109 protein-coding genes, 1 rRNA gene and 1 pseudogene (1 of these 111 cut by a window edge) are annotated in these 112,489 nt (G+C 66.4%); 47 read left to right on the forward strand and 64 right to left on the reverse strand.

Going from position 1 to position 112,489, the window contains the following annotated elements; all coding sequences use genetic code 11:
• Positions 1-92: ribosomal RNA gene (gene rrf, locus C7I84_RS18145) — 5S ribosomal RNA — on the forward strand; the annotation flags it as partial.
• Between the two features lie 349 nt (positions 93-441).
• On the opposite strand, the gene pyc is transcribed toward rrf, so the two are convergent.
• Positions 442-3,903 carry a pyruvate carboxylase gene (pyc, locus tag C7I84_RS18150; RefSeq protein ID WP_106773756.1) on the reverse strand — a complete coding sequence of 1,154 codons (3,462 nt, stop codon included), beginning with the start codon at positions 3,901-3,903 and terminating at the stop codon, positions 442-444.
• Positions 3,904-4,170: 267 nt separating this feature from the next.
• Between pyc and C7I84_RS18155 the strand changes: the two genes are divergently transcribed.
• Positions 4,171-4,584, forward strand: a complete 414-nt coding sequence (locus C7I84_RS18155) for a YciI family protein (protein ID WP_106773632.1) — start codon at positions 4,171-4,173, stop codon at positions 4,582-4,584.
• A gap of 94 nt (positions 4,585-4,678) precedes the next feature.
• On the opposite strand, the gene C7I84_RS18160 is transcribed toward C7I84_RS18155, so the two are convergent.
• From C7I84_RS18160 to C7I84_RS18205, 10 genes are all read right to left on the reverse strand, one after another.
• Positions 4,679-5,539: a hypothetical protein gene (locus tag C7I84_RS18160; RefSeq protein ID WP_106773633.1), complete on the reverse strand. Its 861-nt coding sequence runs from the start codon at positions 5,537-5,539 to the stop codon at positions 4,679-4,681.
• Positions 5,540-5,796: 257 nt separating this feature from the next.
• Positions 5,797-6,912: a branched-chain amino acid ABC transporter substrate-binding protein gene (locus C7I84_RS18165; RefSeq protein WP_106773634.1), complete on the reverse strand. Its 1,116-nt coding sequence runs from the start codon at positions 6,910-6,912 to the stop codon at positions 5,797-5,799.
• 147 nt (positions 6,913-7,059) lie between these two features.
• Entirely contained in the window at positions 7,060-7,407 is a 348-nt protein-coding gene (locus C7I84_RS18170; RefSeq protein WP_106773635.1) for a DUF6867 family protein, read from the reverse strand.
• Between the two features lie 17 nt (positions 7,408-7,424).
• The gene (locus C7I84_RS18175; RefSeq protein ID WP_106773636.1) at positions 7,425-8,153 is read right to left on the reverse strand and encodes an ABC transporter ATP-binding protein; all 729 of its coding nucleotides are present in this window, start codon (positions 8,151-8,153) and stop codon (positions 7,425-7,427) included.
• Positions 8,153-9,502, reverse strand: a complete 1,350-nt coding sequence (locus C7I84_RS18180) for an ATP-binding cassette domain-containing protein (RefSeq protein WP_106773637.1) — start codon at positions 9,500-9,502, stop codon at positions 8,153-8,155. The genes C7I84_RS18175 and C7I84_RS18180 overlap by 1 nt, the downstream gene beginning before the upstream one ends.
• Positions 9,502-10,893, reverse strand: a complete 1,392-nt coding sequence (gene livM / locus C7I84_RS18185; RefSeq protein WP_106773638.1) for a high-affinity branched-chain amino acid ABC transporter permease LivM — start codon at positions 10,891-10,893, stop codon at positions 9,502-9,504. The genes C7I84_RS18180 and livM overlap by 1 nt, the downstream gene beginning before the upstream one ends.
• A 4-nt stretch (positions 10,894-10,897) precedes the next feature.
• Complete coding sequence (locus C7I84_RS18190; protein ID WP_106773639.1) at positions 10,898-11,800, reverse strand: branched-chain amino acid ABC transporter permease; 903 nt, start codon at positions 11,798-11,800, stop codon at positions 10,898-10,900.
• Between the two features lie 330 nt (positions 11,801-12,130).
• Complete coding sequence (locus tag C7I84_RS18195; protein ID WP_106773640.1) at positions 12,131-13,132, reverse strand: 4-hydroxyproline epimerase; 1,002 nt, start codon at positions 13,130-13,132, stop codon at positions 12,131-12,133.
• 11 nt (positions 13,133-13,143) lie between these two features.
• Entirely contained in the window at positions 13,144-14,463 is a 1,320-nt protein-coding gene (locus C7I84_RS18200; protein ID WP_245428490.1) for an NAD(P)/FAD-dependent oxidoreductase, read from the reverse strand.
• Between the two features lie 58 nt (positions 14,464-14,521).
• Positions 14,522-15,433 carry a dihydrodipicolinate synthase family protein gene (locus tag C7I84_RS18205; RefSeq protein ID WP_106773642.1) on the reverse strand — a complete coding sequence of 304 codons (912 nt, stop codon included), beginning with the start codon at positions 15,431-15,433 and terminating at the stop codon, positions 14,522-14,524.
• A 114-nt stretch (positions 15,434-15,547) separates the two neighbouring features.
• Between C7I84_RS18205 and C7I84_RS18210 the strand changes: the two genes are divergently transcribed.
• From C7I84_RS18210 to C7I84_RS18220, 3 genes are all read left to right on the forward strand, one after another.
• Entirely contained in the window at positions 15,548-16,192 is a 645-nt protein-coding gene (locus C7I84_RS18210; RefSeq protein WP_425351361.1) for a GntR family transcriptional regulator, read from the forward strand.
• A gap of 238 nt (positions 16,193-16,430) precedes the next feature.
• Positions 16,431-17,030: a HupE/UreJ family protein gene (locus C7I84_RS18215; RefSeq protein WP_106773644.1), complete on the forward strand. Its 600-nt coding sequence runs from the start codon at positions 16,431-16,433 to the stop codon at positions 17,028-17,030.
• A 93-nt stretch (positions 17,031-17,123) separates the two neighbouring features.
• Positions 17,124-17,738 (forward strand): LysE family translocator, encoded by a 615-nt coding sequence (locus C7I84_RS18220; protein ID WP_106773645.1) that lies wholly within the window; start codon positions 17,124-17,126, stop codon positions 17,736-17,738.
• A gap of 47 nt (positions 17,739-17,785) precedes the next feature.
• Here the strand turns inward: C7I84_RS18220 and C7I84_RS18225 are convergent, their stop codons facing one another.
• The 3 genes from C7I84_RS18225 to C7I84_RS18235 all read right to left on the reverse strand — a co-directional run bounded on the left by C7I84_RS18225 (position 17,786) and on the right by C7I84_RS18235 (position 19,725).
• A complete protein-coding gene (locus C7I84_RS18225; protein WP_106773646.1) occupies positions 17,786-18,184 on the reverse strand; it encodes a RidA family protein in 399 nt (132 codons plus the stop codon).
• Positions 18,185-18,400: 216 nt separating this feature from the next.
• Positions 18,401-19,066: a class I SAM-dependent methyltransferase gene (locus tag C7I84_RS18230; protein WP_106773647.1), complete on the reverse strand. Its 666-nt coding sequence runs from the start codon at positions 19,064-19,066 to the stop codon at positions 18,401-18,403.
• Between the two features lie 95 nt (positions 19,067-19,161).
• Positions 19,162-19,725, reverse strand: coding sequence for a peroxidase-related enzyme (locus C7I84_RS18235; RefSeq protein ID WP_106773648.1), 564 nt, complete (start codon positions 19,723-19,725; stop codon positions 19,162-19,164).
• 124 nt (positions 19,726-19,849) lie between these two features.
• Here C7I84_RS18235 and C7I84_RS18240 point away from each other — a divergent pair, with 124 nt between their 5' ends.
• Positions 19,850-24,628, forward strand: a complete 4,779-nt coding sequence (locus C7I84_RS18240; protein ID WP_106773649.1) for an NAD-glutamate dehydrogenase — start codon at positions 19,850-19,852, stop codon at positions 24,626-24,628.
• A 12-nt stretch (positions 24,629-24,640) separates the two neighbouring features.
• On the opposite strand, the gene C7I84_RS18245 is transcribed toward C7I84_RS18240, so the two are convergent.
• Both C7I84_RS18245 and C7I84_RS18250 read right to left on the reverse strand, forming a co-directional pair.
• A complete protein-coding gene (locus C7I84_RS18245) occupies positions 24,641-24,940 on the reverse strand; it encodes a type II toxin-antitoxin system RelE/ParE family toxin (RefSeq protein WP_106773650.1) in 300 nt (99 codons plus the stop codon).
• The gene (locus C7I84_RS18250; RefSeq protein WP_106773651.1) at positions 24,930-25,175 is read right to left on the reverse strand and encodes a type II toxin-antitoxin system ParD family antitoxin; all 246 of its coding nucleotides are present in this window, start codon (positions 25,173-25,175) and stop codon (positions 24,930-24,932) included. Before C7I84_RS18250 ends, C7I84_RS18245 begins: the two co-directional genes overlap by 11 nt.
• A gap of 170 nt (positions 25,176-25,345) precedes the next feature.
• On the opposite strand from C7I84_RS18250, the gene C7I84_RS18255 reads away from it, so the two are divergent.
• On the forward strand, positions 25,346-26,719 hold the full coding sequence (locus tag C7I84_RS18255; RefSeq protein WP_106773652.1) for an MFS transporter: 1,374 nt from the start codon (positions 25,346-25,348) through the stop codon (positions 26,717-26,719).
• 10 nt (positions 26,720-26,729) lie between these two features.
• On the opposite strand, the gene C7I84_RS18260 is transcribed toward C7I84_RS18255, so the two are convergent.
• Positions 26,730-28,646: a propionyl-CoA synthetase gene (locus C7I84_RS18260; protein WP_106773653.1), complete on the reverse strand. Its 1,917-nt coding sequence runs from the start codon at positions 28,644-28,646 to the stop codon at positions 26,730-26,732.
• A 155-nt stretch (positions 28,647-28,801) separates the two neighbouring features.
• Between C7I84_RS18260 and C7I84_RS30080 the strand changes: the two genes are divergently transcribed.
• Positions 28,802-28,966 carry a hypothetical protein gene (locus C7I84_RS30080; protein WP_165816124.1) on the forward strand — a complete coding sequence of 55 codons (165 nt, stop codon included), beginning with the start codon at positions 28,802-28,804 and terminating at the stop codon, positions 28,964-28,966.
• A 68-nt stretch (positions 28,967-29,034) separates the two neighbouring features.
• Here C7I84_RS30080 and C7I84_RS18265 read toward each other — a convergent pair whose 3' ends face one another.
• The 3 genes from C7I84_RS18265 to C7I84_RS18275 are packed head-to-tail and all read right to left on the reverse strand — an operon-like array spanning position 29,035 to position 31,800.
• Complete coding sequence (locus C7I84_RS18265) at positions 29,035-29,952, reverse strand: adenylate/guanylate cyclase domain-containing protein (RefSeq protein WP_106773654.1); 918 nt, start codon at positions 29,950-29,952, stop codon at positions 29,035-29,037.
• Between the two features lie 7 nt (positions 29,953-29,959).
• Positions 29,960-31,339, reverse strand: a complete 1,380-nt coding sequence (locus C7I84_RS18270; protein WP_106773655.1) for an FAD-containing oxidoreductase — start codon at positions 31,337-31,339, stop codon at positions 29,960-29,962.
• A complete protein-coding gene (locus C7I84_RS18275) occupies positions 31,336-31,800 on the reverse strand; it encodes a DUF4126 family protein (RefSeq protein WP_106773656.1) in 465 nt (154 codons plus the stop codon). Before C7I84_RS18275 ends, C7I84_RS18270 begins: the two co-directional genes overlap by 4 nt.
• Before the next feature lie 213 nt (positions 31,801-32,013).
• Between C7I84_RS18275 and C7I84_RS18280 the strand changes: the two genes are divergently transcribed.
• From C7I84_RS18280 to C7I84_RS18295, 4 genes are all read left to right on the forward strand, one after another.
• Positions 32,014-32,844 (forward strand): alpha/beta fold hydrolase, encoded by an 831-nt coding sequence (locus C7I84_RS18280; protein ID WP_106773657.1) that lies wholly within the window; start codon positions 32,014-32,016, stop codon positions 32,842-32,844.
• 407 nt (positions 32,845-33,251) lie between these two features.
• Positions 33,252-34,001, forward strand: coding sequence for a YebC/PmpR family DNA-binding transcriptional regulator (locus tag C7I84_RS18285; RefSeq protein WP_106773658.1), 750 nt, complete (start codon positions 33,252-33,254; stop codon positions 33,999-34,001).
• A gap of 83 nt (positions 34,002-34,084) precedes the next feature.
• The gene (locus C7I84_RS18290; RefSeq protein WP_106773659.1) at positions 34,085-34,861 is read left to right on the forward strand and encodes an RDD family protein; all 777 of its coding nucleotides are present in this window, start codon (positions 34,085-34,087) and stop codon (positions 34,859-34,861) included.
• On the forward strand, positions 34,858-35,151 hold the full coding sequence (locus tag C7I84_RS18295; RefSeq protein ID WP_106773660.1) for an Rdx family protein: 294 nt from the start codon (positions 34,858-34,860) through the stop codon (positions 35,149-35,151). The genes C7I84_RS18290 and C7I84_RS18295 overlap by 4 nt, the downstream gene beginning before the upstream one ends.
• 351 nt (positions 35,152-35,502) lie before the next feature.
• Here C7I84_RS18295 and C7I84_RS18300 read toward each other — a convergent pair whose 3' ends face one another.
• The 4 genes from C7I84_RS18300 to C7I84_RS18315 form a co-directional block, all read right to left on the reverse strand.
• Complete coding sequence (locus C7I84_RS18300; RefSeq protein WP_106773661.1) at positions 35,503-36,348, reverse strand: tetratricopeptide repeat protein; 846 nt, start codon at positions 36,346-36,348, stop codon at positions 35,503-35,505.
• Between the two features lie 135 nt (positions 36,349-36,483).
• Positions 36,484-36,744 carry a 30S ribosomal protein S21 gene (gene rpsU, locus C7I84_RS18305; protein ID WP_106773757.1) on the reverse strand — a complete coding sequence of 87 codons (261 nt, stop codon included), beginning with the start codon at positions 36,742-36,744 and terminating at the stop codon, positions 36,484-36,486.
• 212 nt (positions 36,745-36,956) lie between these two features.
• Entirely contained in the window at positions 36,957-38,312 is a 1,356-nt protein-coding gene (locus C7I84_RS18310; RefSeq protein WP_106773662.1) for a PepSY-associated TM helix domain-containing protein, read from the reverse strand.
• 87 nt (positions 38,313-38,399) lie between these two features.
• Positions 38,400-38,786: a hypothetical protein gene (locus tag C7I84_RS18315; RefSeq protein ID WP_106773663.1), complete on the reverse strand. Its 387-nt coding sequence runs from the start codon at positions 38,784-38,786 to the stop codon at positions 38,400-38,402.
• Positions 38,787-39,157: 371 nt separating this feature from the next.
• Here C7I84_RS18315 and C7I84_RS18320 point away from each other — a divergent pair, with 371 nt between their 5' ends.
• A complete protein-coding gene (locus tag C7I84_RS18320) occupies positions 39,158-40,414 on the forward strand; it encodes an Hsp70 family protein (protein WP_106773664.1) in 1,257 nt (418 codons plus the stop codon).
• Between the two features lie 106 nt (positions 40,415-40,520).
• On the opposite strand, the gene C7I84_RS18325 is transcribed toward C7I84_RS18320, so the two are convergent.
• The 5 genes from C7I84_RS18325 to C7I84_RS18345 form a co-directional block, all read right to left on the reverse strand.
• Entirely contained in the window at positions 40,521-41,099 is a 579-nt protein-coding gene (locus tag C7I84_RS18325; RefSeq protein ID WP_106773665.1) for a CarD family transcriptional regulator, read from the reverse strand.
• Between the two features lie 492 nt (positions 41,100-41,591).
• Positions 41,592-42,632: a proline racemase family protein gene (locus tag C7I84_RS18330; protein ID WP_106773666.1), complete on the reverse strand. Its 1,041-nt coding sequence runs from the start codon at positions 42,630-42,632 to the stop codon at positions 41,592-41,594.
• A gap of 52 nt (positions 42,633-42,684) precedes the next feature.
• Positions 42,685-43,023: a ferredoxin FdxA gene (gene fdxA, locus C7I84_RS18335; protein ID WP_106773667.1), complete on the reverse strand. Its 339-nt coding sequence runs from the start codon at positions 43,021-43,023 to the stop codon at positions 42,685-42,687.
• Between the two features lie 144 nt (positions 43,024-43,167).
• On the reverse strand, positions 43,168-43,548 hold the full coding sequence (locus tag C7I84_RS18340; protein ID WP_106773668.1) for an RNA-binding S4 domain-containing protein: 381 nt from the start codon (positions 43,546-43,548) through the stop codon (positions 43,168-43,170).
• Positions 43,549-47,085, reverse strand: coding sequence for a helicase-related protein (locus C7I84_RS18345; RefSeq protein ID WP_106773669.1), 3,537 nt, complete (start codon positions 47,083-47,085; stop codon positions 43,549-43,551).
• Between C7I84_RS18345 and C7I84_RS30630 the strand changes: the two genes are divergently transcribed.
• The 3 genes from C7I84_RS30630 (at position 47,066) to C7I84_RS18360 (ending at position 49,871) form a co-directional block, all read left to right on the forward strand.
• Positions 47,066-47,845 (forward strand): cupin domain-containing protein, encoded by a 780-nt coding sequence (locus tag C7I84_RS30630; RefSeq protein ID WP_245428491.1) that lies wholly within the window; start codon positions 47,066-47,068, stop codon positions 47,843-47,845. The genes C7I84_RS18345 and C7I84_RS30630 overlap by 20 nt on opposite strands.
• A 267-nt stretch (positions 47,846-48,112) precedes the next feature.
• A complete protein-coding gene (aqpZ, locus tag C7I84_RS18355) occupies positions 48,113-48,805 on the forward strand; it encodes an aquaporin Z (protein WP_106773670.1) in 693 nt (230 codons plus the stop codon).
• A gap of 157 nt (positions 48,806-48,962) precedes the next feature.
• Positions 48,963-49,871 (forward strand): alpha/beta fold hydrolase, encoded by a 909-nt coding sequence (locus C7I84_RS18360; protein WP_106773671.1) that lies wholly within the window; start codon positions 48,963-48,965, stop codon positions 49,869-49,871.
• Positions 49,872-50,105: 234 nt separating this feature from the next.
• Here C7I84_RS18360 and rpsP read toward each other — a convergent pair whose 3' ends face one another.
• From rpsP to C7I84_RS18385, 5 genes are all read right to left on the reverse strand, one after another.
• The gene (rpsP, locus tag C7I84_RS18365; RefSeq protein WP_106773672.1) at positions 50,106-50,501 is read right to left on the reverse strand and encodes a 30S ribosomal protein S16; all 396 of its coding nucleotides are present in this window, start codon (positions 50,499-50,501) and stop codon (positions 50,106-50,108) included.
• A 35-nt stretch (positions 50,502-50,536) separates the two neighbouring features.
• Positions 50,537-50,878: a chorismate mutase gene (locus C7I84_RS18370; RefSeq protein ID WP_106773673.1), complete on the reverse strand. Its 342-nt coding sequence runs from the start codon at positions 50,876-50,878 to the stop codon at positions 50,537-50,539.
• Positions 50,879-50,888: 10 nt separating this feature from the next.
• Positions 50,889-52,487, reverse strand: coding sequence for a signal recognition particle protein (gene ffh / locus C7I84_RS18375; protein ID WP_106773674.1), 1,599 nt, complete (start codon positions 52,485-52,487; stop codon positions 50,889-50,891).
• 333 nt (positions 52,488-52,820) lie between these two features.
• Complete coding sequence (locus C7I84_RS18380) at positions 52,821-53,723, reverse strand: DMT family transporter (protein ID WP_106773675.1); 903 nt, start codon at positions 53,721-53,723, stop codon at positions 52,821-52,823.
• 44 nt (positions 53,724-53,767) lie between these two features.
• The gene (locus C7I84_RS18385) at positions 53,768-54,718 is read right to left on the reverse strand and encodes a DMT family transporter (protein ID WP_207771032.1); all 951 of its coding nucleotides are present in this window, start codon (positions 54,716-54,718) and stop codon (positions 53,768-53,770) included.
• Positions 54,719-54,751: 33 nt separating this feature from the next.
• Here C7I84_RS18385 and C7I84_RS18390 point away from each other — a divergent pair, with 33 nt between their 5' ends.
• Entirely contained in the window at positions 54,752-55,621 is an 870-nt protein-coding gene (locus C7I84_RS18390; protein ID WP_106773677.1) for a LysR family transcriptional regulator, read from the forward strand.
• A gap of 123 nt (positions 55,622-55,744) precedes the next feature.
• Here the strand turns inward: C7I84_RS18390 and C7I84_RS29730 are convergent, their stop codons facing one another.
• Complete coding sequence (locus C7I84_RS29730) at positions 55,745-55,930, reverse strand: hypothetical protein (RefSeq protein ID WP_133170115.1); 186 nt, start codon at positions 55,928-55,930, stop codon at positions 55,745-55,747.
• Between the two features lie 195 nt (positions 55,931-56,125).
• Between C7I84_RS29730 and hmgA the strand changes: the two genes are divergently transcribed.
• Both hmgA and maiA read left to right on the forward strand, forming a co-directional pair.
• Positions 56,126-57,442 (forward strand): homogentisate 1,2-dioxygenase, encoded by a 1,317-nt coding sequence (gene hmgA / locus C7I84_RS18395; RefSeq protein WP_106773678.1) that lies wholly within the window; start codon positions 56,126-56,128, stop codon positions 57,440-57,442.
• Between the two features lie 20 nt (positions 57,443-57,462).
• Positions 57,463-58,101, forward strand: coding sequence for a maleylacetoacetate isomerase (gene maiA / locus C7I84_RS18400; RefSeq protein ID WP_106773679.1), 639 nt, complete (start codon positions 57,463-57,465; stop codon positions 58,099-58,101).
• Between the two features lie 40 nt (positions 58,102-58,141).
• Here maiA and C7I84_RS18405 read toward each other — a convergent pair whose 3' ends face one another.
• The 4 genes from C7I84_RS18405 to tkt form a co-directional block, all read right to left on the reverse strand.
• Entirely contained in the window at positions 58,142-59,341 is a 1,200-nt protein-coding gene (locus C7I84_RS18405; RefSeq protein ID WP_106773680.1) for a phosphoglycerate kinase, read from the reverse strand.
• Positions 59,342-59,455: 114 nt separating this feature from the next.
• On the reverse strand, positions 59,456-61,306 hold the full coding sequence (locus tag C7I84_RS18410; RefSeq protein WP_106773681.1) for a potassium/proton antiporter: 1,851 nt from the start codon (positions 61,304-61,306) through the stop codon (positions 59,456-59,458).
• A 149-nt stretch (positions 61,307-61,455) separates the two neighbouring features.
• Complete coding sequence (gap, locus tag C7I84_RS18415) at positions 61,456-62,466, reverse strand: type I glyceraldehyde-3-phosphate dehydrogenase (RefSeq protein ID WP_106773682.1); 1,011 nt, start codon at positions 62,464-62,466, stop codon at positions 61,456-61,458.
• A 176-nt stretch (positions 62,467-62,642) separates the two neighbouring features.
• Positions 62,643-64,637 (reverse strand): transketolase, encoded by a 1,995-nt coding sequence (gene tkt, locus C7I84_RS18420; RefSeq protein WP_106773683.1) that lies wholly within the window; start codon positions 64,635-64,637, stop codon positions 62,643-62,645.
• A gap of 258 nt (positions 64,638-64,895) precedes the next feature.
• Here tkt and C7I84_RS18425 point away from each other — a divergent pair, with 258 nt between their 5' ends.
• Both C7I84_RS18425 and C7I84_RS18430 read left to right on the forward strand, forming a co-directional pair.
• Positions 64,896-65,168 (forward strand): DUF4164 domain-containing protein, encoded by a 273-nt coding sequence (locus C7I84_RS18425; RefSeq protein ID WP_106773684.1) that lies wholly within the window; start codon positions 64,896-64,898, stop codon positions 65,166-65,168.
• A gap of 6 nt (positions 65,169-65,174) precedes the next feature.
• Entirely contained in the window at positions 65,175-65,540 is a 366-nt protein-coding gene (locus tag C7I84_RS18430; RefSeq protein WP_106773685.1) for a cell division protein ZapA, read from the forward strand.
• Between the two features lie 38 nt (positions 65,541-65,578).
• Here C7I84_RS18430 and phbB read toward each other — a convergent pair whose 3' ends face one another.
• Together phbB and C7I84_RS18440 are read right to left on the reverse strand one after the other, a co-directional pair.
• Positions 65,579-66,301, reverse strand: coding sequence for a beta-ketoacyl-ACP reductase (gene phbB / locus C7I84_RS18435; protein WP_106773686.1), 723 nt, complete (start codon positions 66,299-66,301; stop codon positions 65,579-65,581).
• Between the two features lie 122 nt (positions 66,302-66,423).
• Positions 66,424-67,611 (reverse strand): acetyl-CoA C-acetyltransferase, encoded by a 1,188-nt coding sequence (locus C7I84_RS18440; RefSeq protein WP_106773687.1) that lies wholly within the window; start codon positions 67,609-67,611, stop codon positions 66,424-66,426.
• Positions 67,612-67,876: 265 nt separating this feature from the next.
• Between C7I84_RS18440 and phaR the strand changes: the two genes are divergently transcribed.
• Both phaR and C7I84_RS18450 read left to right on the forward strand, forming a co-directional pair.
• Positions 67,877-68,470 (forward strand): polyhydroxyalkanoate synthesis repressor PhaR, encoded by a 594-nt coding sequence (phaR, locus tag C7I84_RS18445; RefSeq protein WP_106773688.1) that lies wholly within the window; start codon positions 67,877-67,879, stop codon positions 68,468-68,470.
• A 297-nt stretch (positions 68,471-68,767) separates the two neighbouring features.
• The gene (locus tag C7I84_RS18450; RefSeq protein ID WP_207771033.1) at positions 68,768-69,577 is read left to right on the forward strand and encodes an MBL fold metallo-hydrolase; all 810 of its coding nucleotides are present in this window, start codon (positions 68,768-68,770) and stop codon (positions 69,575-69,577) included.
• A gap of 3 nt (positions 69,578-69,580) precedes the next feature.
• Here C7I84_RS18450 and C7I84_RS18455 read toward each other — a convergent pair whose 3' ends face one another.
• Positions 69,581-70,561, reverse strand: coding sequence for a glycerophosphodiester phosphodiesterase family protein (locus C7I84_RS18455; RefSeq protein ID WP_106773689.1), 981 nt, complete (start codon positions 70,559-70,561; stop codon positions 69,581-69,583).
• A gap of 80 nt (positions 70,562-70,641) precedes the next feature.
• Entirely contained in the window at positions 70,642-70,980 is a 339-nt protein-coding gene (locus C7I84_RS18460) for an ArsR/SmtB family transcription factor (protein ID WP_106773690.1), read from the reverse strand.
• A gap of 50 nt (positions 70,981-71,030) precedes the next feature.
• On the opposite strand from C7I84_RS18460, the gene C7I84_RS18465 reads away from it, so the two are divergent.
• The 3 genes from C7I84_RS18465 to C7I84_RS18475 all read left to right on the forward strand — a co-directional run bounded on the left by C7I84_RS18465 (position 71,031) and on the right by C7I84_RS18475 (position 72,450).
• Entirely contained in the window at positions 71,031-71,513 is a 483-nt protein-coding gene (locus C7I84_RS18465; RefSeq protein ID WP_106773691.1) for an SRPBCC domain-containing protein, read from the forward strand.
• A gap of 23 nt (positions 71,514-71,536) precedes the next feature.
• Positions 71,537-71,899, forward strand: coding sequence for a VOC family protein (locus C7I84_RS18470; RefSeq protein WP_106773692.1), 363 nt, complete (start codon positions 71,537-71,539; stop codon positions 71,897-71,899).
• An 83-nt stretch (positions 71,900-71,982) separates the two neighbouring features.
• Positions 71,983-72,450, forward strand: a complete 468-nt coding sequence (locus tag C7I84_RS18475; protein ID WP_106773693.1) for an SRPBCC family protein — start codon at positions 71,983-71,985, stop codon at positions 72,448-72,450.
• A gap of 90 nt (positions 72,451-72,540) precedes the next feature.
• Here C7I84_RS18475 and C7I84_RS18480 read toward each other — a convergent pair whose 3' ends face one another.
• The 13 genes and pseudogenes from C7I84_RS18480 to C7I84_RS18540 all read right to left on the reverse strand — a co-directional run bounded on the left by C7I84_RS18480 (position 72,541) and on the right by C7I84_RS18540 (position 87,401).
• Positions 72,541-73,572 carry a peptidoglycan -binding protein gene (locus tag C7I84_RS18480; protein ID WP_106773694.1) on the reverse strand — a complete coding sequence of 344 codons (1,032 nt, stop codon included), beginning with the start codon at positions 73,570-73,572 and terminating at the stop codon, positions 72,541-72,543.
• A gap of 1 nt (position 73,573) precedes the next feature.
• A complete protein-coding gene (locus C7I84_RS18485) occupies positions 73,574-74,593 on the reverse strand; it encodes a MotA/TolQ/ExbB proton channel family protein (protein ID WP_106773695.1) in 1,020 nt (339 codons plus the stop codon).
• A gap of 149 nt (positions 74,594-74,742) precedes the next feature.
• A complete protein-coding gene (locus tag C7I84_RS18490; RefSeq protein WP_106773696.1) occupies positions 74,743-76,158 on the reverse strand; it encodes an FAD/NAD(P)-binding protein in 1,416 nt (471 codons plus the stop codon).
• Positions 76,158-77,330 carry an FMNH2-dependent alkanesulfonate monooxygenase gene (gene ssuD, locus C7I84_RS18495; protein WP_106773697.1) on the reverse strand — a complete coding sequence of 391 codons (1,173 nt, stop codon included), beginning with the start codon at positions 77,328-77,330 and terminating at the stop codon, positions 76,158-76,160. Before ssuD ends, C7I84_RS18490 begins: the two co-directional genes overlap by 1 nt.
• A gap of 210 nt (positions 77,331-77,540) precedes the next feature.
• A pseudogene (locus C7I84_RS18500) lies at positions 77,541-78,774 on the reverse strand (acyl-CoA dehydrogenase family protein).
• A gap of 34 nt (positions 78,775-78,808) precedes the next feature.
• Positions 78,809-79,579, reverse strand: a complete 771-nt coding sequence (locus C7I84_RS18505) for an ABC transporter ATP-binding protein (RefSeq protein ID WP_106773698.1) — start codon at positions 79,577-79,579, stop codon at positions 78,809-78,811.
• A 21-nt stretch (positions 79,580-79,600) separates the two neighbouring features.
• Positions 79,601-80,944 carry an ABC transporter substrate-binding protein gene (locus C7I84_RS18510; RefSeq protein WP_106773699.1) on the reverse strand — a complete coding sequence of 448 codons (1,344 nt, stop codon included), beginning with the start codon at positions 80,942-80,944 and terminating at the stop codon, positions 79,601-79,603.
• A 103-nt stretch (positions 80,945-81,047) separates the two neighbouring features.
• Entirely contained in the window at positions 81,048-82,115 is a 1,068-nt protein-coding gene (locus C7I84_RS18515; protein WP_106773700.1) for a branched-chain amino acid ABC transporter permease, read from the reverse strand.
• 3 nt (positions 82,116-82,118) lie between these two features.
• Complete coding sequence (locus tag C7I84_RS18520; protein WP_106773701.1) at positions 82,119-83,000, reverse strand: branched-chain amino acid ABC transporter permease; 882 nt, start codon at positions 82,998-83,000, stop codon at positions 82,119-82,121.
• A gap of 12 nt (positions 83,001-83,012) precedes the next feature.
• Entirely contained in the window at positions 83,013-83,783 is a 771-nt protein-coding gene (locus C7I84_RS18525) for an ABC transporter ATP-binding protein (RefSeq protein WP_165816129.1), read from the reverse strand.
• The gene (locus C7I84_RS18530; protein ID WP_106773703.1) at positions 83,780-85,204 is read right to left on the reverse strand and encodes an LLM class flavin-dependent oxidoreductase; all 1,425 of its coding nucleotides are present in this window, start codon (positions 85,202-85,204) and stop codon (positions 83,780-83,782) included. The genes C7I84_RS18525 and C7I84_RS18530 overlap by 4 nt, the downstream gene beginning before the upstream one ends.
• 280 nt (positions 85,205-85,484) lie before the next feature.
• Entirely contained in the window at positions 85,485-86,168 is a 684-nt protein-coding gene (gene trhA, locus C7I84_RS18535; RefSeq protein ID WP_106773704.1) for a PAQR family membrane homeostasis protein TrhA, read from the reverse strand.
• 147 nt (positions 86,169-86,315) lie between these two features.
• Entirely contained in the window at positions 86,316-87,401 is a 1,086-nt protein-coding gene (locus C7I84_RS18540; RefSeq protein ID WP_106773705.1) for an AraC family transcriptional regulator, read from the reverse strand.
• A 154-nt stretch (positions 87,402-87,555) separates the two neighbouring features.
• Here C7I84_RS18540 and C7I84_RS18545 point away from each other — a divergent pair, with 154 nt between their 5' ends.
• The gene (locus C7I84_RS18545) at positions 87,556-88,980 is read left to right on the forward strand and encodes a DUF1254 domain-containing protein (RefSeq protein WP_245428492.1); all 1,425 of its coding nucleotides are present in this window, start codon (positions 87,556-87,558) and stop codon (positions 88,978-88,980) included.
• 221 nt (positions 88,981-89,201) lie between these two features.
• Here C7I84_RS18545 and C7I84_RS18550 read toward each other — a convergent pair whose 3' ends face one another.
• From C7I84_RS18550 to C7I84_RS18575, 6 genes are all read right to left on the reverse strand, one after another.
• Positions 89,202-90,002 (reverse strand): inositol monophosphatase family protein, encoded by an 801-nt coding sequence (locus C7I84_RS18550; RefSeq protein WP_106773707.1) that lies wholly within the window; start codon positions 90,000-90,002, stop codon positions 89,202-89,204.
• A gap of 18 nt (positions 90,003-90,020) precedes the next feature.
• On the reverse strand, positions 90,021-90,587 hold the full coding sequence (gene efp, locus C7I84_RS18555) for an elongation factor P (protein WP_106773708.1): 567 nt from the start codon (positions 90,585-90,587) through the stop codon (positions 90,021-90,023).
• A gap of 115 nt (positions 90,588-90,702) precedes the next feature.
• Positions 90,703-91,710 (reverse strand): tetratricopeptide repeat protein, encoded by a 1,008-nt coding sequence (locus C7I84_RS18560; RefSeq protein ID WP_106773709.1) that lies wholly within the window; start codon positions 91,708-91,710, stop codon positions 90,703-90,705.
• Positions 91,711-91,714: 4 nt separating this feature from the next.
• Positions 91,715-92,371: a thiamine phosphate synthase gene (locus C7I84_RS18565; protein WP_106773710.1), complete on the reverse strand. Its 657-nt coding sequence runs from the start codon at positions 92,369-92,371 to the stop codon at positions 91,715-91,717.
• 112 nt (positions 92,372-92,483) lie between these two features.
• The gene (locus tag C7I84_RS18570) at positions 92,484-92,777 is read right to left on the reverse strand and encodes a helix-turn-helix domain-containing protein (protein ID WP_106773711.1); all 294 of its coding nucleotides are present in this window, start codon (positions 92,775-92,777) and stop codon (positions 92,484-92,486) included.
• 4 nt (positions 92,778-92,781) lie between these two features.
• Positions 92,782-93,117: a type II toxin-antitoxin system RelE/ParE family toxin gene (locus C7I84_RS18575; RefSeq protein WP_106773712.1), complete on the reverse strand. Its 336-nt coding sequence runs from the start codon at positions 93,115-93,117 to the stop codon at positions 92,782-92,784.
• A gap of 129 nt (positions 93,118-93,246) precedes the next feature.
• Here C7I84_RS18575 and C7I84_RS18580 point away from each other — a divergent pair, with 129 nt between their 5' ends.
• The 11 genes from C7I84_RS18580 (at position 93,247) to C7I84_RS18630 (ending at position 102,732) form a co-directional block, all read left to right on the forward strand.
• Entirely contained in the window at positions 93,247-94,017 is a 771-nt protein-coding gene (locus C7I84_RS18580; protein ID WP_106773713.1) for a sulfite exporter TauE/SafE family protein, read from the forward strand.
• Between the two features lie 143 nt (positions 94,018-94,160).
• Positions 94,161-95,327: an OpgC family protein gene (locus C7I84_RS18585; protein ID WP_106773714.1), complete on the forward strand. Its 1,167-nt coding sequence runs from the start codon at positions 94,161-94,163 to the stop codon at positions 95,325-95,327.
• Positions 95,328-95,447: 120 nt separating this feature from the next.
• The gene (locus C7I84_RS18590; protein ID WP_106773715.1) at positions 95,448-97,088 is read left to right on the forward strand and encodes an acyl-CoA synthetase; all 1,641 of its coding nucleotides are present in this window, start codon (positions 95,448-95,450) and stop codon (positions 97,086-97,088) included.
• A 166-nt stretch (positions 97,089-97,254) separates the two neighbouring features.
• Positions 97,255-97,704 (forward strand): hypothetical protein, encoded by a 450-nt coding sequence (locus C7I84_RS18595; protein WP_245428493.1) that lies wholly within the window; start codon positions 97,255-97,257, stop codon positions 97,702-97,704.
• 300 nt (positions 97,705-98,004) lie between these two features.
• Positions 98,005-98,523, forward strand: coding sequence for a protease adaptor protein RcdA (rcdA, locus tag C7I84_RS18600; protein ID WP_106773716.1), 519 nt, complete (start codon positions 98,005-98,007; stop codon positions 98,521-98,523).
• Between the two features lie 103 nt (positions 98,524-98,626).
• Positions 98,627-99,139 (forward strand): crossover junction endodeoxyribonuclease RuvC, encoded by a 513-nt coding sequence (ruvC, locus tag C7I84_RS18605; protein WP_106773717.1) that lies wholly within the window; start codon positions 98,627-98,629, stop codon positions 99,137-99,139.
• A 44-nt stretch (positions 99,140-99,183) separates the two neighbouring features.
• Entirely contained in the window at positions 99,184-99,804 is a 621-nt protein-coding gene (ruvA, locus tag C7I84_RS18610; protein ID WP_106773718.1) for a Holliday junction branch migration protein RuvA, read from the forward strand.
• 58 nt (positions 99,805-99,862) lie between these two features.
• The gene (locus tag C7I84_RS18615; protein WP_106773719.1) at positions 99,863-100,147 is read left to right on the forward strand and encodes an AbrB/MazE/SpoVT family DNA-binding domain-containing protein; all 285 of its coding nucleotides are present in this window, start codon (positions 99,863-99,865) and stop codon (positions 100,145-100,147) included.
• Positions 100,144-100,542, forward strand: a complete 399-nt coding sequence (locus tag C7I84_RS18620) for a type II toxin-antitoxin system VapC family toxin (RefSeq protein ID WP_165816126.1) — start codon at positions 100,144-100,146, stop codon at positions 100,540-100,542. Before C7I84_RS18615 ends, C7I84_RS18620 begins: the two co-directional genes overlap by 4 nt.
• Positions 100,543-100,654: 112 nt before the next feature.
• On the forward strand, positions 100,655-101,695 hold the full coding sequence (gene ruvB / locus C7I84_RS18625) for a Holliday junction branch migration DNA helicase RuvB (protein WP_106773721.1): 1,041 nt from the start codon (positions 100,655-100,657) through the stop codon (positions 101,693-101,695).
• Between the two features lie 128 nt (positions 101,696-101,823).
• Positions 101,824-102,732, forward strand: coding sequence for a metallophosphoesterase (locus tag C7I84_RS18630; RefSeq protein WP_106773722.1), 909 nt, complete (start codon positions 101,824-101,826; stop codon positions 102,730-102,732).
• A gap of 6 nt (positions 102,733-102,738) precedes the next feature.
• Here the strand turns inward: C7I84_RS18630 and C7I84_RS18635 are convergent, their stop codons facing one another.
• Entirely contained in the window at positions 102,739-103,992 is a 1,254-nt protein-coding gene (locus tag C7I84_RS18635) for a glycoside hydrolase family 5 protein (protein ID WP_106773723.1), read from the reverse strand.
• Between the two features lie 51 nt (positions 103,993-104,043).
• On the opposite strand from C7I84_RS18635, the gene ybgC reads away from it, so the two are divergent.
• On the forward strand, positions 104,044-104,505 hold the full coding sequence (gene ybgC, locus C7I84_RS18640; protein WP_106773724.1) for a tol-pal system-associated acyl-CoA thioesterase: 462 nt from the start codon (positions 104,044-104,046) through the stop codon (positions 104,503-104,505).
• A gap of 15 nt (positions 104,506-104,520) precedes the next feature.
• Here ybgC and C7I84_RS18645 read toward each other — a convergent pair whose 3' ends face one another.
• Complete coding sequence (locus C7I84_RS18645) at positions 104,521-105,357, reverse strand: acyltransferase (protein WP_106773725.1); 837 nt, start codon at positions 105,355-105,357, stop codon at positions 104,521-104,523.
• Between the two features lie 268 nt (positions 105,358-105,625).
• Here C7I84_RS18645 and tolQ point away from each other — a divergent pair, with 268 nt between their 5' ends.
• The 8 genes from tolQ to tilS all read left to right on the forward strand — a co-directional run.
• On the forward strand, positions 105,626-106,342 hold the full coding sequence (tolQ, locus tag C7I84_RS18650) for a protein TolQ (protein WP_106773726.1): 717 nt from the start codon (positions 105,626-105,628) through the stop codon (positions 106,340-106,342).
• 10 nt (positions 106,343-106,352) lie between these two features.
• Positions 106,353-106,811 carry a protein TolR gene (gene tolR, locus C7I84_RS18655; protein ID WP_106773727.1) on the forward strand — a complete coding sequence of 153 codons (459 nt, stop codon included), beginning with the start codon at positions 106,353-106,355 and terminating at the stop codon, positions 106,809-106,811.
• Between the two features lie 6 nt (positions 106,812-106,817).
• On the forward strand, positions 106,818-107,978 hold the full coding sequence (locus tag C7I84_RS30085; protein ID WP_106773728.1) for a hypothetical protein: 1,161 nt from the start codon (positions 106,818-106,820) through the stop codon (positions 107,976-107,978).
• 33 nt (positions 107,979-108,011) lie between these two features.
• The gene (gene tolB / locus C7I84_RS18665) at positions 108,012-109,328 is read left to right on the forward strand and encodes a Tol-Pal system beta propeller repeat protein TolB (RefSeq protein WP_106773729.1); all 1,317 of its coding nucleotides are present in this window, start codon (positions 108,012-108,014) and stop codon (positions 109,326-109,328) included.
• Positions 109,329-109,552: 224 nt separating this feature from the next.
• Complete coding sequence (gene pal / locus C7I84_RS18670) at positions 109,553-110,059, forward strand: peptidoglycan-associated lipoprotein Pal (protein ID WP_106773730.1); 507 nt, start codon at positions 109,553-109,555, stop codon at positions 110,057-110,059.
• Between the two features lie 85 nt (positions 110,060-110,144).
• Positions 110,145-110,495, forward strand: a complete 351-nt coding sequence (locus C7I84_RS18675) for a hypothetical protein (RefSeq protein WP_106773731.1) — start codon at positions 110,145-110,147, stop codon at positions 110,493-110,495.
• A gap of 193 nt (positions 110,496-110,688) precedes the next feature.
• Positions 110,689-111,708, forward strand: a complete 1,020-nt coding sequence (gene ybgF / locus C7I84_RS18680) for a tol-pal system protein YbgF (RefSeq protein ID WP_106773732.1) — start codon at positions 110,689-110,691, stop codon at positions 111,706-111,708.
• A protein-coding gene (tilS, locus tag C7I84_RS18685) for a tRNA lysidine(34) synthetase TilS (RefSeq protein WP_245428494.1) crosses the window boundary here: on the forward strand, positions 111,702-112,489 show its 5' portion. It continues 601 nt past the right edge of the window; the window shows 788 of its 1,389 coding nt (coding positions 1-788); it begins with the start codon at positions 111,702-111,704; the stop codon falls past the right edge of the window. The genes ybgF and tilS overlap by 7 nt, the downstream gene beginning before the upstream one ends.

Consider the following 112,489-nt stretch of genomic DNA (forward strand, 5'->3'; position numbering starts at 1 on the left):
TGCACCCGATCCCATTCCGAACTCGGCCGTGAAACGCTCCAGCGCCAATGGTACTTCGTCTCAAGACGCGGGAGAGTAGGTCGCTGCCAGGTCTGCCAAAAGCATCAATATCTTCTCTTTATGATAGAAACCTTCCCAATTAGAGCGGCCGTAACGGCCACCCGCAACGCGAGGCTTGTCGAAGCCCACCCGGGACACTGGTGCGTTTCCGGTCGCGCTTCCATGTCCTCCGCCCCCAATTCAACTTCGTTCAGCGCAGGATCGCGCCGCTGTCAGCAGGCGCACTGCATCTCGCAGTCGCCCGTGCGGCGTGTGCTCCATTGGCCCGACGGGCTGAATGCCGCCAGCGCGGTTCGACGGCCTGCGCGCGCTCCGCCCGAAACCGTCGCGACATGGCCCAAGATGCAAGGAAGCGTTCCGCTCTGACGGAATGCCGCCTCGTCAGGCTGCGTAGACGACCAGCAGGTCCTTGGCGTCGATCTGGTCGCCGGAGCGGACCAGCAGCTCGGCGATGGTGCCGTCGCGCTCCGCGTGCAGGGCGGTCTCCATCTTCATCGCCTCGATGGAGAGCAGCACGTCGCCGGCCTTGACCGCCTGTCCGGTGCTGACGGCGAGCGTCGAGACGACGCCCGGCATCGGCGCGCCGACATGGGCTTCGTTACCGGGCTCCGCCTTGCGGCGGGCCTTGCCGTTCGAGGCGCCGTGCGCCCTGTCCGGCACCTTGACGCGTCGCGGCTGGCCGTTGACCTCGAAGAACACGGTGACCATGCCTTTCTCGTCGACGTCGCCGATGGCGAGGCAGCGGATCACCAGCGTCTTGCCCTTCTCGATGTCGACGAAGATCTCGTCCTCCGGCTTCATGCCGTAGAAATAGGTCGGCGTCGGCAGCACGCTGACCGGGCCGTAGGTCTCCGCCGCGCCGCAGAAGTCCGAAAACACCTTCGGGTACATAAGCCAGGAAGAAAACTCCTGCTCGCTGAGCTTGCGGCCGAGCTTTTCCTCGATCTCCTTGCGGCTCTTCGTCAGGTCGGCGGCTTTCAGCAGAGAACCGGGACGCGCCGTGATCGGCTTGTCGCCCTTGAGCACCTTCTTCTGCAGCGCCGCCGGCCAGCCGCCGGGCGACTGGCCGAGATCGCCGCGCAGCATCGAGACGACCGAATCCGGAAAGGCGATGTCCTTGGCCGGGTTCTCGACGTCGGCGACGCTGAGATCCTGGCTGACCATCATCAGTGCCATGTCGCCGACCACCTTGGAGGACGGCGTCACCTTGACGATGTCGCCGAACATCAGGTTGACGTCGTGATAAGCCTGCGCCACCTCGTGCCAGCGCGTCTCCAGCCCGAGCGAGCGCGCCTGTTCCTTGAGATTGGTGAACTGACCGCCCGGCATCTCATGCAGGTAGACTTCCGAGGCCGGTCCCTTCAGGTCGCTCTCGAACGCCGCATACTGGTTGCGCACCGCTTCCCAATAGAACGAGATGCGCCTGATCCAGCCGGTGTCGAGGCCGGGATCGCGCTCCGTCCCCTTCAGCGCCTCGGCGATGGAGCCAAGGCAGGGCTGCGAGGTGTTGCCGGAGAAGGCGTCCATGGCCGCGTCGATGGCGTCGGCGCCGCTTTCGACCGCCGCCAGCACCGTGGCTGCGGCAAGCCCCGACGTGTCGTGCGTGTGAAAGTGGATAGGCAGGTCGGTCGCCTCGCGCAGCGCCTTGAACAGCACGCGCGCCGCGCCGGGCTTCAACAGGCCGGCCATGTCCTTGACGGCGATGATGTGGGCGCCGGCCGCTTCGAGTTCCCGGGCCAGCCCGACATAATATTTCAGGTCGTATTTGGCGCGAGCCGGATCGAGGATGTCGCCGGTATAGCACATCGCCGCTTCGCAGAGTTTTCCCTCGGCGCCGACCGCGTCCATGGCGACGCGCATGTTCTCGACCCAGTTCAGGCAGTCGAAGACGCGGAAGAGGTCGATGCCGCCCGCTGCCGCCTGCCTGACGAAATGCTGGACGACGTTGTCGGGGTAGTTGGTGTAGCCAACGCCGTTGGCGCCGCGCAGCAGCATCTGCAGGAGCAGGTTGGGCGCCGCCTCGCGCACCAGCGACAGGCGCTCCCACGGGTCTTCGGTGAGGAAACGCATGGCGACGTCGAAGGTGGCGCCGCCCCAGCATTCGAGCGACAGCAGCTGCGGCAGGGCGCGCGCATAGGTGCCGGCGATCGCGGCGATGTCATGGGTGCGCATGCGGGTCGCCAGCAGCGACTGGTGGCCGTCGCGCATGGTCGTGTCGGTGACGAGCACCTGCTTCTGCTCCCGCATCCAGGCCGCGAATTTTTCCGGGCCTAGCGTGTCGAGCTTCTGCCTGGTGCCGTCGGGAATGGGGCCGGTGAACCAGGGGATGACGGGTGCCGCCGCTTCCGGGTTCGGCAGGGCGCGGCCGCGCGTCTCCGGATGGCCGTTGACGGTGACGTCGCCGAGATAGTTGAGCAGCTTGGTCGCCCGGTCCTGCCGCTTCACCTGGGCGAACAGCTCCGGCGTCGTATCGATGAACTTCGTCGTGTAGGAATTGTCGCGGAAGGCCGGATGGGTGATGATCGCTTCGAGGAAGGTGAGGTTGGTCGCCACGCCGCGGATGCGGAACTCGCGTAGCGCCCGATGCATGCGGGCGATCCCCTCCTCGGGGGTCGGCGCCCAGGCGGTCACCTTCTCCAGCAGCGGATCGTAGAAGCGGGTGATGACGGCGCCGGAATAGGCCGTGCCGCCATCGAGCCGGATGCCGAAGCCGGTGGCGCCGCGATAGGCGATGATGCGGCCGTAGTCCGGAATGAAATTCTGCTCGGGATCCTCGGTGGTTATGCGGCATTGCAGTGCGTGGCCGTTGAGGCGGATGTCCTTCTGTGCCGGGACACCTGACTCCGGCGTGCCGATGGCAAAACCGTCGAGGATGTGAATCTGCGCCTTGACGATGTCGATGCCGGTCACCTGCTCGGTGACGGTGTGCTCGACCTGGATGCGCGGGTTGACCTCGATGAAGTAGAATTTTCCGGTGTCGGCGTCCTGCAGGAACTCGACCGTGCCGGCCCCGATATAGCTGGTCTCGCCGGCTATCTTCAGCGCATAGCCGCAGAGCTCCTGGCGCAGCTCGTCGCGGAGATAGGGCGCCGGCGCCCGCTCCACGACCTTCTGGTTGCGGCGCTGGATCGAGCAGTCGCGCTCGAACAGATGCACGGCATTGCCGTGGGTGTCGCCAAGAATCTGCACCTCGACATGGCGGGCGCGTTCGATCAGCTTCTCCAGATAGACCTCGTCCTTGCCGAACGCGGCCTTCGCCTCGCGCTTGCCCTCGGTGACCTCGCGCAACAGGTCGGCCTCGCCGCGGATGGCGCGCATGCCGCGGCCGCCGCCGCCCCACGACGCCTTCAGCATCACCGGGTAGCCGATCTCGGCGGCGAGCTTTCTGATTGCTTGCGGATCGTCCGGCAGCGGGTCGGTGGCGGGCACCACCGGAACGCCGACCTCGACGGCGAGGTTGCGCGCCGCCACCTTGTTGCCGAGCCGGCGCATCGTCTCCGGCTTGGGGCCGATGAAGGTGATGCCGTTCTCGGCGCAGGCCTCGGCGAATTCCGGGCTTTCCGACAACAGGCCGTAGCCGGGATGGATGGCATCCGCCCCGGAAAGCTTGGCGACGCGGATCACTTCCTCGATCGACAGGTAGCTCTCGATCGGCCCCATGTCCTTGGCCAGATGCGGGCCGCGGCCGACCTGATAGCTCTCGTCGGCCTTGAAGCGGTGCAGCGAATACTTGTCCTCTTCCGCCCAGATCGCCACCGTTTTGAGACCCAGCTCATTGGCCGCGCGAAAGACGCGGATGGCGATCTCCGACCGGTTGGCGACAAGGATCTTGCTGATGGGCACCCGCACACTCCAAGGACAGGAAGGCTGACGCTTTCTGCTTAGCGCATAACTTGTGCAGTGCAAACAAAAATGGCGAAGCGGCTCAGCTTGCCTGGACGGTAGGTTTTCGCGGGCATTTCCTACGCTCGCTCACGCATTGCCTGGAGGAAGCGACGTCTTTCGGGAGACCTAAGACAGGCTTCTCCTACGCGACCGATCGGATAGGATGCGCCGCTCGCAGAACCGCTGGCGCGTCTGCCGCAAGCACAGAATAGAAGGGAGGAGCTGATGCTCTACGCCATCCTTGCCTATCACGTGGAAGAGGTTGTGTCCTCATGGACGGAGGAGGAACGTCGGACCCTGATGAATAACCTGCTGCAGGTGAACGACAGGCTGACGCAGCAGGGCAAGCTCGGGCCGGCCGCCCGGCTGGACGCTTCGGCCAAGGCCTCGACATTGCGTGGCCCCGGCGACGGCATGGTACTCGATGGACCATTCGCCGAAACGAAGGAACAGCTCCTGGGCCTCTACGTGGTCGACTGCGCCACGCGGGACGAGGCAATCGCGATCGCGCGTGACCTGCGCCGAGTCAACAAGACGGCGGTCTACGAAGTCCGTCCGATCTCCCTTTATCTGCCCGGGGTTCCGCTTCCACTGGGCGAATCGGCAACCTCGCAGGGTAGACCGAACGATCATGCCTGAGCATCGCGGACTCTGCCTGAAGTCGCTGGCCTGCCTCGTCGTTCGATCCTCGCAAACCCGTTTTCGACAGTGCGAACGGGTTTGACTGCTTCATTCAGTCAGCGGCGACATAGGGCGGGAACCTGATCTCGATCGCTGCATTCTTGCCGACCCTGCACTTGGCCGCGACATCGAGAACACCGGTCTGGTTGATCTCGCTCCAGCCGTTGCCGAAGCGCGTCTGCGTGAGGATCTTGTCCCTTCGCGTGTGCGGGCCGCCTGTGTAGCTTTGCGAGACCGACACCTTGGCCGAGAGCGTCTTGGTATTGTCGTCATAGGCGATCCAATCGACGCCATCCACCAGCACGATATGCCAGTCGCCGAAAACGATGACGCAACACGGCAAAATATCCTCCAGCGTCTTGATCGGATCGAACTTTCCCAGCGTAAGGTACTGATCCGACTTCCACGTCTGGTACTGGTCGAGATGGCTGATCGTGACCAGGTACTGGCTGACGAAGCCGATACAGTCCCATCCGAAGCAGGCATTGTCGACGAGTTCGGCCATCGCCTCCGGAAACGGTCGGCTCGGCTTGAACACGGTGGCCAGGTCGAGAATCTTGCCGGGGATTTTCGTGAATGTCCCGTCGCCGTTATTCCGGACGGAGTAGGTCTGGATCTTGAGCTTCCGCATCTCGTCCAGGTGATCGTACATCCAATTCCAGAGCGTTATGAAATCGTTGATGTCGCCCTGCCCGGTGAACATGCGGACATAGTTCTTGAACGGGGGTGTGCTGCCCAGCCGCGTCATCACGCCCTTGAGCTGGTTCATCAGGTCCTGTGAGGTATAGGAGCCGCCATTGCTGTCGGATGCCGACATGTATTTGTTGAGTCTGATATTGCCGCCTTTGGTGGCGAATCCCTCGATGGTCGCCCAATGCACGAAATGATCAGGGGACATGTAGGCCTGCGACATCAGTGCCCTCCAGACGCCCGGCTTGAATGCGGCTACCGACAGTAGCGCATGTCGTGAAAAAAAGGGATTGCGTATCGGGCTCTATGCCTGCGTTCTTGCACCTACCGCTTTCGGGCTGCTGCAAGCTTTCCGGCGACATTCACAGCAAGCGCATTCGCCGGCGGACCGACAATTCCAGCAATAAGCCGAGGCAGGATCCGGAAGAAAAATGCCCGGCGCGAGGCGCCGGGCACGATTCGTTCAGACGTGCGCCCGGATCACTCCGGAACGTAGGTGTACTTGCCGTCGTCGCCCTTCTTCCAGATATACATGACGTAGCCCGGCAGCTTCGGATCACCCTTCTCGTCGAAGGCCATGTCGCCGAGTGCCGTCGGGAACGGCCCCTTCTCCTTCATCGCCTTGGCCACTTCCTGCGGGTCCACCGAATTGGCTGCCTTGGCGGCGGCGGCGATCACCTGCATGGCGGCGTAGGAGTAGAGCGTGTAGGCCTCCGGCTCGAAACCCTGAGAGCGGAACTTCTCGACCAACTCCTTGTTCTTCGGGTCGAGGCGCGGATCGGGCCCGAAGGTGTTCAGCGTGCCTTCCACCGCGTCGCCGGCGATCGAGGCGAGTTCGTTCGACACGATGCCGTCACCCGACACCAGCTTGGCCTTGAGGCCCTGGTCCGCCGCCTGGCGGATGATCAGGCCGGCTTCGGTGTGCAGGCCGCCCCAGTAGACGATTGTGACGCCGGCTTCCTTCATCTTGGCGATCAGCGCCGAGAAGTCCTTGTCGCCGACATTCACGCCTTCATACATGACTTCGTTGACGCCGGCGGCGTTCATCGCCTTCTTGGTCTCGTCGGCGAGGCCCTGGCCGTAAGGCGTCTTGTCGTGGATGACCGCGATCTTGCCGTCCTTGAACTTCTCCGCCAGATACGCGCCGGCGATGCCGCCCTGCTGGTCGTCGCGACCGCAGGTGCGGAACACGTTCCACAGGCCGCGCTCGGTGAAGGTCGGGTTGGTCGCCGCCGGGGTGATCTCCAGGATGCCGTTCTCGGCATAGACTTCCGAGGCCGGGATGGAGACGCCCGAGTTGAAGTGACCGACGACATATTTGACGCCGTCGGCGACGAACTTGTTGGCGACCGAGATGCCCTGCTTCGGATCGGAGACGTCATCGCCGACGACGACCTTGATCTGCTCGCCATTGATGCCGCCCGCCGCGTTGATGTCGGCTGCCGCCTGCTCGGCGCCCTTCTGGAGCTGGGCCCCGAAGGCAGCGTTCGGGCCGGTGACCGGGCCGGCGACGCCGATGACGATGTCCGCCCAGGCGCTGCCGCTGAACGCCATCAGGGCGGTCAGGGCAACTGCGGACAGAAGTGACTTCTTCATGTAAACGCTCCCATTAACGGGGTGGGCGAGGATCGAGGATCATGCCTTCTTGCGATGCCCACCCTTATCGCAGAAAGGTAACTTTGCCGATTTCCAGGCGCTTGTCACGCCGTTTCGTTTGCGGGGTTCCGACCCCCTAAGTCGGCCTCAGCCCTTGGCTTTCCAGCCGATCGGCGAGGTCTTCTCGTAGAGCCAGTGGTACTGCGTCACCATCTGGTTGGTCCGGGTGAAGCGGTAGCCCAATATGCCCACGACCAGCAGGATGATCGTGTCGACGATATAGTAGTGAGCCGTGAACATCGTGCCCTCGAACAGGGCGTGATGGATGAAGCGCACGGCAATGCCGAGCAGCAGGAGATAGACGACCAGCGCCGACATCGGACGCCAGGTCTGGGCGCAGGCCCGCCCCGTCATCCATGCCGCCCAGCCGCCGAGCAGCAAGGTGACGAAGAAGAACTGCCAGATCGACGGTTCCTCGTAGAGAATTCCATGCATCGCAGTCGCTCCAAAGCTCAGTGCCGGCCGCCTTCGAGATAGGCCGCGCGCACTTCCGGATCGGCGAGAAGCTCCTTGCCAGTGCCGCTCATGGTGACCCGGCCGTTGACCATGACATAGCCGCGGTTGGCGAGCTTCAGGGCGCCGAAGGCGTTCTGCTCGACCAGGAACACGGTCAGGCCCTGCGTCCGGTTGAGTTCGCGGATGGCATCGAAGATCTGCTTGACGATCAGCGGCGCCAGGCCCAGCGACGGCTCGTCGAGCAGCAGCAGCTTCGGGCGCGCCATCAGCGCGCGGCCGATCGACAGCATCTGCTGCTCGCCGCCCGACAGCGTGCCGCCGCGCTGCGCGATGCGCTCCTTCAGGCGCGGGAACAGGTGGAAGACCTTCTCGACGTCCTCGTCATAATATTTGAGGTTGTCGAGGCTCGCCCCCATCTGCAGGTTTTCCATCACCGTCATGCGCGGGAAGATGCGACGGCCTTCCGGCGACTGGGCGATCCTGAGCCGCGCGATCTCGTGGGTGGGCAGGTTGGTGATGTCGGTACCGGCGAAGGTGATGGTGCCGGTGCGCGCCCGCGGGCTGCCGAAGATGGTCATCATCAGCGTCGATTTGCCGGCGCCATTGGCGCCGATCAGCGCGACGATCTCGCCCTGGTCGACCGTCACGTCGACGCTGTTCAACGCCCGGATGTTGCCGTAGTAAGTCTCGATGCCCCGCACATCGAGCAGCGGTTGCGCGGCCATTATTTCTTGCTCCCACGCTTGCGCGCCGGCTCGGCCGCCGTTTCCTTTGCCGGCTTGGCCGCCGCCTTCACCAGCCGTTTGGCCTGGCCGACCCAATCCTCGCGAGCGATGCGACCGTCGAATTCGAGATAGGCTTCGGCGGCACGGATGTCGGCAGCCTTCCACGACGCGATCTGCTCGAAGCGGTAGACGCCATGCTCGTTGAGCTTCCTGGCATTCACCGGGCCGATACCCTTGATCAGAGTGAGCTTGTCCGGCGCGGTTTCCGCAACCGGAACGGACGCCGGCGCGGCCGCCATCTCCGCGGCCCTGGCCTTGGCCCGCGCCTCACGCTCCTCCACTTGCCTCGCCCGCGACGCGCCGGGCGACACGGTTATGCGCTCGCCGTACTCGTCGCTATGGGCGATGGTGTCGGAAATCGAGCCGGCCATCATCGAGGAGGAATCGCCGGGGCCGTGAGCCCGGTCGGGTTCCGCGTCGAGCTGCTCGATCACGTGATCGTCGCCGACCTCGGCAAGCACCTCTGTGACTTCTTCGTCCTCGACGCCGAGATAGGCGGCGATGACGCGGGGGTCGGTCTTCACGAAGGTCGGGTCGCCGTCGGAAATTTTTCGGCCATATTCCAGCACCACGACGTGATCGGATATCTGCATGACGACCGACATGTCGTGCTCGATGAGCAGGATCGACGTGCCGGTGTCCTGCTTGATGTCGTTAAGCAGATCGTTCAGGGCCTGCGATTCGCGCGGATTGAGCCCGGCCGCCGGCTCGTCCAGGCACAGCAGCTCGGGACCCGTGCACATGGCGCGGGCGATCTCGAGGCGCCGCTGCGCGCCGTAGGGCAGGTCGCCGGCGGGATCATCGGCGCGGTTGACCAGGTCGGCTTTCTCCAGCCAGTGCTTGGCGAGATCGATCGATTCGGCCGAGGCTTGACGGTAGCCGCCGATGCCGAGCAGGCCCATGACCGTGTAGCCGGAAGCCTTCATCAGCTTGTTGTGCTGGGCGACCAGCAGGTTCTCCAGCAGCGTCATGCCAGAGAACAGGCGGATGTTCTGGAAGGTGCGCGCCACCTTGGCGCGCGCCGCGATCTCATGACCCGGCAGGCGCTCCAGCAGATAGGCCGAGCCGTCTTGGCGGGTCAGCGTGATCATGCCCTCGGTCGGCTTGTAGAAGCCGGTGATGCAGTTGAACACGGTGGTCTTGCCGGCGCCGTTCGGCCCGATGAGCGCGGTGATCTCGCCGCGCCGGGCTTCGAAGGAGAGGTCGCCGATGGCGACGAGGCCGCCGAACTTCATCGACAGATGTTCGACCTGAAGGATCGGATATGTCATCTCGCCTGCCGCGTTCATCAGCCGTGACCTTCCTTGGTGAAGGCGGCGGAAATGGCCTTTCTCTGATGCAGGAACGCGGTCGGTTCGCGGCTGCCGACGAAGCCGCGCGGCTTCCACACCATGACGATGATCATGGCGAGCCCGAACAGCAGCATGCGGTAGAGCTCCGGCGTGAAGTCCTGACCGAACACCTGCTTGAGGAACGTCATCTCGCGCAGGATCTCGGTGCCGCCGATCATCACCAGCGCCGCAATCGCTATGCCCATCAGCGAGCCCATGCCGCCGAGCACGACGATGGCGAGAATGATTGCCGATTCCAGGAAAACGAAGGATTCCGGGCTGACGAAACCCTGCCTCGCCGCGAAGAAGGAGCCGGCGAAGCCGCCGAACATGGCGCCGATGGCGAAGGCCGTCAGCTTGGTTGTCGTGGTGTTGATGCCGAGCGAGCGACAGGCGATCTCGTCCTCGCGCAACGCCTCCCAGGCCCTGCCGACCGGCATGCGCCGCAGCCGGATGGTGACGAACGCGGTGAGCAGGCAGAGCAGCACGATGAGATAATAGAGGAAGATCTTGTAGTAGGCGCCCGAGGCGGCCAGCCCGAAGACCTTGCCGAAATAGATGTCCGACGACACGTTGAAGTCGAACAGGCCGAAGAAATCGACCTTCGGGATGCCGGAGATGCCGGCCGAGCCGTTTGTCACCTCGCGCCAGTTGATCAGCACCAGCCGGATGATCTCGCCGAAGGCGAGCGTCACGATGGCGAGATAGTCGCCGCGCAGACGCAGCACCGGAAAGCCGAGGATGACACCCCAGAAGGCGGCCATGATGCCGGCCGCCGGCAGCAGGATCCAGAACGACCAGCCGAGCTCGGTGCCGAGCAGCGCGTAGGAATAGGCGCCCACCGCATAGAAGGCGACGTAGCCGAGATCGAGCAGGCCCGCCAGGCCGACCACGATGTTCAGCCCCCAGGCCAGCATCACATAGATGAGGATCTGGATGCCGAAATTGTCGACCCATTTCAGCGAGCCCTGCAGGCCGACCGCCCACAGGATGAAGATCGGGTAGAGGAACAGCGCCAGGATCGCCAGCTTCGTCCCGTTCTTGCGAAGCGCGCCGGGCTCGGCGGCGACCGCCGTCGCCTTGGCCCTGGCCGCGGCACGGGCCGCGATCGCCGGCTGGGCGAAGGCCACGAACAGGAAGCGGCCGGCCATGGTGAGCAGCACCACGATCGCCAGCGTGCCCCAACGCTGCACCAGGATGAGCTCGTTGCGGATGTTCTGGTCGGTCCTCAGTCCGATGAACAGGACGAACAGGCCGAAGGAGATCAGGCCGGCATAGAGCGCCTGCCGGGCGGCCTCGCTGAAATTGCTTTCGGCGGCGACGCGCTGCGCGGAAACGGCTTGTGCCATGATGTCAGACCTTCTCCACTTCGGGGCGGCCGAGGATGCCGGAGGGCAGGAAGATCAGCACAATGGCGAGGATCGAGAAGGCGGCGACGTCCTTGTAGTCGATGGAGAAATAGGCCGACCACATGCTCTCGATGAAGCCGATCAAAAGGCCGCCGAGCACTGCGCCGGGGATCGAGCCGATGCCGCCCAGCACCGCCGCGGTGAACGCCTTCACGCCCGGCACGAAGCCGTCCGAGAAGACGACCACGCCATAATACATCAGGAACAGCGTGCCGGCGACGGCGGCGAGCGAGGCGCCCATGATGAAGGTGATGGAGATGGTGCGGTCGACGTCGACGCCGAGCAGCGCCGCCATCCTGCGGTCCTGCTCGCAGGCGCGCTGGGCGCGGCCGAGCGCCGTCTTGTTGACGAGGTACCAGAAGATGGCGAGCAGCGAGACAGTGACGATGACGATGATGATCTGCTTGAGGGAGACCGAGATGCCGGCGATGTTGTAGACTTGGCTCACCATCGGCGGGATCGGCTTGTTGCGCGGGCCCTGCGTCACCTGCACGAAATTCGACAGGGCGATCGACATGCCGATGGCGGTGATCAGCGGCGCCAGCCGGAACGAGCCGCGCAGCGGCCGGTAGGCCACCTTCTCGATGGTCCAGTTGTAGAGGCTGGTGAGCAGCATCGCCACGATCATCATGATCAGCAGCGCCACGACCACCGGCACGGAATAGAACATCGCACCGAGGATCAGGAAGACGATCAGCGCCGTGAAGGCTCCGATCATGAAGATGTCGCCATGGGCGAAGTTGATCATGCCGATGATGCCGTAGACCATCGTGTAGCCGATCGCGATCAGCCCGTAGATCGATCCCAGCGTCAGCCCGTTCACAAGCTGCTGGACGAAATATTCCATATTTTTGCGGCTCCCCTGGGATGTCGCCCGGACGGACGCAGCCCTTTTGTTATTCCCTTAGTGGTACGATTTCGAGCCGGGATTGCAATGCGATTCTTGCATTGCCGTGCCCGAAACCGCCCGCTCCCCGATCCGTCTGTTTTGTTGTGGCAGCCCCTTGGATCAGCGCGGACCCTATCATTGGCATAACGCAATGTCTTTGATGAATTGACGCCTTTCACCAAGTCTGACGGCAAGGATCGCTGCTGGAAAGCCAATTTTCCGTGAATCATTGCACGAAAACGAGAAATCATTCTTTCGTCGTAGAAGTCCGCGAGAGCTTCCGCTGCGTCATTTTACCACGAATCCGTGGGCGAACGGATCGCGGTCGTCGATGACGATGGTGTTGTGTCCGGTCATGCGCGCCCAGCCGCCGATCGAGGGTACGATGCCGGCTCTGCCGCCCACCTCCACCTCGCGCTCGACCCGACCCTTGAACAGCGAGCCGATAATGGATTCGTGGACAAAGCCGTCGCCGGCCTTGAGCTTGCCCTTGGCATGGAGCTGCGCCATGCGTGCCGAGGTGCCGGTGCCGCAGGGCGAGCGGTCGATCGCCTTGTCGCCATAAAAGACCGCGTTGCGCGCGTCGGCGCCCGGCTGCGTCGGTCCGCCGGTCCACAGCATGTGCGACAGCCGGTTGATGCCGGGGTTCTCCGGATGCACGAAGGAATATTTCTCGTTGAGGCGCTGGCGCACGACCGGGCTCCAGGCGATGAGGTCCCCGGCCGAATGGTCGGCCATGTCGCGGAAATTCTCCTGAGGTTCGACGATCGCATAGAAATTACCGCCATAGGCGACGTCGACGACGATCTCGCCGAGAACCGGGCAGTCCACCGTCAGCCCCTCGGCATGGAGGAAGGACGGCACGTTGGTGATGCGCACCTCCTCGACATATTGGCCCTCCTGCCGGTATTCGGCGACGACCAGCCCCGCCGGCGTGTCGAGCCGCAGCACGCCCGGCGTCTTCGGCCGCACCAAGCCGTGCTCGATCGCCATCGTGACAGTGCCGATGGTGCCGTGGCCGCACATGGGCAGGCAGCCGGAAGTCTCGATGAACAGGATGGCGATGTCGCAGTCGGGCCGGGTCGGCGGGTAGAGGATCGACCCGGACATGACGTCGTGGCCGCGCGGCTCGAACATCAGCCCGGTGCGGATCCAGTCGTACTCGGCGAGGAAATGTGCCCTCCGCTCCATCATGGTCGAGCCTTCGAGCAGTGGCCCGCCGCCGGCGACGAGGCGGACCGGATTGCCGCAGGTGTGGCCGTCGAGGCAGAAGAAGGTGTGGCGGGCCATGGCTGAAACTCTCAAAACCTCTGAGGACTGAACGGCGCCAGATCGATTGCCGGACTCTGGCCCACAACCAGATCGCGGATCAAGCGGCCGGTGGCGGCGGCCTGGGTGAGGCCGAGATGCCCATGGCCGAAGGCGTAGACCATGTTGTCCGCAGCCTGAGATCGGCCGATGACCGGAAGCGAGTCCGGCAGGGACGGGCGAAAGCCCATCCATTCGCGACCGCCGGACGGGTCCAGGCCCGGCAGGAATTGTTTCGCCTTTTCCAGCATCGCCCGCGAGCGGGCGAAATTGGGCGGCCGTCTGAGCCCGGCGAGTTCGACCGCGCCACCGACGCGCAGGCCGGTGTCGAGTGGCGTAATGACGAAACCGTGGCCGGAGAAGATGAGCTGGCGCTTCACGACGAAGGCGGTTCGCGGCAGCGTGGTGTTGTAGCCGCGCTCGGTCTCCAGCGGAATGCGCTCACCGAGCTGGCGCGCCAGCAGATGCGACCAGGCGCCGGCGGCAACCACCAGGTGCTGCGCCATGATCGTGCGGCCGCCGCGCAACTGGACGACGACCTGGTCTTTCGACCGCATGACCAATCCGACGTCACCCTGGACGAACTTCGCGCCATGGGCTTCGGCATGGCCCCAGACGGCCTTTCCGAGCAGCTTCGGGTCGGCGACGGTCTTCCAGCCCGGAACGAAGGTGCCTTTGACGAAACGTGGCGACAGGCCGGGCTGGAGCTCGGCCAACTCGCCGCCCGCGACATGCCTGAAAGCGATGCCGAAACGGCCGCGCGCTGACCAGCCGGGCAACGACGCCGAGAATTCGGCCTCGCTCTCGTAAAGCTCCAGCGAGCCGTCCTCGCGCAGCATCTTTCGCGTGCCGGAGCGCTCCATCAGGCCCATCCACTCGGCTTCGGCGAGCTTCATCAGCGACGCCTGGGCGGCAAGGCTCGCCTCATAGTTCCTCGGCGAGCCGGCACGCCAGAAGCGGATGAGCCAGGGCAGCAGCTTCGGCAGATAGCCGGGCGGGATGGCGAGCGGCCCGAGCGGGTCGGCCAGCCATTTCGGCAACTGCCGGATCATGCCCTTCTGCGCGAGCGGCAGCACGTCGGAGAAGGCGAAGGCAGCCGCGTTGCCGGAGCTGGTCTCCTCGCAGATGCCGGTGCGATCGATGAGCATGACGGAGCGGCCGGCCTCGGCCAGATATGCTGCGGCGCAGATGCCGATAATGCCGGCGCCGACGATGACGATGTTTTCCGCTTCTCCCCGTTCGCGAGGAGAAGGTGCCCCAAGGGAGGGCGAGGGGCGGAGCCCTTCATTTGCCGGCTCTGAATTGCTCGCCACGCTGGTGCCGTCCCTCATCCGCTGCCGTCATCTTCTCCATGCAACGGGCAGAAGAAAACTACGCCGCCTTTGCCACCTGAAGCTTCGGCAGCTCGGGCCTGATCGCCAATGCGTCCTTGACGATCTTCTCCACGGCGGCGCGGCGTTCGCCCGACAGCGGCTGGCGCGGCATGCGCACGCGGTCGTTCGTGCCGATGGCGAAAACCTCGGCGAGCTTGATGTTCTGGACGAGGTAGGTCGAGACGTCGAGGTCGAGCAGCGGCCGGAACCAGCGGTAGATTTTCAGCGCTTCGTCGCGACGCCCCTGCTTCATCAGCTGATAGATGGCGACGGTCTCCTTCGGGAAGGCGGTGACCAGGCCGGCGACCCAGCCGATGGCGCCGACCGACAGCGCCTCGAAGGCGAGATTGTCGACGCCGGTGAACAGGTCGAAACGATCGCCGAAGCGGTTGATGATGTCGGTGGAGCGGCGGATGTCGTCCGAGGATTCCTTGATCGCGACGAAGAGGGGATCGGCGGCGAGTTCCTCCATCACCTCGACGGTGACGTCGACGCGGTATGCGATGCGGTTGGAATAGATCATCACCGGCAGGCCACCGGCCGCCGCGACCGCCTTGAGCGTCGCCACGGTCTCCTCGGGATTGGTGTGGTAGATCGGGCTCGGCACCACCATCAGCCCGTCGGCGCCGGCCTTCGCCGCGCGTGCCGCAAGCGCCGCACCGTCGCGTGTCGCCGCCTCGTTGACGGTGAGCAGCACCGGCCGGCCGGCGGCCACCTTCTGCGCCGTCTTCAGCACCTCGATCTTCTCGTCATGGCTCAGCATCGGCCCTTCGCCGAGCGAGCCGGCGACGATGATGCCGTCGCATCCAGCCTCGATCTGCAGTGCGAAGCAGCGCTCCATTTCAGCATGATCCAGCCTGTCGTCCTGCGTGAACTTGCTCGTGACGGCTGGGAAGACACCGTTCCACATGGTTTATCTCCTTCAGATATATCAGTGATATATCTCTGAATAGAGACATTTGTCAATCTGGATTCCAGAGTGATATATCAATGGTATATCAATCAGGGTGCCGGCTTGAACCAGATCGAAATCACCAACGAGTCGGCCACTGCACGCGCCTACCGGGCGTTGGAGCGTGCCATCGTGACCCTCGAACTCGCACCCGGCACGGTCACCACCGAGGGACATCTGATCGAACGTCTCGGCTATGGCCGCACGCCCGTGCGCGAGGCGATCCAGCGGCTCGCCTGGGAGGGGCTGGTCGAGATCAGGCCGCGCGCCGGGCTGGCGATCGCGCCGCTGCATGCCGGCGACTGGCTGCGCGTGCTCGACGCCCGTACCGGCGTCGAGATCGTGCTGGCGCGCTCAGCCGCCCGCTTCACTACCCCGGATGCCGGCGAGCGGTTCCAGGACTCTGCGCAGGCCATGCACCGCGCCGTTCTCGCTGCCGACGTGATCGCCTTCCTGGAAGCAGACAAGGCGCTCGACGACGCCATGGCGCTCGCGGCCGACAATCCGTTCGCGGCCCGTCTGGCGGCGCCGCTGCAGACCCATTCGCGCCGCTTCTGGTTCCGCTACCAGCGCGAGACGGGGCTTGCCGAATCGGCCGCCCACCATGTCGAGCTGATCCGGAAGATCCTCGACCGCGACGAGGCCGGCGCCGCCGCCGAAGCCGAACGGCTGATGGTGCTGTTGCGCGGACATGCCCAGGCTGCGATCAGCCGCTGATCGTTTCCGATCGGGCATTGGCTGCTTGCTGCGGTTCCGGTTTGGGCAAGAACAGCCGCTTTTCGCATCATCTGCCGCCTCGATAGGCGTCCCGGAAAGCGAACGGCTTCCGTCGCAGGGGATTTGTTGAAGCCCGGCCATGCCGGCCGTTGACTGCGGCGATGCGGCGGCGAAAACTCCGCCCGCAATTCAGCTCACCACCGGACAGGCGCGGCGACCGAACATGAGGAACGGACAGATGAACATCAGATTGGCGGGCGGCCTCCTGGCAGCGACGGCGACGCTCGTTCCGGCGACGGCTTTCGCCCACACCGGTGTCGGCCCGGCCGGCGGCTTCGCACATGGCCTCGCGCACCCGATCTCCGGCCTCGACCACATGCTCGCCATGGTCATGGTCGGCGTGCTCGCCTGGCAGATCGGCGGCCGTGCGCTGTGGCTGGTGCCGGCCACCTTCGTGCTGGTCATGGCGCTCGGCGGCATGCTCGGCGTCGCCGGCGTCGATCTGCCCTTCGTCGAGGCCGGCATCGCCGTTTCGGTGATCGTGCTCGGCGCGATCGTCGCCGCCGGGATCAAGGCGCCGACTGCGGTTGCGATGGGGATCGCGGCGCTGTTCGCCGTCTTCCACGGCCATGCCCATGGCAGCGAAATGCCGGCGGATGCCGGTGGCCTCGCCTATGGATTAGGCTTCATGCTCGGCACCGCGCTGCTGCATCTCGCGGGTATCGGCGCCGGCCTGCTGATCGGCAGGATTGCCGAGCGCCACGGTCCGCTGGCGATGCGCGCCGCCGGCGGCGCGGCCGCGGTGGCCGGTGTCGGCATCCTGACCGGGGTGCTGTAGCAAGCTGCTGGCGCAAGCCTGGCGGACTCTGTATCTTCGGCCGCCTTCCCCGCCGGGCAGCGCCCGGCGGGTGTTTGATGTCGGAGCCGATCCATGGAACTCTCTTCGCTTCTGATCTTCGCCGGCGCGCTGCTGGTCGCCGCCGGCTCGCCCGGACCGAGCATCGCCGCGCTGGTCGCCCGCGTCGTCTCCAAGGGTTTCCGCGACGTTTTTCCGTTCCTGCTCGCCATGTGGATCGGCGAGGCGATCTGGCTGACCTTGGCCGTCTTCGGCCTTGCCTTCGTCGCCCAGACCTTCCATCTGGCCTTCGTCGTCGTGAAATGGCTCGGCGTCGCCTATCTCGCCTATCTCGCCTGGAGGATGTGGACGGCGCCGGTGAAGGCGAATGGCGGCGCGCTGCCCAGAGCGGACGCGCCGGCGAAACTGTTCATCGCCGGCATGGCCGTCACCCTCGGCAATCCGAAGATCATGATGTTCTACCTGGCGCTGCTGCCGACCATCATCGATCTCGCTTCGGTCAGCCTGCTCGGCTGGGCCGAGCTGACGCTCACCATGGCGCTGGTGCTGATCGCGATCGATCTCGCCTGGGTGTTCGCCGCAGCGCAGGCGAGGCGGCTGCTGAAGAGCGAGCGGGCGATGCGCGTTGCCAACCGCATCAGCGCCGCCACCATGGGCGGCGCGGCGGCGGCGATCGCCGCGCGGTCGTGAGGGCCGGCTCGGCCCGCACGGGCTAGACTTGTCGGCGATCTCGTCGGTCAGGCGGACTGAGGAATGCGTGCGATGACCTTGATCTCGAAATCGAAGCCGGCCAGCCAGTTCACGCCGACCGCGGTCCAGTTGGGATAGGGCTTCTCGCCGATCGCCTTCAACCGGACCGCGCTGACCGCCTCCCACTGCGTGGCAGGGTCGGTGTGGAAGGAGGTGACGTCGACGACGTCGTCGAACGTGCAGCCGGCCGCCTTCAGCACCGCGTTCAGATTGTCGAAGGCAAGCTGGACCTGCCTTTCGAAGTCAGGCTCGGGTGAGCCGTCCTCGCGGCTGCCGACCTGGCCTGAGACGAAAAGAAGATCGCCTGAACGGATCGCCGCCGAATAGCGGTTGATCTCGTAAAGCGCCTGCCGGCCGGCAGGGAAGATCGCACCACGTTTGGCCATTGTTTTCTCCTGTTGGAACAAGGCAGGCGGAATCTTCCTGCCGTCGCATCGATATGCACCCTATGTCGGCATATCGGTACATACGTGACGTATGTCAATGTGCATACGCTACGTATGTCTTTGCATCGCGTTTGTCGGCCGAAGCTGGCCAGTTGCCGGAGACGCGGATACCGTGCCTCGCAGGCAATGCAGAGGGAGGGCCGTGGTCTCCGGCGGCTATCCCGCTATTTGCTCGGCGGCAGGGCTTTGCTTGCGGGCCACAATGTAGGGACGATTGTCGTTGCCCCTGGTTGCGTGGCTTTCAGCAGCAAGGATGTCGAACCCTGCGGCCCGTATGAATTGGCGCAGCTCCGCCGCCCGGAAAATTCCGGCATACGGCGCCTTGCCGATTGCGCGCATCGCGGGCAGCAAGGCGAGCCGGACGAGTGGATTCATATCGCCTACGCATGGTGTCTTGGAAATGAACAAGCCGTCGGCCGCAAGCAGGGCATGGATGCGGCGCAGCGTGCCGGGCAGGTCGCGGACCAGATGGAGATAGTTGAATCCCAGGACAGCGTTGAACTGCATGGCTTCGGGCATGAGCTCGTCTGCGGCTGCAACGCGGAAAGCAAGAGCGGGAACGGGAGCCGCGGAGCACTTCTCCTCGGCAATCGCGATCATTCCAGCGGAAATATCCGTCGCAAGATAGCTTTGCACATCGCCTGCAAGCCGGAGCGCCGTCGTTCCTGTTCCGCAACCCAGCTCCAATACGCGGTCGTTTGATCCCAACAGAGCGCGGGTCCGGTCCAGCGTGTGCTCATATCCGGCCGGGTCCGCAATCGCGCCCCTGGCATACTTCCTCGAAGTCCTGTCCCAGAAGCGGGTGTCACTCGCTGTGCCCATGACGGTTTCCACTGTTTCATCGACGGGAACGGGTCGGAAGCGGCGATTTCCTGCCGAGGGTCGGATTTGCCCGGCTGGTGATCTGCATCGAGACATTACCGCGCCATAGCGTGGTATTCGGCGTTCGGCCGCATGTCGACCGCGGCCGCCACGCGGTTCGACATGTTGAAGAAGGCGGCGGTAGCGGCGATGTCCCAGATGTCGCGATCGGAGAATCCCGCCTCGCGCAACGCGGCGCGGTCGGCCTCCTCCACCCTGTCGGGCGTTTCGGTCAGCTTGACGGCGAAGTCCAGCATGGCCCGCTGCTTCGGCGAAAGCTCCGCGGCGCGATAGTTCATCGCCATCATCTCGCCGAGCGCGGGATCGCCGGAGAGTTTTCGCACCGCCGCCCCATGCGCCGTCAGGCAGTAGTAGCAGTGGTTCACCGAGGAGACAGCGACCGCGATCATCTCGCGCTCGAGCTTCGACAGGCCGGAATCGCCCAGCATCAGCTCGTTGTACATCTCGGTGAAGGCGCGCAGCTTCTTCTCGTCGAAGGCATAGGCCCAGAGCACATTGGGGACCAGGCCGAGCTTCTCCACGCATTTGTCGAAATAGGTTCTTGTCGCCTCGCTCAGTTCCGCCGGCTCGAGCGCCAGCGCGGTGATCTTCTCGGCCATGTCCTGCCTCCTTCGTTGCTGTGACGCCGCTTTTCCTATCGCCCGTCAAACCTTTGTCGCCAATTGCGGGTCATCTGGTACGATAGCCGCAAAAGCCTTCGACGGGAGAGGGAAGCAGATAATCATGGCCGCCAGCGTCAAAACCGCATCGGAACTCAAGAAAATGGCGGCCGGGACCGAGAAAAAGCCTGCCCGGCTGGCCGACCTGCTGCTCGCCCGGACACCGGCGGAGGATGTCGCGGCCTATGAGCCGGCCATGCTGCAGCGCGCCGCCGAGCTCGCCGGCAAGGCCGTCGCGGCGCACCGCAAGGGTGACTCCGTCGTGTCGATCGAACGCGACGGCGGCGTGCAGCGCGACGGCAGGCCGGTGACGGTGATCACCGTCGTCAACGACAACATGCCGTTCCTGTTCGATTCGGTGCTCGGTGAAATCACCGACACGGCCGGCGAGCCGGAGCTGGTCACGCATCCGGTGCTGGTCGTTCGGCACGGACCCGACGGGGTGGAGGAAATCCTTGATGAAGGCGGCTCCGTTCGCGACCACGGCGCCGACCGGCTGAGCGTCATCCACGTCCATGTGAAACCTGTCTCGGCCGAGGAGGCGGACGGGCTGAGGCAGCGGCTGGGCACGGTGCTCGTCCAGGTGCGGGCGGCGACGGCGGACTGGAAGCCGATGCTTGCCCGGCTCGACCATGCGATTTCCGATTACCGCTATGCTCCGGTGCCGCTCGACGCGGGCGCCGTGAAGGAAGCCATCGCATTCCTCGAATGGCTGCGCGACGACAATTTCACCTTCCTCGGCATGCGCGAGTTCCACTACAGCGGGGGCGAGAAGGCCGGCACGCTGGAGCGCTCGGACAAGCGCGGGCTGGGCATCCTGGCCGATCCGGACGTGCGCGTATTGAGGCGCGACAACACCCACAACGGCCAGACCACGCCGGAGATCCGCGCCTTCCTGCACGGACCCGATCCGCTGATCGTCACCAAGGCGAACGCCAAGTCGGTCGTCCACCGCCGCGCCTATCTCGACTACATCGGCGTGAAGACTTACGATTCCAATGGAGATCTGTCGGGCGAACTGCGCATCGTCGGCCTGTTCACCTCGACCGCCTATACGCGCTCGGTGCTGAAGATCCCCTATCTGCGCTCCAAGGCGCAGGCAGTCATCCAGAAATCCGGCTTCGACCCCGCCGACCATTCCGGCAAGGCGCTGATCAACGTGCTGGAATCCTATCCGCGCGACGAGCTGTTCCAGATTCCCGTCCCGATCCTGCGCAAGCACGCCGAGGCGATCCTCGGACTGGTCGAGCGGCCGCGCGTACGCGCCCTGGTGCGCGTCGACCAGTTCGACCGCTTCGTCTCGGTGCTCGTGTTCGTGCCGCGCGACCGCTACGATTCGATCGTGCGCGAGCGGATCGGGCAATATCTGAAGACCGTCTTCGACGGTCGCCTCTCCGCCTATTATCCGGCCTTCCCGGAAGGCGGCCTGGCGCGCGTCCATTTCATCATCGGGCGCTCCGGCGGCAAGACGCCGAAGGTCGAGCAGGCCACGATCGAGGCGGCGATCCGCGGCATCGTGCGCACCTGGGAGGACGGGCTGCGCGACGAAGCCGCCGCCGCGGGCCTCGACGAAAGACTGGCCGGCGTCGCCGCGAAATTCCCCGAGAGCTATCGCGGCTCCTTCACGGCCGTCGAGGCGCTGGCCGATGCCGAGCAGGTCTCCGGCCTGTCGGCGGAAAATCCGATCGCCATCGACTATTATCGCCATGCCGACCAGAAGCCCGGGCAGGCGGCCCTGAAGATCCATCACTACGGGGAACCTGTCGCGCTGTCGCGGCGCGTGCCGATGCTGGAGAACATGGGGTTCCGCGTCATCAGCGAGCGCACCTTCGAAGTGCGCGGCGGAGACGACGCGCTGGTCTTCATCCACGACATGGATTTGGAGAACGCCTTCGGCAAGCCGATCGATCTCTCCGATCGCGGCGCACGCTTCGAGGAGGTGCTGCTCGCCGTCTGGCACGGCGAGGCCGACAATGACGGCTACAACGCGCTGGTCCAGACTGCCGGGCTGTGGTCGCGCGAAATCCTCATCCTGCGCGCCTATGGCCGCTATCTGCAGCAGGCCGGCATACCGCAGAGCCAGGACGTCATCGCCAATGTGCTGAACCGCTATCCGGAAGTCGCGCGCGGCCTGTTCCAGCTGTTCACTGCCCTGTTCGACCCGGCCGCACAGGACGGCGCGGTTACGGCAAAACATCTCAAGGCCAAGATCAAGGATGCGCTGCAGGAGGTACCCAGCCTCGACGACGACACCATCATCCGGCGCTATCTCAACCTGATCGAAACCTCGCTGCGCACCAATCATTTCGCTGCCGAGATGAAGGGCCGTTCGCTGGCGATCAAGCTCGATTCGCGGGCGCTCGACGGCCTTCCAGACCCCCGGCCGTGGCGCGAGATCTTCGTCTACGGCCCCGAAGTCGAGGGTGTCCACCTGCGCTTCGGCCGGGTGGCGCGGGGCGGCCTGCGTTGGTCCGACCGCGCCCAGGACTACCGCACCGAGGTGCTGGGCCTGGTCAAGGCGCAGCAGGTGAAGAACGCCGTCATCGTCCCGGTCGGCGCCAAGGGCGGCTTCTACCCGAAGCGCCTGCCGCCGAGCTCCAATCGCGACCTCTGGTTCGAGGCGGGCCGGCAGGCCTACATCAACTTCGTTTCCAGCCTGCTCTCGGTCACCGACAACATCGCCGCCGACGGCAGTATCGTGCCCCCGCAGGACGTGGTGCGGCGCGACGGCGACGATCCCTATTTCGTCGTCGCCGCCGACAAGGGCACGGCGACCTTTTCCGACACCGCCAATGCCATCAGCCAGGCGCATGATTTCTGGCTGGACGACGCCTTCGCCTCCGGCGGCTCGGCCGGCTACGACCACAAGAAGATGGGCATCACCGCCAAGGGCGCGTGGGAGGCGGTGAAGCGGCATTTCCGCGAGATGAACCGCGACATCCAGGCCGAGCCGTTCACCGTGGTCGGTGTCGGCGACATGTCGGGCGACGTGTTCGGCAACGGCATGCTCTTGTCCGAGCAGACGCGCCTGATCGCCGCCTTCGACCACCGCGACATCTTCATCGACCCCGATCCGGACCCGGCTGTCTCCTTCGCTGAGCGCAGGCGCATGTTCGACCTGCCGCGCTCGAGCTGGCAGGACTACGACAAGACGAAACTGTCGGCCGGCGGCGCCGTGATCTCGCGCTCGCAGAAAGCGGTGACGCTGAGCGCCGAGGCCGCGGCCGCGATAGGCCTGACCAAGACCACCGCCTCGCCGGCCGAGATCATCAACACCATTCTCAAGGCGCCGGTCGATCTGCTGTGGTTCGGCGGCATCGGCACCTATGTGAAGGCGACCGGCGAGACCAACCAGGAGGTCAGCGACCGCGCCAACGACGCGATCCGCGTCACCGCCGCCGAGGTCCGGGCCAGGGTGATCGGCGAAGGGGCCAATCTCGGCGTCACGCAGCGCGGCCGCATCGAATTCGGCCTGCTCGGTGGTGCCTGCAACTCGGACGCCATCGACAATTCCGGCGGCGTCAACTGCTCCGACGTCGAGGTCAACATCAAGATCGCGCTGGCGTCGGCGATGCGCAAGGATGGGCTCAGCCGTCCCGCCCGCGACACGCTGCTTGCGGAGATGACGCCGGACGTCAGCGAATTGGTGCTGGCCAACAACTACCAGCAGACCCTGGCGCTGTCGCTGCAAAGGAAGCGCGGGCTGGCCGACCTGCCGCACCAGGCCCGCTTCATTGCCAATCTCGAGGCCCGCGACCTGCTCGACCGCGCGGTCGAAACGCTGCCCTCGGACGCCGCGCTGGCCGAGCGCCAGGCGCGCGGCGAGCCGCTGACCCGGGCCGAGCTCGGCGTATTGCTCGCCTATGCCAAGATCGTGCTCTTCTCCGACCTGCTCGACAGCGACGCGCCGGACGACCCGCATTTCGAGGACGACCTGCTGGCCTATTTCCCGCCCCGCATGGCGAAGAAGTTCAATGCCGAGATATGCGGCCACCGCCTGCGCCGCGAGATCGTCTCGCGCGTTCTCGCCAACGATCTCGTCAATCGCGGCGGCCCATCCTTCGTGAGCCGGCTACAGGATGGAACCGGACGCACGGCCGCCGAGGTGACGCGGGCTTTCGCCGTCGTGCGCGACGGCTTCGCGCTGCCGGCGCTTTATGCCGAGATCGATGCGCTCGATGCCAGGATCGACGGCCAGCTGCAGCTCGAGCTCTATCAATCGGTCGGCCGGCTGCTGTTCATGGAATGCGGCTGGCTGCTGAAGAACGACCACACCGACGCGCCGGTCGGCGAGCGCATCGCCGAGCTGCACAAGGCGCGCGCGGCGCTGGAGCCGAAGCTCGTTTCGCTGCTGCCCGCCTACCTCCGTGCCAGGCTCGACGAGCGGCGGCAGGGTTTTGTCCTTGCCGGCGCACCGGAAGGGCTTGCCGAGAAGCTCGCCAATGCCGATGCCGTGCAGACGATCCCCGACATCGCGCTGGTGGCCCGCACCGCCGGCGCCGATATCGTTGAAGCTGCCAAGGCCTTCTTCGCGGTCGGCGAGGCGTTCCGCATCGACCGTATCGAGGACGCGGCGCGGGCGATCGCCACGACCGACTATTACGACGGCATGGCGCTGACGAGGGCGACGGACACGATCGCTGCCGCCGGCCGCGGCATCGCGGTTGCGGCGCTTGCGGCAGACGAGGGCAGCGGCGAGCCGGTGGCCCGCTGGCTGGAGGCCGGCGGCGAACGCGTCGCCCGCACCCGCGAGCGGCTGCAGGCGCTCACCGAGGGCGGGGACATCACCGTATCGCGGCTGACCGTGGCGGCGGGGCTGATACACGATCTGACCGTGGTGTAGGACCGCGCCTGATCAGAGATGCCGCTCGACGTCCATCCTCTTGTGCAGGATACGGATGACATCGACGCTGCGGTCGGTCAGCCGATAGAAGACGAAATGTGATCCGACGGGATATTTGAGATAGCCCTCGCGAACGCTGACGGGACGCCCTGTTCTTCGTCCGGCAGCCAGGTCCACCAGCACGGCGACAATGTCACCGTGGTAGCGGTCGGCTTGCTGCACCGACCAGTTGTCGAGGCTATAGACCCAGATGCGCTCGAGATCCGCTTCCGCAAGCGGCGATAATCGGTAGACCCGCTTTTTAGCTCGCATGCTTGGAATGCATGCGCTTCAGGAATGCGTCGCTGTCGAACGGCCGCGGTTCACCCGACTCCTCCCCCGCAGCGAGCGCGTCCTGTAGTGCTTTCACCTTTGCTTCATGTTCTTCAAGCAGACGAAGCCCGGCCCGGACCACGTCGCTGGCGGACCCGTAGCGTCCCGTCTTCACCTGCGCGTCGATGAAATCGGTAAAATGGTCGCCAAGTGAGATCGACGTGTTGCGTGCCATGGTTCGTCTCCGGTTGAACCGACAATACCATTCGTTGGTACAAGTGCAAATTGCGCCGGTGCCGGCGTCCCTGCCCAGGCGGAACGGATATAGCGATCGAACTGCAACAAGAGACTTGGCATCCGCGCCGAATCTGGCATCGTCGCGCAACCCTACAACGAGGAGCATCCATGACCGCGATCACCGCCGGTGCCGTCCCGAGGCGCGGCATCTGGGGCTGGATGTTCTTCGACTGGGCGGCACAGCCCTTCTTCACGGTGGTCACCACCTTCATCTTCGGCCCGTATTTCGTCTCGCGCATGGCCAGCAACCCGGCGGAGGGGCAAGCGGCCTGGGGCTATGGTGTGGCCGCCGCCGGGCTCGTCATCGCCATCCTGTCGCCGGTTCTCGGGTCGATCGCGGACCAGACGGGACGCAAGAAGCCGTGGATCATGGCTTTCGCAGCGATCAAGATTCTCTGCCTGTCGATGCTCTGGTTTGCTGCGCCCGGCTCCAGCCTGTTCGTCGTGCTGGTCTTCTTCTGCCTTGCGACCGTGGCGGCGGAATTCTCCATCGTTTTCAACGATTCGATGATGCCGCGCCTGGTCTCGAAAGCCGAGATCGGCCGTGTCTCCAATGTCGCCTGGGGGCTCGGCTATCTCGGTGGCATGATCGCTCTGATCTTCGTCGTGACCATGCTCGCCGCCTCGCCAGAGACGGGCAAGACGATCATCGGCTTGCCGGCGCTGTTCGGACTCGACCCGGTGCAGGGCGAGGACGCCCGCGCCACCGGTCCGCTGGCTGCCCTCTGGTATTTCGTCTTCATCCTGCCGATGCTGTTTTTCACCCCCGACAGCGCCAAGGGCCTCGCGCTCCGTCCGGGCATCCGCGCTGGCCTGACCGAGTTGAAGGCGACCTTGTCCGAAGCGCGGCAACGTATCGGCATCCTGCGCTTCCTCATCGCCCGGATGATCTATCAGGACGGCGTCAATGCGTTGCTGGCTTTGGGCGGTGCCTTCGCGGCCGCGATGTTCGGCTGGACCATCACGGAACTCGGGATATATGGCATTCTGCTCAACATCGTCGCCATTTTTGGCTGCCTGGCAGCAAGCCGGCTGGACACGGCGCTCGGCTCCAAATGGGTGGTGATGACTTCGCTCGTCGTGCTGACCCTGGCCACCGTCGGAATCGTCTCGACCGGTCCGGGCTTTACTCTGTTCGGGCTGGCGGACCTGCCCGTGGAGGATTCGGGCGGCATGTTCGGAACGGCGGCGGAAAAAGCCTATGTGCTCTACGGCCTGTTCATCGGCCTCGCTTTCGGCCCGGTGCAGGCGTCGTCGCGCTCCTATCTGGCGCGCAGCGTCTCGGCCGACGAGGCCGGCCGCTATTTCGGGCTCTACGCCTTGGCCGGGCGGGCGACCAGCTTCCTCGCGCCTTTCCTCGTCGCCACGGTCACGGCGCTCGCCTCGCCGCGCCTCGGCATGGCGATGATCCTGCTCTTCTTCGTGATCGGCATAGCCATTCTCGTCGGCACGCCCTATCCGGCTGACAAGCCGCGCGAATAGCGCCTCGCCGCTACGCCTGTGCCCTCCCAACGCCGCGGCTTGCCAGCGCGGCGGCGATCTCGTCGAGAATGGCTGGGTCGTCGATGGTCGCCGGCATCGTCCACGGTTCGCTGTCGGCGATCTTCTGCATGGTGGCGCGCAGGATCTTTCCCGACCGCGTCTTCGGCAGCCGCTTGATCACCAGCACGAGCCTCAGCGCCGCCACCGCGCCGATACGCTCACGCACCAGGGCCACGATCTCGCGCTCGATCTCCGCCGGGTCTCGCGCCACGCCGGCGTTCAGCACCACGAAGCCGCACGGCACCTGACCCTTCATGGCATCGGCCATGCCGATCACCGCGCATTCGGCGACGTCGGCATGCTCGGCCAGCACCTCCTCCATGCCGCCCGTCGACAGCCGGTGCCCGGCGACGTTGATGATGTCGTCGGTACGCGCCATGATGAAGAGATAGCCGTCCTCGTCGACGAGCCCGGCATCCGCCGTCTTGTAGTGGCCCGGGAACTCCGCCAGATAGGCGTCGCGAAAGCGCTGGTCGGCGTTCCACAGCGTCGGCAGGCAGCCGGGCGGCAGCGGCAGTTTCAGCACGACATTGCCCAGCGTTCCGGTCGGCACCGGGTGGCCCGCATCGTCAAGCACCCGCACGTCGAAGCCCGGCATCGGCACGCCCGGCGAGCCGTACTTGACCGGCAGCATGCCGAGGCCGACCGGGTTCTGGGTGATCGGGTGGCCGGTCTCGGTCTGCCACCAGTGGTCGATCACCGGCACCTTGAGCTTGTCCTCCGCCCATTCCAGCGTCGGCGGGTCGGCGCGCTCGCCGGCGAGGAACAGCGTGCGGAACCCGGACAAGTCGTATTTCGACACCAACGCGCCCTGCGGGTCCTGGCCCTTGATCGCGCGGAAGGCGGTCGGCGCGGTGAACAGCGCGGCGACGCCATGCTCGGCGATCACCCGCCAGTAGGTGCCGGCGTCGGGCGTGCCGACCGGCTTGCCTTCGAACAGCACCGTGGTGCAGCCGTGCAGCAGCGGCGCGTAGACGATATAGGAGTGCCCCACCACCCAGCCGACGTCGGAGGCCGCCCAGAACACTTCCCCCGGCTCCACCCCGAACTCGTTCTGCATGGTCCATTTCAGCGCGACCATGTGGCCGCCATTGTCGCGCACCACGCCCTTCGGCTGGCCGGTGGTCCCGGACGTGTAGAGCACGTAGAGCGGGTCGGTGGCGGCCACCGGCACGCAGTCGACATTGGCGCCGGCCGCGCGCTCGCGCGCCACCTGGTCGGCATAGTCGAGATCGCGGCCTTCGATCAGTTCACAGCGCTGCTGCTCGCGCTGCAGGATGATGCAGCGCCGCGGCTTGTGGCGCGCCATCTCGATGGCGCCGTCGAGCAGCGGCTTGTAGGCGACGACGCGGCCGGGCTCCAGTCCGCAGGAGGCCGAGACGATCACCTTAGGCGCGGCGTCGTCGATGCGTGTGGCGAGCTCGCGCGCGGCGAAGCCGCCGAACACGACGGAATGCACCGCCCCTAGCCTGGCGCAGGCCAGCATGGCGAAAGCCGCTTCCGGCACCATCGGCATGTAGATGATGACGCGGTCGCCCTTGCCGACGCCCTGGTTCTTGAGCACCGAGGCGAGCGCCACCACCTCGCGCTTCACCTCGGCATAGGTGAATTTGCGGATCGTGCCGGTGATGGCGCTGTCATGGATCAGCGCCACCTGGTCGGCGCGGCCGCCGGCGACGTGGCGGTCGAGCGCGTTGAAACAGGTGTTGCATTCGGCGCCCACGAACCAGCGCCCGTAGACACCTGTGGCCGGGTCGAACACCTTGTCCCAGGGCTTTACCCAGTCGATCGCGCGCGCAGCCTCGGCCCAGAATCCCTCGGGATCGGCCTTCCACGCCGCATAGACCTCGTGATAGCGCGACGCCATCGCTTCTCCTCCCGATCCGGCTCCTCGGGCGCGGACCTTAGCCGCCGCGCCGTCCGATCGTCCATTTGACTATGGGCGCAAGCGGCGCAATGCCGCAATCGACCGAGGCATCGAATGTCCTTTGACAGCGCCGCCCGCTCCTGCTCAATGACGGCATGTCGAAAGCGCTGTCGCTTGTCATCATCGCGTTGATGGTGATCCAGATCATCAAGCCGCTCGGCCTGCCCGGCCTGCGGCAGCGGCGCGACTTCTGGAAGCTGGCAGTCGCGGCGCTGGCCGCCATCTCGCTGACGGTCGTTCTCAGTCACACGACGACGTGAGCGGCAGTTCGGACCGTCTCTCCGCAAACGGCAGGGGAGGGTGAGCCGGCCAGCGGCGCCGGTGCTGGTCATAACCCGGCTGGCGCAAACACCTCGACCGGCTCGGTCTGACCTTTCACCACATGGAAGCCGCAAGGCTCGAACCGACGATCCGCGTCGGGCCAGCCTTCGATGAAGGCGGCGCTGACCAGGACGGGGCGCTCCAGCGCCCGGGTCAGGCCCTCGATGCGGAAGGCGATGTTGACGGCATCGCCGAGCGCGGTGTTGATGCCCTTGCCCATCGCCCCGATGGCGGCCTGGCCGACATGCAGGCCGACGCGGCAATCAAGGGCGACACCATGCCGGGATTTGAGCCGGAGGCGGGTCGGAGAGGCGGGCGCCGCTTCGACCGCCCGAAGCCCCACCGCGGCGAGCAAGGCCTGTTTCCGCGTCTCGGATCCGGTGCCGTGCCAGTAGGCGAAGACGCCGTCGCCGATGAACTTGTCGATGGTGGCGCCGTGGCGCTTCAGGATCGCGTCGCAATCGGCATACCATTCGCTCAGCAGCGCGGCCGTCTCTTCCGCCGTCAGCAGGGCGCAGATCGCCGTGAAGCCTTTCAGGTCGGCGACCAGGATCGTGACCGGCTCGCCCTTCGGCGGCTCCGGGCTCAGGCGCGAGATCTGGGTCCGCTCCTCCGGCGGCAGACCCGCCGCCGCGGAGGTTCCGCTTTCCTCTTCGAAGGCGAGCATGGCGTTGCCGAGGCGGATGCGGTCGCCATGCCGCAGGACGCGGGCCGCGGCAACCGCCATGCCGTTAACGAAGGTGCCGTTGGCGCTGCCGAGATCGACGATCCAGAAACCCGCCTGCTCGTGGCGGATGGAGGCGTGCTGGCGCGACACGCTGGCGTCGGAAAGCCGCACGGACGCGCCTTCGCCGCGGCCGATCAGCGAGGCCTCGCCGAGCTCGTAGGCCGTGCCGCTGGTCAGGTCCCGCACGAGCGCCGGCATCGGCCTGTCACGTCAGCGGCTTCAGGCTGCCGAACACCGTCGGCAGGAACTCGGAGACCGTCGGATGGATGGGCACTGAGCGGACGATGGTGTCGACCTTGGCACCGGCATACATCAGGTCGAGGATGCCGTGCACCACCTCGTCGCCGCTGGCGCCCAGGATCGAGGCGCCGAGAATCCTGCGGCTGTCGGCGTCGACCAGCAATTTCATGAAACCCTCCGTCTCGCCGCGCTCGACGGCGCGGCCGACCCGGGTCATGGCGATGGTGGCGATCAGGCAGTTTTTGCCGGACTTGCGCGCTTCCGTCTCGGTCATGCCGACGCGGCCGAGCGGCGGGTCGGTGTAGAGCGCATAGCAGGGGAAGCGGTCGCTCAGGCGGCGGCGGTCGCCGTCGAGCAGGTTGGCGGCGACGATCTCGTAGTCGTTGTAGGCGGTATGGGTGAAGGCGCCGCGGCCGTTGCAGTCGCCCATCGCCCAGATATGCCCGACATTGGTGCGCAGTTCGTCGTCGACCTTGACGTAACCGCGCTGGTCGGTCTCGACGCCCGCCGCGTCCAGCCCGAGATCGTCGGTGTTAGGGCGGCGCCCGATCGCCAGCAGGACATGGCTGCCCACGACCTCCGGGCTGCCATCGGTGCAGTCGACGCCGACGGCGATGTCGCTACCCTGACGCCGGAAGCGGATGCACTCCGCCTTCAGGCGGAAGGCGATACCTTCCCTGGCAAGAATGTCGCGGATCGCCTCCGACACATCCTCGTCCTCCCTGGCGGCGAGCCGCGGGCCCTTCTCGACGACGGTGACCTCGCTGCCGAAGCGGCGGAACATCTGTGCGAATTCCAGCCCGATATAGCTGCCGCCGACCACGACGAGATGGCGGGGCAGCTCGTCGAGCTCGAGGATAGAGCTGTTGGTGAGGTAGTTTATGTCGGTGACACCCGGCAGGTCAGGCACGACGGCGCGGCCGCCGACATTGAGAAATGTCTTCCCGGCCGACAGAACCTTGCCGTCGACCTCTATCTCGGTCGGCGAACGGAAGCGCGCATGACCTTCCACGAAGGTGACGTTTTTCGCCCCGTCCAGCCAGTCGCGCAGGCTTTTGCGCGAATCCAGCGTCACCTTGTCCTTGCGCGCCTTGACCCGCCGCATGTCCATGCCGACGGCACCGCCGAGCACCACGCCGTAGTCGGCGGCGCGTTGCGCCATCCGGGCGGCATAGGCGCTGGCGACCATGGTCTTTGTCGGCTTGCAGCCGGTGTTGACGCAGGTGCCGCCGAGGAATTTCCGCTCGATCAGGGCAACGCGCTGGCCTGCATTCGCCAGCCGCACCGCCAGCGGCGGGCCGGCCTGGCCGGCACCGACGACGATGGCGTCGTAGGCGGCGCTCATGCGACCGCAGCCACCGCGGCGAGGCCGAGCACCACCGCCACGACGTCCTCCGCTATGGCGATCGGCCGGTCGTTGCCGCCGATCGCCGCGACCAGCCGCTTGCGCGCCTCGTAGCCGCCGAGCGTGCCGATGACCGCGCCGACCGCGCCGGCGATCAGGCCGCCGGCCAGCGCGCCGCCCGCCGTGCCGACGACCGCGCCGCAGAAGGCGCCGCTGACGATGCGGGCGCCGAACTGCTGCGGCACCTTGCGGCTCGGTGTCGAAGGCAGCTGGTCGCCGACGAATTCGACCAGCGCCAGGATGCTCAGGATCCATGGCGTGAAGCGGTAGCCCATGAAGGCGGCCCAGGTCTCGGAGAGCGGCAGCCAGCCCAGCGCCGCGCCCCAGCTCACGGCCGCAGGAGCAGTCATGACGCGCAGCCCGGCGACGATGCCGATGACGAGTGCAAGCAGGTAGATCATGATCTCGGTCCCCTCATCTGCCGCACTACAGCATTCCCGCGACGCGGCCGCAACGGGAAGCAGAATCCAGCTGGCGCCGCAGCCGGTTTTTGCTACCAATTGCGAAGAAGACCGACGGCAACAATTCTGGTTCTGTCATCGCCAAGACATGCTTGCCGCCGAGTTTCGCTTTTCCAGCCTTCTCCCATTCAGATCAGCCAGAGGGGATTCACCATGCCGTATGTGACGACAAAGGACGGAGTCGAGATTTATTACAAGGACTGGGGGAAGGGACGTCCGGTGGTGTTCAGCCATGGCTGGCCGCTGTGCTCCGACAGCTGGGAGGCGCAGATGTTCCATCTGGCCGCCAACGGTTTTCGCGCCATCGGCCATGACCGGCGCGGCCACGGCCGCTCCAGCCAGCCCTGGGACGGCAACGACATGGACCACTATGCCGACGACCTGGCGGCGGTGATCGACAAGCTCGACCTGAAGGGCGCGGTGCTGTTCGGCTTCTCCACCGGCGGCGGCGAGGTGACGCGTTATGTCGGCCGCCACGGCACGTCGCGGCTCGCCGGCATCGGCCTGATCTCGGCGGTGCCGCCGCTGATGCTGAAGACCGCTGCCAATCCAGGCGGCCTGCCGATCGAGGTGTTCGACGGTATACGCGCCGGCTCGCTGAAGGATCGCTCGCAGCTCTACAAGGATCTCGCCTCGGGGCCGTTCTTCGGCTTCAACCGGCCGGGTGCCACGGCTTCGCAGGGCATGATCGATGCCTTCTGGCTGCAGGGCATGCTCGGAGGCCACAAGAACACCTACGATTCGATCGCCGCGTTCTCGGCGACCGACTTCACCGAGGATCTGAAGAAGTTCGACATCCCGACGCTGCTCATCCACGGCGACGACGACCAGATCGTGCCGATCGACGCGGCGGCGCGCGCCTCCAAAAAGCTGGTGCCGCATGCGGAGCTGAAGGTCTATCCCGGCGCCCCGCACGGCATCACCGACACGCACAAGGACCAACTCGGCGCCGATCTGCTGGAATTTGTGAAAGGGCTGGGGTGAGGGCGGCGGAAGGTCAAGAGCCGGGGACAGTATACTTTTTCTGCCCGCGCCAGCCTTGAAGCGGCACTACCTTCTGCGGAAACAAAGTAAACTGTCCCCTGAGCACACGTCATCTTCGCCACGCCCTGCTTCGCAGTCTGGTCATTGAAAGAAAAGCGCGGGAAGCGGGGCGCGGGGCCGAGCCTCTATAAGTAAGTACGTGGCGCGGTGACCCGCGCCCCGCCGACGTTCTTGCCCGTCCGCTAACCCGCATTCGCGCAGGTGTCGCGGCTAATGGCCCGGGTCTCCAGCTCTCGCCAGCCGCGCGCCTTCCCCTGCCGTCCGGCGCGCCCCTTCTGGACGTTTGACGGCAACTTATCTATAAGCCCGCCATTCCGGAAATCGCCGATTTCGAAGACAGGGACGTCATGGCCGGTCATTCACAGTTCAAGAACATCATGCACCGCAAGGGCCGCCAGGACGCGGCCAAGTCCAAGGTTTTTTCCAAGCTGGCGCGCGAGATCACCGTGGCCGCCAAGCTCGGCGTCCCCGACCCCGCAATGAACCCGCGGCTGCGGCTCGCCGTGCAGAACGCCAAGGCCGAATCCATGCCCAAGGACAACATCCAGCGGGCGATCAACAAGGCTGCCGGCGGCGACGCCGAGAACTATGACGAGGTCCGCTACGAGGGCTACGGCCCGGGCGGCATCGCGCTGATCGTCGAGGCGCTGACCGATAACCGCAACCGCACCGCCTCCAACGTGCGCGCCGCCTTCACCAAGGCCGGCGGGGCGCTCGGCGAGACCGGCTCGGTATCGTTCCTGTGGGACCGCGTCGGCGAGATTTTTTACAAGCCCGAAGCCGGCGACGCCGACAAGGTGATGGAAGCCGCCATCGATGCCGGCGCCGACGACGTCGTCTCCGACGAGGACGGCCACGTCATCCAGTGCGCGTTCGAGAATGTCGGCGAGGTGTCGAAGGCGCTCGAGACCGCGCTCGGCGAGGCCGACAGCGTCAAGATCGTCTGGAAGCCGCAGACCAATGTGCCGGTCGACGAGGAGCGTGCGCAGTCGCTGATGAAGCTCGTCGCCAATCTCGAGGACGACGACGACGTGCAGAACGTCTACGCCAATTTCGAGGTCGACGAGGCGACGCTGGCCAAGCTGAGCGCGGCGTGATTTCGCCGGGGAACGCCTTCTAAATTCGATTGAAATCCTGTCGACGTTCGATCAGCATCTGTTCTCTTGGCCGGGGGGATGAGATGGCGAGCGAAAGCGTGACGCATGGGTTGGCTCGTGCCGGATTCTGGCGCCGGGTTCTGGCTCTGATCATCGACATGGCGGTCGTGCTGATCCCGCTGCAATTGGTCGTCGCGATCTTGTACGCGAACACCAACGGCAGCATTCAGGGCAATTTCGGGTTGACCGTCACATCCTGTTGGCCCCTTACCGAGATTCCAGCCGGGTTGGAGCCTGCGCCGCCGGAGGGGTTCAACGGGGCAGCCGAATGCCGTTCGTCCTTGCTGGGATTCGAGACCGGCCGCGCCTTGGTCGTCAGCAAGACGACGCAAAACGGCAGCGTCACCACCAGCATCTCGCAGACGTATGCGCTGGATGCCAGCGGCCAGCCCAGTGGCGATGTTTTTGACGTCACATGGATCGCCTTGCTATTGCTTCTCGCCTATCTCGTAGTGATGGAGACCCGTTTCGGAAGAACGGTTGGCAAGCGTGTTGCGGCCATCAGAGTGGTCGAGGCAGCGTATCCCGACCGCAGTGGCATTCCGGCGGGCAAAGCACTTCTGCGGCAGATCGCAATGTGGATCGGTTTGGCACCCGGTTTGATCGCGTCGATTGTAATGATGAGCTTCTTCAGCGCCGCCGAACTCGAACCTTTCTTCCAGAGTCCTTATTTCGTTCCCGGCCTGATCATTTTTTTCCTGATCGGGCTCGGCTGGATCGTATGGATCGTCGTTTCGCTCGTTCGCAAACGCGACCCCGTCTACGACCGCATCGCGGGAACATCGGTGCTGCGGACATGACAAGCTTGCCCTCTGTCCGCATCACCTATTGCACGCAGTGCCAGTGGCTGCTGCGTGCCGGCTGGATGGCGCAGGAGCTGCTGTCGACCTTCGGCGCCGATCTGCGCGAGGTGGTGCTGGTCCCCGGAACCGGCGGCGTCTTCACCGTCACCTGCGATGGCCATCTCGTCTGGGACCGCAAGCGCGACGGCGGCTTTCCCGATGCCGCCAAGCTGAAGCAGCTCGTGCGCGACGTGATCGATCCCGAGCGCGATCTCGGCCATGCGGATCGCAAGGGAGATCGGCCTTAAGGTCGGATCGCTTGCCCTGTTGCTGCTCAAGGTCGTGAACTCCGACCTTGCCAAGCCCCCTCACCGGCTCGCGTCGCACGCCACCTCTCTCCCCACTCCGTGCGCAGGGCAATCGCATATGGCAAACGGCGATGGATTTCGCGGCTTCACACCCCCACCCCTAACCCCTCCCCACAAGGGGGAGGGGGACTTCGCGGCCGCTATGCCGAGCGAAATCGTCATCGATCGGCGCCTGGCGGAGACGCCTGCCGGTCCCCCTCCCCCTTGTGGGGAGGGGTTAGGGGTGGGGGTACCCTCACATGCGATTGCCTTGCCAGCGGCCCGCAAGCCGTCGCTGAACCGAGGCGGCGATCAGCCGGCGCGGGTCCGGGCCAGGCCCTCGCGGGCCGGCGCGTATTCCGGATCGAGCCTGGCTGCCTCGGCGTAGGATTTTGCCGCCTTCTGCTTCTCGCCGCGCCGCTCATAGACCAGCGCCTGGTTGGCCCAGCTCTCGGCGATCTTGCCGTCCAGCTTGATCGCCGTGTTGAAGTCGGCGAAGGCGTTGTCCTCGTCGTTGGTGGCAAGATAGGAGAGGCCGCGGCCGTTGTACGGCTCGGCGGCGTCGGGCGCCAGCGAGATGGCGGTCGAGAAATCCTCGATGGCGAAGGCGTGCTGGCCCTGCGCCTGGTAGAGCAGGCCGCGGTTGTGGTAGGCGCGCGGGTCGGTCGTGTCGAGCTGGATCGCCTTCTGGAAATCGTTGAAGGCCTGCTGGTTCTGCCCGGCCCGGCGGTAGAGATTGCCGCGGCCGATATAGGCGGCGTCGTAATTGGCGTTGATCTGGATCGACCGGTTGTAGTCGGCCAGCGCCGCCTGCTGGTCGCCGAGGAAGCGGTGGATCAGCGCCCGGTTTGAATAGGCCTGGTAGAAGTTCGGGCGCAGTTCGATCGCCTTGTCGAAGTCGCGCAGCGCCTCGCGGTAGCGGCCGCCGCGGCCATAGGCCGAGCCGCGCACGTTGTAGGCTTCGGGATCGCTCGGGTTGCGCTGGATGACCGCGCTCAGCGACGAGATGTTCTGGCTGGAGCCCTGCGCGACGTCGACGCTGGTGAGCTCGCCCGACGGGCCGGTCTCGCATCCGGCGACGGCGAGCACTGACGCCAGGACGGCCATCGCGGCGAAGCCGCGAGCGGTTGTCGAGCGATGGCCGGCGCGTGCTTCCATTCCTGCGGTTCCCCGTTCAGCAGCCTGCACAGCAGGACGACCTGGCCGAACCTGCTTGCGCAAAGCGAAAGAGGCGGCAGCGATTGTCATCGCCCCACCTCCCGCTAGTTCCCGAAAAAGACGAAATATGGGCGGTCAGCGCGCCGGACGGGGTGCACCCGGACCGGTCGGCGCCGGACGCGGCGTCGACGGCAGCAGACCCTCGCGCTGCGCGCGCTTGCGGGCGAGCTTGCGGGCGCGGCGTACGGCCTCGGCCTTCTCGCGGGCGCGCTTCTCGGAGGGCTTCTCGTAATGTCCGCGCATCTTCATCTCGCGGAAGATGCCTTCGCGCTGCATTTTCTTCTTGAGCGCGCGAAGCGCCTGATCAACATTGTTGTCGCGGACGAGTACCTGCACGGGCAATCCTGTCTTTCGGTTATCGGGGTCAACGAGACATAGGCTCATAGCCATATGCCTCCACGGTGCGGACACCGCGAATTGCGGCGTCTGTTAGCAGAATCAAGGGAGCATGTCCACAGCAAGCTGGAACATCGTCTCCCTTTGGTCGCGGCGCCGGAGACCGACGGATCGAACCCGGTCGATCCGTCGATCCGGCCCGGCCGGCGACGCTATCTGGCCGCCGACATGCGCTGCACCACCAGCCAGTCGAGCGCCAGCACCGCCAGCAGCGAGGCGCCGACGAGCGGATAGACGGCACCTCCGACCGCGAGTATGGCGGCGACGCCGGCAAGCTTGCGGCGCTCGTCGGGCAAGGGCGGAACGCCCAGGCTGCCCGCCGGCCGCCGCTTCCACCACATGACGGCGGCCGCGACCGCGAGCGCGACCATCGCCATGCACGCCGCCAGCAGGATCAACTGGTTCGCCAGCCCGTATTGCTGACCGAGATGCACGTTGATCCCCCATTCGATCGCCTTGGCGGCCGGTCCGTAGCTGGCGAAGGGTATGTCGAGAAGCGTCGCCCCCGAATATTGGTCGAGGTGGACGGTCCGCTGCTGCGCGAGGTCGTCGGGAAAGATGGAGGCGGTGTAGACGCCGTCGGACTTGCTCGGGATGTTCACCGCATAGCCTGCCGCCATGCCGAGCCCGTCGAAGATCGCAACGGCGCGGTCGATCCCCATCGGGGCCGCTCCCTGGCTCGGCGATTGCGGAACCGCCGCCTGCTGCATCGACCACCCGGTCTCGCCGAGATGGCCGAGATGCTCGTCCGACACCGGGACGTTGACGAACACCCCGGAGGGGTAGCCGGAATTGCTGCCATTGGCCCATTGGTTCACGGTGGCGCCCCAGAAGACTGACCACGGCATTCCGGTGACGGCCAGGAAGACGATGAAACCGCCGACGAAGATGCCGGTCACCGCGTGCAGGTCCCGCCAGAACATGCGCTGCCGCGGCTTGCCGCGGATGCTGACGGCGCCGCCGCGGCCCTTGCGCGGCCACCAGAGATAGATGCCGGTGCCGACCAGGAGGATGGACCAGCCGCCGGCGGTCTCGATGACGACGCGACCGGCGTTGCCTAAGAAGTCGAGGCTGTGCAGCGAGCGCACCAGCCACATGATCGTGCCTTCATGCGGCAGCGAGCCGAGCACCGTGCCGGTATAGGGATCGACATAGACGGTCTGCCTGTCGCCGGCGGCAGTCCTCACGCTGATCTCGGCCGACGAAGCCGGCGTGCCGGGCGTCGTCAGCTTCACGGCGGTGCCGGGGACCGCGGCGGTTGCCGCGGCGACCATCGCGGACGGCGCGACCCGCTCGGTCTGGACCGCCACGCGCTTGAGGTCGCCATGGACGATCGCGTCGATCTCGTCGCGGAACAGATAGAGCGCGCCGGTGACGGCGAGCGTGATCAGGAAGGGCAGCACCAGCAGGCCGGCATAGAAATGCCAGCGCCAGACGGCCCGGTAAAAGTCGGTGGCCGCGCGCGCGGCCGCCGGGCCTGTCGCCCGGTCGAGGGAAATGTCGGTCATGGAAATTCACCAAACGGAAGTCGGATGTCGAAGCGCACTCCCGCTCCCGGACGGGAAGGCGGAACGGCTCGCGGCAGGCTTCGGTCGTCAGTGAACGGAAGGCGGTGGCGCGCGGGCCCCAAGGACGAGGTCGCCCGGCCAGGCAGGCACGGGCTTGTCGGTCGAGACTGTGAAGGCGATGCGCTCCGGCTGGCGCCGCAGCAGGATCGACGCGGCGTCCCGGACCGGAAGGCCGCCCAGGCCGGCGGCCTGGCAGGAGATGGCGCAGGGGCAGGGGTTCCGGTCGTGCGACCTGTCGCCGTCATCCGGCGGCATCTCGCCCGAGGGCGCGCAGATGACCATGCCGGCATCGTCGAAGGCAGCCGCCATCGCCCCGGACGAGAAGCCGCCGACGAAGGCCTGCAGGACCAGGAAATAGCCGAAGAACGCCGCCAGCGCGCCGCGCAGCAGCCTGTCCCTCAGAATGGCCCTCATGGTCCCCATGCCTTCCTAATAGCGGCCTTCGCCCGCACTGTCACCGCGACACGGCGCGCCGTGCGGGGTCATTTGCTTGGAAATTACCCCCCCCACCCTCTACGAGGGGCGGCCGATCGAACTTACCCCCACCCCTAACCCCTCCCCTCAAGGGGGAGGGGACTGGCGGGCCTCTCAGCCAGGCGCCAATCGTCCATGGTTTCGTGCTGCATGGCGGCCGCAAAGTCCCCCTCCCCCTTGAGGGGAGGGGTTAGGGGTGGGGGTAACTCTTAGCGCTTGCCCATCATCTGCAGGGTCGACAGCGGCGTCCGGCTGGTGTAGCGGCTCCGCTCCCGCCCAGCCGGCGCATCACGAACCTCGAGGCATTGGCCATGAAGCCGAGACACGGCGGCATCGATTTCGGCACGTCCAATTCCACGGCGGGTTTCCTCGACCGAGGCAAGCCGCGCCTGGTGACGCTTGAGGACGCGCACGTCACCATCCCCAGCGCCGTCTTCTTCAATTTCGAGGACGACCGCACATATTTCGGCCGCCGCGCCATCGAGGATTATACGGCGAACTCGGAAGGGCGGCTGTTGCGTGCCCTGAAGAGCGTGCTCGGCACCTCGCTGATCCGCGAGAAGACCCGCATCAAGACGCATTCCATCGCCTTCTCCGACATCATCGGCGGCTTCGTCGGCTACCTGAAGCACCGGCTGGAGGAAGAGGCCGGCGGGCCAGTGGACGACATCGTGCTCGGCCGCCCCGTGCATTTCGTCGACGACGATCCGAAGGCGGATGCCGAGGCCGAGGCCGAGCTGGAGAAGGCGGCGCGCAGCCGCGGCTTCCGCGCCATCGCCTTCCAGTTCGAGCCGATCGCCGCCGCGCTCGACTACGAGCAGAGCGTGGAGCGCGAGGAACTCGCCCTGATCGTCGACATGGGCGGCGGCACGTCCGACTTCTCCATCGTGCGGGTTTCGCCGGAGCGGGCGCGAGCTGCCGACCGCCGCGACGACATCCTCGCCAATGCCGGCGTGCATATCGGCGGCACCGATTTCGACCGGCTGCTGTCCATGGCCGCCGTCATGCCGCATTTCGGCTTCGGCACGCCGACCAGGGACGGCAAGCGCAACCTGCCGGCCGGCTATTTCTTCGACCTCGCCACCTGGCAGCGCATCAACCTGCTCTACACGCAGAAGGCCATGAGCGACCTGCGCCAGATCCGCTACGAGGCGGCAAGGCCGGAACTGGTCGAGCGCATGATCGACGTCGTGCGCCATCGCCAGGGTCACGCGCTGGCGGCGCGGGTCGAGGCGGCCAAGATCGCGCTGACCGACCGGCCGGAGGCAGCCATCGTGCTCGACATGCTGGAGGAGAAGCTGAGCCTGCCCGTGGCGGCCGGCGACCTCGCCGCGGCCATCGATACGGCGCTGGAGCGCGTCGCCGCGACGATCTCCGCAACGCTGCGCGACGCGGGCGTCCCGGCCGAGCGGATCGACACGCTGTTCCTCACCGGCGGCTCGACGGCGATCCCGCTCGTGCGCGAACGTGTCCTCGACATGTTTCCCCGCGCACGCGTGGTGCACGGCGACATGTTCGGCAGCGTCGGGCTGGGCCTGGCGCTGGATGCGGCCCGAAAATTCGGGTGAAACCACGGAAAAATTCGAAGAAACCGACCGAAAAATCGGTGAAAGCGAACAAAAAAACCCGGCGCGAGGCCGGGTTTTTGTAGAGATTGGACAGGAAAGACGGGCTTTACGCCGCCTCTTCCTGCTCGGCTTCCTCGTTGTCGGCCTTGGCGCCGCGCTTCGGGCCCTTGGCGAGGTTCGCCTCGATCATGCGGACGGCCTCGGTCTCGGAGACCCGGTTGACCGCGGCGATCTCGCGCGCCATGCGGTCCAGCGCCGCCTCGTAGAGCTGACGCTCCGAATAGGACTGCTCCGGCTGGTTCTCGGCGCGATAGAGATCGCGGACCACCTCGGAAATCGAGATGAGGTCGCCCGAGTTGATCTTCTGGTCATATTCCTGGGCGCGGCGCGACCACATGGTGCGCTTGACGCGGGCGCGGCCCTGCAGCACCTTGAGCGCGCGGTCGACATAGTCGGTCTCGGACAGCTTGCGCATGCCGATCGCAGTGGCCTTCGCCACCGGAACCTTGAGACGCATCTTGTCCTTGGCGAAATCGATAACGAAGAGTTCGAGCTTGTGCCCGGCCACTTCCTGCTCGTCGATCGATACGATCTGACCGACGCCGTGGGCCGGATAGACTATGAACTCCCCGCTCTTGAACCCATGACGGACCGGGGACTTCTTCTGTGCCTGCATAGTTGCCATTACGCCCTGAACTCCTGTTGCACCGTCGGCGTTCCACGCCGGCCAGCGAGGGGATCGGCCTTTCGCCGAACGAGAGCCGCCAAAGACAGCACAAAAGCCTTTCCGGAAAGCCGACCCCGGCCAACCGCAAAACGGTCAACGCGGGCCCAAGTCGCCTTGGTCCGGAACGGAGGTTCCACCTTTCAGTGAAAAGGGCTCTTCGCCATTAAACGACGATGTGTCTGCGGCATGTTTTTTCGGGATAGCACAAAAATGGGCAAGAATCAAGAATTTGCTGCATATCGGGCATTACACACGCGCCCGAAGCCGCGATCCGAGGGGCAATCAAACAGGCTCTGCACCGCGATCCCGAGGTGATCATGCCAAGACGGCGGCTCAATCGAGGCAGCGATATAGTTCGACAAGCTTCGGTGCCGCACCGAACTTTCCGCCGACAAGAGAGCAGTACTTTTTTAGCAGCTTCGCGCGGCGCGTTCGATGGCCATGCGTCGGCTACTGCTTCGTCGAGGTTCCCACGCCCCACGTGTCGGAAAGCACGTAGCCCTGCGGATAAGGATCGGTGGGATCGAGATAATAGGTGTGCTCGCCGGTAATCCAGGCGCGGCCGCTGATCTCCGGAACGATAGCCTTGCGCCCTTCGATCTCGGTGAGCGCATGGATGCGTCCCGTGAAGCGCGAGCCGATGATGGATTCATGGATCAGGAGGTCGCCTTCGCGCATCAGGCCGCGCGCCTGCAGGACGGCCATCCTCGCAGAAGTCCCGGTGCCGGTCGGACTGCGGTCGGAGCGGCCGGGCGAGACGATGCAGGTGTTGCGCGTCACCTTGCCCGGTCCCTGGAAAGGCATGGCGAACTGCACGATCGATACGCCCCGCACATGCTCGAAGCGCGGGTGGACGACGTCGAACTGGTCGCGCGCCGCGAGCCGGATCTTCTCGCCCAACAGGCCGAGATCACGGGCCTCGTCGGGGGTCACCGAAAAGCCCAGCGCCTCGGCATCGGCGATGGCATAGAACATGCCGCCATAAGAAACGTCGACCGTGATCGTGCCGACGCCCTCGACCTCCAGCCGCGCATCGAGACGTTCGGCGAATGCCGGGGCGTTGCGGAAGGTTACAGACACGCATTTGCCGTCGCGGCATTCGGCCCGCACCGCGATCACGCCGCCCGGCATGTCGAGATTGAAACGCGTCTCGGGCTCCTGCATCGGCACCATGCCGGTTTCCAGCAGCACGGTGGCGACGCAGATCGTGTTCGATCCCGACATCGGAACGTATTCGGTCGGCTCCATGATGATCGCGCCGGCCACGCAGTCGTCGCGCGTCGGCGGCACCAGCAGGTTGACGTGCCGGGCGACGCTGCCGCGCGGCTCGCAGATCAGCATCCGCCGGATGTGGTCGTGATCGCGCTCCATGGCGATCATCCTGTCCATCATCGTCTTGCCGGCGGGCGGCAGGACGCCGCCGACGATCACGTCGCCGATCTCGCCTTCGGCGTGGCATCCGACGACCTTGATCGCGACTTTCGAACGCATCGGCTGCAATCCAGTGATGGCGAGGCCATGCGCCTCGCCGTCGGCGGCGGCATCAGTCGCCCGTGCCGGGCTCCGCCGAAAAATACTTCTCGAGCTTGTCTTCGACGCCGTCGAACTCCTTGGCGTCGCCCGGAGGATCCTTCTTGGCCGTGATGTTCGGCCATTTGGAAGCGTATTCGGTATTGAGCTCCAGCCACTTCTCCAGGCCCGGCTCGGTGTCGGGCTTGATTGCGTCGGCCGGGCATTCGGGCTCGCAGACGCCGCAGTCGATGCACTCGTCGGGATGGATGACGAGCATGTTCTCGCCTTCGTAGAAGCAGTCGACCGGACACACTTCGATGCAGTCCATGTACTTGCACTTGATGCAGTTGTCGGTGACGACATAGGTCATGGTCTGCTCCGGCGATCTTGCCGTTCGTGGTCTCGGTTGTGACCTAGTTGCTTTGCCGCACGCTGGCAAGGGTCGGCATTGCGCCGGGAAGCCGCAGGCGGGAAAGAGATTTCCCGGCACGCGATCTCCTTCGAAGTCCGTCCCTCAACTTTCGCGCAGCCTGTCGGTCTGCCGCCGTTCTCTCTTGGTGGGCCGTCCGCTGCCCAGTGCGCGGACGGGGGGCACCGCGTCCGGGAGAGCATTCCGATTGTCGGTGGGCGGCGGCGACAAATCCTCGTAGAGCAGCCGTGCCTCCTCCGCCGGCCCACGCCGCGTGCCCGGCGCCAGCACGCGGTAGACGAGGATGCGGCGCTCCAGCGTGATGGTCAGCGTGTCGCCCGGCCGTACCGTGTCGGCCGCCTGATCGGTCTTCTCGCCGTTGATCCTGACACGGCCGGCCTGCGCCAGCTTGGCAGCGAGGGAGCGGGATTTGACGACGCGCGCGAAGAACAGCCATTTGTCGACGCGCTGCCGGGCCTCGGCCATCTACTTCTTCAGCTGGTCACGCAACGCGGCGAGCTTGGCGAAGGGCGAATCCGGGTCGAACCGCGGCGCCCTCTCCTCGCGCGGCTTGCCCTGGAACGCCGGCTTGCCGCCGCCGTCCTTGCGCCGGTGATCCGGCCGGTCGCCGTGCCGCTTGCCCTGGTCCGGACGATTGCCGTCGGGCTTGCCTCCGCCCTTGAAGCGGTTGCGGTCGAACTTGCCGCCCTGCCGCTCGCCGGCTGCCGCGGCGCCGTTCACGGGACGATCGCCGCGCTGGCCGCGCCCGTCGCGCTGGCCATCCCGCTGCTGCTGCCCCTGCTGCTGGCGATTGCGATCGCCATGACGATGGCGCGGACGCTGCTCGAAGCGCGCCGGCCGCCACAGCAGGATCGGCTTCGGCTCCTCGGCGGGCGTTTCGACCGCGGCATCGGACGCCGCCTCGGACACTATCTCCGCGCCGCCATCCGCGGACGCGACGACTTCATCGGTACCGGCCGGCAGGTCGGACGTGTCGGAAGCCGCAAGGGCCTCGGACGGAGCAGGCGCGGCTTCCCCGTCCTCGGCCGCGTCGGCTTGCGGCGTCGCGTCGTCGTCGGCCCGTTCGGCGTCCACGGAAACCGGCTCGGCAGCGCGCGCGTCGTCGTCGACAACGTTTGCGTCGACTTCCGCCGCTGCTTCGACCGTATCCGAACCGGCTTCGGCATCCTTCGCCGTATCGATCTCGTCCGCGGGAGCGGGCTCGGAGGCTTCGGCCTCCTGCCCTGCGGACTCGGCAACGGCATCGTCGGAGACCGCGGCTTCACCGTCGCTCCGGCTCGCCGTCGCGGCTTTCGCACCGTCGGTCGCTTCGGCATCCGTTGCCGCCACGACCGGCTCGTCGGCGGAAGCGGGTTCGGAGGCCTCGGCCTGCGCGGATACCGCGGCGGAAGCCTCGGAAGCGGCAGCTTCACCATCCGCCGGGCCGGCCGCGGCCGCCGCCGCAGCGGCTTCCTGCGCCGCCGCCCGTTCCGCGGCAGCCTTGGCGGCCGCCTCGCGCGCGGCAACGTCCAGCGCGTCCAGCCGCGCCTTGACGTCCGCGGCGGGTTTCGGCTCGGCGCGATAGCCGAGCCCCTTCAGTATGTCCTCGATGTCCTCGCCGGTAGCGCCGAGGATCGACATCATCGCCGGCGTCACCATGAAGGCGTTGCCGTCATAGGCACCGTCCGGGCGGGTGCCGCCGGCCCCCGGTCGCCAAGCCAGCGCCGGGCGGATCAGGTCGGCCAGCCGCTCGAGAATGTCGACGCGCACGGCGCGGCGCCCGAGCATGCGGAAGCCGGCGAGGCCGTAGAAGGCGCGGTCGAAGGCGGCGTTGACCAGCACCGAGGTGCGGCCGGCGGCCAGCATGTGCACGATGTCGCCGAAGCCGGGCTTGTCCTTGCCGTCGTTCTTCAGCGCCCACAGCAGCGTGACGAGGCTGGCGGGCGCCGGCTTGACCAGCGCCGGCACGAAGATGTGGTAGGCGCCGAAGCGCACCCCCAGCCGGCGCAGCGCCGCGCGGCTCTCCTGGTCGAGCGACTTGACCTCGTCGGCGATGTCGCGGCGGTTGATCAGCCCGAACTGCTCGACCAGGCGGAAGGCGATGCCGCGGGCGATGCCGGTCAGCTGGTCGGCCTGGCGCAGGTCGAAAAGCGGCTTCAGCAGCGTCTCGATCTGGTATCCGACGAAGCGCTCGGCGCGCTGCGCGACCTTATCGCGCGCCGGGCCGGTCAGCTGCTCGTCGGCGAGTAGGATGACGCGCGGCCGCAGCGCGTCGTCGGTTGCCGCCAGCGTGCCGATGGGCGCGCCGATCCAGCGCAGGATGCCGTCGGAAGCGAGCGCGATGTCGTGGTTGCCGGAGGCGGAAAAACGTTCGGCGCGCGCCTCGAACTCGGCAGCGAGCGCCTTCTGCGCGGCGGCGCGCACCGCCTTGCCGTCCTCGCCCTCGGCGGCCTGGTCGGCGGTGAAGCGGAAGCCCTGCAGGTCGCCGACATGGTGGCCTTCGACATTGACGGTTCCGGACGGGTCTATCTCGGCTTCAAGCATCGTATTTTCTCTGAGGCGCCGCATGAGGACGGAAGTCCTGCGGTCTACGAAGCGTTTCGTCAACCGCTCATGCAGCGCATCCGACAATCTGTCCTCGATCTCGCGCGTTTTTTCCTGCCAGTGGCGCGCATCGGCCAACCAGCCAGGACGGTTCGACACATAGGTCCAGGTGCGGATCTGGGCGATGCGGCCGGACAGCGTGTCGATGTCGCCCTCGGTGGAATCGGCGCGCCGCACCTGCTCGGCCATGTAGCTTTCGTCGACATGGCCGTGCCGGGCGAGATCGAGGAAGAGAGAGCTCACCAGATCGGAATGCTGCGCCGGCGCGATCCTGCGATAGTCGGGAAGCGAGCAGACGTCCCACAGCAGCGCCACCCGCTCGCGCCCGGTGGCGAGGCGGCGGATGTCGGGATCGCCGGCGAGCCGCTCCAGCGCCTGCGCGTCGGTGGCGGGCAGCGCCCGCGTCAGGCCCTCCACCGGCGCCGGCGTCTCGATCGAGCGGCGCAGCGTGTCGACGCTCGACAAGTCGAACTGCGCGGTGCGCCATTGCAACACCTTCACGGGCTCGAAGTCATGGCCCTCGATCTTCTCCACCAGCTCGTCGTCGAGCGGGTCGACCTGGCCGGTGACGCCGAAGGTGCCGTCGCGCAGGTGCCGTCCGGCGCGGCCGGCGATCTGGCCGAGTTCGGCAGCCGTCAGCGGCCGGTACTGAAAACCGTCGAACTTGCGGTTCTGCGCGAAGGCGACGTGGTCGACGTCGAGGTTGAGTCCCATGCCGATGGCGTCGGTGGCCACCAGAAAGTCGACGTCGCCGGACTGGTAGAGCGCCACCTGGGCATTTCTGGTACGTGGCGAAAGCGCCCCGAGCACGACGGCGGCGGCGCCGCGCTGGCGGCGGATCAGCTCGGCGATGGCATAGACCTCGTCGGCCGAGAAGGCGACGATGGCCGAGCGGCGGGGCAGCCGCGTCAGCTTCTTGGAGCCGGCATAGGCGAGATGCGACAGGCGCGGCCGCGTCACCACCGAAATGCCGCGCAGCAGCCTTTCCAGGATGCCGCGCATGGTGGCCGCTCCGAGCAGCAGCGTCTCCTGCCGCCCGCGCAAATGCAGGATGCGGTCGGTGAAGATGTGGCCGCGCTCGAGATCGCCGGCGAGCTGGATCTCGTCGATGGCGACGAAGGCGGCGTCGGTGTGGCGCGGCATCGCCTCGACGGTGCAGACGGAGTAGCGCGCGCCGGCCGGAACGATCTTCTCCTCGCCGGTGATCAGCGCCACCTTGGCGGCGCCGACCTTGTCGCTCACCCGCTGGTAGACCTCGCGCGCCAGCAGCCTGAGCGGCAGGCCGATGACGCCGCTCTCGTGGGCGACCATGCGTTCGATGGCGAGGTGGGTCTTGCCGGTATTCGTGGGCCCGAGCACCGCCGTCACGTCCCGTCCCGACAGGATCAGCGGCTCGGTCTTGATCTGGGAAAAGTTCATCGGCTCGGAAATCGGCCTTTCGGCTTGGCGGCGTGGAGCCGCTTGTCGCGGAGGTTCGGTCAAGACCTCGTCCGAGACAAATAGGCACTTCCCGGCGCAAACGAAAGCGCAAATCGGTCGTGTTTGGGCTCGAATTTCCGCTCCGGATCCGAACCGGCCCGTGCTCCAGGCGTTCCAAGTGAAAGCCCCCGACCGACATGAGGCATCGGTCGGCAGGTCGGGCATGTCCATGCCAGTGCCGCCGAAAGGGATCCCGCCGGCCTTCGGCTGCACGATTCATGAGAAGGAAACGACGATGAGCCATACCGACAGCACGGAATTCGTCCTTGCAGGCGTGGTCATGAAGCGCCTGCTCTGCGGACAGCAGACCGCAGGGCAGTTTTGCCTCTTCGAGAACAGAAGCGACGGAAACACGAAGACGCCGATCCATGTCCACGCCAAGGACGACGAGACGGTCTACATCATCGAAGGCGAGCTGAAGGCGGTGGTCGACGGCCAGCCGCAGCGCCTGGCTGCGGGCGAGAGCATCTTCCTGCCGCGCGGCTTGGCGCACCAGCTCATGAACACGAGCGGCAAGCCCTGCAGATACATCCTGATCGGCACCCCCGCGCTGTTCGACCGATTTCTCGAGGAGGCCGGCCACGAGCGTCGGCCGGACGAAGTCGTCGGACCGCCGACCCCTGCGGAGATCGAGCGGCTGCGCGAGGCTGCGCCAAGATTCGGCATCACCTTGCTCTCCGATTGGCCACCGGCGGAGTGACGTCCGCAACCCGAGCGGAAAGAATCGGCGGAACGAGTCCCGAACGAATCGGCGACGAATCGCTGACTTCGGGTGATTCAGGGTTTGTTCCGTTCGCCCGGAGACGCCTTCGCGGAGCTATCCCGCTGATCCAGAATCGGAATTTGACTCCGTCCGGTGGCGCAACCGAATCCTCCCTATGTCAACCCCTCCGATCGACGCAGCCGCTGTTGTTCGAATGCAAGCGAGGGTAGAATGTGAGTCGCATTCAAGGAGGGATTGTTTGCCATGTCGAAGCGACTGTTCGCTGAATTTCTCGGTACGTTCTGGCTTGTATTCGGCGGCTGCGGCAGCGCCGTGCTCGCCGCCGCCTTTCCCGAGCTCGGGATCGGCTTTGTCGGAGTTGCGTTTGCGTTCGGTCTGACCGTGCTGACCATGGCTTATGCGGTCGGCGGCATCTCGGGCGGGCACTTCAACCCCGCCGTCTCGATCGGCCTGTTCACCGCCGGCCGTTTCGAGGCCAAGGACCTCTTGCCCTACATCGTCGCGCAGGTGGTCGGCGCCATCGTGGCATCGGCGGTGCTCTACCTGATCGTCAGCGGCAAGGCCGACTTCGCCGGTATCGGCGGCTTTGCCACCAACGGCTATGGTGAGCAGTCGCCGGGCAAGTTCAACCTGCTCTCGGCGCTGGTCATCGAGGTGGTGCTGACCTTCATGTTCCTGATCATCATTCTCGGCGCCACCCACGGCCGCGTGCCGGCGGGTTTTGCGCCGATCGCCATCGGCCTGGCGCTGACCTTGATCCACCTGATCTCGATCCCGGTGACCAACACCTCGGTCAACCCGGCCCGCTCGACCGGCCCGGCGCTTTTCGTCGGCGGCGCGGCGCTGTCGCAGCTCTGGCTGTTCTGGGTGGCGCCGATCGTCGGCGCGGCGATCGCCGGCATCGTCCACAAGGCGGCCTTCGGCGACGACGACTGATCCTCGCACCGCGGCCTCGATCCGGAACGGCGCCCGCGGGCGCCGTTTTTCGTTGGCGACGGAAGCCATGGGCTCGACGGCGCCGGACCATTCTGGAAGACTTCGCATCGGGGGCCGCGCTGCGGCGTCCATTGCTTCACATGAAGGAGGATCATCCATGCGCCGACAGCTTCTGCACCTGATGGCCGCGCTGGCAGTCGCGGCGCCGCTGGTCGCGTCGGCGGCGCGGGCGGAGCAGATCCCGGTGCCGACGCAGGCGGAGTGGGCGGATGCCAAGAAAAGCGTGAAACTCGCCAACGGCCTGACGCTCGCCTATGTCGAGTCGGGAGACACGGACGGCAAGCCGACGCTGCTGATCCACGGCTACAGCGACAACAGCCGCGCCTGGTCGCTGATCGCGCCGTTCCTGAAGGATCGCCGGCTGCTCGCCATCGACCTGCGCGGCCACGGCAAGTCGGACGCGCCGGCCTGTTGCTACGCCTATACGGATCTCGCCGACGACGCGTCGCTGTTCCTCGACGCGCTCGGCATTGCCAGGGCCGACGTGATCGGCCATTCGCTCGGCTCGCTGACGGGCCAGCTGCTCGCCGCCCAGCATCCGGACAAGGTGGGCAAGCTGGTGCTCGTCTCCTCCACCACGCAGATCGGCGGCGGGCCAGGCTCCTGGCTGTGGGACAACATCACCCTGCTCAAGGCGCCCATCGACCCGAACAGCCAGTTCATGCTGGACTGGTATTCCAACCCCAATCCCGTCGACGAGGATTTTCTGAGGCGCGAGCGCACCGAGAGCGCCGCCATGCCGCTGCATGTCTGGAACGGCGTGCTGTGGGGCACCATCGTCGGCGACCTGACCTTCGCCGCGCCGATCGTCAAGGCGCCCATACTGGTGCTGTGGGGCGAGAAGGACCCGCTGTTCGACCTCACCCACCAGGAGAAGCTGGAGAAGGCCTATCCCGACGCGCGCTTCGAGGTGTTCGCCGGCGCCGGCCACAACATGATCTGGGAATTCCCTAAGGACTCGGCGCAAATCATCACGCCGTTTCTCGATGCGCCTGAGGCGCCGTGAGGAGGCTTAGCGCTGGGTAGCCCAGCCAATGAGCCGAAATTCGTGGGGCGAGGTCGACGCGGGCAGAAGGGAACCGCAGGGGACAGTTTACTTTCTTTCGGCGGAAAGGCCGCTGCGGTTCAGGCCTCGCGCGGGCCGAAAAAAGTAAACTGTCCCCGGCCCTTGCCAGCCTCTCAAAACACGAACGGCGGGCCAATGCCCGCCGTTCGCTGTTCGATCGCGGAGGGAGCCGGATCAGGACGCGGCGGCTTCCTCTGCCGGAGCGGCGGTGGCGGCGGCGATCGCCGCGGCGGCCTCGTCCTGCGCCTTCTTGATGGCGTCGAGGCGGGCCTGCGCCTTCTTGCCCGGCAGCGCCTTGGTCGGGTTGGCGCGGGCCTCGCGCTTGGCGAGACCCGCCTGGTCGAGGAAGCGGGCGACGCGGTCGGTCGGCAGCGCGCCGTTGCCGAGCCAATGCTGGACGCGGTCGGCGTCGAGCTTCACGCGCTCGGCGTCCTTGGCCAGCGTCGGGTTCCAGGCGCCGATCGCCTCGATGAAGCGGCCGTCGCGCGGGCTGCGCACGTCGGCGACGACGATGTGGTAGTAGGGACGCTTCTTGGAGCCCGCGCGGGCCAGTCGGATCTTCAGTGCCATTTCTTTACTCCTGAGCTCTGGTTCGGTGGCTGAGGTCAGCCGTTGGTGGAGGCGCCCTCAGCGCCGGGTGCAGTCGCGCCGTTGCCGGCGGCGATCTGTTCGTGGTGGCGGATCACTTCCCTGATGACGAAGTTCAGGAACTTTTCCGCGAAATCGGGATCGAGCTGCGCCTCCTGGGCGAGCCGGCGCAACCGCTCGATCTGCTGGGCCTCGCGCGCCGGATCGGCGGGCGGCAGGCCGTGAGCGGCCTTAAGCACGCCGACCGCCTGGGTGCAGCGGAAGCGTTCGGCCAGCATGTGGATCAGCGCCGCATCGATGTTGTCGATCGAGGCGCGGTACTGCGCGAGGATACCCCGGACATCGGCCGTGTCGCTCATGCCGTCCCCCTCACTTCTTCTTGCCGAGGCCGGGCAAGCCGCCCGGACCGCCGAGACCAGGCAGTTTCAGGCCGCCGGGCAGGCCTGGAAGGCCGCCACCGCCGCCGAGGCCCGGGAAAGTCGGCGGCAGGCCCTTGGGCAGGCCGCCGCCGAGGCCGGACGCTTCCGCCTGCTTCTGCAAGGCTTCCAGTTGCTTCGGATCCATCTTCGACAGGTCGGGCATGCCACCCATGCCCGGCATCATGCCGCCCAGCCCCATCTTGGAAGCGAGCCCGCCCATCATGCCGCGCATCAGGCCGCCACCTCTGCCCTTGCCGCCCATGGCCTTCATCATGTCGGCCATCTGGCGGTGCATCTTCAAAAGCTTGTTGATCTCGGCGGCGTCGGTGCCGGAGCCGGCGGCGATGCGCTTCTTGCGGCTGTGCTTGAGGAGATCGGGGTTGGCCCGCTCGGCCTTGGTCATCGACGAGATGATGGCGAGCTGACGGCCGAACATCTTGTCGTCGAGGCCGGCGGCGGCCATCTGGTCCTTCATCTTGCCCATGCCGGGCATCATGCCCATGATGCCGCCCATGCCGCCGAGCTTCTGCATCTGGCCGAGCTGATCGGCGAGGTCGTTCAGGTCGAACTTCCCCGACTGCATCTTCCTGGCCATCGCCGCGGCCTTTTCCGCGTCGATGTTTTCGGCCGCCTTCTCGACCAGGCTGACGATGTCGCCCATGCCGAGGATGCGGTCGGCGATGCGGCGCGGGTGGAACTCCTCCAGCGCGTCCATCTTCTCGCCGACGCCGATCAGCTTGATCGGCTTGCCGGTGACGGCACGCATCGAAAGTGAGGCGCCACCGCGCCCGTCGCCGTCCATGCGGGTGAGCACAAGGCCGGTGATGCCGACGCGCTCGTCGAAGCTCCTGGCGAGGTTCACCGCGTCCTGGCCGGTCAGCGAGTCGGCGACCAGCAGGATCTCGTGCGGGCTGGAGACGGCCTTGATCTCGGCCATCTCGGCCATCAGCGGCTCGTCGATATGGGTGCGGCCGGCGGTGTCGAGGATGACCACGTCGTGGCCGCCGAGCTTCGCCGCCTGCACCGAGCGTTTGGCGATGTCGACCGGCGACTGGCCGGCGACGATCGGCAGCGTCGCGACTTTCGTCTGCTCGCCGAGCTGGCGCAGCTGCTCCTGCGCAGCCGGACGGCGCGTGTCGAGCGAGGCCATCAAGACCTTCTTGCCCTGGCGCTCGGTCATGCGCTTGGCGATCTTGGCCGTGGTCGTGGTCTTGCCCGAGCCCTGCAGGCCGACCATCATGACGACCACCGGAGCCGGCGCATTGAGGTCGATCGTCCTGCCTTCGGCGCCGAGCATGTCGACCAGCTCGTCATGGACGATCTTGACGACCATCTGGCCGGGCTTGATCGACTTCAGCACCTCGGCGCCGACGGCCTTCGCGCGCACCTTGTCGACGAAGGAGCGGACGACTTCCAGCGCCACGTCGGCCTCGATCAGCGCGCGCCGCACCTCGCGCAGCGCGGCGGAGACGTCCGCCTCCGACAGCGCGCCGCGGCCGGTCAGGCCGTTCAGAATGGAGCCAAGCCGTTCCTGTAGGCTTTCGAACATCCGGTTTCCTCTTTCTCCGACATCGCCGTGATGCCCGAGAGGTAGTGCGTTTGCGCCGAAGTCCCAACCGGCTCGCGCAGGGGACAGTTTACTTTTTGCCCCTTGCGCGACATCGCAGCCGCTTCGGCCTTTCCGGGGCAAGAAAGTAAACTGTCCCCGGTCGCAACGCGTCCCAGCACCCAACCGCCAAACCAAAAAGCACCCGGGGGCGCATCGCGCTGCCGGGTGTTGGCCTCCGGGATCGTTTTATACCTCTAGGGGTCCCGGTCGGCGGCTCGGAGTGTCAACTCGTCGCTGAATTATCGCGGCTTGAACAGGAGTTTTGGCGGAAAGTCAAGGATGGCGTTCGGGCGCGCGACTGCTGCGCAGCCGCCCGATCTGCAACATTGCGATGCTTCCGAGGATCAGAACGACGGCCCCGACCTCCAGGATGCCGAGCGGCTCGCCGACAGCGCGGCCGATAAGCAGCGCGACGACCGGTGTGATGTAGGTCGCTCCGGAGGCCGCTACCGCGCCCAGTTCCCGCAGCAGGAAATAGTAGATCAGGAAAGCGATGCCGGTCCCAAAAACGCCGAGCCCGATCGCCACGCCGGCTGCGGCGTGCCAGTCCTCGATAATCCTCCCCATTCCGCTGCGATCGGTCACCAGCAGGAGCAGCAGCAGCGCCAGTCCTGTCTGCCATGTGGCAAGCGCCAGCGGAGGCAGATTGTGCGGAGAAAGGAAGCGGCGGACATAAACATAGGAGAAGCCGAGAATCGCCGTGGCGGCCAACATCCAGGAGACGCCTGCCATGTCGATGGCCCTGTCCGCGCCTTGCCACGGGCGCGCGATCAGGACGATGCCGACAAAGCCGAAAAGCACGCCGATCGCCATCAGTCCGTTGAGCTTTTCGGAGCGCAGGAACAGAAGCGACGCCAAGGTTGTGAACAGGGCGATTGAACCGCCCAGCACGCCGGCGACACCGGAAGGAATCAGCGCCGTGCCCTTGGCAATGGCAAAGTAGTAGAGGGCGGTCGCCAGAGCGGCCATCACAAGGAAGTGCCAGATATGCCGCAACTGGCGGCGCTCGATCACTCCCTTGCGCCAAGCCACGAATGCGAGCGGCAGGAAGCCGAAGAACACCCGCAGCAACGTGATCTGTGCCGGCGTAATGAGTTCCGCCGCCCATTTCATGTAGATGAAGTTGGAACCCCAGAGCAGGCCGAGGAGAATGAAGGCGGCGTAGGTGAGCTTCATGGCTCCGTATCCATGTGCATGTGCCGGCGTGCCGCTGGTTTCGGCTAGTCACCCGCGGTTTTGATTCTGGTGAGGATCGTGCCGCCGACGACGATGATGAGCGAGCCGGCAACGGCCCCCTGCGTCATTTGCTCATCGAAAAACAGGAAGCCGATCAACCCCGCGAAGATCAGCCAAGTGTAATCGACCGGCCCAACGATGGACAGCGGCGCGAGGCGATAGCCTTGGACGATGCAGTATTGCGCGGTGACGGCGATTGGACCAAGCCCGATAAAACCTAGGACCGTCTCCGTCGAAACGGGCACCCACAGCACCACTGCAGGCAACGCCATCAGCAGGGCGCCGAATCCGTTGACGTAGAGCAGGACCGTCATCGGGCGATCGGCTTGCGCCAGCGTCCTGATCATCAATCCTTCAAAGGCCAGCAGCACCGCACCGACAACGGCAACGCCTGCGGTCAGCAGGTAGGCTGGTTGGAACTGGGTAAAGGCTCCTCGCGACGCCATGACGATCGCGGCCCCGGTACAGCAGGCCGCGATGGCTATGCAATGCCATCGCGTGACGCGCTCTCCGAGCATCAATATGCCGAGCGGAATGACGAAGACGACATAGAGCAGCCCGATTGCGGTCGCGTCGACGATCGGCATATTGGCCGATGCATAGATCAGCGCTCCTCCGCCTGACGCACCGAACACGGCACGCATGAAATGCGAGAACGGCCTCATGCTGCGATAGGCACGCAATGGACTCCGGCTGCGCGCAACCACCAGCAACAGGGTCCCGAAACCGCCGAGATAGCGGAGGAACAGTATTTGAAGCGGTGATACTCCGGCCTCGGCGAATTTTCCGGACGCATAGATCAAAGAAAATAATTCGGTTCCAATGGTCACCCAACCGATCGCTTCGGCATTGCCCGTAAGGGTAGTTGTGCGCAACGTGTTTTCCTGAAAGAGTTTTCTAGAGCGCCTTGTGCTGGAATCGAAGGGTATCTTCAAATGCTGAATCTTCAGGTAGCATGAGATTTATGCATGCAGAAAACCCGATTGTCGCTGAACGCCGTGCACCTCTTCACGATCGTTGCCCGCACCGGGAGCCTGACCGTCGCCGGGGAAGAAATAGGCGTCACATCGAGCGCCATCAGCCATCGGATCAAGAAGCTTGAGGATCAGTTGGGCGTCTCCTTTTTCACGAGGAGCAACAATTCGATCGCCCTTACCGACGCGGGAAAGCGGTTCTTTGAGGAGGTAGCCCCGGCGGTCGCCCTGATCGAAAGATCGGCCGACGCCTTGCGCCGCGACGAGAACGAAGTCGGCGTGCACGCTTCGACATCACTGGCCGTCCGCTGGTTGATCCCTTCTCTCGATCGGTTTCGGGCTGCCTATCCAAATGCACGGGTGCGGATTGAAACAGGACTCGCGGCGGGATCTCAAATCGGCCCGACCGCCGATATCGCGATCCGCTACTTTCGCGCGGGGGAACAGACCGGCGACTGGGACATTCTCGCTCCGGACGTCAGCAGGGTCGTTGTGGCGCCGGGCCTTTTGAAGACGACAGAAGGCGCCGCCATACTGCCCAAGGTACCGGCCATCCAATGTACGCGTGACAACTGGGACTGGCGGCTATGGTGCGCGAACACGGGCGTTCCGTTCGAATGCATGACCTTCACCCACGAGTTCGATACTGACGACGCCGCGCTTCATGCCTGTGTCGCAGGGCTCGGAATGATGCTTGGCCCACCGCTGCTGACCCGGCGGCAGATCACCGCCGGTGCCTTGGTCGAATTGTCGACCTTTTCGCCTGTCGAACTCGGCAGTTACCGTTTCGTCCGCCGTTCGGACAGGCGAGCGGTTCGACAGTTCTGCCGGTGGATTTGCCAGGAGGCACAGAAGGTCGCGTAGAGGGCCTGAGCGCAACACCATACGTCGTGAATCGGATGTCGTCGCGGCGCGCTGGAGAAGGCCAACCGGCGCCGCTGCCGATCCCGGTCACTCGAGGCCAGTTGTTCGGCTGGCGACCCAAAGTCAGGCGGTGTCGCCCTTGATGCCGAACTCGGCGGCGGAAACCTCCTTGCCGCCGGCTTCCTCCACGGTGACGGTCCGGCCCAGCCTGCGCTGCTCGACGAACTGGTCGGCCACCTGCGCGGCGGTCTCGCAGGCGATGCGGTGCTTGGTTCCGTTAGGCTCCTTGGCGATCACGACCCAACTCACGTCAGACTCCTCCCCTGTGTGTTCCGAAAGCATGCGGAACGGCGGACGGTACGGACCCTTGCGTCGCAAGCCGCCGGATTTCAGACGAGAGACTACTCGCCGCGGGTCGCGATGCAAGGGCCGCCGTTGATGGTTACAAACGGATGGTTACACTTGCAACGAAATCGCCGCTGAGCAATGCCAGGGAGGAAGACGATGACCCGTTCCTACATGCCGGGCTTCGGCAACGACTTCGAGACAGAGACCTTGCCCGGATCGCTGCCGCAGGGCCGCAACTCGCCGCAGCGGCCGGCCTACGGCCTCTATGCCGAGCAGCTCTCCGGCTCGCCTTTCACCGCGCCGCGCGGCACCAACGAGCGCTCCTGGCTCTACCGCATCCGGCCGAGCGTCAAGCATCATCGGCGCTTCCGGGCCATCGAGATGCCGTTCTGGAAGACGGCGCCGCATTCCGGCGACCATGCGCTGGCGCTCGGCCAGTACCGCTGGGACCCGTTGCCGATGCCGGTCGAGCCGACCGACTTCGTCGCCGGCATGCGCACCATGACGACCGCCGGCGACGCGCTAGGCCAGGCCGGCATGGCCGCCCATGTCTATGCCGCCAACGTGTCGATGACGGACGACCATTTCTTCAACGCCGACGGCGAGATGCTGGTCGTGCCGCAGGAGGGTCGTGTGCGCTTCGTCACGGAGATGGGCGTCATCGAGCTCGCGCCCGGCGAGATCGCCGTGCTGCCGCGCGGGCTGACCTTCAAGGTCGAGCTGATCGACACGCCGGCCCGCGGCTATGTCTGCGAGAACTACGGGGCGAAGTTCACGCTGCCCGACCGCGGGCCGATCGGCGCCAACTGCCTCGCCAACCCGCGCGACTTCAAGACGCCGGTCGCCTGGTTCGAGGAAAAGGAGAGCCCCTGCCGGCTGATCGTCAAATGGTGCGGCGCCTTCCACGCCACCGAGCTCGACCATTCGCCGCTCGACGTCGTCGCCTGGCACGGCAATTACGCGCCCTACAAATACGACCTCGCCACCTATTCGCCGGTCGGCGCCATCCTGTTCGACCATCCCGACCCGTCGATCTTCACCGTGCTGACCGCACCTTCTGGCGAGGAGGGCACGGCCAACATCGACTTCGTCATCTTCCCGCCGCGCTGGCTGGTGGCGGAGGACACGTTCCGGCCGCCCTGGTACCACCGCAACGTCATGAGCGAGTTCATGGGCCTGATCCGCGGCCAGTACGACGCCAAGGAGAAGGGTTTCGTCCCCGGCGGCGTCAGCCTGCACAACATGATGCTGGCGCACGGCCCGGACGCCTTCGGCTTCGACAAGGCGTCGCGCGCCGAGCTCAAGCCGGTCAAGCTCGACCACACCATGGCGTTCATGTTCGAGACGCGCTTCCCGCAGATGCCGACGCGCTTCGCCGCCGAGAGCGAGGCGCTGCAGGACGACTACATCGACTGCTGGACGGCGCTGAAGAAGCGCTTCAACGGCACGATGGAAGGCGATTGGAGCGATTGAGCGAAGCGGGAGGAAAGCCCATGGCCGAGGCCGTTCTCTACGACTACTGGCGCTCGTCGGCGAGCTATCGGGTGCGCATCGCCCTGAACCTGCTGGGGGTCGCCTATGCGACCGTGCCGGTGAACCTGCTTGCCGGCGAGCAACGGGCGCCGGACCATCTCGGGCGCAACCCGCAGGGGCTGGTGCCGGTGCTCGACATCGACGGGCTGCGGCTCACCCAGTCGCTCGCCATCGTCGAATATCTTCACGAGACACGGCCCGGCGGCGGCCTGCTGCCTGCCGATCCGGTCGGACGCGCCCGCGTGCGGGCTCTCGCCCATGCGATCGCCATGGACATCCACCCGGTCTGCAACACCAGGGTCGTCGGGCGCCTGATGACGCTGGCCGAGGACGGCGAGGCGGCCCGCGCCGGCTGGATGCACGGTGTCATCGCCGAAGGGCTTGCCGCCTTCGAGGCGATGCTCGGCCATCCGGCGACCGGCCGCTTCTGCCATGGCGACCGGCCGACGATCGCCGACCTCTGCCTAGTGCCGCAGCTCTACAACGCGCGCCGCTGGCAGGTCGATCTTTCGGCCATGCCGCGCCTCCTGGCGGTCGAGGCGGTCTGCGACGGCATCGATGCGTTCAGGCTGGCGGCGCCGGTGGCGCCGCCCTCATAGGTCAGATTGGCCTGCCGCAAACGCACAAGGGGGCGCGGCGTCACCCCTTCTTCAGCACCTCGACGCCGGGCAGCGGCTTGCCTTCCATCCACTCCAGGAAGGCGCCGCCGGCGGTCGAGACATAGGTGAAGTCGTCGGCGACCCCGGCATGGTTGAGCGCCGCCACGGTGTCGCCGCCGCCGGCGACCGAGACCAGCTTGCCGGCTCTGGTTTCCGCGGCGGCGGCCTTGGCGGCCGCGACGGTGGCCTTGTCGAAGGGTTCGATCTCGAAGGCGCCGAGCGGCCCGTTCCAGACCAAAGTGGCGGCACGGTCGATCCACTCCTCAACCTTCTCGACCGTCTTCGGGCCGACGTCGAGGATCATGCCGGTGGCGGGGATCGATTCCACCGCGACCACCTCGCTGGCGGCGCCCGCCTTGAACTCCCGCGCCACCACGCCGTCGGACGGCAGGATGATGGCGCAGCCGGCGGTCGCCGCCTCGATCATGATCTGCTTGGCGGTGTCGGCGAGGTCGTGCTCGGCGAGCGACTTGCCGACGGCGGTGCCGCGCGCGGCCAGGAAGGTGTTGGCCATGCCGCCGCCGATCACCAGCGCGTCCACCTTCTTCACCAGGTTCATCAGGAGATCGATCTTGGTCGACACCTTGGCACCGCCGACGATCGCCACCACCGGCCGCTTCGGGTTGCCGAGCCCGGCCTCAAGCGCGTCGAGTTCGGCCTGCATGGTGCGGCCCGCATAGGCCGGCAGCAGATGGGCCAGCCCCTCGGTCGAGGCATGCGCCCGGTGGGCGGCGGAAAACGCGTCGTTGACGTAGAGGTCGCCGTTTTTCGCCAGCGCCTCGGCGAAGGCCCTGTCGTTCTTCTCCTCGCCCTTGTGGAAGCGGGTGTTCTCGAGCAGCAAAATGTCGCCGTCCTTCATCGCCGACACCGCCGAAGCGGCCTTCTCGCCGATGCAGTCGGCGGCGAAGCCGACCGGGCGGCCGATCACCGCGGCGGTGGCGCGGGCGATCGGCTCCAGCGAGAATTCCGGGGTCGGCCCGTCCTTCGGCCGGCCGAAATGCGCGAGCAGGATCACCTTGGCGCCCTTGCCGGCGAGTTCGGTGATGGTCGGCGCCACGCGCTCGATGCGGGTCGCGTCGGTGACCTTGCCGTCGGCGACCGGCACGTTCAGGTCGACGCGCACCAGCACGCGCTTGCCCTTCACGTCGGCGATATCGTCGAGGGTCTTGAAGGCGGTCATGGGCAGCGTCTCCAGAGGATGGTGAGGATGGTCCTTGCTTAGTGCTTTACCGTGCCGGGCCGGCGATGCAAGCGGCGGCGTGATCGTCGCGGCGCCGACATTGCCGGACCGCCGCTACCCCGCGGCGGTATCTTCCGGCTCCTTGCGCGATGCCGACCGTTTCTCCAGCCGACGCCGCAGCAAGTCGCGCAGCCGGTCGCGAATCTCGGCGGCACCGAGGAAGGCGGGGATGGCCGGCTGCGGCGGTGCCGGCTCCAGCGCCACGCCGACGCTGACGATGCGCCCCTTCTCGTCGACGTCGCGCACGATCAGCTCGATCGGGCCGAGACTGACGCGGTCGGCATATTCGGCATGGCCGCCGAGCCTGGCGTCCATCAGCGCGCCGATCGGCAGCGCCCGCTCGCCCTCGCCGAGCCTGGCTTCGTAGGCGGCTTCGAGGTCGGAGGCCGGGCGCGCCGGATCGACGGCGAAAGCGCCGAAAAAGTCCTCGTCCTCGGGGTCGACTTCGGTGCGGCTGGCGAACAGCCGGTCGAGCAGGCGCGGGTAGCGGTCCGGCACGAAGATGTAGACATGGTCGCCGGCCATCAGCCGGCCGGCATCCTGGAACTTGATCGAGCGTCCTTCGCGCACGACCAGCGACGGCCGGGCCCAGCGCGGGATGCGCTGGCCGCGCAGCACCGGGCTGCCGGCCACCACCGTATAGGCGAGCAGCTCGTGATGGGCCGAGCCCGGGAGCTCCAGCTCGACCTTTTGCAGCGGCCCCAGACGCGCCGGCACGATGAGGCCGAGGAAACGCGCCAGCGGCCCGACCGTCCAGCCCTGTATGACGAGCGATACCAGCACCACGATGAAGGCGACGTTGAAGATCATCCGGCCATGCTCGAGGCCGCCGAGGATCGGCGTGATGGCGAGCAGGATCGAGACGGCGCCGCGCAGCCCGACCCAGGAGATGAAGGCCGTCTCCTGGCGCGGCAGGCTGTAGGGAATGAGGCAGAGCCAGACCGCGATCGGCCGCGCCACGAAGATCAGGATCAAGCCGAGCGCGATCGCCGCCGGCAGGATGGGCACGAACTGCGACGGCGTCGCGAACAGGCCGAGCACCAGGAACATGATGATCTGCGCCAGCCATGACACGCCGTCCTGGAAGCGGCGCAGCACCGAGACTGCGCGGATGTCGGAATTGCCGGCGACCAGGCCGGCGAGATAGACGGCGAGGAAACCCGAGCCTCCGATGGCGCCGGCCGCCGCGAAGACCATCAGCGACAGGGTCAGGACGAAGATGGGCAGGAGACCGCTGTCTAGGTTCAGGCGGTCTACCAGCCGCACGATGCCGAAGCCGCCGAGCAGGCCGACCACGGCGCCGAGCACCATGTGGCTGACGAAGCCGAGCGCCAGGTCGAGCAGGATCAGCTCGGCGTCCGGATCGGCGCCGAGGGCGATCACCTCGACCAGGGTGATCGTCAGGAAGATGGCGATCGGGTCGTTGGTGCCGGACTCGACCTCCAGCGTGGCGCGCACGCGGTCGCGCAGGTTGATGTTGCCGGCGCGCAGCAGGAAGAACACCGCGGCGGCGTCGGTGGAAGCGACCGCGGCGCCCAGCAGGAAGGATTCCAGCCAGGTCAGGCTGGTGAGATAGACGGCCGCGACGCCGAACAGCAGCGTCGTCAGCCCGACGCCGAGCGTTGCAAGCGTCAATGCCGGGCCGGCAGCCTGGCGGAATATCTTGATCGGCGTGCCGAAGCCGGAATCGAACAGGATCACGGCAAGCGCCAGCGAGCCGGCGAAATAGGCGAGCTGTGCATTGTCGAACTGGATGCCCAGTCCGTCCTCGCCGGTGGCGAGCCCGATCGCCAGGAACAGCAGCAGCAGCGGGGCGCCGAAGCGGAAGGCGATCAGGCTCGAAAACGCCGCGGCCACCACCAGGGCCGTCCCGACCAGCGTCGCGAGATAGATTGCCTGATCCATGCAGCCTCGTTCCCAAACCGCACTCCGTCGTTCCATTGAGAGTGCGGCGAAGACAAGGCGCAAGGCAAGCAAATCGCGTTTGCCGGCGCGCAAAAGCAGAACGCCCGGCCGAAGCCGGGCGTCGAGAATTGAGCAGAAAGTGCCGGGGCTTAGCCGATCGTCTTGGCGAAGGCCGCGGTGACGTCGGCCATGCGGTTGGAGAAGCCCCACTCGTTGTCGTACCAGCCGAGGATGTTGACGAAGTTGCCGTCCATCACCTTGGTCTGGTCGAGCAGGATGGTCGCCGAATGCGGGTCGTGGTTGAGGTCGGACGACACCAGCGGATGGTTGGTGTAGGTCATCACGCCCTTGAGCCTGCCGTCGGAGGCGGCGATCAGCGCGTCGTTGACCTCCTGCACCGTCGTCGCGCGCTTGGCGATGAATTTCAGGTCGACCAGCGATACGTTCGGGGTCGGCACGCGGATCGAGATGCCGTCCAGCTTGCCCTTGAGCTCCGGCAGGACCAGGCCGATGGCCTTGGCAGCACCCGTCGAGGTCGGGATCTGCGACAGCGCCGCGGCGCGGGCGCGGTAGAGATCCTTGTGCATGGTGTCGAGCGTCGGCTGGTCGCCGGTATAGGAATGGATGGTGGTCATCATTCCCTTCTCGAGGCCGACCAGCTCGTGCACGACCTGCGCCATCGGCGCCAGGCAGTTGGTGGTGCAGGAGCCGTTCGAGATCACGACGTGATCCTTGCTCAGCTGGTCGTGATTGATGCCGTAGACGATCGTGATGTCGGCGCCGTCGGCGGGCGCCGAGACGATGACGCGCTTGGCGCCGGCGGTGAGGTGGGCGGAGGCCTTCTCCTTGGAGGTGAAGATGCCGGTGCATTCGAGCGCGATGTCGATGCCGAGCTCCTTCCAGGGAAGCTGCGACGGATCCTTGATGGCGGTGACCCTGAACTTGTCGGAGCCGATGTTGATGGTGTCGCCGTCGACCTTCACGTCGTGCGGGAAGCGGCCGTGCACGCTGTCGTAGCGCAGCAGGTGAGCGTTGGTCTCGACCGGACCGAGGTCATTGACGGCGACGACGTGGATGTCCTTGCGGCCGGACTCGTAGATGGCGCGCACGATGTTGCGGCCGATGCGGCCAAATCCGTTGATGGCGACTCTGACGGGCATGAGATCCTCCTGGGAGCAAGGGAGAGCGGAAAACGCGTCCGCCGCTTCATAGCGGCGGATGCGGCAAGAATCCAGCGGGCAAACGCATCAGTTTAAATCGATTAGCTGCCGCTACTACCTGGCGGCTCCGGCTGCGTTCGAGCAGGGAAAGCCGCGTCAAACCGCCGGCGGCGCGCTCAGCCCTTGGTGCTCAGCCTGGCCTCGACGGCCTTGACCGTAGCCTCGGCTGTGATGCCGAAATGCGGATAGAGCTGCTCGATCGAGCCGGACGCACCGAAGCCGTGCATGCCGATGAAGATGCCGTCCAGGCCGATGAAGCGGTCCCAGCTGAGCCGGATGCCGGCCTCGATCGCCACCTTGACCGGCGCGGTGCCGATCAATGCCGCCTGGTAGGCCGCGCTCTGCCCTTCGAACAGCTCGAAGCACGGCACCGAGACGACGCGGGTCGGATGACCACGCTTCTGCAGCTCGGCACGCGCGCCAAGCGCGATCTCCACCTCCGAGCCGGTGGCGAAGATCGTCACCTCGGCTTCGCCGTCGGCGGTGGCGAGTTCGTAAGCGCCGAGGCGGCACAGGTTCTCGTCGGCGAAGTCGGTGCGCACGGCCGGCAGGTTCTGGCGGGTCAGCGCCAGCGTCGACGGGGCCTTGGTGCTCTCCAGCGCGATCTGCCAGCACTCTGCCGCCTCGGTCGCGTCGGCCGGGCGGAAGACGAGATGGTTGGGGATCGCCCTGAGTGCCGCCAGATGCTCCACCGGCTGGTGGGTGGGCCCGTCCTCGCCGAGCCCGATCGAGTCGTGCGTCATCACGAAGATCGAGCGAATACCCATCAGCGACGCCAGCCGCATCGACGGGCGCGCATAGTCGGAGAAGCACAGGAAGGTGCCGCCATAGGGAATGACGCCGCCATGCAGCGCCATGCCGCTCATGGCGGCGGCCATGCCGTGCTCGCGGATGCCGTAGTGGACATAACGGTTGCCGTACTTGCCGGCGGAGATGGCGTTGGTCTGCGTGGTCTTGGTGTTGTTGGAGCCGGTGAGGTCGGCCGAGCCGCCGATGGTTTCCGGCACGACGCCGTTGATCACCTCCAGCGCCATCTCGCTCGACTTGCGGGTGGCGACCTTCGGCTTGTCGGCGGCGAGCTTCCTCTTGTACTCGAGGATGGCGTCGTCGAAGCCGACCGGCAGGTCGCCGCGCATGCGCCGCTCGAATTCCGCGCGGGTCTCGGCGCCGGTCTCGGCCAGCCGCTTCTCCCATTCCGGGCGCTTCTTCGCCGAATTGAGCCCGGCGAGCCGCCATGCGTCGAGGATGTCGGAAGGCACCTCGAACGGCGCCGCCGTCCAGCCGAGTGCCTTACGGGTGGCGGCGATCTCGTCCTTGCCGAGCGGCGAGCCGTGCGCGGCCTTGGTGCCGGCCTTGGTCGGCGCGCCGAAGCCGATGGTCGTCTTGCAGGCGATCAGGGTCGGGCGGTCGGATTTCTGCGCGAGCTCGATGCAGCGGGCGATCTCGTCGGCGTCATGGCCGTCGCAGGCGAGCGTGTTCCAGCCGCTGGCGGCGAAGCGGGCGGCCTGGTCGGTGGAGTCGGCCAGCGACACCGCGCCGTCGATGGAGATGTTGTTGTCGTCCCAGAAGACGATCAGCTTGTTGAGCTTCAGGTGCCCGGCCAGCGTCAGCGCCTCTTGGCTGATGCCCTCCATCAGGCAGCCGTCGCCGGCGATAACATAGGTATAGTGGTCGACCAGGCTGTCGCCGAACTGGGCGTTGAGGATGCGCTCCGCCAGCGCCATGCCTACCGAATTGCCGAGGCCCTGGCCGAGCGGGCCGGTCGTCGTCTCGATGCCGGCGGCGTGGCCGTATTCCGGATGGCCGGCGGTCTTCGAGCCGAGTTGGCGGAAGTTCTTGATCTCATCGATGGTGATGTCTTCGTAGCCGGTCAGATAGAGCAGCGAGTAGAGCAGCATGGAGCCGTGGCCGGCCGACAGCACGAAGCGGTCGCGGTCGGCCCAGTGTGGCTTCTTCGGATCGTATTTGAGGAAACGCGTGAACAGCACGGTGGCGATGTCGGCGCAACCCATCGGCAGGCCGGGATGTCCGGAGTTCGCCTTCTCGACGGCGTCCATCGACAGGAAACGGATCGCATTGGCCATCCGGTCGTGCTTTTCGCGGTTGCTCATGGCGTGCTCGCTCGTGACGTGGGGGAGGAAGGCGCTGCCCCGGAAGAGGCAGCGGGACACATAGCAGGCGCCGGCTCCGAGTCAACAAAAGCATGGCCGGAACGCCGCCGCGAACGGCTTTTCGGACCCTCGGGGCGATTGCGGGGGAAAGGCCGGACGGCTTTGTTGACGGCCTGTTCGCACAGGGCCTAATCTTTCCCGAATAAATGGTTCTAATCCGTCGGTGATTCGGGAGTTGGCGGAGTTTAGACGGGTGCCATGACCGGGGAAACGACGCTGAGGGAAGTCATCATCCGCCTCGGCAAGGCGATGGACACGCTCGAACATGCCGCCGCATCGCGGCTGGAGCACGAGCAGGATTATTCGGAAGCCGAAGCGGAAGTGCAGCGCATGAACGCCGATCGCAGCCGGCTGGCGCAGGAGCTCGACATTTCGGAGGCCCGCGCCGAACGGCTGGAGGAGGCCAACAAGGAGGTGTCGCGGCGCCTCGTCACGGCGATGGAGACGATCCGCGCGGTGCTCGACAGATAGGTTGGGATGGCTCAGGTTACGGTCACGATCGACGGCAAGACCTATCGCATGGCCTGTGACGAGGGCCAGGAGGAACACCTTCTCGACCTTGCCCAGCGCTTCGACCGTTACGTCTCCCATCTGAAGGATTCGTTCGGCGAGATCGGCGACCAGCGCCTCACCGTCATGTCCGGCATCATGGTCATGGACGAGCTGACTGAGCTGCAGAAGCGCGTGAAGGGCATGGAGAGCGAGATACTCACCTTGCGCAAGACCCGCGACGACGCGCTGATGAAGGCCGACAAGAACGACGCGGCGCTCACCGGCGCGCTAGCCGGACTGGCCCAGCGCATGGAAGTGCTGGCGGAGAAGCTGGCCGCCCGGAAGGAGTAGCGGTCGCTCCGGGGCTGCCCGGAGAGCGACCCGGCACGCTACACGATATACTGCCCGCCATTGGCCGTCAGCGTCGAGCCGGTGATGAAGCCGGCCTCGTCGGAGGCGAGGAAGACGACGCAGCGGGCGATCTCGTCCGGCTCGCCGAGGCGGCCGACCGGAATCTGCGCGACGATCGATTCCCGCACCTTCTCCGGCACCGCCATCACCATGTCGGTGCCGATATAGCCGGGGCAGATGACGTTGACGGTGATGCCGGCGCGGGCGCCCTCCTGCGCGAGCGCCTTGGTGAAGCCGATGTCGCCTGCCTTGGACGCCGAATAGTTGGCCTGGCCCATCTGGCCCTTCTGGCCGTTGATCGAGGAGATGGTGATGATGCGGCCGAATTTGCGGTCGCGCATGCCGCTCCACAGCGGGTGCGTCATGTTGAAGGCGCCGTTGAGGTTGGTGTCGATGACGTCGCGCCACTGCTGCAGCGTCATCCTGTGGAACATGGCGTCGCGGGTGATGCCGGCATTGTTGACCAGCACGTCGACCGGCCCGAGATCGGCCTCCACCTGGCCGATGCCGGCGACGCAGGCGTCGTAATCGGCGACCGACCATTTATACGTCTTGATGCCGGTCTCGGCGGTGAACTTTTGCGCCGCCTCGTCATTGCCGGCGTAGTTGGCGGCGACCTGATAGCCGGCGTTCTTGAGGGCGACCGAGATGGCTGCCCCAATGCCGCGCGAACCGCCAGTGACCAGTGCTGTACGTGCCATGCTTCTTCTCCTCCCTTTGGTCGGAGGAGCGAAGAGCGGGTAGCGAACAGCGAATAGGGATTTGTCCCGCTCGCGTCGCTCGTCCTCCCCTATTCGCTACTCCCTATTGGCTATTCGCCTTTTTAGTTCACCGCCTCGACGCACATCGCCACGCCCATGCCGCCGCCGATGCACAGCGTCGCAAGCCCCTTCCTGGCGCCGCGGCGGCGCATCTCGTAGACCAGCGTGTTGAAGACGCGCGCGCCGGACGCGCCGATCGGGTGGCCGATGGCGATCGCCCCGCCGTTGACGTTGACGATGTCGGGGTTCCAGCCCATGCCCTTGTTGACGGCGCAAGCCTGCGCGGCGAACGCCTCGTTGGCCTCGACCAGGTCGAGGTCGTCGACCTTCCAGCCCGCCTTCTCCAGCGCCCGCTGCGAGGCGGGGATCGGCCCGGTACCCATCACGGCCGGATCGACGCCGGCGGTCGCCCAGGAGACGATGCGCACCAGCGGGGTGATGCCGCGACGGACGGCCTCGGCCTCGCTCATCAGCAGCGCCCCGGCGGCGCCGTCGTTGATGCCGGACGCGTTGCCGGCGGTCACCGTGCCCTCCTTGTCGAAGGCCGGGCGCAGCTTCTGCATGGCGTCCAGCGTCGCGCCGTGGCGGATGTATTCGTCGGCGTCGACGATGGTGTCGCCCTTGCGGCCCGGCACCGTCACGGCGACGATCTCGTCCTTGAACTTTCCGGCCTTCTGCGCCGCCTCGGCCTTGTTCTGCGAGGCCAGCGCGAACTGGTCCTGCACGTCGCGGGTGATCTGGAACTGCTTTGCGACGTTCTCGGCGGTGACGCCCATGTGGTAGCCGTTGAAGGCGTCCCACAGCCCGTCCTTGATCATCGTGTCGATCATCTTGTAGTCGCCCATCTTCACGCCGGCGCGCAGGTGTTGCGCATGCGTGGACAGCGACATCGACTCCTGCCCGCCGGCCACCACGATCCTGGCGTCGCCGGCCGCGATCTGCTGCATGCCGAGAGCGATGGCGCGCAGCCCGGAACCGCACACCTGGTTCAGCCCCCAGGCTGTCGTCTCCTTCGGCAGGCCGGCATTGATCGAGGCCTGCCGGGCCGGGTTCTGGCCCTGCGCGGCGGTCAGCACCTGGCCGAGGATCACCTCGTCGACCTCCGCCGCCTCGACGCCGGCGCGCGTCAGCAACTCGCGGATCACCACCGCGCCAAGCTCATGCGCGGGCGTCGCCGCGAACGAGCCGTTGAACGATCCGACAGGGGTGCGCGCCGCGCTGGCGACGACGATGGCGTTGGCTGCAGACATTTGTTTCTCCGTCGGGTTTTTATCGGGTTTTCACCAGTTCTGGCCCGCCCCGGACGGGGAGTCAAACCGGAAAATGGCGGCTCGCCCGAGCCTCCGCCGCATGCTGCACCCATGCTGCGCAGCAATTTTCTGCCGCACCGCCACGCAATGAATCCCGCACCGCACAAACCGCTTGGAATTACGACGGCTTTGCGCATATCCTGACCGGACGCCAAATCGTTACCGGCCGCTTACGCTGCGGCGGTGCTTCCCGGGGAGGATGCTGATGGCCGCGAAGGACGACCCTGTCGTCATCAAGAAGTATGCGAACCGGCGCCTCTACAATACGGGCACCAGCACCTATGTGACGCTGGAAGACCTGGCCGGCATGGTCAAGCGCAACGAGGACTTCACGGTCCAGGACGCCAAGACCGGCGAGGACATCACCCACCCGGTGCTGACCCAGATCATCTTCGAGCTGGAGAACAAGGACGGGCAGAACATGCTGCCCATCCCGTTCCTGCGCCAGCTCATCGCCTTCTATGGCGACCAGATGCAGATGATCGTGCCGAGCTTCCTGGAGCAGTCGATGAGCGCCTTCGCCAAGGAGCAGGAACGTTTTCGCGAGCAGCTCAAGTCGAGCCTCGGCAAGACGCCGATGGACATGATGAAGATGGCGCCGATGAAGGCGCTGGAGGAGCAGACGCGCCGCAACATGGAGCTGTTCCAGAACGCCATGAAGATGTTCACGGCCTTGCCCGGCGGGATCCCGGCCGCGACGCCGGAGCCGCCGAAGAAGGAGCAGGGAAAGGCGGACGACCTTTCGGAACTCAAGGAGCAGATCGCCGCCATGCAGCGCAAGATCGACTCGCTGAGCTGAGCGGCTGATTTTCCACGCCTCCGGTTATGAATCGAGACTGGTTCGTCCGGTTGACGCTTGAGCCGAGCTAAAAGAATATTGCTCTGTTTCGGCGGGAAAGCGGTGCCACTCCAAAGGTGATGCAAGCAGAAATCCTGCTCCGCCGGCACGAATGTCGCCGCCCCACGTCGGCGCCGGGTCGGTAGCGCGCTCGCGAAGGTTTGATCGCTTCCGCCAGGAAACCGGCAGCGCGAGCGATGGCCAAGGGCGGGGGATTGCCCGCATAGTGCGGCGCAGCGTCCTTCGAGGCCGCCCGCCATGCCCGTTCGCCTGTTTGCCGCGCTCTGCCTGCTCCTGTTCATGGCTCCCGCCGCCTCGGCGCAGGAGGACGGGCCGGTGCCGAGCAAATGCATGGCGATCGCGCAGGCCCTGCCAAAAGTCACCTATGCCAGCTTCACGCCGGCCCAGGCCGCCGGCGAGGGCGAGGTCGCCATCACCTATGCCGGTCACTCGACCTATCTGATCGACACGCCGGCCGGCGTGCGCATCGCCACCGATTTCAGCGGCGTCTATGGCGGCAGCCCGCCGCCGCGCGTCGCCACCATGAACAAGGCGCACCGCACCCACTATACCGACGATCCGGACCCGGCGATCGAGCACGTATTGCGCGGCTGGAACCCGGCCGGCGGGCCGGCGCGCCACGCCGAGGTGGTCGACGACGTTTACATCCGCAACGTCACCACCGACATCCGCAACTGGGGCGGCGAGCTCGAGCGCGACGGCAATTCCATCTTCATCTTCGAGGTCGCCGACCTCTGCATCGGCCATCTCGGCCATCTGCATACGCGGCTCAGCGACGCCCAATACGGCGCGATCGGCCGACTCGATGTCGTGATGGTGCCGATCGACGGCGGCATAACCCAGTCGCTCACCGGCATGAGCGAGATCACCACGCGGCTGCAATCGTCGATCGTGCTGCCGATGCACCGCCACTCGACGCCGATGGCGGAATTCCTCGGCATCATGGGCGACGCCTTCGCCGTCGATTTTCGCAACAGCCGCTCGCTCACGGTGTCGCTGCGCAGCCTGCCCGACCGGCCGACCATCGTGATCCTGGACGGCGTGTAACCGTCACCCGCCGGATCTGGCCTTTATCGCCGGCGTGACGATATCGAGCGCGTCGGTGGAGATGCCGCCGGAATAGCCGGCGGGTAGCGTTTCGATTGCGGTCGGCGCGTCCAGGCCCTGGGAAAAGCCGCCGGAATAGGGGCCGAGCAGGAAGACCCGGGTATCGGCCGCGTCCATGCGGTCGAGGAAGCGGTTCGGCCAGCCCCACAGCCAGGGCGCGACGTTGACCGGGATAAGCAGCGTCGTGCCGCGGCAGGCTTCCGGCACCGTGCCGCTCCAGCCGAGCGCGGCATAGCGCAGGACGCAGGCTTTCAACGATCGCCGGCTGAAGACGCGCATGTCTGGCAGAGCCTGCTTCACCGCATCGACCGGCTCGTCGCCACCATAGACGGTCAATCGTGCACGGCTCTCCGGCGAAAGCGTTCCGAGGAAAGCGGCCAGCTTCCCGCCCTCCGCCGGATCGTTGCTCTTCACGTTGACGTGGAAGCGGCGGTCCGGAAAACGCTCCAGCACCTCGGAGAGCGAGGGCATCATGCCGACCCCCTTGCCGCGGAAGGGGAACGTGGCGCCGCCGTCGGCGGTATAGCCGTAGCCGATGTCCAGCGTCTTCAGCGTCGCCATGTCGTGATCGCGGGTGGGCCCGGTTCCCTCCGTCCGGCAGTCCAGCGTCCAGTCGTGGAAGACGGCGAACTGCCCGTCCGTGGTTGGATGGACATCGAGCTCCAATACGTCGGCGCCGAGCGCGAACGCCGCTTCCATGGAAGGGATGGTGTTCTCCAGGAAGGCGTGGCGCGGGGGCAGCATCCTTGCCGCAGTGCAGGTCTCGGCGTCGAGACCGGCGCGATCGTAGTCCTGGGCCAGGCCGCGATGCGCGAGCACCATCGGCTTTCCCGGTGGCCGGCCGGACAGCAGCGACGTATTGCCCAGCCACAGCGCGCCGGCGGCGGCGCAGAGGGTCAGGGCGGCGATGGTCCAGCGCTTCATTGCGGAATCGGTCTCCTCTCGGCGCAATGGCTGGAGCGGCAAAACCCGGCGATTTGACGGCAACCGGACGTTGAAGCCGTTCACGTCCCGGACGGCGGTCCTTCCATGTCGCCCTTCAGCCGGTCGAGGATCGACAGCGCGTGCCCGGCATAGCCGCTGATCCAGCGGTCGTGGATGCGCTTGATCGGCAGCGCGTCGAGATGGTTCCAGCGCTCGCGGCCGTCGCGCCGGACGACGATCAGGCCCGCCTCCTCCAGCACGTTCAGGTGCTGCATCACGGTGCAGCGGTCGAGCTCCGGCAGCGCCTCGCACAGCATGCCCGTCGTCTGCGGCGCCTCTTTCAGCCGGTCGAGCAGGCCGCGTCGCGTGGCATTGGCCAAAGCCTTGAAAATGCTGTCGTCCTTGACGTCGCTTGACATGTTATAAATATATAACATATTATGCCGTCAGACAAGAAGGAGCTGTGGATATGTCACTCGGATTCAAGATATCCGGCCGCATCGCCAAGCCCGTCGACGAGGTGTTCGACGCCGTCGTCAACCCCAGGAAGCTCAGCGGCTATTTCACCACGATCGGCGGCACCAGCGCGCCGCTGGTGGAAGGCACCACCGTCACCTGGTGGGGCGACATCCCGGTCGAGGTCGACGAGATCATGCCGGAGGAGCGCATCGTGCTGCGCTGGGACGCCGGCGTACCGGCCGGCGCACCGTCGTACAAGACGCGCATCGAGATGAAGTTCGATGCGCTCGACGACCGGTCCACCATGGTCACCATTGCCGAATCCGGCTGGGTCGAGGATGAGAACGGGCGCAGCAAGTCATACCTCAACTGCGAGGGCTGGACGCAGATGCTGTGCTGCATGAAGGCCTATCTCGAATACGGCATCAATTTGCGCGAGGGCTACTACCGCTCGGAGATGCGGGGCGAGCCGGCGCGCGAACACAACATCTGAGCATCGGCCGTCAGGAGGACATCATGACCGCGACGATCACCGGCGGCATCAACATCGCCATGAAGGTGCCCAGCCATCAATACGAGGCGACCATCCGCTTCTACCGCGACGTGGTCGGCCTGAAGCCGTTCATCGACAAGGCGCCCGCTATCGGTTTCGAGCTGGGGCCGAACCGGCTGTGGATCGACGAGGACCCGACCATGAGCCAGGCCGAGCTGTGGCTGGAGCTGTTCACCGACGATCACAAGGGCGCCCTCGACCATTTCGAGGCGGCGGGTGTCGTGCGCTGCGACGCGGTCGAGCCGCTCGGCGAAGGGTTCCGCGGCGGCTGGATCATGAATCCGGCCAACATCGTCCACATGGTGCGCCAACCCGACGCCTGGTGAGGCGCTCCTTGGGAGTCCGGCCAGGAGAACCACCGGACCGGCCCCTGCACCGGGGCCGCCGACACCACCGGATGGAGGAAGAGATGAAATCGGAAAACACGCCAGTCGCGGTCGCCGAGATGCTGATCCGCAGGCCCGTCGAAACGGTCTTCGCAGCCTTCGTCGATCCGGCGATCACGACGAAATTCTGGTTCACCTACGGCAGCGCCCGGCTCGACAGCGGCGGGCCGGTCCGCTGGGACTGGGCGATGTACGGCGTTTCGGCGGACGTGCTCGTCGACGAGCTGGTTGCGAACGAGAAGATCCTGATGCGATGGGGCGATCCGGCGACCACGGCCGAATGGCGGTTCGACCCGCGGCCCGACGGCACAGCCTTCGTAAGCGTCCGCAACTGGGGCTTTGCCGGGGACGCCGAAAGCCGGGCCGGGCAGGCGATCGGCTCCACCGAAGGGTTCACGCTGGTGCTCGCCGGGGCCAAGGCCTGGCTGGAGCACGGGCTGGCGCTGGAACTGATCAGGGATCGTTATCCCGACGGACTGCCGAAAGAGTGATCTATCTATCGTCTGGTTGCCGCCGAAAGCCCCTCTCCGCGGATCAGCAGCATGATCCGGGCCGAGATGCCAAAGACGACGATCGCGCCTCTACCGCTCCGTCAGCTTGAGCTCGATGCGGCGGTTGCGGTTGCGCGCCTCGTCGCTGTCGCCTTCCTCGAGCGGCTGGTATTCGCCGAAGCCGGCGGCGACGAGGCGGTTGGCCGGCACGCCGTCGGCGATCAGGAACTTCACCACCGAGGTGGCACGCGCCGACGACAGCTCCCAGTTGTCGCGGTAGCGGCCGGTGCCGGACAGCGGCCGGTTGTCGGTGTGGCCGTCGACGCGCAGCACCCAGTTGATCTCCGGCGGGATCTCCTTCTGCAGCTCGATCAGCGCCTGGGCCAGCTTGGCCATCTCGGCGCGGCCGGCCTCGTTGATCACGTCGGAGCCGACCGGGAACAGCACTTCCGACTGGAAGACGAAGCGGTCGCCGACGATGCGGATGTTTTCCCGGTCCGAAAGAATCTCGCGCAGGCGGCCGAAGAAGTCCGAGCGGTAACGGTTAAGCTCCTGCACGCGCTGGGCGAGCGCGACGTTCAGCCGCCGGCCGAGATCGGCGATCTTGGTGTTGGATTCGCGGTCGCGCTGCTCGGAGACGTCGAGCGCCGATTCGAGCGCGCCGATCTGCTTGCGCAGGGCGGCGATCTGCTGATTGAGCAATTCCACCTGCGAAAGCGCCTGCTGGCTGATCTGGCGCTGCTGATCCAGCTCGCCGGACAGCGTGCCGATGCGTGCGTCGGCGGCGGCACCCGCGCCGGCGCCGCGGTCGAGCAGCTGCTGCAGGCGCGATCGCTCGGATTCGGCGACGTCCAGCGAGGCGCGCAGGTTGAGCAGCTGGTCCTCGGCGTCCTGGGCGTTCGACTGCTCCAGAGCCAGCAGTTGCGTGAGCTCGTTGATCTGCGAGTTGAGGCGGCTGAGCACCTCGTCCTTGCCGGAGATCTCGCGGCTGAGCAGGAACTGCGCCAGCACGAACACCGACAGCAGGAACATGATGGCGAGCAGCAGCGTCGACAGCGCGTCGACGAAGCCCGGCCAGTAGTCGATGCGGCGGTCGCCGCGGCGGCCCCGCGCCAGCGCCATGTCAGTTCAACTCCCGGTTCTTCAGCGCCTCGGCGATCTTGTCGAGCGTGGCGCGCAGCGCCTTCTGCTCCTGCGACTGCGCCTCCACCCAGTCGCGCATGATCTGCTGCTCGCTGCGCATGTTCTTGACCAGGCCGGAAATGCCGTCGGCGAGGTTGGCCATGGCGGTGGCGACGCGCGGATTGGCGCCGCCGTTCTCCTGCAGCGCGCGCAGCCGCTCGCCGAGCGCCTTGAGCTCGTCGGCCGTGCCGGCGCGCGCCGGGTCGGGCACGCCGGCGATGTCGGAGGAGAGGTCGGTCACCGAGGACAGCCAGTTCTCCAGCTCGGTGTAGAAGCGCGTCTGCGCGCGGCCCGCCTGCAGGTCGAGGAAGCCGAGGATGAGCGAGCCGGAGAGACCGAACAGCGAGGAGGAGAAGGCCGTGCCCATGCCTGACAGCGGCGCCGACAGGCCGGACTTGAGGGCGTCGAGCACGGCGGCGGCATCGCCCGTGCCCGGATCGAGCGACTGGATGGTGTCGCTGATCGAGCCGATCGTCTCGAGCAGGCCCCAGAAGGTGCCGAGCAGGCCGAGGAAGACGAGCAGGCCGACCAGGTAGCGCGACACGTCGCGGCTCTCGTCGAGACGGTTGGCGATCGAGTCCAGCATGGTTCGCATCGAGCTCGTCGACAGCGCCATCGAGGACGAGCGGCCGAGCAGCGCCTTCATCGGCGCCAGTAGCACCGGCTCGCTGGTCTCGGAGCCAGCGCGGAAGGAATTGACCCACTGGATCTCGCGGAAAAGCCGGACGACCTGGCCGAAGGCGAGCAGGATGCCGACGAGAAGAACGCCGGCGATGAGGCCATTGAGACCGGGATTGGAGGCGAAGGCGGAACCGATCTGCCGGGCCAGGATCGCCGCGATGAAGGCGACGATTGCCAGAAAGATCACCATGGACAGCAGGGCCATCCGGGGGCTGGACAGCTTGTAGGGGTCGTATCCTTCCGCCGCCTCGCCAGTCCGGAAATTCTTCAAGAACGTCATTCCGTGCCCGATTCCTGCCCGCTTCCTGTCGCGCGGGACTCTAAACGGAAATGTGACGAAAATGGAAGGCACGCGGGGCAAGGAATGCCGGGGAGGGCCGTCTTTCTGCTGGCAGCGGGCCGCCGGGTTCGGCCGCCGGTCGGCAATCGCTATCCGGCGCGCCGAACGGAGGCGGCCGCCATCCGCGCGACCTCGGCGGCAACGCGCTCGGCGTGCCGGGTCACCTGCGGCAGGCCCATGAGTTCTCCGACGGTCGCGCGTGCCAGCGGACCCGCGACGAACAGGTTGGGGAGCTCTCGGCCGTGCCTGTCGATGGCGCGGGCTGACCCGGATACGTCCAGGCCGAGCCGCAATGCATCGACGCGGACATTGCCTCGCGCCGCCAGGCTCGCAATCGCGGGATTGCTGTCGGTGACCGTGCCGTGGTCCGGCCCGGTGGTCACGGCGATGCAGTCGAAGCGTTGGTGCTCCGCCGATGGCGCGCCGCGCAGGCGATAGCCGATCTCGAAGCCCATGCCGTGCCGTTCGGCGGACAGCAGCCGGCCCGCCGCCACGGTGAGCGTGCCGTCGGCGATACGGCGATCGGCCACGGCGACGACCTGTGGCGCGGCGCGGTAGCGGTGCACGTCCCAGAAGACGCGCAGATGGCGCACCAGCCGCGCCCTCTCGGCCTGGGCGAGTGCCGACCAGATCGCCGGCGCCTGCTCGCGCAACGCGTCGAAGACGGCGTGCCAGGTGATGCCCTCGCCGGCGGCCGCCGCCACCTCGCGGCGGATCCTGCGCAGCAATGCGAGTGCGGTGCGCGCCGGCAGGCTGGAAAAGTCGCCGCGTGGCTCCGCCGGCGTCACGGCGTGGCCGCGCGAGCGCAGGCCGCGGCGCGAAAGCGCCAGGATGCGGCCGCGATGGCCCGCCGAATCGAGCGACGCAATGGCGTCGGCGGCCGTCAGCCCGTTGCCGATCAGCAATACACGGTCGTCCGGAGCGATCGATCCGAGGCCGCAACTGCCATGGATATCGGCGACGAAGCCCGGCAGTCCGGCCAGTTGCCGCAGAGGCCGGGGAACTGCGGGGGCCGGATGGCTTGTCGCCAACACGAGGATATCGGCGGAGATGTCCGCCCCATGTGCGAGGGTCAGTTGGAAGCGCCCCGGCCGCTCGTCGATCGACACCACCTCGTCCCGGACATGGGCGATGGCGCCGCTCGCCAGCAACGGGTCGAGCTGTTCGGCGACATAGCGGCCGAAGACATGGCGGCGCGGGTAGGCAAGGCCTTCGCCCGTGATTGCCTCCGGATCGTCCGCAAGTGCGTGGGTCGCTGCGAGCCAGTCCGCGAAATGCGACGGTGCGTCGGAAAAGAGGCTCATCCGGCCGGCCGGCACGTTGATCCTGTGCACCGGGTCGTGCGTCGAATAGGCCAGCCCGCCGCCAAGCCGGCCGCGCGGCTCGACGACCAGGACGCGCGGCGCACCGACGGCAAACGCTCTTGCGAGGTGAAATGCGACGGCGGCTCCGGTATAGCCGCCGCCGACGATGACGACGGTCGGGACCTGCTCTGCAGGAGCCATCAGCTTGCGCCGACCCTCTTCGCCGGCCGGTGGTCTCCCGCGATGGTCTCGCCGAACGGCCCGGTGTTCACCGAATTGCCGCGTTGCGGGATCGGATGATCGAGCGGCAGGTTCGGCAGGACGAGTTCGCCGAAGCGATAGGCCTCTTCCAGATGCGGGTAGCCCGACAGGATGAAGGTGTCGATGCCGATCCGGCGATATTCGTCGATCCGCTCGGCAACCGTATCCGGATCGCCGACCAGCGCCGTGCCGGCGCCGCCGCGCACCAGGCCGACGCCGGCCCAGAGATTCGGCGAGACTTCGAGCTTGTCGCGGCGCCCGCCATGCAGGCGGCTCATGCGTGCCTGGCCGACGGAATCCATGCGGGCGAACACCGCCTGGGCGGAGGCGATCGTCGCATCGTCGAGGCGGCTGATCAATTCATCAGCGGCTGCCCAGGCGGCCTCATTGGTCTCGCGCACGATCACGTGCAGGCGGATGCCGAAGGAGACATTGCGTCCCTTCTTCTGCGCCAGCTCCCGCACCGTTTCGAGCTTGCGCGCCACGTCGGCCGGCGGCTCGCCCCAGGTCAGGTACTTGTCGATCTGCTCGGCCGCGACGTCGTTGGCCTCCGGGGAGGAGCCGCCGAAATAGAGGGGTGGGTGTGGCGTCTGGTGCGGCGCAAAGAGCAGCCTGCCGTCCTCGATGCGGAAGTGCTTGCCGGTATGCTCCACGGTCTCGCCGCGCAGCACCGCCTTGTAGATGTCGAGGAACTCGCGCGTCACTTCGTATCGCTCGGCATGGCTGAGGAAGATGCCGTCGCCCTTGTTCTCCTGCGGATCGCCGCCGGTGACGACGTTGATCAGCAGCCGGCCCTCGGAGATGCGGTCGAGCGTCGCGGTCATGCGCGCCGCGAGCGTTGGCGACTGCAGGCCGGGGCGCACCGCCACGAGGAAGCGCAGGCGCTTCGTCAGGGGAGCCAGCGCGGACGCGATCACCCAGCTGTCCTCGCAACTGCGGCCCGTCGGCAGCAAGGCGCCGTAATAGCCAAGCGAGTCCGCCGCCTGGGCGATCTGGGTGAGGTATGGCAGGTCTACGGCCCGGCCGCCTTCGGACGTCCCGAGATAGCGGCTGTCGCCATGGGTGGGCAGGAACCACAGGACTTTGATACGTTCTGGAAAGTCTGTACTCACAGGAGTCTCCGCATCCGCGCCGGGCGCCTATTCCGGCGCACACTAACCGTCGTCCGGGGACTTCCAGAAGGCAAAAAATATTAATTCCATAAATCAGGTAGAAAATGACGACTTTTCTCCGGCGTCGGGGCCGGAGAGTGGAGTCAAGGCGATGCCGGCGCAGCCGGGACGATGCCGGCTCGTCCCGGCTGCGCGGCGCTGTTTTCCAGCTCAGCCCGCCTTGGCGAGACCGATGCGCCATTGATAGGGCGGCGGTGTGCCGTTGACGGCGTAGTCGCCGACGATGCGGTCCTTGTAGATGCGCGGATTGTGCGACGACAGCGTGCGCGCGTTGCGCCAGTGGCGGTCGAGCGCCAGCGGCTTGCGCGTCGCCGACGCGCCGAGCGTGTCGAAGGCGATGGTGGCGGATTCCAGGATCAGATCGGTGACGATGTTCAGCGCCTGCGAGGTCTCCAGCTCCGCGAGCGCGTTGGCACGCTCCTCCGCCTCCGCGTCCCCGGCGAAATGCGCCTGGAAGGCGCGCTCGATGGCACGCCCGACCTGCAGCACGATTGCGCCGGCGGCGTAGGCGTTGCTGCGGATGCGGCCGACGACCTGCAGCACCTGCGGGTCCTGACTGGAGCGCGAGCCAGCGCCGTTCGTATAGGTGCGTGTCCGCTTCGCCACCTGCGCCGCCGTCTCGGTGGTGATCGCCCGACCGATGCCGGCCAGCGTCGCCAGATGGACGGCCTGGTAGAAGGCCGCGCCGTAACGGAACTTGTCGTCGTCGACCACGACATCGCCGGGATCGACCACGGCGCCGCTGAAGGTGGTCGTGCCGCTCGCCGTGAGGACCTGGCCGAAGCCGTCCCAGTCGTCGATCACGTTGACGGCCGGGTCGTCGCGGCGCACCTGCACGGCGATGCCCTTGCCGTCCAGCCCGGTTGCGCCGACATCGATCCAGTCGGCGAACAGCGAGCCGGTGGTGTAGTACTTCGTGCCCTCCAGCAGCAGCCTGCCGTCCTTCTCGTGGATGCGGGTGGAGAAGGCCTCCTGACTGGCATTGCCGATTTCGGTCCAGGCATTGCCGGCGATCTCGCCGCGCGCGATCCGTTCGGTCCAGCGCCTGCGGTCCGGCCCCTCGGTCTTGCTGACGACGTCCTCGACGAAGCCGAAATGGCCGCGCAGCGCCTGGGTGATGTTTTGAATCGGCTTCCGACAGCTCGACAAGGATGTTGAGAAGCTCGGGAATGGTGGCGCCGAAGCCGCCTTCGACCTGCGGCACGCGGAGCGCCCCGAGGCCCGCCTGCTTCAGCCTGCCGATTTCTTCCACCGGCAGGCCGCGACGAAGCTCGCGGTCGATCGCTCCCGCGGCGATCTCGGCGAACAGCGGACGGAACCGGTCCGCGAGGCTTTCGTAGCGCGCGCTCGGTCCTTCGCCCCAGGCGAGGTCGATCTGAGACATGGTGTCCTCTTCCTATGAATGCTGGTGAGTTCGTTCAGTGGACGACGTTCGACTTCGCTCCGCCGAGGTAGAAATCGTGCACGTCGTCGCGCGCGCGCAGTTCCTCCGCGGTACCCGAAAGCGCGACCTTGCCCATTTCCAGGATGTAGCCGTGGTCGGCGTATTTCAGCGCGAGATTGGCATTCTGCTCGGCCAGCAGGAAGCTGACGCCCGACTGCGTGTTGAGGGTGCGGATGATCTCGAATATCTCATGCACGATGATCGGCGCCAGACCCATCGACGGCTCGTCGAGCAGCACCAGCTTCGGCTTCGTCATCAGCGCCCGACCGATCGCCACCATCTGCTGCTCGCCGCCGGAAGTCAGCCCGGCCTTGGTCCGGCGCTTCTGCTTCAGCCGCGGGAACCAGGCATAGATCTGCTCCAGGCTTTCGTTCAGTGCGGAGCGAGACGGCCGGCGCGCGAAGGCGCCGGCAAGCACGTTCTCCTCGACGGTCAATTGCGGGAAGACATGGCGGCCTTCCAGAACCTGCACGATGCCGCGGGTGACGAGGCGCGAGGCCGAGAGGTCGCCGACGTCTTCGCCCCGCCAGCGGATGTCGCCCTTGCTGACGCGCCCGCGGGCGGGACCGAGGAGGTTGGATATCGCCTTCAGCGTCGTGGTCTTGCCCGCGCCGTTGGCGCCGAGGAGGGCGACGATGCTGCCCTCCTCGACCTTGAGCGAGACGTCCCGCACGGCCAGGATCGCCTGACCATAGAGCGCTTCCACGTTGCGGACTTCGAGGAAGCCTGGCTTCTCAGCGGTCATGGCCGTTCGATCCCCTGCGGTTCAGTTGCTCGCGTCGACGCGGGGCGTGATGCCCTTCTCGGCCGCGTAGGCGGCCGCCTTGGCCTTGATCGCGTCCGCGAACAGGGTCGGATCGGCCTTCAGCCAGTCGGTCAGCGTGTTCCAGGACTCGCCGTTCCACTGGATGATCTTGGCTGCGACCTGCTCGCCCTTATGGTTGTCGATCGAGGTCTTGAGCGGGCTGATCAGGCCTTCCGCGCCGAGCTCGGCGATGCGCTTGTCGTCGATGTTCAGGTTCTCGAGCGCCCACTGGCCTTCCTCGGCGGTGAGCGGGCGGTTGCCGAACCTGGCCTGGCCGGTGCGCAGCGCCTCGACGAAGGTGATCGCTTCGATGACGCCGTAATTGTAGTAGACGGTGCCGAACTTGCTGTTGTCCTTGAGGTCGGACTTGCCGGCGTCGACGATGTGCTCCTTCAGCTTCCTGATGATGCCGTAGTCGGTGCCGGGCGGGAAGACCGACACCGCGAGGTAGCCGTTGGCCGCCGCGCCCGCCGGGCGGGCATCGTCTTCCGAGCCGCTCCAGATGTCGCCGATGATGCGGTCGACCGGAAAGCCGACGCGCGCCGCCGTTTTGATCGCGACCGGCGTCATCACGCCCCAGCCGCGCAGGAACACCCAGTCGGCGCCGGCGCGGCGGATCTGCTGCCACTGCGCCTGCTGCTGCTCGCCCGGATGCGGCACCGGGATCTGGATGTCCTCGAAGCCGTACTTTTTCGACAGGATCGCCAGCGGCTCGATCGTGTCGCGGCCGTAGCCGGAGTCGTGGTAGAGCGTGGCGATCTTCACGCCCTTCAGCTTGTCATGGCCGCCGACTTGCCCGGCGATGTAGTCGACGATGATCTCGGCCTCGCTCCAGTAGTCGAAGATCAGCGGGAACTGGTATGGGAAGACGCGACCGTCGGTGGCGATGTTCTGGCCGCCGCCGGGGCTGACGATCGGCACCTTGTCGAGGCGCGCCTTGTCGGTGAGCGCGACGTCCAGGCCGCTCGAATGCGGGTAGATCGCGGCGGTCAGCGCACCGTTGAAGCCGTTCTTGTAGCGCTCGTAGCACTCGATGCCGCGCTCGATCGTATAGGCGGTCTCGCACTCCTGGATCAGGATCTTGACGCCGTTGACGCCGCCCTCGACCTCGTTGACGTAGCGCAGATAGTCGATGTTGCCGGCGCCGAACGGGATGAAGGACGGGGCATAGGGGCCGGTGCGGTAGGTGAACAGCGGATAGAGCTGCTGGCCGGCGCCGTCCTGCGCCATCGCCGGCCCGGAGAAGACGGCGGCCGACAATACGGCCCCCGCCGCCAGGGCGATCGTTCTCGAGAGTAGGGACATTTAGCGGTTCCTTGATTGGTCGCTGGGGTGATCGGTGCCGGGTCTGTGGGCCTGCGCGCGAACGGGCCCGGCGCCCCGCCCGGTCCGCGCGGGAGCGCGGAGCCTAGCTTGCCAGCCGCCCCCGGATGGCTTCCACGCCCCGCCGTATCCAGGCTGAGAGCCCGTCGGGTTCCTTGATCAGGATGAAGATGATGATCGCGCCGAAGATGACGCGCTGCAGGTTGGTGATGGCGCCCTGGTCGCTGAGGTAGGCGACGTTGGACGCCAGCACGAGATGGTCGAGCACGATCGGCGTCAGCACGATGAAGGCCGCGCCGAGGAAGTTGCCGAAGATCGTCGCCGTGCCGCCGATCAGCACGATGAAGAGGATCTGGAACGACTTGTCGAGATTGTAGGTGTGCGCGTCGGCGGTACCGAGATAGGCGAAGCCCCACAGCACGCCTGTTATGCCGAGGAAGAAGGAGGAGACGGCGTAGGCCTCCAGCTTGCGGCGCGCGACGCGGATGCCGAGAACCGACGCGGCGGTCTCCATGTCGCGGATCGCCATCCATTCTCGGCCGAGGCGGCTGCGCACGACGAGGAAGGCGAGCCCGATCAGCAATGCGGTCACGCTCACGACGAGCAGGTAGCGGCCGTGCGGGGACTGGAGGTCGTAGCCGAGGAATTCGAGCCGGGGCGCCGAGATCGTCAGGGATTGGCTGTTGTTGGAGAACCAGGGATAGTTGGTGAACAGCCACTGGAAGAAGAACTGCGCGCCGAGGGTCGAGGCGGCGAGATAGAAGCCCTTGATCCTGAGCGCGGGCAAGCCGAACACGACGCCAACGGCAGCCGCGATGAGGCCGGCAAGCACGAACACCCCCGGCAGCGGCAGGTCCGGCGCGCGTAGGATCAGATTGTAGGCCGAGAACACGCCGACCGACATGAAGGCGGCCGAGCCGAGCGAAACCAGCCCCGCATAGCCCTGGAGCAGGTTGAGCGAGATGCCAGCCAGCCCCATGACGATGGTGGGGATGATGATCGAGCTCAGCCAGTAGTCGGTGGCATAGGCGGGGACGACGCCGAAGGCGACCACGAGACCGGTCGCGACGAGCGCCAGGCGCATGAGCGCCGGGGTGGAGACGGCCGGCGCAACGTGCGCGGCGTCCGGTGCGCTGTCCTGTATCGAGGCCATGGATCAGACCCTTTCGATTTCGCGGTCGCCGAACAGGCCGGCCGGACGGATGAGGAGGAAGGCGACGGCGAGGATGTAGGCGAACCAGGTCGACACGCTGCCGTTGACGATCGGACCGAGATAGATGTCGGCCAGCGCCTCGCTGGCGCCGACGATCAGGCCGCCGACGATCGCGCCGGGGATGGAGGAAAAACCGCCGATGATCAGCACCGGCAGGGCCTTGAGCGTCACCAGCGACAGCGAGAACTGCACGCCCTGGCGCGCGCCCCACAGCAGGCCGGCCACCAGCGCCACGAAACCGGCGACGCTCCAGACGATGCGCCAGATCACCGGCAGGCGGATGCCGATCGACTGCGCGGCGAGCGTGTCGTCGGCGACCGCGCGCAGCGAGATGCCCATGCGCGTCTTGCTGAAGACGGCGGCCAGCACCGCGACCAGGGCGATGACGATCAGCGAGGCGACGATGTCGAAGCGGCTGACGAGGATGCCGCCATAGTCCTGGGCGATGTCGTCGATGCCGAGGTCGAGCATGTGCACGTCGGTGCCGAGGAAGAACTGCGCGGTCCCGTCGATGACGAAGGACAGGCCGAGGGTTGCCATGAACAGCGTCAGCGGATCGCGGTTGCGCAGCGGCCTCAGCACCAGCGCCTCGACGGCGACCGCGACGATCGCCATCAGCAGCGCGGTCAGGGCGAAGGCGCCCCAGAACGGGATGCCACGCTCGACCAGCGAGACGAAGACGAGCGCCGCCAGGAAGACCATCGCGCCCTGCGCGAAGTTGAATACCCCCGACGCCTTGTAGATCAGCACGAAGCCGATCGCGACGAGCCCGTACATCAGGCCGGCGAACAGGCCGGCGATCAGCGTTTCGAGAAAGAAGGCCATGGCCGCTTGTCCTCAGTGAACCGTGCCGAGATAGGCGGCGATGACCTCGGGATCGTCGCGCACCTGGTCGGGCGCGCCGTCGGCGACCTTGCGGCCGTAGTCGAGCACGACGATGTGCCGGGCGAGGCCCAGCACGATGCCGACGTCGTGCTCGATCAGCACGATCGTCGTGCCGAATGTCCGGTTGACCTCGGAGATGATGCGGCTCATCTCCGCCTTTTCGTCCTGGTTCATGCCGGCCATCGGCTCGTCGAGCAGCAGCAGCTTCGGCTCCGAGACGAGCGCGCGGGCGAGGTCGACGCGCTTCTGCACGCCGTAGGGCAAGGTGGAGACGATGCGGTCGCGGTGCGCCTCCAGCCCGAGGAAAGCGATCACGCGGTCGGCCCTGGCGGCGAAGGTGCGCCGCTCCGCTGCGTCGCGTCCGACGCGGAATATGGTCTCGATGAAGGAGGCCTGGCCAAGCCTGGACAGGCCGGCGAGCACGTTTTCCCGCACGGAGAGGCGCCGGAACAGGGCGTTGTGCTGGAAGGTGCGGCCGATGCCGAGGCGCGCGGCCTTGCCGGGCCTGATGGCCTCGAAGCGCACTCCGTCGAAGACGATGTCACCTGAGTCCGCCCGGTAGACGCCGTTGATGACGTTGAGCAGCGAGCTTTTTCCCGCGCCGTTCGGACCGATCAGCGCACAGATGGAGCCTTGTTCAACCGAGAAGCTGAGCGCGTCGATGGCGGTCACGCCGCGGAAGGAGAGCGAGACATCGTGGAGTTCGAGCAGCGCGGCCATCAGCCGATGACCGACTTGAGCACCTGCAGCGGCGCGGTGCGCTCGGCATCGCGCTGCTTCACAGCCTCGATGTCGCGGTAACCGGCCGCCGGATGCGTGGCGGGCAGGTAGGGTCCGTCGCCGAACAGTTTTTCGCGCAAAGTGCCCGGCTTGTAGGCAGTGGGGTATGCGCCGCGCCGCTGCAGCTCCGGCACGATGTAGCCGACGACGTCCTCGAAGCTGTCGGGAGTGACCGCGTAGGCGAGGTTGAAGCCGTCGACATCGGTCTCGTCGACCCATTCCTGCAGGATGTCGGCGATGCGCTGCGGCGAGCCGACGACGACCGGGCCGAGGCCGCCGATGCCGCCGAACTGGGAAAGCTCGTCGATGGTCCAGGACTTGTCGCCGCCGGCGAGGTTTTCGACCACGGAATGGATGGCGTTGGTCTCGACCTTCCTGACAAGGTCGGTCGGCGCATACTGGCCGAAGTCGATGCCGCTCCAGCCAGACATGAACACCAGCGACCCGTCATAGGAGACGTAGCTCCGGTAATCCTGGAACTTCTTCTGCGCCTTCTCCTCGGTCTCGTCGGTGATGATGGTCAGCAGCGTGTAGATGTATAGCTTCTTCGGGTCGCGGCCGGCGGCGGCGGCGCGCTGGCGGATCTCGGCGACATAGTTCTTCAGCACCGCCTTGGTCGGGGCGGCGACGAAGATGCACTCCGCGTGCTGCGCGGCAAAAGCCTTGCCCGGACCGGAGGCGCCCGCCTGATAGAGCACCGGCGTGCGCTGCGGCGAGGGCTCGGTCAGGCCGTAGCCGGGGACCGTAAAATACTTGCCCTGATGGCCGATCTCGTGGACCTTTTCAGGGTTCGTGAAGATGCGGTTGCCGCGGTCGCGCACCACCGCTCCTTCCTCCCACGATCCCTCGAGCAGCTTGTAGAGCACCTCGACGTACTCTTCGGCCACCTCGTAGCGGTTGTCGTGCCGGCGCAGGCCGCCCTGGCTGATGTTCTTGGCGCCGCTCTCCAGATAGGAGGTGACGATGTTCCAGCCGACGCGGCCCTTGCTGTGATGGTCGGCGGTCGCAATGCGTCGGGCGAAGGTGTAGGGGTGCTCGAACGAGGTCGATGCAGTGATGCCGATGCCCAGATGCTCGGTCGCGAGCGCGATCGGCGCGGCAAGCTGCAGCGGGTCGTTGACCGGGATCTGCGCGGCCTGGTGCAGCGCGTGGTGGTTGGAGCCCTTGTAGACGTCGTAATAGCCGATGACGTCGGCGATGAAGATGCCGTCGAAGACGCCGCGTTCGAGCGTGCGCGCCAGGTCCTGCCAGTAGTCGAGGTCCTTGTACTTCCACGACCTGTCGCGAGGGTGCGCCCACAGCCCGGGGGACTGATGACCGACGCAGTTCATGTCGAAGGCGTTGAAGCGGATCGCTCTCGTCATCGGGGGCTCCTGAGGCAAAGGAGCCGAACCCTACTCTGCACGAAGGCTCACAGGTTAGTTATTCTATAATCTTTGTAGACATTTTAGAGGAAAATTCCTGCGGCCAAACGCGTCTCCTCCAGCGGACCCAGTTCGCGTTGCGGAATATTGCCTTGCATGCCGCCGTTGGGACTCTGTCGGCAGTCGTCATCTGACGTCGCTTTCCCTCAGCGCTGCCGGCGGCGTCTGTCGAGCGGCCGCATCGGCTGCGCGAGAAGGTGCGGCGCGCCCCGGGGCCGCGCTACACCCGGTCGATGACCAGGCAGTCCAGCATGGCGGCGAGATGCAAGCCGGCGCCGATCACCACGAAGGCGTGCCAGGCGGCGGACTGGAAGCGCAGGCGCTGCCAGACGAAGAAGACGACGCCGAAGGAATAGGCGATGCCGCCCGCGACGATCAGCCAGAGGGTCGTCTCGGGCAGCGTGGCGACCAGCGTGCGCGCCACCACCGCGCCGCTCCAGCCGATGGCGAGATAGAAGACCACCGCCAGCCGGTCGAAGCGGCCGGGCAGGCATATCTTGATCGCCATGCCAAGCGCGGCCGCGCCCCAGACAACCGCGATCATGGTGGCGGCGAGCCACGGGTCGTCGAGCTGGGCGAGGAAGGGCGTGTAGGTGCCGGCGATCAGCAGGTAGATCGCCGCATGGTCGAAGCGGCGCAGCACCCACTTCACCGGCGAGATCGGCCACAGATTGTAGGCGAAGGAGATGGAGAGCAGCGCCAGCAGCGACACGACGTAGAACAGCGTCGCGACATATTCCCAAGGTCCGGTCGAGAAGGCGGCGAAGGCGAGCAGGATCGAGCCGGCCGAGACCGCCAGCACCAGGCCGATGCCATGCACCACGCCGTCGGCGATCAGTTCCGCCCTGGAGTAGACGTAGCGCCCGCGGAAGGGAATGTCGGAAAGCTCGCTCTGTCGGCTCATGTCGCCGTATTCGTTACCGGGACCCCAAGCAGCGATTTCAACATCGCTGGGCAGCACTGGCAAGCGGCGGATGGTCGCGGCGGGGCGGGCAGGATTTCGCTCGCCAGCCTGTTGCCGCTGCGGGCTGGGTGATGAACGGCTCCAACGTCAGGTCGAATTCTTGACCGAAACAAGCTGACGAAGTTCCCGAGGGCTGAACCCGGTAGCCTTGCGGAGGGCGCGGGCGAAGTGCGCCGGTGCCGAATAACCCAACGAGCCGGAGATCTGCGTGACGGACGCATCGGAGTGGCGCAACAGCTCAAGCGCCCTTCGGCTACGCACCAGGTTCGCCAGCGTCCGGAAATCCGTGCCCTCACGGTTCAACTCGCGCTGAAGGGTGCGGACGCTTGTATCTAGAGATCGCGCCGCGCTTTCGATCGATACCTTACCCGCAAGCACCTGTGACCAGATCTGCTCGGCGAGAATGTCGCGAAGTCCGCCGAGCTTCCGGCAGTCCACACGCGCCCGCGCCAGATCGTCGACCGTGACGAGGGCCGCCTCCCCACGCAGTGCGCGGCCGGCATGGAGTCCTGCAGCGTCGAAGCAGATCGTCACGGTCGGCCTGTCGAACAGGACGGGGCAGCCGAATACGTCTTCGAAGGAGCCGGACCGGCGCGGCTTCGGAAGGTCGAGTTCGACGCATCGCAGAGGCGGACGGGCGGGAAGGAACGACCGGCAGAGGTTCACCACGACACCGGCTGCGCCGCAGGCGACTTGCGCATATCCCTCAAGTCCCTTCGCGGCGCTGGTGTAGCTCAGACGAGCCTGCCCATCGATGACGCTCAGCGACAGGGAGTCACCCTTGCTGTGAAACCCGATGGTGGCCGTGGCCCGCTGGATCGCGTCGCCCAGCGTGGACGCCCCCAGGACATACTCACCCCAGCAGCCGTAGCTCGCGACCGTCAAATGGGGCGCCAAGAGAAGCCCGAAATATTCTTCGCCGGTCAGTCTGGCGATGGAGTCGACGAAGGCGCTCATCGTGACGTGCGGGATGAAGCAATCCTGATCCTCGATCGCCTCGATGTCGAGCATCGCCGCCCGGTTGGCTTGCCTGAGCAGCTTGTCGCCAAAGGCGCCACGGACGAAGGCGGGGACGCCCGCCAAGGCGGTCACCGAAATGACGGGTACCGAATCGAACCTCGAGCTTGCCGGGAGTTTCTGGGCCGATGGCGCAAAATGGTTCGTCAGCAACATCAGGCATCATGTACAGCTTGACGGAGCAAGGTAGGGCTTCGCTTCGATCTTGCCGGCTTTGTGCCGTTCAGCGAGATTTTCTTGGCGGATCTGGTTCTTCACAGTGGTTGAACCGTGAGCTGAGCAGGCGGCTTGCAATGAGGGAGATATGCGCATGAAATCGAAGTATCTGGCAAGATTCATTCTTATGACTGGCCTGGCGACCGCGGCCAGCTCGGGCAACGCAAACGCGCTGACCGCCGAGGAGGCCAAGTCGATCGCCATGGATGCCTATGTCTACGGATACTCGCTGATCACCACCGAGGTGACGCGGGTGCAGATGACCAACGTCGACAAGATCGAGGAACTGCGCGGCCCGATGGGGCAGTTCATCAACGTCAAGCGCTATCCGCCGGGCGACTATCGCGGCGTCTCCGCGCCGAACGCAGATACGCTCTACTCTGCGGCGTGGCTCGATCTCGGCGACCAGCCCTGGGTCTTGTCCTATCCGGACATGGGCAAGCGCTACTTCCTCTTTCCAATGTACAGTCTGTGGATGCCGGTCATCCACTCCGGCGGCAGCCGCACCAGCGGCGAGAAAGCCCACACCTTCCTGCTGTCCGGTCCCGGCTGGAGCGGCGAGGTTCCCGAAGGGATGACACACGTGGAAGTGCCGACCCGCTACATGCTCATCCTCGGCCGCACCTACGCAGACGGCACCGACGCCGACTACGAGGCGGTGAACGCGTTGCAGGCGCAGTACGACATCCGCCCGCTGTCGGCGGTCGGTAAGGCCGACTACGTCTACCAGGCGCCGCCGGTCGATCCCGAGCCGGGGTTTTCGATGACCGACAAGCCACAGGCGGTGATCCTGGGGTTCGGCACCGAAGGCTATTTCGATCGGATGGCCGATCTCATGTGCAAGACCGCACCGCCGGCGGCGGAAGACGCGCCGATGCTGGCGCGGATGGCGAAGATCGGCCTCGAGCCGTGCAAGGACTTCGACCTCGCAGCACTCGGCCCCGAGATCGCGGCGGCACTCGAGACTTTGCCGCAGGACGCGCTCAAGCATATCGGCGACAACCAGCACGTACTCGGTTCCGAGGTGAACGGCTGGACCATGACCAAGGGGGTCGGTGCCTATGGGACCGACTATATGAAGCGGGCGGTCGTCGCGGCCTTCGGCTGGCCGGCGAACCTGCAGGAGGATGCGGTTTATCCCTACACGCTGCGCGACGCCGACGGCCAGCCGCTCTCCGGCGAGCACAAGTACACGCTGACCTTTGCCAAGGGCGAGGAACCGCCGGTCAGCGGCTTCTGGTCGATCACCATGTATGAGATCGACCAAGGCTGGTGGTTCGTGCCGAACAAGCTGAACAAGTTCACGGTCAGCCCGCGCAACAATCCGGTGCCCAACGAAGACGGCTCGTTGACGCTTTATTTCCAGAACGAGTCGCCGGGCGCGGGCAAGGAGGCGAACTGGCTCCCTGCGCCGAAGGGCGCATTCCTACCGATGCTCAGAATGTACTGGCCCAAGGAGACCAGCCCCTCGATCCTCGACGGAAGCTGGATGCCGCCTGTGGTGAAAAGGGTCCAATAGCGCGAGACAGTGTCCAGCTAAAGCGTGCTTCGTCCCGCCGGTCCGAACACGCGCGGGAGAACCTTGTGCAAGTTTGAGCGAGGTCCGTCAGGCCCGGAGCCGAGACTTGCAAAGTCGGCCGGCGATCCCGAGAAATGGCGCGCAATCCTGTCATAGACGCGGATTGCGCGCATTTCCGTTTTCCCGATAACCGCAGTCAACCGAGGCCGGCAACTTCGCGCTCAGCGCCCCGCCACCGGCTTCTTCAGCGTCTTCAGCAGCGCCCGGTGGATCGTCTCGTTGCCGGCGACGATCGAGCGGTTGTCGAACATGCCCTGCTCGCCGTGCCGGTCGGAGACGAAGCCGCCGGCCTCGCGGATCAACAGCATGCCGGCGGCGATGTCCCAGGGCGACAGCGGGTCTTCCCAGAAACCGTCGAGCCGGCCGGCGGCGACATAGGCGAGGTCGAGCGATGCGGAGCCGAGGCGGCGGATGCCGGCCACCTCGCCCATGACGTTGCGCAGCTCGACCAGGTAGTTGCCGTGGTGGCCGAGGCCGAGATGCGGCATGCCGGTGCCGATCACCGTGTCCGACAGTTTCGAGCGCGCCGCGACGCGCAGACGGCGGTCGTTCATGAAGGCGCCGCCGCCGCGCTCGGCGGTGTAGAGCTCGTCCATGGCCGGATTGTAGATCACGCCGGCGACGACCTGGCCCTGGCGCTCCAGGGCGATCGACACGGCGAAGATCGGCAGGCCGTGCAGGAAATTGGTGGTGCCGTCGAGCGGATCGACGATCCAGCGGTGCTGGTCGTCGTCGCCCGCCACCACACCGCGCTCCTCCATCAGGAAGCCGTAGCCCGGACGGGCACGCGACAGCTCGGCAAAGACGATGTCCTCGGCCTTGCGGTCGGCCTGGCTGACGAAATCGGCCGGACCCTTCAGCGACACCTGCAGGTTCTGCACCTCGCCGAAATCGCGCGACAGCGAGCGGCCGGCCTTCATTGCCGCCTGGACCATGACATTGAGGAGTGCGGAGCGCGCCATCGTGACTATCCCGGGCCGTCAGTCGGCGCGGCGCAGATAGGTGATCTCGTTGGTGTCGACGAGGATCCTCTCGCCGGCCTCGATGAAGGGCGGCACCAGCACGCGGACGCCGTTCTCCAGCACGGCGGGCTTGTAGGAGGAGGCGGCCGTCTGGCCCTTGACCACCGGATCGGCCTCGGTGATGGTCAGCACCACCTGGTCGGGCAGGGCGATGCCGATCGGCTTCTCCTCATAGAGCTCGACGGTGACGGTCATGCCGTCCTGCAGGAAGGCGGCGCGCTCGCCGACGAAATCCTTCTGCAGCTCGAGCTGCTCGTAGCTCTCGGTGTCCATGAACACCAGCGCCTCGCCCTGCTCGTAGAGGAAGGAGAAATCCTTCTGCTCCAGCCGCACGCGCTCGACCGTCTCGGCCGAGCGGAAGCGCTCGTTGAGCTTGGTGCCGTTGATGAGGTTCTTCAGTTCGACCTGGTTGTAGGCCCCGCCCTTGCCGGGTTTGACCGCGTTGGTCTTGACCGCCACCCAGAGGCCGCCATCGTGCTCGATGACGTTGCCGGGACGGATTTCGTTGCCGTTGATCTTGGCCATTTTGTGCTTGTTCCGGAGGAAAGAGTTCGCTGCTGTCGCGATTTTCGGGGCTTCCAAGACCATAAAACGCCGCGGGAGGCAAGAGAGCGGCCGGTTGCGGATGCGCTGCCTGCGGTCAGCGCAGCCGGTTCGACCGCTCCAGCGCCTGCTTGATCTCCTCGTCGGTCAAGCCGTCGAAGAAATCCTCCATGATGGGATCGACCAGGCCGGCGCGCCGGGCAAGCAGGTACCAGGACGCGGCGGCGGCCGTGTCCGGCGCGACGCCGAGGCCCTGCATGTAAAGCTTGGCGACGTCGTTCTGGGCCGCGACGTTGCCGCCGCGCGCCGCCCTGAGCAGCCAGGCGAACCCCTCGGCGCGGTTCCGCTCGCCGCCCCGGCCCTCCATCAGCCAGTGGCCGAGGTCGAGCTGGGCGGTGTCGTAGTTCTGGCGCGCGGCCAAGAGCAGCCACCGGCGCGCCTCCTTGTCGTCGGCCTTCTTGCCGCCCACGCCGTTGGCGGAGATCTGCGACATCGCGTACTGCGCGTCCGCCAGGCCGTCCCGCGCCGCGCGCTCATAGTAGGAAACCGCCTTGGCAAGGCCGCGCTCGTCGGGCTCGCGCTTGATCAGCATCTGCGCGAAGTTGAACTGCGCGAACAAATTGCCGGCCTCGGCCGCCGCCTGCATGAGGGCGAAGGCCTGCTTGTCGTCCTTCTTGACGAAGCGCCCGTCGAGCAAAAGCAGCGCGTACTGGAACTGCGCCTCCGGGATGCCCTGCTCGGATGCCAGCTGATACCATTTCGCCGCGCCCGCCTCGTCGCGCGGCCGGCCGAGCCCGCGCGACAGGATTTCGGCAACCAGCGTCTGCGCCGCCGGGTCGCCGTTCTCTGCGCGCACTAGGGCGAGGTTGTAGGCGGTCATGTAAAGCCCGCGCTGGAAGGCGCCAAAGGCCTGGTCGGGCTGGCGCTGGCCGAAGCGCTCGGGATCGACATTGCCGTCGCGCGTCAGCCCGCCCGAGAAGCGTTCGGGATCGACCGGGCTGGGCAGCCGGTTGTCGGTCGGGTTCTCGGCCGCAGGCACGGGAAGGGCCATGGCGACCGCGGCCGCCGCAGCCAGCGAGAGGAGCCTTGGCGCGCGCATGGTCATGGCGTCAGTTCCCGAACCGCGGCGCGGTCCGGTCGAGGATCGCGTTCGCCTGTTCCACCGCAGCGCGCGGATCGGCGTCCGGCCCGAACACCGCGCTCGACAGCGCAACGAAGTCGGCGCCGGTCGCGGCCACAGCCTCGACCGAAGAGACGTCCGACCCGCCCAGCACGATGCAGGGGATTTCCACCAGCTCCGCCCACCAGGCTCCGAGCGCCAGGTTGCGCCGGTGCGGCTCCGGCTTGGTGTCGAAGCCGAAGCGGCCGAAGAACATGTAGTCGGGCTGCGTCTCGCCGAGCTCCAGCGCGTCGTCGCGGGTGGTGGCGCCGCCCGTCCCGACGATCATCCTGCCCTGCCAGCGCTCCACCGCCTGGCGCAGCTCGTCCTTGGCCATCTCCAGATGGATACCGTCGGCCCCGACCCTGCCGGCGATGCGCGTGTCGCCGGCAACGATCGCGGCGATGCCGGCTTCCTGGGCGATGCGCACGATCGGCGCGGCGAAATCCTGGAAGGCGGCCTCGCCGGCGCGGGCCGGCAGGATCAGCGAGGCGACGTCGCCGCCGGCGGCGGCTTCGAGCAGGCGCGGGCCGAAGCTCTCGGCGTCTTCGCCGGACGGCGCGATCAGCACGAGGCGGCAGCGGTTGGGGGGCGTTCTGTCGGTCATGTCGGTGCGGCGGAACGCCTTTGGTTCGAGCTATACGGAGGCGCGCAGCCATGCCGCGCGATCATGTTTGCATTTTGACATAGACGAGGCTGCCCGCTTTGAACAGGCTGGCCTACGCGGCATGCAACGCCCGGTCGACGGCCTCGCGCTCCCGCTGGATAACGATCAGATAGGCCCGGGCCGCGCTGTCGGGTGACGACCGCCCCTGCTCCCAATCGCGCAACCGCGCGAGCCCGAAGCCATACTGCGCGGAAAATTGCTCCTGGCTTAATCCTAGACCCTTGCGGATGCTCCGTACGTCGATCGTTTCCGGAACATGGAGTGCGCCGCGATCTTGATCGCCCTGGGCGAATGCGATGGCGTCCTCCAGGCCCGCCTTGATCTTTTCGAACGCGTGTTTTGTCATTGGCTCACCTTCCATAGTGTTCGAACAGTATCTTGGTCAGCTTCGCCAAGTTGTTGCGCTCGGCTTTGGTCAGGTTGTCCTTTTCGCCCTTGCCAAACACCGTGATCAGAAACACGGGAAAGTGGACGCTGCCGAAGGCGAAGATGATCCGGTATCCGCCGCTCTTTCCTTTGCTGCGGCCGGCGAGCCGGACTTTCCGGCAACCACCGGTGCCCTGCATGATGTCGCCGCTGTGCGGATCCCACGCAACCAGATCGATCGCTGCGGCTCGCTCGGCATCCGTCATGCCGGCCGCTTTGGCGGCCGCGAGATAAGCATTGGTTTCGACGACCGTCTGCATGACCTATGCTACGGAATTTCCGGAGTTCGTCAAGTTGGCACATACAATACTTCCGGCCCGCGCCTTTCATGCCAGGTCTATGCAAAGCGGGGCAGGCCGGGTTATGCAGCGGCGAAAGGCCCTCCCCGCATGACCGCTCTCCTCACCGATCCGTGGTTCTACGCCGCCGCCGTGCCGGCGGTCATCCTGGTCGGCCTGTCCAAGGGCGGCCTGGGCGGTGCTTTCGGCTTCGCCGGCGTGCCGCTGATGGCGCTGGCGATGTCGCCGGTGCAGGCGGCGGCGATTCTGCTGCCCATCCTGATCCTCATGGACCTGGTATCGTTGTGGAGCTGGCGCGGCGTCTTCGACCGCGACCTGCTGCGCTCCATGATGCCCGGCGCGCTGGTCGGTATCGGCGCCGGCTGGCTCACCGCCTCGCTGGTCACCGCCGACATGGTCCGCCTTATCGTCGGCGCCGTCGCTTTCGTCTTCGTGCTGCGCTGGATCTATCAGCAGCTCCGCCATGGCGGCGGCCATGCGGCGTCGCGCAACCCTGTGCTCGCGGCCTTCTGGGGTACGGTCGCCGGCTTCACCAGCTTCGTCGCGCATGTCGGCGGCCCGCCCTTCCAGGTCTATGCGCTGCCGCTCCGGCTCGACCCGAAGGTGCTGACCGGCACAGCCGTCATCTTCTTCGCCATCACCAACGCCATCAAGCTCGTTCCCTATTTCGCGCTCGGCCAGTTCGACGCGACCAATCTCGCCGCTTCCGCAGCGCTGATGCCGATCGCGCCGCTGGCCACGCTGGCCGGCGCATGGCTGGTGCGGCGGATGCGGCCGGAGGTCTTCTATCCGTTCACCTATGCCACCGTGGCGCTGATCGCGGTGAAGCTGCTGTGGGACGGCGCCGCGCAATTGTTTTGAGCTGAAACATTTCGTGATGGGAAATTGGCGGGAATTCGGCCGCGACGCATGCTGCCGCCACACGGCCGTCACATGACGCACCCGCAATGTCGCACCGGGCGGGCGGCAAGGAACTTTGTTCGCGTTTGGAACTTTACGCCGCGATGACGACCAACACAGCCTCCACGCGGGATACCCGCATCGACGTATTCCGCGCGCTGGCGCTGCTGACGATCTTCGTCAACCACGTCCCGGGCACGGTCTTCGAGCACCTCACGCACAAGAATTTCGGCTTCTCCGATTCGGCGGAGGCCTTCGTGCTGATCTCGGGCATCGCCGTCGGCCTCGCCTATGGCCTGAAGTTCGAGCCGGGCAGCCGGCTCTTGATGACGCTCAAGGCATGGCGGCGCGCCTGCGTGCTCTATGTCGCCCATATCGTCACCACGGTGGCGACGCTGGCCATGTTCTCGGCCGCGGCGCTGTGGTTCGCGCGCCCCAAGCTGCTGGAGATGATCAACATCACGGCGCTGGTGGAGGATACGCCGCGCGCGCTCGTCGGCCTCGCCACGCTCGGCCATCAGGTCGGCTACAACAACATCCTGTCGATGTATGCCGCGGTGCTCGTCATGCTGCCGCTGTTCCTGCTGCTCAGCCGCGTCAGCCTGGTGCTGATGGTCACCGTCTCCGGCCTCGTCTGGTTCGCCGCCGGCTACTGGCAGATCGCGCCCTCCAACTATCCCACCGACGGCTTCTGGTTCCTCAACCCGCTGTCCTGGCAGTTCCTGTTCGTGATCGGCATGGCCTGCATGCTGCATGTGAAGCGCGGCGGCGCGATCTGCTACAGCCGCCCGCTGGCGGCGATGTCGCTGGGCTTCATCGTCCTGGCCTTCGTCTGGGTGCGCGGGTCGTTCTGGGGGCTGGAGGCGTCCATCGACCTGCCGCCGGTGCTTTCCGGCTTCGACAAGACCTTCCTGTCGCTGCCGCGGCTGCTGCACGTGCTGGCGCTGGCCTATCTGATCGTCGCGATCCCGTCGCTCTCCAACCTGGCGCGCACCGGCGCCAACAGCCCGCTGGCGGTGCTCGGCAGGCATTCGCTGCCGGTCTTCATCGCCGGCACGATGCTGGCCATGGCCGGACAGGTGCTGAAGGTCGTCTATGGCGGCGGCGTGCTGTTCGACACCGCCCTGATCGGCGCCGGCATCGCGCTGCAGTTCACGCTGGCGTACTGGCTGGAATGGCTGCCGACGATCGGCTGGGGCGGCAAGCGACCGGCGCCGCGACCGGCCGCGCCGCCGGCGCCATACGAGGGGCGCGGGCTGCGGCCCGCCTGACGGCGGGCGGCCCTCCTTTCCTCGTCCACTTTCCCTCCGTACGAGGAACGGAATTTCTTCCCCGCCGCCGCGGCGCGCTCTAGGATCGGCGCAAACACCAGCCGTTCCGGGGAGCGAATCTTGCCCAGCATCTACGAGGTCGGCCTCGACCGCAGCGCCGCCAACCACCAGCCGCTGACGCCGCTGACGCTGCTGGAAAGGGCAGCCAAGACCTTTCCGGATCAACCGGCGATCGTCCATGGGGGCCTGCGCCTCTCCTACCGCGATTTCTGGCGGCGCTCGCTGCAGCTCGCCTCGGCGCTGGCGGCGAAGGGCATCGGCAAGGGCGACACCGTCACCGTCATGCTCTCCAACACGCCGGCGATGCTGGAGGCGCATTTCGGCGTGCCGATGGTGAAGGCGGTGCTGCATTCGCTCAACACGCGGCTGGACGCGGCGGTGGTCGCCTTCCAGCTCGACCATGCCGAAGCGAAGGTGGTGATCGTCGACCGCGAATTCTCCGCCGTCATGCGCGAGGCACTGGCGCTCGCCGCGGTCAAGCCGCTGGTGATCGACTACGACGATCCCGACTATCCGGCCGATGCGCCCTATGCGAAGGGCGAGCGGATCGGATCGCTCGACTACGAGGCGTTCGTGCAGTCCGGCGATCCGGACTTCGCCTGGTCGATGCCGGACGACGAATGGGACGCCATCGCGCTCAACTACACCTCAGGCACCACCGGCAACCCGAAGGGCGTCGTCTATCACCATCGCGGCGCGGCGCTGATGGCCACCACCAACACCATCCATGCTGGCATGGGCAGGCATCCCGTCTATTTGTGGACGCTGCCGATGTTCCACTGCAACGGCTGGTGCTTCCCGTGGACGCTCGCCCTGCAGGCCGGCACCCATGTCTGCCTACGCTGGGTGCGCGCCAGGTCGATGTACGACGCCATCGCCGACCACGGCGTCACCCATCTGTGCGGCGCGCCGATCGTCATGTCGATGCTGATCAATGCATCCGGAGAGGATAGGCGCGACTTCCCGCAGACGGTGACCTTCAACACCGCCGCCGCGCCGCCCCCCGAGGCCGTGCTGGCCGGCATGGCCGAGGCTGGTTTCGCCGTCACGCATCTCTACGGCCTGACCGAGACCTACGGCCCGGCCGTGGTCAACGAATGGCACGGCGAATGGGACAGCCTCGACGCGGGTGCGCGCACGGCCAAGAAGGCGCGGCAGGGCGTGCGCTACGCCTCGCTGGAGGGGCTGACGGTGATGGACCCGGCGACCATGCGCGAGACGCCCGCCGACGGCCAGACCATCGGCGAGGTGATGTTCCGCGGCAACATCGTCATGAAGGGCTACCTGAAGAACAGGAAGGCGACGGACGAAGCCTTCGCCGGCGGCTGGTTCCACTCCGGCGACCTCGGCGTCAAGCATCCGGACGGCTACATCCAGCTCAAGGACCGCTCGAAGGACATCATCATCTCTGGCGGCGAGAACATCTCCTCGATCGAAGTGGAGGACGCGCTCTACAGGCACCCGGCGGTGGCGTCCTGCGGCGTGGTCGCGCGCGCCGACGACAAATGGGGCGAGGTGCCGGTCGCCTATGTCGAGCTCAAGCCCGGCAGGACGGCGACCGAGGCCGAGATCATCGAGCACTGCCGCAAGCTGCTGGCGCGCTTCAAGGTGCCAAAGGCGGTGGTCTTCGTCGAGATCCCCAAGACCTCGACCGGCAAGATCCAGAAGTTCCGGCTGCGCGAGATGGCGAAGGCGGGGTGAGCGGACGAGGGGCTACCTGCCTCGGTTTCGCCGGTGTAACCGTCCGTATCCTTTTTCGAGCGCGGCCGACACGGCTCGGAAACAGGCGGGGTGTCTAACAGCCGCGGGCGATGGGGTGACCGGCAGGGCCGCCTCCCCATCGATCGCGGAACTGAAAGGACACTCTATGCAAGGCGTTGCACGGAACTTCTTCACGCTGGCCATCCTCTATGCGCTCTGCGGCATGGCGCTCGGCCTGCATATGTCGATCACCCACGACCACGCGCAGATGCCGGTCCACGCGCATGCGATGGTGGCCGGGTGGCTGATGTCGGCGGTGTTCGCCTTCTTCTACCATCTTGTGCCGGCGGCCCGCCTGTCGTGGCTGGCGCAGGTGCATTTCTGGGTCTCGGCGGTCAGCGGCGTCATGCTGATGGTCGGGCTGTACTTCCTGCTTGCCGGCAACGCCGCGGTCGAGCCGATCGTCGCCGTCGGCTCGATGGCGTTTTATGCCGGCATGCTGCTGTTCGCCTTCATCGCCTTCTCGACGATGCACAAGCCGGCGGTTTCCGGCTCGGATGTGTATCTGGATGGCACAGACGTAGGCCGGCCGGTAAAAAATTCTCCGACGCGTTAAGCGTCCATTAAGCTTTACAGCCGTTTATTGGGGGCATCCAGTTATCTGGATTCTTACCGAGTGGTTGGAGCCACTTCGTTTGACGCCTCCCTGTTAAACTCTCGAGAGCCGCTTTCCGCGGCTCTTTTTTTTGTGCCGGGCCGGCCCGTTAACCCTTTGTTAAACATGCTCTTGCCTTCGCCTCCGCAGCGGCGCATCTTCCATGCTCGAGAGGAATCGGCAAGAAGGCGACCGCAGAGGGCGGCTGACGCCCGGCACGGGCCTCCATCGGGCCGGAGAATGACGACGGGCACAGCCTTCATGGAAAGCAGACAACCGATCAAGCTCGCCGAACGGCGCGTCTTCTCCGATTCCTTCAAGCCGCTCTACAACGAAGGCATGAGCCTGGTGGAGCGCGCCGCCGAATATCTGGACGGGCCGGGCCGCAGCGAGGCGCGCAAGCTGTCGCGCATGGCCGCCACGCTCTACGCCGCCGAATCGATGCGCCTCACCACCCGGCTGATGCAGATAGCCTCCTGGCTGCTCCTGCAGCGCGCCGCCAATTCCGGGGAGATGACGCGCGACCAGGTGGCGGCCGAAAAATGCAAGGTGCGGCTCGATACGGCGTCGGCGCCGGACCACGCGACTGGCTGGAACGAGCTGCCGGAGGCGTTCCTGTCGCTGGTCCAGCGCTCGCTCAGCCTGCAGAACCTGGTGCGCCGCATGGACGAGGAGATCTACGGGCGCACACCCGACGGCCCCGGCGAGCCGCTGGCGCGCCGCAGCAATCCGGTTTCCGACCAGATCAGCCTGCTCAACACCGCCTTCGCGCGCGGCTGAGGCGGGCAGCCGAGGCCGACGCTCCGGGCGTCCTGCATCCGACTGTTTTCGTTTCGTTCACATTTTCCTGACAGGCATGCGGCGAAAAGGATAGGTTTCGTCCATGCAGGAAACGATTCGCATCATCGGCATCGACCCTGGCCTGCGACGCACCGGCTGGGGCCTGGTCGAGGCGCGCGGCAATGCGTTGTGTTTCGTCGCCTCGGGCACGGTGCGCTCCGACGACAAGGCATCGCTGGCCGAGCGACTGTGCCAGCTGCATGACGGGCTCTGCGTGGTGCTCGACACCCACGCGCCCCAGGAAGCGGCGGTGGAAGCGACCTTCGTCAACAAGGACGCCACCGCCACGCTGAAGCTCGGCCAGGCACGCGGCATAGCCATGCTGGTGCCGGCGCGCGCCGGGCTGGCCGTTGCCGAATACGCGCCCAACGCGGTGAAGAAGGCGGTGATCGGCGTCGGCCACGGCGACAAGAAGCAGATCCACATGATGGTGAAGGTGCTGCTGCCGAAGGCGACCTTCGTCGGCGACGACGCCGCCGACGCGCTGGCCATCGCCATCTGTCACGCGCATCACCGGCAGGGGCTGGGCGCGCGGCTGGCGGCGCTGGCGGGCTGACATTGCACGGGGTGGGAGTTGTCCTGGGCCAAGGGGGCGTCTGAATGATCGGCAAGCTCAAGGGCGTCGTCGACGAGATCGGCGAGGATCATTGCACGGTCGACGTGCATGGCGTCGGCTATTTCGCGCATTGCTCGGCGCGCACGCTGGCGACGCTGCCCGGCGCCGGCGAAGCGGTGACTCTGTTCATCGAGACCTATGTGCGCGAGGACATGATCCGCCTCTACGGTTTTCGCACCGCTCTGGAGCGGGAATGGTTCCGCCTGCTGATGGGCAATGTGCAGGGCGTCGGCGCCAAGGTGGCGCTGTCGGTGCTGTCGACGCTGGAGCCGGCCGACCTCGCCAACGCCATCGCGCTGCGCGACATCGCCATGGTGTCGCGGGCGCCCGGCGTCGGCAAGAAAGTGGCCGAGCGCATCGTCACCGAGCTCCGGACCAAGGCGCCGGCCTTCGCCGGATCGGCATCGGGGACGATCGGGCTGAAGCAGGAACTCGGCGAGGGCGTTGCGCCGGCGCCGGTGGCGGACGCCGTCTCGGCGCTGACCAATCTCGGCTATTCGCGCGACACGGCTGCAAATGCGGTTGCGGCGGCGCTGAAGGTGGCCGGCGAAGGCGCGGATTCGGCGAAGCTGATCCGGCTGGGGCTGAGGGAGCTGGCGCGGTAACTTGCGAACTGGCCCCATCCTTACTATGCTTGCCGAGTAAGAATTTGGAAGCAAGTCAATGAGCTATTCCGCCAAGATTACCACAAAAGGGCAGACGACAATCCCGCAGGAAGTGCGGGAGCACTTCGGGCTGCAGTCCGGCGATCGCGTCGAGTTCGTCATCGTGGAGGGTGGCGCCATGATGATCCCCAAGAACAAATCGGTTGCCGATCTCTTCGGAATTCTCGGCAGACCGCCGGCCGGCGCGGGCGCAACGCTCAAAGACTTCGACGAAGCGATCGGTCGATATGTCGCAGAGGACGACGAGAGGATCTCGCGTGAATGGCGAGAGCGCCACAAATGATCGGGGTGGATACGAATGTCCTGCTTCGTTTCGTGGTCATAGAAGACATCGGCGAATCGGAACGAGCTGCTGCGTTTTTCGGTGCACGCCACGCCGACGACCCCGCCTTCGTCAGCATCGTCGTTCTCGTCGAGTTCATCTGGGTGCTTCGGAGCCGCTATCGATTCTCACAGGATCGCGTCGTGTTCGTGATCGAGAGCTTGATGTCGTCTCCAGCTTTCGTGTTCGAGGAGCAGCACCATCTCTCGACGCTGTTGCGCGGCTCGAAGGTCAAGGCGGGAGACCTGGCCGATCATTTGATCGCGCTTTCCGCCGCGCGGGCAGGCTGCTCCCGCACAGTGACGTTCGATGCCGCCGCCGCGTCGGCCATCCCGTTGATGGAATTGCTGGCATAGGGTGGAAGTTGATGGGATTGAAGGTGACCACGCTGGCGAGGATCGGCCTGAAAGAGGGTTTCAAGTGGTCAAGGGAGAGGTGGGGATCGCTCCCTTCCAGGAGCGACAGGTCGTGAGCCAGCCCGCCCGCCTCATCTCCTCCGAAAAACGCGGCGAGGACGCCGATGCCACGCTGCGGCCGCAGACGCTGGACGAGTTCGTCGGCCAGGCGGACGCGCGCGCCAACCTGAAGGTTTTCATCGAGGCGGCGAAGGCGCGCGGCGAGGCGCTCGACCATGTGCTGTTCGTCGGCCCGCCCGGCCTCGGCAAGACCACGCTGGCGCAGATCATGGCGCGCGAGCTCGGCGTCAACTTCCGCTCGACCTCCGGCCCGGTGATCGCCAAGGCCGGCGACCTCGCGGCGCTGCTCACCAATCTGGAAGAGCGCGACGTGCTGTTCATCGACGAGATCCACCGGCTCAATCCGGCGGTGGAGGAGATTCTTTATCCGGCCATGGAGGATTTCCAGCTCGACCTGATCATCGGCGAAGGACCGGCGGCGCGCTCGGTCAAGATCGAGCTGGCGAAGTTCACGCTGGTCGCCGCCACGACGCGGCTCGGCCTGCTCACCAATCCGCTGCGCGACCGCTTCGGCATCCCGGTCCGGCTCAACTTCTACACGGTCGAGGAGCTGGAGCAGATCGTGCGGCGCGGCGCCCGCATCCTGCAGCTGCCGATGGCCGACGACGGCGCCTCGGAGATCGCCCGGCGCGCCCGCGGCACGCCGCGCATCGCCGGCCGGCTCTTGCGGCGCGTGCGCGACTTCGCCAGCGTCGACGGCGCCGAGCGCGTCTCGCGCAAGGTAGCGGACGAGGCGTTGCGCCGGCTCGACGTCGACGCGCTCGGCCTCGACCAGCTCGACCGCCGCTACCTGACGATGATCGCGCAGAATTTCGGCGGCGGGCCGGTCGGGGTCGAGACCATCTCCGCCGGCCTGTCCGAGCCGCGCGACGCCATCGAGGACATCATCGAGCCCTACCTGATCCAGCAGGGTTTCATCCAACGCACCCCGCGCGGCCGCATGCTGACGGCCAATGCCTGGAAACATCTCGGGCTGGAGGCGCCGCGCAACCTGGCGGCGACCCAGGCGAGCTTGTTCGAGGATGACGCCTGAGGTCTTGCTGGCCGGCGACGTCGACGTCGTTTTTCCTGCACCAAATCTCCTGAAATCGGCCGCCATGCCGGCGCATTGGCCTGGCATCTCCTCGCAAGCGGCGCGGCAACCCTTGCGAGTGGACCTCGATGATCACCAGACGCGGTTTTTTACGGCTTGCCGGCGGCTCGCTGCTGGCGACGCTCGCGCTCGGCGGCTACGCCTTCGGCGTCGAGCCGCAGCTTCTGACGCGGGTGCAACGCTATGCGTTGAAACCGCCGGGCTGGCCCGACGATCTTCGGCTGCGCATCGTGGCGCTTGCCGACATACACGCCTGCCGGCCGTGGATGCCGCCGGAACGCATCGCAAAGCTGGTGGCGCGCGCCAACACGCTGGAGCCTGACGTCATCGTGCTGCTCGGCGACTATGTCAGCGGCACCTGGCTGGCGACCGACTGGGTCGATGCCGCCGAATGGGCGCCGGTGCTCGGCCGGTTGAAGGCGCCGCTCGGTGTGCAGGCGGTGCTCGGCAATCACGACTGGTGGGAGGATCTGACCGCCCAGAAGGCCGGACAAGGGCCGACCATCGCACACCGCGCGCTGGAGAAAGCGGGAATCTCGGTGCTCCACAACGATGCGGTCCGGCTGGAGAAGGATGGACAGGCGTTTTGGATCGCGGGCCTCGGCGACCAGCTGGCGCTGCGCCCCGGCAAGCGCTGGGGCCGCAAGGGATTTCACGGCGTGGACGATCTGGACGCAACGCTGGACAAGATCACCGACGGCGCGCCGGCGATCCTGCTGGCGCACGAGCCGGACATCTTTCCGAAAGTGCGGCACCGCATCTCGCTGACGCTGTCGGGTCACACCCATGGCGGCCAGGTGCGGCTGTTCGGCCATGCACCCGTGGTGCCGTCGCGCTTCGGCAACCGCTACGCCTACGGCCACATTGTCGAGGACGGCCGCCACCTGATCGTCTCCGGCGGGCTGGGGTGCAGCATCCTGCCGGTGCGCTTCGGCATGCCGCCGGAAATCCTGCAGATCGATCTCGGCGACGTTTGACCGAGATCAGTCCGGCAAGCTCCGCACCACGTCTAGCACGTCGCTTTCGGCCGGCCGGCGGTCGAATTCTTCCACGACCCCGAACGCCCCGCCATAGCTCCACATCGACCAGGCATAGCCGTGTTTCTCGGCGTGGCCGATCATGTCGCGATAATAGGCGGCGCGCTGGGCGGCCGGCACGACGTAGGGTCCGCGATATTCCTGGCGGATCATGCCGAACTCGCCGAACAGGATGTCTTCGGATCCGACACCGTGCTTCTTCGCCCAGGCGTCCACCGTGGCGAACGGTTTTTCCATGATGGCCGAGAGCTTTTCCGGCGTGTCGATCGCGGAGACCAGCTCGTCCAGATAGGCCTTCATGCCGGCGCGGCGCGACCATGGCGCCTCTGCGTCGATCGTGTTCTTCACCTTCGCCACCGCCGCCTCCAGCTCGGCGCGCGGCGCGCTGCTTGGCGGATAGGGGATGCCGGTCACGTAGCGGATGAAGTCGCCGGCCCATGTGGCGCCCTGGTGCGTCAGCAGGAAGGGGTCGTACGAATGGAAGCCCCACATCAGGTTGTCGTCGGGAAAATCCTTCGGGTCGAGCGCGGCAAGCCCTTCGGCGCTGCTCCAGCAGGCGCCGGTCAGCACCAGCGTCAGCCGCGTGGCCGAAGCGCGCGCCGCCGCGAACAGGCGCTTCAGCCTGTCCGCCCAGATTCCGGCCTCCGCGCCCTCGCAGCCGCTGGTCGGCTCGTTCATCAGTTCGAGCGCGACCAGCGCCGGGTCTTCGCCGGCCAGCGTGCGCGCCATGCGGCGCACCACGTCGAGGTAGCGGTCGAACAGGGCGGGGTCATCGAGGATCTGCTGCGTGCCGATCGACCGGCCGCCGCCGGCCGGCACGATGTGCATGTCGACCACCACCTTCAGGCCGGCGGCATTGACCATGCGCGCCGAGTCGCGGACAGAGTCGAACAGGTCCTCGACCAGATGCGCCGACTGCCCGGACAGGAACGGCACGGGGTCGACCGGCATGCGCACGAAGTCGAGACCGGCAGCCCGGAGCGCCTCGAGGTCGGCTGCCTTCAGGAACTTTCCCCATTCCGGATAGGGCAGGATGGCGTCGGGCTCGCTCCAGCGCTGTTCCGGCGGCCAGGTGATCCACAGGTCGAGACTGACGCCGCGCCGGGCCGAGAAGCTGGCGGCCGATCCCGCCTCGGCCCAGGCAAGCAGCAGCATCGCCGCGGCAAGGCAGGTCTTGAACATCCCGATCATAAGTGCCATCCGGTTCGCCGCCGCGATAGGTGTCAGCAAGCCGTGCAAAAGGAAAGTGCGATGGGCGATCATGGTGAACAGCTCGCCGCCGGGCTCTCCGGCATGCTCACCACGACCGGCCACCGGCTGATGGCGCGCGTCTATTATGCAGACACCGACTTCTCCGGCGTCGTCTACCACGCCCGCTACCTGGAATTCCTGGAGCGCGGGCGCTCCGACTTCCTGCGACTGGCCGGCGTCCACCACACCGAGCTCGCCGACGGCAAACATGGCGAGCGCATCATCTGGGTCGTGCGGCGCATGGAGATCGATTTCGCCGCGCCGGCCCGCATCGACGACGTCCTCACCGTCGACACCCGCACCGAGGAGATTTCCGGCGCCCGCATCACCATGGCGCAGACGCTGTCGCGCGGCGGCCAAGTGCTGGTCAGGGCGCGGGTGGAGGCCGCCATCGTCGGCGAGGGCGGCAGGCCGCGCCGCTTCCCGAAGGAATGGCTGCCCGCCTTCATGCCGAAATCGTGATAGCGGGTCGGGGGCTCAGCTCTTCCAGTGATTCATCTCGGCGGCCGAAAATCTCGGCTTCCGCGCCCGGTGCCAGGTGATGCCGCGCTTGACTATGCTGGCCGGCGCTCCGGCCAGCACCACGCCCTCCTCGTCGAAGCGGCCGTTGACGAAGGAGCGTGCGCCGACGACCGAGTCGGCGGGCACGGCCGCGCCCTTGGCGATGATCACCCCGACGCCGATCCAGACGTGATCGCCGATCTCCACGGAGGCAGCCGGGTTCGTCCGCATGCGGGTCTCCCGGTCGATGAGCGAATGGGCGTCGGTGCTGCGGATCTCGATGCTGCGCGAGAGCAAGCACCATTTTCCTATGCGGATGTCGGTTCCCTCAGCGCACAGGATTGTGACGTCGGCAGCGGCCGAATCGTCGCCGAAGACGACGGTCTGCCCGAAGCCCTTGATGAAAATCTTGCCGTTATAGTCGCATCGGGTGCCGATCAGCAGCCTGTTGCCTTGGCCGCCGATGACCACCGATCCGCTGAAGCTCGTCTCATCGGCGATGCGCAGCAGGTTTCCACTCCCGCGGAGCTTCGCCGTGCCATCGAACCGCGAGCCCGCGGCCAGTTCCAGCATGTTCTGCTTGCCGCGGAACTCGATCCTGCCGTTGAACGCCGCGTCCCTGCCGAACTCGACGCGGTTCTCCTCGCCGGCTGCAATGGTATCCCGGCCGCGAACGCGCGCCCGGCCGCGCAGGGAGCGGACCCCGCCGGCGACGAGTCGCCCCCGGCGTCCCATCCTGTTGAACAGGAGGCGGTCGATCGGCCGCCGCAGCCAACCGAGCCATCTTGCAGTTTCCGTGATCCCAAAGAGCATCGACCCCTCCCCATGCGCCGCATGGCCGATACGACGCCACGTCAGGCGCCCCTGTCATAACGCATCCTTAACCTTAACGGCCCATGAAGAAATCGATGACAATCGCGGCGATCCGTGCGCGCCTTGGTTTTACCAAACTTTCCCCCGAAAAGGCCGCATCGGCACATTTCGGGGCAGGCGCGCCTGGTCGCGTCGCGATTAAGCGACGGAATGCTGCCATGGGCGGGCCGGGGGCCGATGCCCGGATACCTTTAGGGATTGTCTGACTATGGAAAACCTCCCTCTCGCCGAGCCGGGCGTGCAGTTGTCGGTTTGGGCACTTTTCTGGCAGGCCGGCTGGGTCGTCAAGCTGGTGATGATCGGCCTGCTGTTCGCCTCGATATGGACCTGGGCGATCATCGTCGACAAGGTCCTGGGCTTCGCGCGCATGCGCCGCTCGCTCGACCGGTTCGAGCAGGTGTTCTGGTCAGGACAGTCGCTCGACGAGCTCTACCGCACGCTGTCGGACCGCAAGCCGACCGGCATGGGCTCGATCTTCGTGGCGGCCATGCGCGAATGGAAGAAGAGCTTCGAGAAGGGCGCGCGCTCGCCGATCGGCCTGCAGAACCGCATCGACAAGGCGATGGACCTGGCGCTGACCCGCGAGATGGAACGGCTCGAGGGCCGGCTCGGCTTTCTCGCCACCATCGGTTCGGCCGGCCCCTTCATCGGCCTGTTCGGCACGGTTATCGGCATCATGACCTCCTTCCAGGCGATCGCCGGCTCGAAGTCGACCAACCTTGCCGTCGTGGCGCCGGGCATCGCCGAGGCGCTGCTCGCCACGGCGATCGGCCTGCTCGCCGCCATCCCCGCCGTCATCGCCTACAACAAGCTGTCGTCCGACGCGGGCAAGCTGGCGGTGCGCATGGAAGGCTTCGCCGACGAGTTCTCGGCCATACTGTCGCGCCAAATCGATGAAAAGATACCGCAGCAGCGGGCAGCCTGAGGACTAGACGATGGGAATGTCTGTAGGCGCAGCGCGGTCGGGTCGCGGCGGACGCGGCCACCGGCGGCGCGGCCGCCATCACGGCCTGATGTCGGAGATCAACGTCACGCCCTTCGTCGACGTGATGCTGGTGTTGCTCATCATCTTCATGGTCGCCGCTCCGCTGCTCACGGTCGGCGTGCCGATCGACCTGCCGGAGACGCAAGCCAAAGCGATGAATGCCGACACGCAGCCGATCACCATCTCGGTGAACCAGGCCGGCGAAATCCACCTGCAGGAGACGGTGATCCCGATCAACGAGGTCGTACCCAAGCTGCAGGCGATCGCCAAGACCGGCTACGAGGAACGCATCTTCATCCGCGGCGACAAGCTGGCGGACTACGGCACCGTCATGAAGGTGATGGCCGAGATCAGCGCCGCCGGCTTCAAGAACATCGGGCTTGTCAGCCTGCCCGAACAGGGCACCTGATCGGCGATGAAGGCCGGCCTGACAACATCGGTGGTCCTGCATGCGGCCGTGCTCGGCTTCGGCCTGCTGTCGCTGTCGGCGCCGGCGCCGCTCCAGGTCGCCGATGTCGAGGCGCTGCCGGTCGACATCGTGCCGATCGAGGAGATGACGCAGATCCAGCAGGGCGACAAGAAGGCGCCGATGGCCGAGACGCCGGCACCGATGCCGACCAAGCGGCCGGACATCGTCGCCGACGCCCAGAAGGTGGGCGAGAACGACATCGACACCGACAACCCGCCGACACCGGCGGATAAGCCCAGACCGGTGAAGACGGCGGAGGCGACGGCGCCCGCGCCGAAGCCGGTCGAGAAGCCGAAGACCGAGGACACGCCGAAGCCGCCGGAGGAGCCGAAGCCGGTGCCGGCGACCGAGGTGGCGCCGGTGCCCGCGCCCAGGCAGGAGGTGAAGCCGGAGCCGGTGAAGGAACCTGAGCCGAAGCCGGAACCGGTGAGGCAGCCCGAGCCCAAGCCGGCCGAGAAGCCGCAGGAGACGGCGGCGGCCGAGCCGGTGAAACCCGACGCCGTGGCCGAGGCGATCGCCGAGGAACAGGAGAAGCCGGCCGAGCAGGTGGCGCAGCTGCCCGACAGCGCGCCGCGGCCGGAGGCGCGGCCGCGCCCGGCGCCGGCCGAAACCGCCAAGGCGCCCGAGCGCAAGACCTCCGAGAAGCCGGTGCGGGAAGCCTCCTCGCGGCCGCAGTCGGAGGACACCGGTTCGATCGAGAATCAGGTCGAGGCCCTGCTCAACAAGGAAAAGTCGAAGGGCGGCGGGGCCAAGCGCTCCAACCAGCAGGCCGCACTCGGCGGCGAGCGGACCACGGGCGGCTCGAAACTGTCGCAGAGCGAGATGGACGCGCTGCGCGGCCAGGTGCAGCGCTGCTGGAACATTCCGGCCGGCGCGATGGACGGTGGCAATCTGCGCGTCTCGGTGAAATTCAAGCTCGACCCGTCCGGCGCGCTCGAAGGCAGCCCGGAGATTATTTCGGGCGGCGGCTCCAGCGGCGTCGAGAGGGCTGCCGCCGAAGCCGCGCGGCGGGCCGTGGCGCGCTGCTCGCCCTACACGCTGCCCGCCGAGAAATACGAGGCCTGGGCGGACGTCATCGTCAATTTCGATCCCAGCGAGATGTTCTGAGCGTCTCCGGATCTTTGAACGAGGTTGAACCGAATGAAGAAATTCCTGGCATCCCTTCTCACGGTCGTGACCGTCGCGGTTGGCTTTGCCGCGATGGCGACGCTGCCGGCACGGGCGCTGGTGGAGATCGATGTCAACAAGGGCGTCGTCGAGCCGCTGCCGATCGCCATCACCGATTTCATCTCGGGCAACGGCATCGGCGCCGAGATATCATCGATCGTGGCCGCCGACCTGCAGCGCTCCGGCCTGTTCGCGCCGATCGACAAAGGTGCCTTCATCGAGAAGATCTCCAATCCGGACGCAGCGCCGCGCTTCGACGACTGGAAGGTCATCAACGCCCAGGCGCTGGTGACGGGGCGCGTCACCGAGGAGGCCGACGGGCGCCTGCGCGCCGAATTCCGGCTGTGGGACACTTTTGCCGGCCAGCAGCTGGTCGGCGAGCAGTTCTTCTCGTCCAAGACCCATATGCGCCGGGTCGCCCACATCATCGCCGACGCCATCTACGAGCGGCTGACCGGCGAGAAGGGCTATTTCGACACGCGCGTCGTCTTCATCGACGAGTCCGGCTCCAAGAACGACCGCCGCAAGCGCCTCGCCATCATGGACCAGGACGGCGCCAACGTGCGCTATCTATCGGATGGACGCGCCATGTCGATGACGCCGCGCTTCTCGCCGACGCGGCAGGAAATCACCTACATGTCCTATGAAAGCGGGCAGCCCAAGGTCTACCTGCTGCAGATCGAGACGGGCCAGCGCGAGCTGGTCGGCAATTTCCCGGGCATGACCTTCGCGCCGCGCTTCTCGCCGGACGGGCAGAAGGTGATCATGAGCCTGCTGCGCGAGGACGGCAATTCCAACATCTACACCATGGACCTGCGCAGCCGCACGACGACGCGGCTGACCAATTCCAACGCCATCGACACCTCGCCCTCCTATTCGCCGGACGGCTCCAAGGTGGTGTTTACCTCCGACCGCGGCGGCCAGCCGCAAATCTACGTGATGGGCGCCGACGGCTCGGGCCAGACGCGCGTCTCCTTCGGCGGCGGCAGCTACTCGACGCCGGTGTGGTCGCCGCGCGGCGACCTCATCGCCTTCACCAAGCAGACCGGCGGCGAGTTCCAGATCGGGGTCATGCGCACCGACGGCTCGGGCGAGCGTATCCTGTCCTCCGGCTTCCAGCAGGAAGGCCCGACCTGGGCGCCCAACGGCCGCTACATCATGTTCTTCAAGGAAGCGGCCGGCTCCGGCGGCCCGCGCCTCTACTCGATCGACCTGACCGGCCGCAACGAGCAGGCGATCCCGACCTCCAACTACGCGTCCGACCCCGCCTGGTCGCCGCTGCTCGAATAATACGGAAGCTTGCATAAAGTTGAACGAAACGCGGCGAAGTTCCATGGCTTCGCCGCGTTTTCGTCGCATTTCCGCCCAGCCTCCACGCGAGGTCAGGCCAGGAGGGCAGGCGGTGGACGGCGTCCTGCTACCAATCGTTAACCATGTCTCTTGAATACCGGTTAACCCAAACGTGGTTACTCGATGTTCAACGCAGCCATTCGAATTTTAAGGAGAGGCGGGATATGCGCCGCATCGCAAAGCTCACCACGAATCCTGTCATGATCGCGCTCGTCGCCGGCCTGGCGCTGGCCGGCTGCGCCAACAAGAAGACGCCGAACAGCGCGGCCGACCTCGGCCTCGGCGGCGCCGGCGCCGCGACCCCGGGCTCGGCGCAGGACTTCACCGTCAATGTCGGCGACCGCATCTTCTTCGATACCGATTCCTCGGCCATCCGCGCCGACGCCCAGCAGACGCTGACCCGCCAGGCGCAGTGGCTCAACCGCTACCGCAACTACGGCATCGTCGTGGAAGGCCACGCCGACGAGCGCGGCACGCGCGAATACAACCTGGCGCTGGGCGCCCGCCGCGCCGCAGCGACCCGCGACTACCTGATTTCGCAGGGCGTCGCCGGAGGCCGCCTGAAGACGATCTCCTACGGCAAGGAGCGGCCGGTCGCGGTCTGCGACGACATCTCCTGCTGGTCGCAGAACCGCCGCGCCGTCACCACGTTGAACGGCGCCGGCAGCTGAGCCGCGGCCCACGCGCTCATCGATCTCGAGCGGCGGCCTTCGGGCCGCCGTTTGTACTTGGAAAACACTGTGGTATGAAAGCCACATGGGCGACGAGCCGGACAGCCTCATTCTTCGACTGCTGCGCGACATGCGCGCCGAGATGGCGACCAAAAGCGACATCGCCGATCTCCGCTCGGAGATGGAGATGCTCCGGGCGGCCTTGCGCTCGGAAGTGTATTCCCTGCGGACCGACGTCGCCTCTGATATCGCCGTGCTGCAGGCGGAGGACAAGAAAACCCGTAAGGAACTGGGCGAGCAGATCTCCGGCCTGCGCCATGCGGTGACGGCCTATCACAGCTCGGTCATCGGCCATGGCGTCCTGATCAGCGAGCTGGAGGCGCGCGTGCGCCGCGTCGAGCTTCACCTCGACCTGCCGTCGACCGAGACGAACTGAGCGGTTCTGGCCATGGGCGGCTGCCTGGTTCATCCGTCACTGAGGCCATTCGTTGGTCCAGTAAAGCCAAACAAAATTTGGCCGAAGTCTGCCGGCCTGATATGGAGCCGAGAAGCGCCCCGGCGTGGAGCGTCAGGTTTGCTCTTCCCGCCGCAGGCGTGACGCCGCAGTTCCACCTTTCCGCGAGACGCCCATGTATTTTCGAACGATCCTCAGCGGCACGCTTGCCGCGATGCTGCTTTCAGCAGCCGCCGCTTCGGCGCGCGACGCCGCTCCGGCGATGGCAGATCACGGCATCGCCGTGCAGCGCCCGGCCGCCGGTCTTCCCGGCGTCTTCGGCCAGCCGCGGCAGCAGGAGAGCTTTCAGCTCGCGCAGGCATCCGATCCCCGGGTGGTGGCGCTGGAAGAGCAGATCCGCGCCCTAAACGGCACCGTCGAGGAGCTCAATTTCCAGATCCTCCAGCTGCAGGAGCAACTGCGCAAGATGCAGGAGGACAACGAGTTCCGCTTCCAGGAACTGGAGAAGCGCTCCGACGCGCGCTCCGGCAAGTCTAACCGCACCACCGCCGCCGCCCCGCCGGCGGCGAACGGCGGCAGCGGGCAACCGTCCAGCGTCGAGGACGTCATCGCCGGCGAGGCACCCGGCACCACCAATCCCAATGCCGGTGCGCCGGACGGAACGCTGGGCACGATTACCGTCGACAAGGACGGCAACGTCAAGGTGCTCGGGGACAGCGGTCCCCCCGGCGGAACGGCGCCGGCCGCCGGTTCCGGCGCGACCCCGGCGCCGGGCGGCAACGGCTCGATCGTCGCGGCTCTGCCGCCGACGGACGATCCGGAAGAACTCTACCGCAACTCCTACCAGTTCATCCTGTCCGGCGATTATGCGACGGCCGAAACCGGTTTCCGCGATCACATCGAGCGTTTCCCGCAGAACGAGCGCGCCTCCGACGCGCATTTCTGGCTCGGCGAGGCGCTGCTCGGCCAGAAGAAGTATCGCGATGCGGCCGAGACGTTCCTGGCCGCCAGCAAGCAGTATCCCAAGTCCAAGAAGGGGCCCGACATGCTGCTCAAGCTCGGCGTCTCGCTCGTCGGGCTGAAGCAGCGCGACGTCGCCTGCGCCACCTTCGGCGAGGTCGGCAAGCGCTATCCGAACGCCTCGGCCGCGCTCAAGGAGCGCGTCAAGCAGGAACAGGCGCAGGCGGCGTGCTGAGCCCTTCGGGCGACCTTCTTCAAACGCTCTCGACCTGCGGGCTGCAAAGCCGCCCCGCCGTCATCGCCGCGGTGTCCGGAGGCAGCGACTCCACCGCCCTGCTTCTCCTTCTCAAACTTTTTCTCGACCACGCAGCGCCGTCCACGCGCCTCCACGCCGTGACCGTCGACCATGGGCTGCGTCCGGAAGCGGCCGCCGAGGCACAGGCCGTGGCACGGTTCTCAGCCGAGCGTGGCATCGATCACCGGATCATGACCTGGAGCGGACCGAAGCCCGGCACGGGCCTCGCCGCGGCGGCGCGCGAGGCGCGCTACGACCTGCTGGCGCGCGCCGCCCGGGACGCCGGCACCGACGTGATCCTGACCGCCCACACCGCCGACGACCAGGCCGAGACGGTGCTGATGCGCCGCCGGCGCGGCGAAGGGCCCGGCCTCGCCGGCATGGCTCCGGAGACGCTGTTCGACGGTTCCGTCTGGATTCTCCGCCCGCTGCTCGGCATCCGACGCGAGACGCTGCGCACCTTCCTGCGCGACGAGGCCGTCGGCTGGGTCGATGATCCCAGCAATACCGACCGGCGGTCGGAGCGCGTGCGCGCGCGGCTGGAGCTGGCCGGCCCGCCGCAAGTCTCCGGCGCTGCCGCGATCGACGGATTGCTGACGCTTGCCCGGCAGGGCGCGACCCGGCGCCGTCACCTGGGACGGGACGCCGCGGACCTCATCCGCCGCCATGTTCGCAAGGCTGGCCCAGGCCTGATGCGGATCGATGCCGCCCTGTTCCGACC

Source organism: Kumtagia ephedrae (assembly GCF_003012745.1).
GTDB classification, from domain to species: domain Bacteria; phylum Pseudomonadota; class Alphaproteobacteria; order Rhizobiales; family Rhizobiaceae; genus Kumtagia; species Kumtagia ephedrae.

Coding starts and splice junctions, on each gene's coding strand:
- C7I84_RS18155 (WP_106773632.1), top strand. CDS start 4,171: ATGCTCTACGCCATCCTTGCCTATCACGTGGAAGAGGTTGTGTCCTCA.
- C7I84_RS18160 (WP_106773633.1), bottom strand. CDS start 5,539: ATGTCGCAGGCCTACATGTCCCCTGATCATTTCGTGCATTGGGCGACC.
- C7I84_RS18165 (WP_106773634.1), bottom strand. CDS start 6,912: ATGAAGAAGTCACTTCTGTCCGCAGTTGCCCTGACCGCCCTGATGGCG.
- C7I84_RS18170 (WP_106773635.1), bottom strand. CDS start 7,407: ATGCATGGAATTCTCTACGAGGAACCGTCGATCTGGCAGTTCTTCTTC.
- C7I84_RS18175 (WP_106773636.1), bottom strand. CDS start 8,153: ATGGCCGCGCAACCGCTGCTCGATGTGCGGGGCATCGAGACTTACTAC.
- C7I84_RS18180 (WP_106773637.1), bottom strand. CDS start 9,502: ATGAACGCGGCAGGCGAGATGACATATCCGATCCTTCAGGTCGAACAT.
- livM (WP_106773638.1), bottom strand. CDS start 10,893: ATGGCACAAGCCGTTTCCGCGCAGCGCGTCGCCGCCGAAAGCAATTTC.
- C7I84_RS18190 (WP_106773639.1), bottom strand. CDS start 11,800: ATGGAATATTTCGTCCAGCAGCTTGTGAACGGGCTGACGCTGGGATCG.
- C7I84_RS18195 (WP_106773640.1), bottom strand. CDS start 13,132: ATGGCCCGCCACACCTTCTTCTGCCTCGACGGCCACACCTGCGGCAAT.
- C7I84_RS18205 (WP_106773642.1), bottom strand. CDS start 15,433: ATGTGGAACGGTGTCTTCCCAGCCGTCACGAGCAAGTTCACGCAGGAC.
- C7I84_RS18215 (WP_106773644.1), top strand. CDS start 16,431: ATGAACATCAGATTGGCGGGCGGCCTCCTGGCAGCGACGGCGACGCTC.
- C7I84_RS18220 (WP_106773645.1), top strand. CDS start 17,124: ATGGAACTCTCTTCGCTTCTGATCTTCGCCGGCGCGCTGCTGGTCGCC.
- C7I84_RS18225 (WP_106773646.1), bottom strand. CDS start 18,184: ATGGCCAAACGTGGTGCGATCTTCCCTGCCGGCCGGCAGGCGCTTTAC.
- C7I84_RS18230 (WP_106773647.1), bottom strand. CDS start 19,066: ATGGGCACAGCGAGTGACACCCGCTTCTGGGACAGGACTTCGAGGAAG.
- C7I84_RS18235 (WP_106773648.1), bottom strand. CDS start 19,725: ATGGCCGAGAAGATCACCGCGCTGGCGCTCGAGCCGGCGGAACTGAGC.
- C7I84_RS18240 (WP_106773649.1), top strand. CDS start 19,850: ATGGCCGCCAGCGTCAAAACCGCATCGGAACTCAAGAAAATGGCGGCC.
- C7I84_RS18245 (WP_106773650.1), bottom strand. CDS start 24,940: ATGCGAGCTAAAAAGCGGGTCTACCGATTATCGCCGCTTGCGGAAGCG.
- C7I84_RS18250 (WP_106773651.1), bottom strand. CDS start 25,175: ATGGCACGCAACACGTCGATCTCACTTGGCGACCATTTTACCGATTTC.
- C7I84_RS18255 (WP_106773652.1), top strand. CDS start 25,346: ATGACCGCGATCACCGCCGGTGCCGTCCCGAGGCGCGGCATCTGGGGC.
- C7I84_RS18260 (WP_106773653.1), bottom strand. CDS start 28,646: ATGGCGTCGCGCTATCACGAGGTCTATGCGGCGTGGAAGGCCGATCCC.
- C7I84_RS30080 (WP_165816124.1), top strand. CDS start 28,802: ATGTCGAAAGCGCTGTCGCTTGTCATCATCGCGTTGATGGTGATCCAG.
- C7I84_RS18265 (WP_106773654.1), bottom strand. CDS start 29,952: ATGCCGGCGCTCGTGCGGGACCTGACCAGCGGCACGGCCTACGAGCTC.
- C7I84_RS18270 (WP_106773655.1), bottom strand. CDS start 31,339: ATGAGCGCCGCCTACGACGCCATCGTCGTCGGTGCCGGCCAGGCCGGC.
- C7I84_RS18275 (WP_106773656.1), bottom strand. CDS start 31,800: ATGATCTACCTGCTTGCACTCGTCATCGGCATCGTCGCCGGGCTGCGC.
- C7I84_RS18280 (WP_106773657.1), top strand. CDS start 32,014: ATGCCGTATGTGACGACAAAGGACGGAGTCGAGATTTATTACAAGGAC.
- C7I84_RS18285 (WP_106773658.1), top strand. CDS start 33,252: ATGGCCGGTCATTCACAGTTCAAGAACATCATGCACCGCAAGGGCCGC.
- C7I84_RS18290 (WP_106773659.1), top strand. CDS start 34,085: ATGGCGAGCGAAAGCGTGACGCATGGGTTGGCTCGTGCCGGATTCTGG.
- C7I84_RS18295 (WP_106773660.1), top strand. CDS start 34,858: ATGACAAGCTTGCCCTCTGTCCGCATCACCTATTGCACGCAGTGCCAG.
- C7I84_RS18300 (WP_106773661.1), bottom strand. CDS start 36,348: ATGGAAGCACGCGCCGGCCATCGCTCGACAACCGCTCGCGGCTTCGCC.
- C7I84_RS18310 (WP_106773662.1), bottom strand. CDS start 38,312: ATGACCGACATTTCCCTCGACCGGGCGACAGGCCCGGCGGCCGCGCGC.
- C7I84_RS18315 (WP_106773663.1), bottom strand. CDS start 38,786: ATGAGGGCCATTCTGAGGGACAGGCTGCTGCGCGGCGCGCTGGCGGCG.
- C7I84_RS18320 (WP_106773664.1), top strand. CDS start 39,158: ATGAAGCCGAGACACGGCGGCATCGATTTCGGCACGTCCAATTCCACG.
- C7I84_RS18325 (WP_106773665.1), bottom strand. CDS start 41,099: ATGGCAACTATGCAGGCACAGAAGAAGTCCCCGGTCCGTCATGGGTTC.
- C7I84_RS18330 (WP_106773666.1), bottom strand. CDS start 42,632: ATGCGTTCGAAAGTCGCGATCAAGGTCGTCGGATGCCACGCCGAAGGC.
- fdxA (WP_106773667.1), bottom strand. CDS start 43,023: ATGACCTATGTCGTCACCGACAACTGCATCAAGTGCAAGTACATGGAC.
- C7I84_RS18340 (WP_106773668.1), bottom strand. CDS start 43,548: ATGGCCGAGGCCCGGCAGCGCGTCGACAAATGGCTGTTCTTCGCGCGC.
- C7I84_RS18345 (WP_106773669.1), bottom strand. CDS start 47,085: ATGAACTTTTCCCAGATCAAGACCGAGCCGCTGATCCTGTCGGGACGG.
- aqpZ (WP_106773670.1), top strand. CDS start 48,113: ATGTCGAAGCGACTGTTCGCTGAATTTCTCGGTACGTTCTGGCTTGTA.
- C7I84_RS18360 (WP_106773671.1), top strand. CDS start 48,963: ATGCGCCGACAGCTTCTGCACCTGATGGCCGCGCTGGCAGTCGCGGCG.
- rpsP (WP_106773672.1), bottom strand. CDS start 50,501: ATGGCACTGAAGATCCGACTGGCCCGCGCGGGCTCCAAGAAGCGTCCC.
- C7I84_RS18370 (WP_106773673.1), bottom strand. CDS start 50,878: ATGAGCGACACGGCCGATGTCCGGGGTATCCTCGCGCAGTACCGCGCC.
- ffh (WP_106773674.1), bottom strand. CDS start 52,487: ATGTTCGAAAGCCTACAGGAACGGCTTGGCTCCATTCTGAACGGCCTG.
- C7I84_RS18380 (WP_106773675.1), bottom strand. CDS start 53,723: ATGAAGCTCACCTACGCCGCCTTCATTCTCCTCGGCCTGCTCTGGGGT.
- C7I84_RS18390 (WP_106773677.1), top strand. CDS start 54,752: ATGCAGAAAACCCGATTGTCGCTGAACGCCGTGCACCTCTTCACGATC.
- hmgA (WP_106773678.1), top strand. CDS start 56,126: ATGACCCGTTCCTACATGCCGGGCTTCGGCAACGACTTCGAGACAGAG.
- maiA (WP_106773679.1), top strand. CDS start 57,463: ATGGCCGAGGCCGTTCTCTACGACTACTGGCGCTCGTCGGCGAGCTAT.
- C7I84_RS18405 (WP_106773680.1), bottom strand. CDS start 59,341: ATGACCGCCTTCAAGACCCTCGACGATATCGCCGACGTGAAGGGCAAG.
- C7I84_RS18410 (WP_106773681.1), bottom strand. CDS start 61,306: ATGGATCAGGCAATCTATCTCGCGACGCTGGTCGGGACGGCCCTGGTG.
- gap (WP_106773682.1), bottom strand. CDS start 62,466: ATGCCCGTCAGAGTCGCCATCAACGGATTTGGCCGCATCGGCCGCAAC.
- tkt (WP_106773683.1), bottom strand. CDS start 64,637: ATGAGCAACCGCGAAAAGCACGACCGGATGGCCAATGCGATCCGTTTC.
- C7I84_RS18425 (WP_106773684.1), top strand. CDS start 64,896: ATGACCGGGGAAACGACGCTGAGGGAAGTCATCATCCGCCTCGGCAAG.
- C7I84_RS18430 (WP_106773685.1), top strand. CDS start 65,175: ATGGCTCAGGTTACGGTCACGATCGACGGCAAGACCTATCGCATGGCC.
- phbB (WP_106773686.1), bottom strand. CDS start 66,301: ATGGCACGTACAGCACTGGTCACTGGCGGTTCGCGCGGCATTGGGGCA.
- C7I84_RS18440 (WP_106773687.1), bottom strand. CDS start 67,611: ATGTCTGCAGCCAACGCCATCGTCGTCGCCAGCGCGGCGCGCACCCCT.
- phaR (WP_106773688.1), top strand. CDS start 67,877: ATGGCCGCGAAGGACGACCCTGTCGTCATCAAGAAGTATGCGAACCGG.
- C7I84_RS18450 (WP_207771033.1), top strand. CDS start 68,768: ATGCCCGTTCGCCTGTTTGCCGCGCTCTGCCTGCTCCTGTTCATGGCT.
- C7I84_RS18455 (WP_106773689.1), bottom strand. CDS start 70,561: ATGAAGCGCTGGACCATCGCCGCCCTGACCCTCTGCGCCGCCGCCGGC.
- C7I84_RS18460 (WP_106773690.1), bottom strand. CDS start 70,980: ATGTCAAGCGACGTCAAGGACGACAGCATTTTCAAGGCTTTGGCCAAT.
- C7I84_RS18465 (WP_106773691.1), top strand. CDS start 71,031: ATGTCACTCGGATTCAAGATATCCGGCCGCATCGCCAAGCCCGTCGAC.
- C7I84_RS18470 (WP_106773692.1), top strand. CDS start 71,537: ATGACCGCGACGATCACCGGCGGCATCAACATCGCCATGAAGGTGCCC.
- C7I84_RS18475 (WP_106773693.1), top strand. CDS start 71,983: ATGAAATCGGAAAACACGCCAGTCGCGGTCGCCGAGATGCTGATCCGC.
- C7I84_RS18480 (WP_106773694.1), bottom strand. CDS start 73,572: ATGGCGCTGGCGCGGGGCCGCCGCGGCGACCGCCGCATCGACTACTGG.
- C7I84_RS18485 (WP_106773695.1), bottom strand. CDS start 74,593: ATGACGTTCTTGAAGAATTTCCGGACTGGCGAGGCGGCGGAAGGATAC.
- C7I84_RS18490 (WP_106773696.1), bottom strand. CDS start 76,158: ATGGCTCCTGCAGAGCAGGTCCCGACCGTCGTCATCGTCGGCGGCGGC.
- C7I84_RS18505 (WP_106773698.1), bottom strand. CDS start 79,579: ATGACCGCTGAGAAGCCAGGCTTCCTCGAAGTCCGCAACGTGGAAGCG.
- C7I84_RS18510 (WP_106773699.1), bottom strand. CDS start 80,944: ATGTCCCTACTCTCGAGAACGATCGCCCTGGCGGCGGGGGCCGTATTG.
- C7I84_RS18515 (WP_106773700.1), bottom strand. CDS start 82,115: ATGGCCTCGATACAGGACAGCGCACCGGACGCCGCGCACGTTGCGCCG.
- C7I84_RS18520 (WP_106773701.1), bottom strand. CDS start 83,000: ATGGCCTTCTTTCTCGAAACGCTGATCGCCGGCCTGTTCGCCGGCCTG.
- C7I84_RS18530 (WP_106773703.1), bottom strand. CDS start 85,204: ATGACGAGAGCGATCCGCTTCAACGCCTTCGACATGAACTGCGTCGGT.
- trhA (WP_106773704.1), bottom strand. CDS start 86,168: ATGAGCCGACAGAGCGAGCTTTCCGACATTCCCTTCCGCGGGCGCTAC.
- C7I84_RS18540 (WP_106773705.1), bottom strand. CDS start 87,401: ATGTTGCTGACGAACCATTTTGCGCCATCGGCCCAGAAACTCCCGGCA.
- C7I84_RS18545 (WP_245428492.1), top strand. CDS start 87,556: ATGAAATCGAAGTATCTGGCAAGATTCATTCTTATGACTGGCCTGGCG.
- C7I84_RS18550 (WP_106773707.1), bottom strand. CDS start 90,002: ATGGCGCGCTCCGCACTCCTCAATGTCATGGTCCAGGCGGCAATGAAG.
- efp (WP_106773708.1), bottom strand. CDS start 90,587: ATGGCCAAGATCAACGGCAACGAAATCCGTCCCGGCAACGTCATCGAG.
- C7I84_RS18560 (WP_106773709.1), bottom strand. CDS start 91,710: ATGACCATGCGCGCGCCAAGGCTCCTCTCGCTGGCTGCGGCGGCCGCG.
- C7I84_RS18565 (WP_106773710.1), bottom strand. CDS start 92,371: ATGACCGACAGAACGCCCCCCAACCGCTGCCGCCTCGTGCTGATCGCG.
- C7I84_RS18570 (WP_106773711.1), bottom strand. CDS start 92,777: ATGACAAAACACGCGTTCGAAAAGATCAAGGCGGGCCTGGAGGACGCC.
- C7I84_RS18575 (WP_106773712.1), bottom strand. CDS start 93,117: ATGCAGACGGTCGTCGAAACCAATGCTTATCTCGCGGCCGCCAAAGCG.
- C7I84_RS18580 (WP_106773713.1), top strand. CDS start 93,247: ATGACCGCTCTCCTCACCGATCCGTGGTTCTACGCCGCCGCCGTGCCG.
- C7I84_RS18585 (WP_106773714.1), top strand. CDS start 94,161: ATGACGACCAACACAGCCTCCACGCGGGATACCCGCATCGACGTATTC.
- C7I84_RS18595 (WP_245428493.1), top strand. CDS start 97,255: ATGCAAGGCGTTGCACGGAACTTCTTCACGCTGGCCATCCTCTATGCG.
- rcdA (WP_106773716.1), top strand. CDS start 98,005: ATGGAAAGCAGACAACCGATCAAGCTCGCCGAACGGCGCGTCTTCTCC.
- ruvC (WP_106773717.1), top strand. CDS start 98,627: ATGCAGGAAACGATTCGCATCATCGGCATCGACCCTGGCCTGCGACGC.
- ruvA (WP_106773718.1), top strand. CDS start 99,184: ATGATCGGCAAGCTCAAGGGCGTCGTCGACGAGATCGGCGAGGATCAT.
- C7I84_RS18615 (WP_106773719.1), top strand. CDS start 99,863: ATGAGCTATTCCGCCAAGATTACCACAAAAGGGCAGACGACAATCCCG.
- C7I84_RS18620 (WP_165816126.1), top strand. CDS start 100,144: ATGATCGGGGTGGATACGAATGTCCTGCTTCGTTTCGTGGTCATAGAA.
- C7I84_RS18630 (WP_106773722.1), top strand. CDS start 101,824: ATGATCACCAGACGCGGTTTTTTACGGCTTGCCGGCGGCTCGCTGCTG.
- C7I84_RS18635 (WP_106773723.1), bottom strand. CDS start 103,992: ATGGCACTTATGATCGGGATGTTCAAGACCTGCCTTGCCGCGGCGATG.
- ybgC (WP_106773724.1), top strand. CDS start 104,044: ATGGGCGATCATGGTGAACAGCTCGCCGCCGGGCTCTCCGGCATGCTC.
- C7I84_RS18645 (WP_106773725.1), bottom strand. CDS start 105,357: ATGCTCTTTGGGATCACGGAAACTGCAAGATGGCTCGGTTGGCTGCGG.
- tolQ (WP_106773726.1), top strand. CDS start 105,626: ATGGAAAACCTCCCTCTCGCCGAGCCGGGCGTGCAGTTGTCGGTTTGG.
- tolR (WP_106773727.1), top strand. CDS start 106,353: ATGGGAATGTCTGTAGGCGCAGCGCGGTCGGGTCGCGGCGGACGCGGC.
- C7I84_RS30085 (WP_106773728.1), top strand. CDS start 106,818: ATGAAGGCCGGCCTGACAACATCGGTGGTCCTGCATGCGGCCGTGCTC.
- tolB (WP_106773729.1), top strand. CDS start 108,012: ATGAAGAAATTCCTGGCATCCCTTCTCACGGTCGTGACCGTCGCGGTT.
- pal (WP_106773730.1), top strand. CDS start 109,553: ATGCGCCGCATCGCAAAGCTCACCACGAATCCTGTCATGATCGCGCTC.
- C7I84_RS18675 (WP_106773731.1), top strand. CDS start 110,145: ATGGGCGACGAGCCGGACAGCCTCATTCTTCGACTGCTGCGCGACATG.
- ybgF (WP_106773732.1), top strand. CDS start 110,689: ATGTATTTTCGAACGATCCTCAGCGGCACGCTTGCCGCGATGCTGCTT.